Consider the following 115343-nt stretch of genomic DNA (forward strand, 5'->3'; position numbering starts at 1 on the left):
TCGCGCGGTAGCCGGGCACGGCGCGGCCGGTGGCGCCGGGCCGGATGTCGTCGCCGGACGAGGCGATGAAGATGTGCAGCATCTCCGTCGAGCCGATGCCGTCGATCACCCGGATCCCGGTCTGGCGGTACACCTCGTCCCACACCGACTTGGGCAGATGCTCGCCGGCGGACACGCACTTGCGCAGCCGGGACAGGGCCGGCGCCTTGCCCGCGGCGAGCATCGCCCGGTACGCCGCAGGCGCGGTGAACAGCACCGTGGCACCGTGCGCGGCTGCGGCGTCGGCCAGCTCGGGCGGGGTGGCCTTCTCCAGCAGCAGCGTCGACGCGCCGACCCGCATGGGAAAGACGACAAGGCCGCCGAGCCCGAACGTGAAGCCCAGCGGCGGCGTACCGGTGAACACGTCGTCCGGCTCCGGTTGCAGCACGTGGCGGGAGAAGGTGTCGGCGTTGGCGAGCACATCACGGTGGAAATGCATCGTGATCTTCGGGCGCCCGGTGGTGCCCGAGGTGGGCGCCAGCAGTGCCACGTCGTCGGCCGCGGTGTCCACCGCCGTGAAGTCGCCGTCGCGGTCGGCGCAGCGCGCGAGCAGGTCGTCGCCCGTGGAGGCGCCGTACCCGAGCACGCGCATCCCGGGCGCGTCGCAGGCGAGCAGGTCGTCCATGAACCGGTGGTCGCAGAGGGCGAGCGACGGCTGGGTCAGGCCGGCCAGCATGGTCAGCTCGCGGTCGCGCAGCAGCGGCATCGTGGTGACCGCGACGCAGCCCGCCTTCAGCACGCCGAACCACGCGGCCACCAGCCACGGCGTGTTGGGGCCGCGCAGCAGCACGCGGTTGCCGGGTACCAGGTCGAAGTCCTCGACGAGCACCCGCGCCACCTGGTTGGCCCGGCGGAGCAGGTCGCCGTAGGTCCAGGTCTCGGTGGGGGTGCGCAGGCACACCCGGTCCGGGCCGAACGCGGCCACGGTGTCGTCCAGCAGCGACCGCGCGCAGTTGAGCCGCTCGGGATAGGCCAGGTCGGACGGGAGCTCGGGCCACAGCGCGGCATCCGGCAGCCGGTCCCGGCAGAACGTGTCGACGTGCGCGGACACCGAGGGTCGCGTCATTGAAACCCACCTCCCTGTCGATCCCTGAGTACGCGGGCGCTACGTTCCTGGGGCAGCCCGGGGCCGTGCCTCTCGCGCTCGCTTCGCTCGCTGGGTGCCCCGGGAAGCCTGCGCCATCCGGCCTCGTCGCTGCGCTCCTCGGACCGGATCCCGCCGGCCCCGGGGCCGTGCCTCTCGCGCTCGCTTCGCTCGCTGGGTGCCCCGGGAAGCCTGCGCCATCCGGCCTCGTCGCTGCGCTCCTCGGACCGGATCCCGCCGGCCCCGGGGCGGGTCGGCGCCAGCCACGCCACGTCGACCACGTCGGGGTTGGCGTGCGCCCAGTGCGCCACCGGCCGCCAGCCGCGGGCGCGCATGAAGTCGGCGATGCTCTTCAGCGTGGAGCCGCCGCTGTACCGGGCACCCGTGCTCCCCTCGACCACGGCGAGTTGGAGGCGGCGCAGGTCGGCACCGGCCAGCACGTCGAGCTCGGTGCCCTGGGCGTCCACGACCAGCACGTTGCAGCCGTGCTGGACATCGCGCACCGGAACCACGGCGATGGTCTCCTGCCGCACCACGGCCATCGGTGGCAGCGGCGGGAGCGGGCTCGCCTGCTGGTCGTACTCGGTGATGTAGAGCGTGGCGCGGCCGTGCTCGCGCCCGGCGGCGGCCAGCACGATCTCGCGCGGTGGCCGCCCGTCCGGTGGCGGCGGCAGGCCCGCGGCGGCATGGTGCCGGGACAGCTCGCGGTCGAGCGCGCCGATGTGCTCCGGGTTCGGCTCGATCAACACCATCCGCCGGAACCCGCACCGGGTGAGCGCCGCCACCTCCTGCCCGGTGTGCGCGCCGACCTGCACGATCCCCTCGGCCGGCACCCGCAGCTCGCTGAGCAGCCAGGGAAGCCGCTGCTCCCAGCGGACGTAGGAGCTGACGAGCGCGCTCATCGCGCGGCCCGCGTGGCCAGCCACCGCTCGTGTGCCACGCGCACCCGGTGCCACAGCGCGGCCCGCCGCGCGGGCTCCACGTCGTCGAGGTCCAGCCCGAAGATGTCGACGAGGGCGCCGTACCAGTCGGACATCGTGGACAGCTCCCGCTCGGTGCGCCCGCCCGCCTCCACCCGGCGCAGCAGGCAGCCCATCAGCCCGTCGGCACCGGTGCCGTCCCGCCGCATCACCGCGACGGCGCGCACGAGCCGCGACTCCGGGGAGGTGGCGAGGTACGGGTGCCACTCGGCGAAGTCGGCGGTACCCGCGGTCGCCGTCGAGATGTCGAGGCCGGCGATGGAGCCGCGGGTCGCCCGGTCGAACCGCCACCCGCCCGGCTCGACGGTGGAGGGCGAGAGCGTGAAGGTGAACGGCCCCTGCTGGTACGTGCCGGCGCGCAGCGGCAGCGGCTCGTGCAGGCCGTCGCCCAGCCCCACGTCGACGAACCACTCCTGCCCCTCCAGCAGTACCGTCAGCGCCAGGTGCGGCGCCGGCGCGGCCGGGCTGACCGGTGGCGTGGCCGGGTTGGCGTGCACGCCGGCGCGGTGGTAGCGCACGTCGTAGCCGAGGCCCGCCAGCAGCGTGGAGAAGGCGCCGTTGAGCTGGACGCAGTACCCGCCGCGGCGGCGCAGCACCCGGCCCGCGCAGTCCCGCGGATCCACTGTGGTCGGTCGGTCGAGCTGGATGTCGAGGACCTCGTACGGCACCCGCTCGACGTGCGCGCGGTGCAACGCCCGCAGCGCCGCGAGGCTCGGCTCGCCGGGATGGTCGACGCCCAGCCGCCGCAGGTAGCCCGCCACCAGCCGGACGCCGCCGGCCGGGACCGGCCCGGGCGGGTCAGTGGTCTGGCCGGCCGCTCGCTCTCCTGGCATAAGCCCTCCCGCCGTACTGCCTGCCGAGGCCGGCGCGGGTGCCTGGCCCAAACTCCATCGTTGACGGCGGGGCACCGGTGCGGCATCTCCCAGATTGCGGCGCTACGGCCGGAACAGCAGCGGGTCCATGATGGACACTTGCGGTGCGGTGCGGATCGGGAAGCCGATCCGCTCGACCACGTCGCGCCGCACGTCGACGCCGGGCGCCACCTCCGTGAGCACGAGGCCGGACGGGGTCACCTCGAAGACGGCCCGCTCGGTCACCACCTGGGCCCGCTGGCCGCGCCGCACGCCGTCGGCCACCCGGTACGTCACGTGGTCGACCTCGGGCACGAACTTGGCGATCGTGCCCTCCTGGAGCACCCGCAGCTCGCCCCGGTCGCAGATCACCTTCAGGCCGCCGGTGGTGAGCGTGCCCGCGAACACCAGGCGGCGGGCGTTCTGCGCGATGTCCACGAAGCCACCGGCGCCGGGGTTGGCCGAGGCGAAGCGGCTGACGTTGACGTTTCCGGCGGCGTCGAACTGCGCGAAGGAGAGCGCCGCGAACGGGCAGCCGCCGCCGTCGATGAAGTCGAACTGGTACACCCCGTCGAGCAGCGCCTCGGGACCGTAGTTGGCCGAGAACTGCCACTCGGACATCACCACGCCGCCGAAGGGGCCGTGCTCGGTCGTGAACAGGTGGCCGTCGTCGAGCACGCCGTCCTCGGCCATCGCCAGGGCGACGTCGGCGGAGGCGCCGAAGCCGAAGATCGCGGTGTCGCCGGCCCGTACCTCGCGGGCGACCCGCCGGGCGACGACCTTCTCAGGGCCGGTGGCGAGCCGCGGCAGCCGGGCGCGCAGGTCCGGCAGGGGCCGCAGGTATCCCGGGTCGGCGCGCACGCCGTTGCCGACGGGCTCGTCCGGCGCCACCACCACGCGGTCGACGAGCACGCCGGGCACGCGCACGTCGTGGGCCGGCCGCGAGCGGCGGGGCACCATGCGGGCCACCTGCGCGATCACGGTACCGCCGCACGCCTTGACCGCGAGCGCGACGGCCAGCGCGCTGGTGGTCAGCGGAAGGTCCTCGAACGAGAGGTTGCCGTGCTCGTCGGCGCTGCTGGCCCGGATGATCCCGACGTCGAGCGGCCAGGTCGGGTAGAACAGGTACTCCTCGCCCCGGAACTCGACGACCTCGACAAGATCCTCGGTGGTCCGCGGGCTGAGCCGGCCGCCGCCGTACCGCGGGTCGGTGAACGTGCCGAGCCCCACGCGGGTCAGGTAGCCGGGGCCGCGGCGGGCCACCTCGCGCAGCCAGTGCATCGTCGCGCCGATCGGCCAGTTGTACGCCTCGACGCGGTCGCCCTGGATCAGCCGCATCAGCGCCGGCCGCTGGCCGGTCTCCGGGTGCCGGGGGTTGATGTAGGAGCCGGCCACGACCCGCCGCAGGAGCCCTTCGCGCGCCAGGTGGTCCATGCCCGGTATCCCCATCGCGTCGCCGGTGGCGACCGGGAAGTAGCCGGTCAGCCCGCGCGGCGCACCGGTGGCGTCGAACCGCTCGCCGATCGCGCGCAGCACCACGTCCGGCGTGACCCAGCCGATGACGCCGCTGACCGCGACGGACTGCCCGTCGCGCACCAGCGAGGCGGCCTGCGCCGGGGTGCAGAGCTTCATGCGCGGTACCGCTCGAACGTGGCCCGCGCGGCGGGCGTACCGATGTCGTCGCCGAACTGCCGGGCGGCCCGCGCGTCCAGCGCCTCGGCGGGACCGGCGGCGGCGTCCGCCAGCGCCCGCTTCGTCGCCGCCACGGCGTGCGGCGGGAGCGCGGACAGCCGCGCCGCCAGGTCGAGCGCGTGCGCCTCGGCCGTGCCGGGCGGTGCCAGCTCGTCCACCGCGCCGAGCCGGTGCAGCTCGCGCACCGGCAGCGGGTCGGCGCCCCAGACGAGGCGCCGGGCGGCGACCGGTCCGACCCGCGCGACGAGGGCCTGCAGCCCCCACGGCGGCACCCAGCCCAGGGGTACCTCGGGCAGGTGCCAGCGGGCGTCGCCGGCGCTGACGACGAGGTCGCAGCTCGCGGCGAGGAAGAAGCCGCCGCCGATCGCGAACCCCTCGACGGCGGCGACGACCGGCTTCGAGAGCCACTGGAGGCGGCGGGCGACAAGCCCGGTGCGCTCCTCGTGCCGCACAATGCCGGCCCGCGGCAGGCCGGCCAGCTCGCGCAGGTCGGAGCCGGCGCAGAAGCCCGGCGGGGCGCCGGTCAGGACCGCCGCGTGCACCTCCGGGTCGCCGTCCGCCGCGGCGAGGGCGGCGTCGAGCTCCTCGACGAGGGCCGCGTCGAGGGCGTTGCGCCGGTCGGGCCGGTGCAGGCGCAGCACCGCCACGGGCCCACGCCGCTCCACACCGAGAACGCCCACGAGCGTCAGCTCGCTTCGAACCGCACCGTGAGCGGTACGCCGCGGCGCAGGCTCTCCCCCACCGGCGAGTCGACCTCGCAGGCGCGGTGCAGCGAGTCGAGCTGCTCGGCCGTGGCGCCGTCGGTCTTGAGCCGCACCGTGTACGTGATCTTCTCGTAGCCGGCACCGAGATCGCCGCCGAGCCCGAGGTACCGGTGGATGTCGAAGTCGCCGGTCGCCTCGACGGTGAGGCTCTCGATCCGCACGCCGAGCAGCGCCGCCCGGACCGCGATCAACTCGACCTCGCAGGCGGCGAGCGAGGCGAGCAGCATCTTCATCCCGCCGACGTTGCCGTCCACCGCCGAGAGGATCGGCCGCTCGCCCGAGGCGAAGGTGACCTCTGACGAGAGCCCGCCGCGCCAGTGGGCCACGACCGACGCGTCGCGTGCCGCGGTGGCGGGCTCCTGCTCGATCTGGCCGATGAAGCCCCGCAGGGCGGTCATGTCGACACCGTTGGACATTCGTGCCTCCCTCCACACGTATGGTGCCGGGCCGTACCCCGATACGGCGCACCACAGGTGGAAGTCAGCAATGTGCGAGAAACCCGTCCTCATCCACAGTGGACCGGGTCAGTCGCGGCGGCGGCGCTCCCGCTTGCCGCGGGCCAGCTCGGTGGCGAGGGCGTCCAGCCGCTGGCTCCAGAAGCCGCGGAACTGGTCGAGCCAGGCGTCGACCTCGCGCAGGGGGCCCGGGTCGACCGCGTAGAGCCGGCGGGTGCCCTCGGGCCGGACGGACGCGAACCCGCTGTCGCGCAACACGCGGAGGTGCTGCGAGACAGCGGGCTGCGAGATCCCGAACTCGGCCTGGATCACCTCGGTGACCGCGCCGGAGCTCTGCTCGCCCGAGGCGAGCAGCTCCAGGATGCGGCGGCGCACCGGGTCACCGAGAACGTCGAACGCGTGCACCCCACCACTATACGCGCAGGTTATATAAGCCCCGATCGGTAAGATCCCGTCGAGGCCGGCCAAACCGGACCGGTCCGGCCCGGTTTGGCGACCTCACTGCTCACCGGCGCACGCCGGACCTACGAGCCGGACTGCGGCGACTCCGGCACCGGCGGCTCCCAGACCGCCGTGGGCTTGCGGAAGAACTCGTTGGACGGCGGGAGCGCCAGCAGGATCAACGCGACCACCAGGGCGAGGAGCCCGATGAGCGCGGTGGCCAGCGACAGCGGGAAGTACCAGCCGGGCAGCGCGTCCTCCAGGCGCCGCTGGATCTCCGCCGCGTCCGGGACGCCCTCCTGGCTGCCGAAGTTCATGGAGCCGCTGAACAGGGTGCCGACCACCCCGAAGCCCCCGCAGCACAGCGAGATGCCACCCAGGACCCAGGTGACGATGCGGGACGCGTTCTTGCCGCGGTTGTTGAAGATCGCCAGCACGACGAAGGCGGCGGCGAGCAGCAGGCCGATGACGCCCGTGATGACCGAGGTGACCGCGATCGTCCCTTCGGTCCCCTCGGCCGACGTGCCCTCGTACGCGTCGCGGTACACGTCGGTCATCTTGCCGATGATCGAGAGGTTGGCGATCCCCCCGATCACGCTGAGCGCCGCGTAGACGTAGAGCAGGTAACTCGATGTAGTGACACTGCCCGGGCGCGCGGCCGCGGCCGGGGCTGTGTGATCAGCCACGAGGCTCCTTCCGTAGATAACGATCGGTACGTATGCATACCCTGTCAGTCTGTTTGTCGCAATCGGTGCCCGATAACGGGTCCACAAAGGAGTGACACGTGCTGACGATCTACACGACCAGCCACTGCCGCTTTTGCCGCCGCCTCCGGACCAACCTCGACCGCGCCGGCATCCCCTACACGGACGTCGACGTCGAGCAGGACGCCGCGGCGGCCGACTTCGTCACCAGCGTCAACGGCGGCAACCGGATCACGCCCACGGTGCGCTTCGCGGACGGGACGACGCTGACAAACCCGACGCTGGCCGAGGTCAAGAAGCAGCTGGCCGCGTGACACCGGTCAGCCCTCGTCACCGGGCTCGGGCTGGGCGCGCCGCCGCTGGGAGCGCCCCCGGTCCAGCTCGACCGCGAGGGCTTCCATGGACTGCGACCACAGCCACCGGAAGCGGTCGAGCCACAGGTCGACGTCGCGGAGTGGGCCCTCGCGCACGGCGTAGAGCCGCCGCGTCCCTTCCCGCCGCACGCTCGCGAACCCGGCGTCGCGCAGGACCCGCAGGTGCTGCGAGACGGCCGACTGCGTGATCCCGAACTCGGCCTGGATGACCGCGCACACCTCGCCCGAGGACGACTCCCGCACCGCGAGCAGCTCCAGAATCCGCCGACGCACCGGGTCGGACAGAACCTCGAACTCGTGCACGGACACACACTATCAGATCTTGCTTATATAAGTACTAGCTGATCACGTGGTGGTCGCGGTGAGCCGGCGCGCCTACCGTACGTCCCACACACCCCAGCCGAGGCGGTAGCGCACCTGGGCGGCCGTCCCCGGTGGCGGCGCCCCCTCCACCCCGGCCAGCGCGGGCAGCAGCTTCGCGAGCTCGACCTCGAAGTGGACGCCGGCGGCGCCGGCCGGCATGCCGAGGTAGCCGAAGACCTCGGCCGCGACAAGACCGTATACGGCCGCCCACGCGCCGAGGCAGCCGGCGTCGCCGGAGGCGCCGAAAAGGGTTCCGATGTGGACGGTACCGGCGCCGCCGCGCGGGTCGCCGAGGACCAGCCCGAACTCGTGCGGGTTGCGGCGGGCCCAGCCGCGGAACGCGCGCGCCACCGCCCGGACGCGGGCGGCCGGCTCGACCGGGGCGGCATCCCGGGCGGCGGCGATCTCGCCGCTCAGCTCGCCGGCGATGTCGGCCGCGATCGCGTCGACGAGGGCGTCGTGGCTGGGAAAGTACCGGTAGATGGCGGCCGCGCTGAGCCCCACCTTCCGGGCGATCTCCCGGGTGGAGAGCGCCGGCCGGCCGCCCGCGAGCAGCAGCCTGCGGGCGGCCTCCTTGATCTCGCCGGCCGTGGCCGAGCGGCGCCGCTCCCGCCGGCCGGCGGAAGTGTGGCCCGGCGCGAGCTCAACCACGGTATGTCCAGGATCTCCCCCGCCGTTGCGCGCCGTCGCGACCCCCGCGCCGGCGGGACCGGTACGCGATGACGACGAGCGTCACCACGTTGGCGAGCAGCACCACCCCGGTCACCGGGTCGGGTCCGGCCGAGCCGTGCGCGTGGCCACCGGCGGTGGCGCCGTCGGGCAACGGTCGCAACATCACCGCGACGCCGACGGCGGTCACCACCACGGCCACGGCCACGACCCGGCGGGCTACCGGGCTCATCAGGCCGTGCCGACCGCCAGCCGCGGACCGGCGCAGTTGCACCGCATCTGCTCGCGATCAGCGGGACTGGGCCGGAGGTGCAGGTACATCGCTATGACCATCGGCAGGAACACGATCGCGTTGTAGAACAGGTGCAGCTCGACCCGGGGGGCGACGAGCTGCACGATGCTCGTGGGCGCGGCCCGGCCGGCCAGGTACGTGCCGGACATCGCCTGGATCAGGAGCAGCAGGTGCTCGCCGTGGTGCCACACCTGGATCCACATCGACGCGCTCCACCACGCACGGGCCGACCCGGTGAAGCCCGGTCGGAGCGCGATGAGGCCCGCCAGCATGACCAGCGCGTACGTGTAGTGCAGCCACTCCTCGCGGACGAGCCAGGGAAACCACAGGCCGAGGACGCCACGCGCCTCCGGCGGCTTCCACCCCAGGCCCCAGATCTGCACGGCTTGGACCACGTGCTCCGCCCAGTGCGCCAGGACGATGAGGAGGAAGACCATGAGGGCGGGACGGTGATATTTGGTGTTGAGCTGAGTGAGGAAGCCACTGTCGACGCGGCCGGCGGACTGCGGGTTGGCGGTCACGAGACCTCCTTCTGAAAGGTCCTATGTGGATATCCGGGATCGGACCCGGTCTCACCCTAGGATCGGCACACCGGGGCATGTTCTTCGACATTGCTTTTTCGCTCGTCGGAGCCGCTTTACCGGCATGGTCCGGTGTTAGCTTGGCGCATGGCCATGACCGTCAGCGACGAGCAGTGGTGGGCCGCCCGCGGCGCGCTGAAGGCGGCCGGTGACCGGTTCGCCGACCTGGTGGCACGCGCGCCGTACCCGGACCGGGCGATGGCCACGGCGGACTGGTCGGTGGCCGTGACGGCCGCGCACGTCAGCTCCATCGCGTGGCTCTACACCTCCCTGCTGGACACCGGCGCGCCGCCGGCCTCCATACCCGGGTTCGACGGGCAGATCCGCTCGACCACTGTGGACACGGTGGACGCGCTGAACGAGATGACACTGGCTCACTACACCGAGCGCGACATCCGGCGCGTCGCGGAGCGGCTGCGTACCGACGTCGACTACCTGCTGCGGGTCAGTGAGCAGCGCGACCCGAGCGAGCCGTTCAGCTGGCTCGGTGGCGCGCAGGTGCCCCTCGCCGGCCTCTTCGCCCACCTCGTCAACGAGCTGCTCATCCACGGCTTCGACGTCGCGCGCACGGTCGGCCTGCCGTGGGAGGTGCCGTCCCGGGACGCCGGGCTCTTCTTCGACCTGCTGCTGGTGGGCGTGGCCCGCAACGGCTACGGCCGGCTCCTCGACGGCGGCGGGCCGCCGCGCGAGCGCCGCATCGCCATCGAGTTCCGCTCGCGGTACACCGTGCCGGTCACGCTGGTCCTCCACAGGGGACTGGTGACGGCGCAGGAGCCGGGCGGGCCGGTCGACGCGCGGGTCACCTTCGACCCGGCCGTGCTCAACCTGATGCTCTTCGGCCGGGTCAGCCGGGTGCGCGCCGCGCTCAGCGGCAAGATCTCCGTGCGCGGGCGGCGCCCGTGGGTCCTGCCCGTCTTCCTGCGCACGGTGCGGGTGCCGGACACCGCCCGGACTCAGTCGCTCGCGTCCCGCACGTAGTCGTTGCCGGCGTACCACGAGCCGCGACCGGCGGGCAGCAGGTCGAGCAGGTTCCACACCGGGGAGAGCAGGTCGATGCCGCGCTCGGTGTTGTCGATCAGGTTGGCCGGCAGCGTGTAGAAGTGGCGCACCGCGCCGCCGTCGCGGACGAAGACGCTGACCATCGGCCGCTGCGCGCCGTCGGCGTGCTCGGCCCGCAGGTCGGTGCCGAACGTGGTGCCGTGGCTGGACAGCACCCGCACCCGGTCCCACCCGCGCCGCGCGGCCCACGCCCGCAGCTTGGGCAGCGGCGCCTTGGCGACGACGGCGAAGCCGAAGTGCTGCGTGAGGTGCGCGGCGACGCCGTTGAACCCGTCGACCCACATCGAACACATCGGACACGCCTCGCTGTCTTCGGGCGCGAACATCAGGTGGTACACCACGAGCGTCGAGTGCCCGCCGAAGAGCTCCGACAGCCGGGTCGAGCGGACCGGACCGTCCACGCCCGGATCCGCCGGCCCTTCGGCGAGCACGTAGTCCTCCACAAGGGTGCCCTCCGGCAGCGCGCGGCGCGCGGCGGCCACCGCCTCGACCTGGTCGCGCAGGACCCGCTCGGCCCGCGCGAGCTCCAGGCGGGCCGCGATGTACTCCTCGCTGGCACCGACCGGCCACATGGGCACGACCTCGGCATCGTCCATGACGGCGCTGACCTCCTCCGGGCACACGGTCACGGGCGAGCTACACGATACTGAACTACCTACCGGGCGCGGGACCGAGGCTGGCGTTGGCGGCGCGGATCTCCGCCGCGAGGTGCTGCACCACGCCGAGAATGCGGTAGATCGGACCGCTGGGCCGGTTGATGAATGACAGCAGCGACTTGTCCACGAGCTTGTCGATGATGCCCTGCTCGTCGACCTCGGGCGACTCGGCGTCGCGGTCACCGCGGACCGCGTCCAGATCGAACTCGGAGGGCACGTCGGCCAGCCGCTCGAAGAACCGGCGCTCGTCGGTGCTCAGCCCGTCGACGCTGCGCTTGAGGGCGTCGTGCAGCGACCGGTGGTGCGACGGGAGGCCGCGGCGGGCCGGCCGGATCCCGCGCAGCGGGTCCTCGAGCCGGCGCACGATGCCGTCGAGCGTGTCGGTCGCCAGGTGGGCCGCCGCCAGCTCCAGGGCGAGCGGCAGCCCGTCGAGCTGGCGGCAGATGGTGGCCACGGCGGCGGCGTTGTTGCGGTGCAGCCGGAAGCCGGGCTGCACCTGCATCGCGCGCTGGGTGAACAGGGCCGCCGCGGGGTTGTTGACCAGGGCGTGCAGCTCAAGGCCGGCGGGCACGGCCAGCGGGTGCACCCGCCACACCGCCTCGGTGGGCAGGCCGAGCCGCTCGCGCGAGGTCACGATCACGCAGGCGTGCGGGCAGGCCCGGACGATCTGGTCGACGACGAGCGCGCACGCGTCGACGATGTGCTCGGCGTTGTCGAGCACCAGCAGCAGCTGCTGCTCGCCGAGCGTCTCAGCGACGTCACCGCTGCTCGGGTCGGCGTCCAGCAGGTCGAGCACGCGCCGGACCAGCTGGGGACCGTCGGTCACGTCGGAGACCTCCGCCACGACGACGCCGCCGGTGAAGGCGTCCCGGATGCGCGCCGCCGTGTGCAGCGCCAGCGCCGACTTGCCACAGCCCGGCGGCCCGGCGACGGTGACCAGCCGGTGCTCGGCGAGGATCTCGACGAGCGCGTCGACGTCGACGTCACGGTGGATGAGCGCGCCGTTCATCGGCCCGCGCCCCCGCCACGGCGGCCGCACCGGGCCGACGTCGAGCGGCACCCGCTCCACCGCCGGCAGGTCGGCCTCGTCGAGGTCGTCGCCGGTGTGGTCGCCGTCGAGCAGCCGGCGGTGCGCGGCGGCCAGCGAGGGCCCCGGCGAGACGCCCAGCTGCTCGCGCAGGCGCGCCCGGATGTCGGCGAACCGCGCCAGCGCCAGTGCCCGCTGGCCGGAGCGCTCCAGCACCGACAGGTACAGCGCCTGGATGTCCTCGTGCAGCGGCTCGGCGGCGGCCATCCGCTCGGCTGTTCCCAGCACGGTGGACGCCGCGTCGGTGCGCAGGCCGGCGGTCACGTACTCGAGCGCGGCCCGCGCCCAGCGGTGGCGCAGCGCCTCGATCTCCTCGGAGTTGTGCAGCAGCCCTTCGAGGTCGGTGAGCGCCGGGTCGCGCCAGAGCCGGATCGCCTCGCCGAGCAGGTCGAACGCGCGACGGTGCCGGTCTGCGGCCGCCTGTAAGCGGGCCTGCGCCACGAGGTCTTGAAACCGGCAAACGTCGATATATCCACTGTCTACCGCGAGCCGGTAGCCCGACGGCGCCGGCGCGATCACGTTCAGCCGGCGCCGCCGCGGCACGGCCGGCTCGAACGCCTGCCGCAGCCGTGCGATGTACGTGTGCACGAGGTGCCGCCCGCTCAACGGCGGCCGTGGCCCCCAGACCGCCTCCTGCAGCTCCTCCGCCGTTACCGCCTGGCCGGCCCGCAGGGCGAGGCACGCCAGGACGGCCCGTTGCTTGCTCGGACCGACATCCACGACGGATGGCCCCCGCCGTGCTTGCACCTTTCCCAAAGCCTCGATGTACAGCGACGTCTGTGCACCTGACACATCCCCACCCCGTCAGGTCGGCCCCACGCCCTTGATCCGCGCCGATGATCGCGCCCATGGTCTGGCGCAGCCCGGACCATCGCGCACTCAACTTGACATTGGTCACGATCAGTGTCAAGGAATCTACAGAGAGTGTCTAGGGGTGTCCGACTCCCGCCGCTTGCATTGACAGGGGTGGGGTGGGATGCACTCTCCAGGCCGTGCCCTGCGGACGCACGGCACCCAGCCGGTCGCCGACCTGCGCCGCACTGGCAAGCAAATCATTTCCGCCGTCCCACACTCCGGACGGCAGGCCGGCGAGCCACCGCAGCGGCGCGCTGGAGAGCACCGGCGGGTCGGTGGCGCGCGGCGGGCGCAGCGCGATCTCCGCCGGACCGCCGAGCTGGCCGCTCGACGAGAGCCGGAGCGTGGCACCACCGGTCAGGTAGCTTCCCGCGACGTCGTCCACCAGGGCGTCGGTGGGCGTCGCCCGGGCGTCGATGAGCAGGACGCGTGCCTCGTACTCCCCCACGGCCGGGGTGCGGTCGAGCCACATCGCGCGCGACCGGGCGGCCACGCACCAGGACTTGGGCACGCCGGCGTCGTCCTCGCGGCGCAGCTCGACGACCGTCAGCCCGTACGGGTGGGTTGCGGACGCGGGTGCGGCGAAGCCGGCGGCGGCGAGCATCTCGCCGATCGGGCGGTCGCCGAGCCCGCGCACCAGCTCGCGGAAGCGCAGCGGTGACTCACCGACCAGCCTGGTGAACTGCGTGGTGAACGTGCCGATGCTCGTGTAGCCGACACGGCTGCCGATCGCCGCGACGGTCAGTCCGGAATGCAGCAGCAGGCGTCTGGCCTGGGCCATCCGCAGCGCGGCGAGGAAGCGGGCGGGCGTCATCGTGGTCGCGAGACGAAACATGCGGTGGAAGTGGAACGGGCTGAACAGACCTGTGGTCGCGAGGTCCGACAGCGACAGCGGGCTGGCGAGCTCACCTCTCATGCGCTCGATGGCGCGTACGACGGCAGCGGTGTGATTGTCGGTTTCCTGGGGACAGGAGAGGAGACATCGATCATGGTTCCCCCACGCGTAGATCGCTTGCGTGCCGGCCACCATTCTTAGAACCGCCTCTTGAACAACTCTTGATTTCCGTATAGATGCTGCCGGGCCCAGGTGGGCGCGACCGGTGCCCGGACCTGCGCCGCCACCACTGAAGATATTGACACGTGACCTAACTACACATGGAGCTACGCGAATCTTCTCTCGGCGCAAAGCTTTTACTTCAGATAGCGAAGCGCGGACACTAAAGGGCATATGTCCCGACTTGACGCAACCAACCGACCACGCTCCGTGGTCCGACACACCTCCCAGTGGCTATCGAGCAAGCTCGGAGTAGAACCGGCGCTCCCCACGGGCAACGATGGTCCGCAACCCGCTGTGACGGGGTGGTAACAAGTCCCGAACTGCCGACGGAGGGGTGGCCTGTGCCTGGCACATGGCGAACACTGCGACGACGGATCCTTACCCCGATGACTCGGAGACGAGTCTGGCCAGGCGCGGCTTCCACGAGAAGGACGCGACCAGCCGTGACCTGCTGGAAAAGGTCGGGCGCACGTTCCTGACCGGCTTCGGCCACGCCGTGCAGGCGCGCGACCCGCTCGACGCGGAGGAGCGTCTCGAGGCGATCGAGCGCGAGTTCCGGGGCTTCGCGTACGAGGGCGCCGCGATGGGCCTCGGCATCCTCGACGGGCTCGGCGTCACGAAGGGTCGCCGGGTCGAGCGTTTCTTGAGCGGCCGGGCCGCCGACCACGTTTACATGGTCTACGTCGGCGTCGGCTGGGCACTGGCCCGGCTGCCCCGGTTCCGCTGGCGGGCGGTGCTCCCCGGCGACCCTGTGCTGCGCTGGCTGGCCCTCGACGGGTACGGCTTCCACCAGGCCTACTTCCACACCGACCGGTACGTGCGGGGCCACTACCGCGACGCCGTGCCGGGCTGGCCGGTCGAGTCCGGCCGCTCCTACGCGGCACACGCCGTCGACCAGGGCATCGGCCGCGCGCTGTGGTTCGTCGAGGGGACCGCGGTGGACCGCATCGTGGCGACGATCGAGGGCTTTCCCGCCGAACGCCGCGACGACCTGTACAGCGGCGCGGGCCTGGCCGCGACGTACGCCGGCGGCGTGACCGACGCCGAGCTGGAGACATTCTGGCAGCGGGCCGGTGACCACCGCCCCGCGGTCGCGCAGGCTTCGGCCTTCGCGGCGAAGGCACGCCTGCGCGCCGGCCTCGCGACGCCGCACACCGCGCGCGCCACGGCCGCCTTCTGCGGCGGCTCGCCAGAAGACGCCGCGGCGGTGACCGACACGGCGATGCGCGACCTGCCGGCCGACGGGCCGGAGCCGGGCTACGCGGTGTGGCGGCGGCGCGTGGCCAGCGAGTTCGTATCCCTGGGGAGGTGCTGAGCTTGTCCAAGATCGCAGGTTGGGGACGCCGGCAGCTGGCCGGCGTGGTCGCGCTGGTCCTGCTCGTCGGCATGTTCGTCGCGTCGCGGCTGCCGGAGGCGTCGGCGGACGAACGCGCGGAGATGGCCAGCGGCTACCGCTTCACGCCGCTGTCCATCGACATACCTGGCGGTTTCCCGCAGCAGACGATCCGCCGGGTCAACAAGGACTACGAGCACATCCGGGCGTGGATATCGTCCGTCGGCGCCGGCATCGCGATGAACGACCTCGACGGTGACGGGCTGGCCAACGACCTGTGCGTCACCGACGTGCGGATCGACCGGGTCGTCGTGACACCGACGCCGGGCGCCGGCGCCAGCCGGTACGCGGCGTTCGCGCTCGACCCGAGCCCGCTGCCGATGAACCCCTACATCGCGCCGATGGGCTGCGTGCCGGGCGACTACAACGAGGACGGCCGCAACGACCTGCTCGTGTACTGGTGGGGCCGCACCCCCGTGATCTACCTCGCCAAACCCGGCGCCACCGGCCTGTCCATGGCCACGTACCAACCGGTGGAGCTGGTGCCGCGGGCCGGGACCGCCACCAGCGTGTACGACGGTCCACAGTGGAACACCAATGCGGTGGCGGTCGCCGACTTCGACGGCGACGGGCACGACGACATCTACGTCGGCAACTACTTCCCGGACGGGCCGGTCATCAACGACACCGTCGCCGGTGGCGTGGCGATGAACGACTCGATGTCCCTGGCCTACAACGGTGGTCTCGACCACGTCTTCCGCTGGACCGGCGGTACGACCGGTGACCGCCCGGGCGCCACGTACGCCGAGGCGGAAGGGGTCTTCCCCGAAGACGTCTCGCGCGGCTGGGTACTCGCCGCCGGCGGCAACGACCTCGACGGTGACCTGCTCCCCGAGCTGTACATGGCCAACGACTTCGGCCCCGACCGGCTGATGCACAACCGTTCCACCCCGGGCAAGGTCCGCTTCACCCTCGTCGAGGGCACCGGCAGCCGCGCGGTGGTGCCCAAGTCGAAGCTGCTGGGACACGACTCGTTCAAGGGCATGGGCGTCGACTTCGGCGACATCGACGGCGACGGCCTCTACGACATGTACGTCGGCAACATCACCACCACCTTCGGGCTCCAGGAGAGCAACTTCGCCTTCGTCAACACCGCGGACGACCAGGCGCACGTGCGGGCCCAGCTGGGTGACGGCAAGGCGCCGTTCGCCGACCGGAGCGCTCCGCTCGGACTGGCCTGGAGCGGCTGGAGCTGGGACGTGAAGTTCGGCGACTTCGACAACAGCGGCGAGGCGGACATCGTGCAGACGGCCGGCTTCGTCAAGGGCGAGGTCAACCGGTGGGCCCAGCTGCAGGAGCTGGCCACGGCCAACGACGGCCTGCTCAAGCACCCGCTCTGGTGGCCGAAGGTCGAGCAGGGCGACGACATCGCCGGCGGCCAGGCGCTCGCCTTCCACGTCAAGGGCCCGAGCGGCCGGTTCGAGGACCTGAGCGCGGAGCTGGACCTGGACGAGCGCATCCCCACCCGTGGCATCGCGACCGGCGACGCCGACGGCGACGGCCGGCTGGACTTCGCGGTCGCCCGGCAGTGGGACGCGCCGGTCTTCTACCGCAACGAGAGCCCGCAGGTGGGCGCGTTCCTGGGGCTCCGGCTCGTCCACGAGGCCGGTGGGTCGGCGGCCACGGGCGCCCAGGTGACGGTCACCGGGCCGGACGGGCGCCGGCACGTCGGCCGGGTGGACGCCGGCAGCGGCCACTCCGGCAAGCGGAGCTTCGAGGTGCACGTCGGACTCGGCGAGACCAGCGGTCCCCTGACGGTCGACCTGGCCTGGCGGGACCGGACCGGTGCGCCACGCCAGCAGCGGCTCCAACTCACACCCGGCTGGCACACGGTCCGGGTCGGCACGCAGGCGCAGGAGGTAGCGTCATGAGCGAGACTCCCACGGCGAAGCCCCCGCGCGACCCGCGGGTGGTGGCGCTCCGGCGGTTCGCGATCTCGATCACGATCTTCAACATCGTCGGGTACACGCTGCTCGGCTTCGAGCAGCCGTGGACCTGGCCGATCATCGCGATCGCCACGGCGTACACGATGGAGCTCCTCCTGGAGGTGATCGGCGCCTACGCCGAACGGCGGCCTGTCCGCTTCCGCGGCGGTGGCGTGCGCGGCTTCGTCGAGTTCCTCTTCCCCGCGCACATCACCGGCATCGCGGTCAACATGCTGCTCTACCTCAACGACCAGGTGCTGGTCATGATGTTCGGCGTCATGGTCGGGATCAGCGGCAAGTGGCTGCTGCGCGCCCCGGTCCGCGGCCGGCTGCGGCACTACATGAACCCGTCGAACTTCGGCATCGTCGTCGTGCTGCTGCTCTTCCCGTGGGTGAGCGTCGTACCGCCGTACCACTTCACCGAGTACGTCGGCGGTCCCGTCGACTGGCTCATCCCGGCGGCGATCATCATGACCGGCACGATGCTGAACGCCAAGCTCACCAAGCGGATGTGGCTGATCGCCGGATGGCTGAGCATCTTCGTCCTGCAGTCGGTCGTCCGCGGCCTGCTGCTGGACACCTCGATCCTCGGCGCCCTCGGCACGATGACCGGCGTCGCGTTCGTCCTCTTCACCAACTACATGATCACGGACCCGGGTACCACGCCGACGAGCCCGCTGTCGCAGTTCGCGTTCGGCGGTGGGGTCGCGGTCGCGTACGGCATCCTCACCGGTGCGTCCATCGTGTACGGCCTGTTCTTCGCGACCTGCATCGTGTGCCTGGTGCGCGGCGGCTTCCTGTGGTCGATGCACCTCGTGCAGGTGGCCCAGCGCCGGCGCGAGCTGGCGGCGTCCGAAGCCGAGGCAGAAGCCGCGGTACCCGTCTCGCCGGCACCGGCCCGGGAAGCCGTACGCGCATGACCGAGGGAGTGGCAGTCGTCGGGATGGCGTGCCGGTACCCGGACGCGAACTCCCCCCGCGACCTGTGGGAGAACGCGATCGCCGGGCGGCGCGCGTTCCGGCGGCTGCCCGACGAGCGGATGCGCCTGGACGACTACTGGTCGCCCGATCCGGCCGCCGACGACCGCTTCTACTCCCGCATGGCGGCGGTCATCGAAGGCTACGAGTTCGACCGGGTGGCGTACAAGGTGCCGGGCAGCACGTACCGCTCGACCGACCTGACCCACTGGCTCGCGCTGGACGTGGCCGCCGCCGCGCTCGCCGACGCGGGCTTCCCGGACGGCGACGGGCTGCCGCGCGAGCGGACCGGCGTGGTGATCGGCAACACCCTGACCGGCGAGTTCACCCGGGCGAACGTGATGCGGTTGCGCTGGCCGTACGTGCGCCGCGCGGTCGGCGCCACGCTGGCCGGCCGAGGCTGGCCGGAGGACGAGCTGGCCGACCTGCTGGACGAGCTGGAGCAGGTCTACAAGAGCCCGTTCCCGGCGTCCAATGAGGACAGCCTGGCGGGCGGGCTGGCGAACACGATCGCCGGCCGGATCTGCAACCACTTCGACCTCAACGGCGGCGGGTACACCGTCGACGGCGCCTGCTCCTCCTCGCTGCTGTCCCTGCTCACCGCCGCGAACAGCCTCGTCGACGGCGACCTCGACGTCGCGGTGGCCGGCGGCGTCGACCTGTCCATCGACCCGTTCGAGCTTGTCGGGTTCGCCAAGACCGGCGCGCTCGCGCGGCGCGAGATGCGGGTGTACGACCGCGACTCCAACGGCTTCTGGCCGGGCGAGGGCTGCGGCATGGTCGTGCTGATGCGGGAGCGGGACGCGCGGGCGGCCGGGCACCGGGCGTACGCGATCCTGCGGGGCTGGGGCATGTCCTCCGACGGCCGCGGCGGGATCACCCGGCCCGAGGAGGCCGGCTACCGGCTCGCGCTGCGCCGCGCGTACACCCGCGCGGGGATCGGGATCGAAACGGTGAGCCTCTTCGAGGGGCACGGCACGGGTACCGCGGTCGGCGACGCCACCGAGCTGCGGTCGCTGTCGCGGGCCCGGCGGGAGGCCGACCCGGACGCGCCGCCGGCCGCCATCGGCAGCGTCAAGGCGATGATCGGCCACACCAAGGCGGCGGCCGGGGTGGCCGGGCTGATCAAGGCGGCGATGGCGGTGCACCACGAGGTGCTGCCGCCGACCGTCGGCTCGCTCGACCCGCACCCGGAGCTCACCGGAGAGGCGCCCGCGCTGCGCGTGCTGCGTACGGCCGAGCCGTGGCCGGAGGGGCGGCCGGTGCGAGCCGGCGTCACCGCGATGGGCTTCGGCGGGATCAACACGCACATCGTGCTCGAACGGCCGGAAGGGCCGCGCCGCCCGCCGGACCACCGCGCCCGCGCGCTCGCCGCGACCGTGCAGGACGCCGAGCTGCTGCTCGTGGACGCGGCGAGCGCTTCGGACCTGCGCGCGCGCCTCGACGAACTGGCCCGGCTCGCGCCGCGGCTCTCGTACGCCGAGCTCGCCGACCTGGCCGCCACCCTCCAGCGCGAGCTGCGCGACCGGGCGTACCGCGCGGCGGCGGTGGTGCGCTCCCCCGAGGACGCCGAGCGCCAGCTCACCGCGCTGCGGGGCGCGCTGGACGCCGGCCGGACCGCGATGCTCGCCGAGGCCGGCGACGCGTTCCTGGGCCACGTCACCCGCCCGGCCAGGATCGGCTACCTCTTCCCCGGCCAGGGCTCCGGCCGGGGCACCAGCGGCGGCGCGCTGCGGCGGCGCTTTCCCTCCGCCGGCGACGTGTACGCGGGCGCGGCCCTGCCCACCGGCGGGGACACGGTCGCCACCGCCGTCGCCCAGCCACGCATCGTCGTCGGGTCCATGGCGGGCCTGCGCGTGCTCACGGCGCTCGGCGTCGAGGCGTCCGTCGCGCTCGGGCACAGCCTCGGCGAGCTGACCACGCTCTGCTGGGCCGGCGCGCTCGACGAGCCGACCCTGCTGCGGATGGCCACCGTGCGCGGCGCGACGATGGCGGCCAACAGCGAGCCCGGCACGATGGCCGGCGTGGCCGCGGGGCCGGAGCGGGTGGCCCGGCTGATCGACGGGGAGCCGGTGGTCGTCGCCGGGTACAACGGCCCGCGCCAGACCGTGGTCGCCGGCCCCGTGGACGCGGTGCGCCGGGTCTGCCGCGCGGCCGGCGACGCCGGGCTCGTCTGGGCCGAGCTGCCGGTCTCGCACGCCTTCCACTCCCCGCTGATGGTCTCGTCGGCGGCGGCGTTCGGCGAGTGGCTGTCGGAGGTCGGCTTCCGCCCTGTCTCCCGGCGCGTGGTGTCCACAGTGACCGGTGAGCTGCTCGACCCGCACGCCGACCTGCCTTCCCTGCTGCGGCAGCAGATCGTGCAGCCGGTGCGGTTCGACGCGGCGGTGGCGGCGGCCGCGCCGGAGGTGGACCTCTTCATCGAGGTCGGCCCCGGGCACGTGCTGACCCGCATGGTCCGCGACCTCACCCGGGTACCGGCCGTCGCGATCGACACCGACAGCGAGTCGATCGCCTCCCTGCTGGCGGTGCTCGGCGCGGCGTACGTGAGCGGCGCTCCCGTGGCGCACCGGGCCCTCTTCGACGGCCGCCTCACCCGCCCGCTGCCGGCCGGCGACCGGTTCTCGTTCTTCGCCAACCCGTGCGAGGCCGCGCCGGACCTCTCGCCCGCGCCGGCCCGTACCGCCGCGCCACCGCCGCCGAGCGAGGAGGTGGCCGCGCCGGACGGAGACGCGCTCAGCGTGCTGCGCCGCCTCGTCGCCGAACGCGCCGAGCTTCCGCCCAACCTCGTCGGTGACGGCAGCCGCCTCCTCGACGACCTGCACCTGAGCTCCATCACCGTCGGGCAGGTGGTCAGCCAGGCCACGCGCGAGCTGGGCCTGTCCGCGGTGCGGGCGCCGACCAACTTCGCCACGGCCACCGTCGGCCAGCTCGCCGACGCGCTCGACGAGCTGGCCCGCACCGGAGCCGGCAACGCGCCGGCGCCGTCGGTCGAGGGCATCGACACCTGGGTACGGCCGTTCGCCGTGCACCTGGTACCGGCGATCCGACCCGAGCCCGCGGTCGTCGAGCCGGACGGGGCCTGGCAGGTCCACGCCCCGGCGGGCCATCCGCTGGCCCAGCCGCTGCGCGCGGCGCTGGAAGAGAGCGGCGTCGGCGGTGGCGTGCTCATCTGCCTGCCCGAGGAGACCACCGAGGCGGCGCTGGCCACCGCCCTTGCGGGCGTGCAGGCGGCGATCCGCCAGCCGGACGGCGGCCGCCTGGTGCTGCTGCAGCACGGCCGCGGCGCCGCCGGGCTGGCCCGGACCGCGCGGCTGGAGGCGGCGGCCCTGCGCACCACCGTGGTACGGGCGCCGCTCGAGCGGTCCATTGTGGACCAGGTCGTCGCCGACGTCGCCGCCACCACCGGGTACAGCGAGGTCGAGTACGGCGCGGGTGGCGAGCGCCGCGTGCCGGTGCTGCGCCCCGTGCCCGCGCCCCAGCAGCCGGGGCAGCTCCCGCTCGGCAGCGGCGACGTGCTCCTGGTGACCGGCGGCGGCAAGGGCATCACCGCCGAGTGCGCGCGGGTCCTCGCCGCCGAGACGGGCGCCGCGCTGGCCATCCTCGGCCGCTCCGACCCCGCCTCGGACGAGGAGCTCGCCGGCAACCTCGCGCGGCTGCGCGCCGCCGTGCCGAAGGTGCGCTACCTGCGGGCCGACGTGACCGACGAGGCCGCGGTGCGTACCGCCGTCGCCCGGGTCCGCACCGAGCTGGGTCCGGTCACGGCCGTGCTGCACGGCGCCGGGCGCAACGAGCCGGCCAGCCTCGCCGACCTCGACCCCGACGACCTGCGCCGCACGCTCGCCCCGAAGGTCGGCGGGCTGCGCGCGGTGCTCGACGCCGTCGAGCCGGGTGACCTGCGGCTGCTTGTCACGTTCGGCAGCATCATCGGGCGGGCCGGGCTGGCCGGGGAGGGCCACTACGCGCTCGCAAACGAGTGGCTCGCCGAGCTGACCGCCGAGGCCCGGGACACCCATCCCGGCTGCCGCGCCGTCTGCCTGGAGTGGTCGGTCTGGTCCGGGGTCGGGATGGGCGAGCGGCTCTCGGTCGTGGAGTCGCTGCTCCGCTCCGGCGTCACGCCGATCACCACCGACCAGGGCGTACGCGTGCTCCGCGAGGTCCTCGCCACGCCCGACCTCCCGCCGGCCCTCGTGGTCACCGGCCGCACCGGCGCGCTGGACACCCTCACGTACGACCGGCCGGAGCTGCCGCTGCTGCGCTTCATCGACCGGGTGCTCGTGCACTACCCCGGCGTGGAGCTGGTCACCGAGCTGGACCTGTCCCCGGGCGGCGACCCGTACCTGGACGACCACCTGCTCGACGGCGACCTGCTCTTCCCGGCGGTGCTGGGCATGGAGGCGATGGCGCAGGTCGCGGCCGCGCTGACCGGTGACACCGATCCCCCGCTGATCGAGGAGGCGGTCTTCGCCCGGCCGATCGTGGTGCCCCGCGACGGCGCGACGACGGTCCGGATCGCCGCGCTCGCCACGGCGCCGGGCATGGTGCGGCTGGCGATCCGCAGCGCGGAGACCGGCTTCGGCGTCGACCACTTCCGGGCCACGCTGCGGTGCTGGACCGGCGAGGTGCCCGAGGGCGGGCCGGAGCCGGCCGCCGACCTGCCGTGGGTGCCGCTCGACCCGCCCCGCGACCTGTACGGCGACGTGCTCTTCCAGGGCCGGCGCTTCCAGCGGCTGCGCCGGTACCGCCGGGTCGCCGCCCGCCACGCCGAGGCGGACGTGGCGACCGACCAGGGCACGGCGTGGTTCAGCGCGTTCCTGCCCGGGCAGCTGCTGCTCGGCGACCCGGGCGCGCGGGACGCGTTCATGCACGGCATCCAGGTGTGCGTACCGGACGCGACGCTGCTGCCGATGGGCGTCGAGCGGCTGTACCCGGCCGGCCCGAAGCTTGCCTCGGCGGGCGAGGTCACGTTCGCCGCGGTGGAGCGGGAGCACAGCGGCGACACCTACGTGTACGACGTGGCGGTGCGGGACCGGGCCGGCACGGTGGTGGAGCGGTGGGAGGGCTTGCGGCTGCGCGCGGTACGCAAGCGGGACGGCTCCGGACCGTGGGCGCCCGCCCTGCTCGGGCCATTTCTGCAGCGGCGGCTGGAGGGCGTGCTCGCCGGCGAGGTGGCGGTGGCGGTCGACCCGCGCAACGGGGCCCGACCGGCGTCGACCGCGGTGCTGTCCCGCGCGCTCGGGCGGCCGGTGCGCCTGCGGCACCGCCCCGACGGCCGCCCCGAGCTGGCCGGCGAGTCCGATGTGGACAGCTCCTCGACGGTGTCCACGGCGCACGGTACCGCCGCCAGCCTCGCGGTCGCCGGCGACGGCGACGTGGCCTGCGACGTGGAGACCGTGACGCCGCGCGACCGCGCCACGTGGGACGACCTGCTGGGCACGCACGCCCGGCTGGCCGACGTGATCGTGGCCGAGACGGCGGAACCGTTCGACGTCGCGGCGACCCGCGTGTGGTGCGCCGTCGAGTGCCTGCAGAAGGCCGGCCGCCCCACCGCGGCGCCGATCGTCCTGCAGCCCGGAGCCGGCCCGGGCTGGAGCGTACTGGCCGCCGGCGAGGTCCGGATCGCCACGCTCGCGACGTCGCTTCGCGGTGCTGACGAGCCGGTGGTCATAGCCGTCCTGGGCGAGCGGAAGGATTAAGGTGGAGCGCTACTACGAGTACCGCCACACGGTCGGGTTCGAGGAGACCAACCTCGTCGGAAACGTCTACTACACCAACTACCTGCGCTGGCAGGGACGGTGCCGGGAGATGTTCCTCAAGGAACGGGTCCCGGGGATGCTGGCCGAGCTGCGCGACGACCTGAAGCTGTTCACGCTCAAGGTGGACTGCGAGTTCTTCGCCGAGCTGACCGCCTTCGACGACCTGGCGATCCGGATGCGCCTCGCCGAGCTGGGCCAGACCCAGCTCGAGTTCGTCTTCGACTATCTGCGGCTGGCCGGCGACAGCGAGTTCCTGGTGGCCCGCGGCCGGCAGCGGGTGGCGTGCATGCGCGGTCCGAACGGGCGGACGGTGCCGGCGCGGGTGCCGGCGGCGCTGGCCCGCGCGCTCGTGCCGTACGCGCCGACACCGCTGGTGAGCGGCCGTGCCTGAACGGCCGGCCGGCACGGTCACGCCGCCGCTGGCCAGCGACCAGCGGCTGCTGCGCACCGCGTTCGCGGCGTTCGCGACCGGGGTGACGGTGGTGACCGTCGGCGGCCAGCAGCCGCACGGGATGACGGCGAACTCGTTCACGTCGGTCTCCCTCGACCCGCCGCTCGTGCTTGTCTGCGTCGACCGCGACGCGGTCATGCACGAGCGGCTGGGCCAGGCCGGCGGGTTCGCGGTGTCGGTGCTGTCCGCGCACCAGGACGGGATCGCCCGCCACTTCGCCGACCGGACGCGCCGCCGCGGCCTCGCGGGCTTCGAAGGCGTCGCCTGGTCGCCCGGCCCGCGCAGCGGCGCACCGCTGATCGACGGCGCGATCGTGTGGCTCGAATGTGGACTGTGGCGCATGTACGAGGCCGGCGACCACTCCATCTTCATCGGCCAGGTGCGCGCGGTGTGCCGCCACGACCAGGAGGCCGCCCTGCTCTTCTTCGACGGCCGCTTCGACCGCCTCCCCGCCGACCGGACCCGCTCACCCTTCTGGCGCGTCCTCTGAACGCCCGGTCGCATGCCGCGCCGAGCCGGCGTAGCCGGGCACCCGTGGCGGACCGGCGGGTGCGGCGATCCGCTGCCGCGCGCGGGGCGGGAGCAGCGCGCCGGCGACCGCGCCGGCCAGGGTGAGCGCCGACGCGCAGGCGAGCGCCACCGCGTACCCGTCGGTGAAGGCGCGCGGTGACGCGTAGCCGCCGGCGGCCGCGAAGGCCGCGCCCAGGATCGCGATGCCGAACGCCCCACCCAGCTGGCGGGTCGTGCTGAACGTCCCGGACGCGCGCCCGATGTCCGGTGGCGCGACCCGGCTGACCACCGCCATCGTGGCCGCCGGTACCGCGAGCGAGAAACCGAGGCCGCCGAGGGCCATCGGCACCACCATCGACAGGTACCCGGCTTCTGGGTCGGCAAGCAGCGCGAGCCAGCCCATGCCGGCGGTCATCAGCAGGTTGCCGGCGACGATCAGCGGCCGCTCGCCGATGCGGTCCGCGAGCGCGCCCGCCCGCGGCGCGATCAGAAACGGCACGATCCCCCACGGCAGCAGCCGCAGCCCCGCCTCCAGCGGGCCGGCGCCGAGCGCGACCTGGTGCAGCTGCGCGGTGAAGAAGATCGCGCCGGTGAGCGCGGCGTTGAGGAAGAAGATCACGGCGTTCCCGGCCGAGAACGCGCGCGACCGGAACAGCCGCAGCGGCAGCATCGGCGCCTTCGCGCGCAACGCCCACGCCACGAACGCCACCCCCAGCACCGCGCCGGCCGCGAGCGCCGTGAGGGTCTCCGCGCTCCCCCAGCCGGCCGTGCCGGCGCGGACCAGGCCCCAGGTCAGGCCGAAGGCCGCGCCCGCCGCCAGGGCGAGGCCGGGCAGGTCGAGCGCCGCCGCCGGGCCGCGGCTCTCCGCGACCCGGGTGAGCACCAGGGGTACCGCGAGCAGCCCGACCGGCACGTTAAGCCAGAAGATCCACTGCCAGGTGGCCGCCTCGGTGACCGCGCCGCCCAGCACCGGCCCGAGGATCGCGGCGAGCCCGGTGACGCTGCCGTAGATGCCGGTCGCCCAGCCCCGCCGCTCCGGCGGGAAGGCGCCGTTGAGCAGCGCCAGCGCGAGCGGCATGATCATGGCGGCGGCGGCGCCCTGCACCGTGCGGGCGGCGACAAGCGTGCCCACGCCGGTGGCCAGCGCGCAGGCGGCCGAGGCCACCGCGAAGAGCGCGAGGCCGGCGGCGAACATCCGGACCCGCCCGTACCGGTCGCCCAGCGCCGCGCCGGTCATCAGCAGCACCGCGAAGCTGAGCGTGTACGCGTTGACCGTCCACTCCAGGTCGGCCAGGGAGGCGCCCAGGTCACGCTGGATGGCGCTCAGCGCGGTCGCCACCACCAGCATGTCGAGCACCACGATGAACGACGCCAGCGCGCTCAGCGCGAGCGTCCAGCGCTGCGCGGGCGTGGCCCGCCACCGCTCCTGCGAGATCGTCATACCTGTGCCGACACGCGGCGGGTCGGAAAGTGGGCGCCCACTTCGCGCCGCCCGCCGTGTCTACATTTCTGGAGGGGGTGATCTCGGTGACGGACGTGCTGGTCCGCGCGCGGGCGGGTGACGGCGAGGCCTTCCGGGAGCTGGTCGAGCCGTACCGGCGCGAGCTGCAGGTGCACTGCTACCGGATGCTCGGCTCGGTGCAGGACGCCGAGGACCTGCTGCAGGAGACGCTGCTGGCCGCGTGGCGAGGGCTGGGCGGCTTCGCCGGGCGCTCGACGCTGCGCACCTGGCTGTACCGGATCGCCACCAACCGCTGCCTCAACGCGCTCCGCGCCGGCGACCGGCGCATCCGGGAGGCGCAGCCGCGCATCGAGGTCGACCTGCCCCAGCCGACGCTGTGGGCGGAGCCGTCCTGGCTCGAGCCGTACCCCGACGCGCTGCTCGACGGCGTACCGGACACCGCGCCCGGGCCGGACGCCCGCTACGAGCGCAAGGAGGCGATCTCGCTCGCGTTCGTGGCGGCGATGCAGTCGCTGCCGCCCCGGCAGCGGGCGGTGCTCGTGCTCCGGGACGTGCTCGGCTTCCGGGCCAGCGAGGTCGCCGAGACGCTCGGTACCACCGAGGACTCCGTGACGAGTGCGCTCAAGCGGGCCCGCGCCGCGCTCGCCACCGCGTTGCCGGCACCCTCCGGCCTCCCGGACGACCAGCGGGAACGGGAGGTGGCCGCCCGCTTCGCCGAGGCGTTCGAGGGCGGCGACGTGGACGCGATCGTCGGGATGCTCACCGACGACGCGTGGCTGCGGATGCCGCCGCTGCCGCTGGAGTACCAGGGCCACGCGGCCATCCACGAGCTGCTGCGCACCGTCGCGTTCCGCGGCATCCGCCGGTACCGGCTGGTACCCACCCGGGCGAACGGGCAGCCCGCGTTCGGCTCGTACCTCTACGACGCGCACTCGCCCACCGGCCGGGCGCACGGCCTGCTCGTGGTGACCGTGGCCGGCGACCGCGTGTCCGAGTTCACCCGATTTGTCAACAACAGCCTGCTGGGCCGCTTCGGGCTGCCGCGGACCCTGCCGTGAGCGCTTGTCCAGTTCTTGTCCAGTGGCGTGGTCCAGGATGGCCGCCATGAGTGACAGCTGAGCGTTCACTCACCGGAAGGCTCCGGCGGCCTGTGGGGCGCCGCCGGAGCCCGGGCGCCGGCGGTCCGCGGTCGCCCGCCGGACGGGACCCCGGCGGGCGGCCCGGGCGTCTATCCTCGGTCGGTCTTGGCGCTCCCCGGCGGCACGGTCGGGGGCGCCGCAACGGGGGCGACACGGGGGAGGCGACGGGGCTTGACCGGCGGCGAGGGCGGCTGGGCGCGGATGGGCTACCGGTCCTGGGGAGACCTCACGCAGGTGCGCGCCCGGCTCGCCGCCGGCGCCGACCCCGAGGCGGAGCTGGGGAGCCGCTGGCGGCCGCTGCACCTGGCGGCCGAGTGGGGCACCGCCGAGGTCGTGGCAGCGCTCATCGCGGCCGGCGCCGACGTGGAGGCCGACCACGAGGGGCGCAGTCCACTGTGGATCGCCGTGCAGGCGGGCCAGGCCGGCAGCGCCCGCGCCCTCGCCGCCGCCGGTGCCGACCCGTGGCGGCCGATGATGGCCGGCTGGTCGCCGGGGCGGCTGAGCCTGGCCGGCCGCACGCCCGACCTCTTCGACCGCCCACCCGGCGCGCCCGGCCTCACCGATGCCGAGCGCGCGGCGGCCGCGGAGGGGCACCGCCTCGTCGACGCGATCGGCACGCCGCACTACGACGGCCTGAGCCTGTGCTGCGCGGCCGGCATCGACGCGACCGAGGCGGTGCGCCGCCTGGACGCCGCCGAGGTGCCCGGCGACCCCGACGAGCTCGTCCGGCGGCTGAGCGACGACCCGATGGGCGAGGAGACGCTGCTCACGGTCGGCGTCACGGACGTCGAGGGCGGCTGCGTGGTGACCCAGCCCTGGGCGTACGGCGCGGCCACCCCCGTCGTGTGCCGCCGGCTGTCGGAGGGCACGTTCAGCTACGGCATGTACGCCAACCCGAAGAGCGGCAACCAGGGCCGGGCCACCCGCGACGGCGAGGTGGTGGCCTGGGACCTGCACCCGGGCGGCGGCTGGTCGAGCGCGGACGACACGGCCGGCGAGATCCTGCACACGTTCCTGTACCGGTTTCGCGCGCTGGCCTCCTGCTGCGCCCACGCGGGGCTGCGGCTCACCGACGCCCGCCCGATCGTCGGCCCGCCCGACCGCTGGGTCCGCCTCCCGCCGGGCGACTACTGGGCGCGCTGACCTTCAGGCCGCGAGCGAAAAGCGCGCCGCGAGGGCGTTCAGCTGCTTGCGCCGGCCGGCCGGGTCCTCGGCCGTGGCGCCGACGACGAGCTGGGTCACGCCCTCGGCAGCGAGCGCCTCGACCCGCTCCGGGGTGACGTCGACGGAGGCCCAGCGGGTGTACTCCAGCGCCGCCGGGTCGCGCCCCGCCTCGGCCGCCTCGGCGCGGGCGAGGTCGAGCTGGGCACGGCGCTCGTCCGGGGCGATCAGGCCGCCGGGAAACCAGCCGTCGCCACGGCTGCCCGCCCGCCGGGCGGCCGCGCGGCTCGACCCTCCGATGTGGATCGGCAGGTGCCGCACGCCGTACGGCTTGGGGTAGCAGGTCAGCTCCGCGAAGTCGAAGAACTCGCCGTGGTGGCTCACCCCCTCCTCGCCGCCGCCCCACAGCAGGCGGAGCACGTCGATCGCCTCGTCGGCGCGGCGGCCGCGGGTGGCGAAGTCGACGCCGGTCGCCCGCGCCTCGCCGGGCAGCGTGCCGATGCCCACGGTGAGCAGCCGCATCCGCCCCCGCGACAGCACGTCGATGGTGGCCAGGCGCTTGGCGAGCACGACCGGGTGGTGGTACGGCAGCAGCAGCACCCCGGTGCCGAGCAGGATCCGCGAGGTGGCGGCCGCCACGAAGGCGAGCGTGTCGAGCGGGTCGGGGCTTTCCAGCGCGGGCGGGATCGGCATCTCGCCGATGGCGGCGCCCGGGTAGAGCGCGATGTGCTCGGGCAGGTAGATGGCCTCGAAGCCGGCCTCCTCCGCGTCCCGCGCGTAGCCGACAAGCGTCTGCGGGTCCATGCCGTGGTACGCCGGGCTGTAGCTGACCGCGAACCTCAACGCGCCCCGCCCAGCTGCTCCCGGAGCTGGCCACGGACGGCTTCGAGCCGCTCGATGTACGCCTCCACCTCGGCGAGCTTGCGCCGCAGCACGCTCACCGAGTCGGGGCAGACGTCGCCGCTGGGGTTGCCGGCCCGCAGGCACGCCACGAACGGGCGGATCTCATCCAGCGCGAACCCGGTGGCGAGCAGCGCGCGGATCTCGCGCACGACCCGCAGCTCCGCCTCGTCGTAGTCGCGGTAGCCGTTGGCCGCGCGCCGCGGGCGCACCAGCCCGTGCGCCTCGTAGTAGCGCAGCGCCCGCGTCGTGGTGCCGGCCTGCCCCGCCAGCTCGCCAATCCGCATGCGCCAACGCTAAACCTTGCCGCCGGCGTCAAGGCAAGCACCGCACGACCCCCTCCCCGTTGATCAGGGAGTTGGTGGGCGTGGCGCGGCATCAACTCCCTGATCAACCGCACGGGGCGCGCGGGAGGCTAGATCCAGCCTTGCTCCCACGCGTGGTGGGCGGCGGCGTGGCGGCTCGTGACACCGAGCTTGGTGATCGCCGACGAAAGGTAGTTGCGGACGGTCCCGGGTGCGAGGTGCACCTCGGCGGCGATCTGCTGTACCGAGGCGCCGGTGCGGGAGGCGCGCAGCACCTCCAGCTCGCGCTCGCTCAACGGGCAGGCGCCCTCGGTGAGGGCCGAGGCGGCGATCTCCGGGTCCACGTACCGCCGGCCGGCCGCGACGTCCCGGATGATCTCGGCGAGCCGGGTGGCCTCGGTGGTCTTCGGCACGAAGCCGCTCACCCCCGCGGCCAGCGCCCGGCGCAGCACCGCCGGACGGGCGTGGCGGGTGACCAGCACCACGCGGGTGGGCAGCGCGGCCCGTATCTCGCCGGCCGCGCGCAGGCCGTCGGTGGGCGGCATCTCCAGGTCGAGTACCGCGATGTCCGGCCGGTGTTCCAGCGCCAACGCCACCGCGCCGGTCGACGTCGACGCCTCGGCCACGACCTCGATGTCGTCTTCCAGGCCGAGCAGCGCGCCGAGCGCCCCGCGCAGGAGGTCCTCGTCGTCGGCGAGCAGGACGCGGATCACGGCAGCGCCACCGGCAGGGTCGCGGCGACCTCGAAGCGGTCACCGTCGTGCCGCCAGGTCAGGTCGCCGCCGGCAGCCTCCAGCCGCTCGGCGAGCGTCGACAGCCCCGTGCCCGCGCGATCCGCGGGCGGTGCCGCGCCGTCGTTGCTCACGAGCAGGCGGGCCCGGCCGCCATCCACGCGGTACGCGACGTCGGCGCGGGCGGCGCGGCTGTGGCGCAGCACGTTCGTGGTGGCCTCGCGCACGACAAGCCCGAGAAGGTGGCGGCCGGCGGTGGACAGGCCGGCCGGCGCGGGCGCGACGTCCATGCGCGCGTCGATGTCCGCGGCGGCGAGCACCCGGGTCGCGTTGGCGATCTCGTCCTCCAGCGTCGTGCGCCGCAGCCCCTGCACCAGCTCCCGCGTCTCCCGCAGCGCGTCCGCCGCGAGCCGCCGCACCTCGCGCATCTCACCGGCCGCGCGTGCCGGGTTGGCCTCGGCGAGCCGTGCGGCGAGCTCGCTCTTCAGCGCGATGACCTGGAGGTGGTGGCCCTGGATGTCGTGCAGGTCGCCGGCGAAGCGCAGCCGCTCGTCCTTGACCGCCAGCTCGGCCGAAAGCCGCCGCGCGGCGTGCAGGCGGCTGGCGACGTCCCACGCCCAGAGCGGCCCGAGCACGGTCCACCCGGCGAAGAGGACGAGGCCCGCGGGGAAGAGTGCCGCGTAGAGCTCGCCGCCGTCTCCCGCGGCCCGCGCCACGACCGGTCCGGGTACGGCCGCCGCCGCGCTCGCCGCGCCCAGCAGCCACCACTGCCCGCGCACCGGCAGGAAGGTCGCGGCGATGGCGACGACGACCGAGGGTGCGAGGGCCCAGCGCCCGTACTCGCCGGACCCGAGCTCGACCGCGCCCAGCACCGCCGCGCCCGCCGCCCCGGCGACCAGCCAACCGGTCGGCGGGCGACCTGGCCCCTCGGCCGGCCAACCGGTCGGCGGGCGACCTGGCCCTCGGCCGGCCAACCGGTCGGCGGGTGGCCGGGCGCCGTGCCGAGCCGGCGGTGGAGCAGCGCGACGCTCGCCGCGACGGTGACGGCCAGCGCCGCCCCGCCGAGGGCCCGCGCCCACGCCGGCGCGTCACCGGCCACGAGCCAGCCGGCGGCGAAGAGGACGAGCACGGTCACGACCGCGCCGGTCAGCGTCCACCACGTGTACCGGCGCAGGCTCGCCAAGCCCGTCGCGTCCGCCACGCCGCCATTGTCGCAGGCCGGCCGCATGACATGTGTCATGAGATCACGTGTGGATTAAGCACTGGTGTTCCCGGTCGATGTCCTCCAGTATGGACGACGGGTACCCCCACCGGGTATCCGTATCCCGAAGGAGACACTCCCGTGAAACGCTTCCTCTGGCACTACGTGGAAATGATCATTGCGATGGTCGTGGGCATGCTCGTGCTGGGCCTCGCCCGCGCCGGGCTGCTCGGCCTGCTCGACGTCGAGCTTTCCAGCCAGACGCAGCCCGAGACCGCAGCCCTGCTCATGGCCTTCGACATGTCCGTGGGCATGGTGGTCTGGATGCGGTACCGCGGCCACGGCTGGGCCGGCACGATGGAGATGGTGGCGGTGATGTTCGCGCCGGTGGTGCTGCTCGCGCCGTTTACGCTCACCGGCCTCATGTCCGGCCACGCGCTGATGATGGTCATGCACATCGCGATGCTGCCGCTCATGCTCGCCGTCATGCTCCGCCGCCGGGACGAGTACACGCACGGCCACAAGGACCACGGCCAGCAGGAGCGCGCGCACGAGGAGGTGGCCCGGTGACCGGCGCGACGGTACCGGCCGAGCGCGGCACCCCGTACCGGATGGTCCGCGCTCTGGCCCGGCGGTGGCCGACCGCCCTCGGCATCCTCACGGCCGTCGTGACCCTGGGCGGCGGCACCGTGGCCGCCCAGGTCAGCGGCCTCGGCGAGACGCTGCTCTTCCTCCCCTGATCTACCTGGTCGCGGCGCGCAGCGGCCGGCGCGGCCTCGCGTGGCCGGCGCTGGGCGTGACGTTCGCGCTGCTCATCGCCCTGCGCGCGGTGGATGTCCCGGTGGTCGCGGTCGTGGTGCCGCTCGCGGCGGCGGCCCTCGCCTGGAGCGTCATCGGGCACGTGCCGCACCCCACCACCGTGCGCGTACAGGCGCTCGGCATGGTCGCCTTCGGCGGGCTCGGGCTGGCGGCACTGGCCGTCGACCCCGACCTCGGGCTCTACCTCGTCGCGGCCGGGTGGTTCTTCCACGGCGTGTGGGACTTCGTGCACCTCAGGCTCGACCGCGCGGTGTCCCGCTCGTACGCGGAGTGGTGCGGCGTCCTCGACGTGCTGACCGCGGGCCAGCTCCTGCTGCTGGCGTGGTGACGTGGCCGGGCCGCTACCGCTCCTGGAGCAGCGCGAGCATCGCGTCGGCCGCGTCGTCGAACATCTTCTGGCCCACATCGGGCTTGAGCGGCTTGATGCTCGCGATCGTGGTGCCGGTCTGGTCGCCGCCGAGCAGGTCCATGCTCATGATGATGTTGCTCTTGAGCAGGCCGACCACGCTCTGGCTGTAGTGGATGCGCGCGACCTCCACGTCCGCGTAGAACGCGTAGTACGCCTCGTCGTACTGCTCGCCCTTCTTGGCGCCGCCGACCTGGAGCACCTCCGAGCGCTGGGTCGGCGGCCCGGTGAAGGCGGAGTGCCCCTTGCGCCAGTCGGCGTCCTTCTGCGTGTCGTAGAAGGTACGCGTGCGCTCCGGCGTGCCCCAGTCCTCGAAGCGGACGCGCAGCGTGTACGGGCTGTCGGGCCGCTTGGACTTCACCGAGATCTCGCAGCCGGCGTCGAGGCCCTCCTTTTCCGGCTTGGTCTTGACGACCGCGAGCTTGCTGCGCTTGGCCGCGGCGCACACGTCCGCCGACGCGGGCCGCTGGTACACCGGAAGCGCCTGCGCGGTCGGCGTCGTCGACGGGGACGGGGTGGCACCCGCCCCGGTGTCCGCCGTCCCGCTGTCGTCGTCACCGCCCCCGACGATGCCGCATCCCGTCACCGAGAGCGACAGACCAAGCACCAATGCCAGCAATCCACCGCGAGCCGGCGGCAACCCCCGTATGCCATCCACGCCGGACATAGTGCCACGGCTCCGCACACACCGCAGGGCTCGTGGGCTCGCGAATCCCGCACTCGGACGATGCCGGCGATCGATGTACGTCTCTACGATCCATTGACATGAGACTCTCCGCCGCTCCCCTCCCCCGCACCGTGCGCCTCGCCGCCGCGGTCGTCGTGGGTCTGGGAGCGATCACCGTCCTACCCGCGCCGGCGCACGCGGCGACCGCGGCCTTCGCCAAGGAAAGCCAGTGGTCCACCGGCTACATCGGCAAGATGACCGTCCACAACAACACCACCACCGCGATCACGTCGTGGCGGGTCGAGTTCGACCTGCCGGCGGGCACGACGCTCGGCTCCTACTGGAACGCCGCGATGACGCGGTCGGGCAGCCGGTTCGTCTTCACCAACCACCCGTGGAACGGCACGATCGCCGCCGGCGCTTCGACGAGCTTCGGGTGGGTGGCCAGCGGCAGCGGTGAGCCCCAGGGCTGCACGGTCAACGGTTCGCCCTGCTCCGGCGCCCCCACGACGCCGGACGTGACCCCGCCGACCGCGCCCACCAACGCCCGCTACACCGCCGGCAGCACCACGACCCTCAGCTGGGACGCGGCCACCGACGACACGGGCGTGGTCGAGTACCAGGTCTTCCACCGCACGACCCAGATCGCCACCACCACGGCCACGAGCATCTCCATCCCGACCCCGCCGCCGATGGTCACCACCTTCGGGGTACGCGCGGTGGACGCGGCCGGCAACCTCTCCCCGTTCGCCCCGATCTTCTTCGGCCAGCTGCCGGACACGACCCCGCCGACCGCGCCGGCCAACCTGCGCATCAGCGGGATCACGCAGACCACCATGACGGTGCGCTGGGACCACGCGACCGACGAGACCTTCCTCGTGGGCTACGAGGTCTACCTGAACGGCGTACTGATCAGCAAGACCAGCGGCACCGTCGGGTACGTGCCGTTCCGCGGGTTCGGCACCTACTGGGTGCGGGTGCGCGCGTGGGACAGCTCGGGCAACTTCGGCCCGTACTCCCAGGTCGGCATCGCTGTCGACCCGCCACCGCCGACCCCGCCGGTCACGCCGCCGGCGCGCTGAGCCTCATCGGAAGCGGGCATGGCGTTCGCCCCCGCGCGTGAACGCCATGCCCGTCCACCGTCGCCCTCTCCGGCTGCCGGAGCCGTCAGGGCGCGTAGATCTCGGGGATGCCGGCCCTGATCCGCGCCACGGTGGCGGCCACGTCGAGGTCTGTGGTGTCGATGCCGAGGTACCGGTAGTCGGCGCCGGCCGCCTCCCGGATGCTCGTGTCCTCCGGGATGAGGTCGACCCGCTCCCGCCACTCCCGCGTGGTCCGCTTCGCGCGGGTCAGGCGCCGCTGGTCCCGCACGTCCCTGGCCACGCGCAGGTCGACCAGGTACACCGCCGCCGCCGGCTCGGCGAGCACCTCGCGGAAAGCCAGGTAGTCCGGGTAGGTGCGCAGGAAACTGCCCGCGACGACGTTTGTGTAGCCGGCGCGCCAGAAGCTCTCGACGAGCAGGGCCACGTTGCGGCGCAGCAGGGCGAAGAAGTCGTCGTCCATCGGGCAGGGGTTGGTCTGCCCGATGTCCTCGGCGTCGATGCGCGCGCCGCCCGGCGTGTGCGGCAGCAGGGCGCGGACGATCGTGGACTTGCCCGCGCCTTCCTCGCCGTTGACGATGACCAGCCGCCGTAAAGACATCCAGCAAGTATCGCCGCGCGTGCCTACGCGGGAAGTGGGGCGCGGGGGTCGAGCAGTCCCTCGGCGCGCAGGTCGGACCACACGCCCGGCGGGATGGTGGCGGCCAGCGACGCGAGGTTGTGCCGTACCTCGCCGGCCGAGCGCATCCCCACCACGATGCCCGCGACCACCGGATGGGCCTGCGGAAACGCCATGGCCGCCTGCGGGACGGTCACGCCGTGCGCCTCGCACACGTCGGCGATGCGCTCCACCCGCCGCCGGACGTCGGCCGGGGCGGGCGCGTAGTCGAAGGTGGCACCCGAGGTCGGGCGCGGCGTGGCCAGCACACCGGAGTTGAAGACGGCCGCGGCCCACAGCGACACCCCGCGCTCCGCGCAGGCGGGCAGCAGCGTGTCCAGAGCGGACTGGTCGAGAAGCGTGTACCGGCCGGCCAGCATCACCACGTCGATGTCCGCCTCGCGGACCAGCCGGGTCAGCAGCGCCGCGTCGTGCATGCCGGCGCCGATGCCGCGCACCAGCCCTTCGGACCGCAGCTGCGCCAGGGCCGGGTAGCCGTCACGCAGCGCCTCCTCGAAGTGGGACTCGGCGTCGTGCAGGTACAGCACGTCGACGCGGTCGAGGCCCATCCGGGCGAGCGAGTCCTCCAGGCTGCGACGCACGCCGCCGCTGCTGAAGTCCCACACCCGGCGGTGCGTGGCCGGCACGGCGAAGGACTCGTCCTCGCGCCCGCGCGGGTCCTGCGGCACGAGCAGCCGCCCCACCTTGGTGGACACGGTGAACTCGCCGGCCGGCCTGGTGCGCAGGAACGCGCCGATGCGGCGTTCGGACAGGCCGATGCCGTAGTGGGGGGCGGTGTCGAAGTAGCGGACACCGCCCTCCCACGCCGCGTCGAGCGCACCGGCGGCGGTCTCGTCGGACAGCGGCGCGAAGAGGCCGCCGAGCGGTCCACCGCCGAAGGCGAGGCGTGAGGCTGGCACGGAGCGGCTCAGGCCTGCGTGATGTTGACCATCCACTGGATGCCGAACCTGTCGACGCACTGCCCGAACTCGTCGCCCCACATCTGCTTCTCCAGCGGGACCGTGACGGTGCCGCCTTCGGCGAGCTTGTCCCAGTAGCCGCGCAGCTCGTCGGCGTCGTCACCGCTGAGGCTGATCGTGATGTGGTTGCCGGGCTTGACCTCCAAGTCCGGCGGGGTGTCGGAGGCCATCAGCGTGTACCCAACGGGCGTCTCCAGCTGGCCGTGCATGACCTTCTCCGCGATGGCCGGGTCGGCGCCCGGAAACTCGCCGAACGTGTTCAGCTTCAGCTCGCCGCCGAACACGCTCTTGTAGAACTCGAGCGCCTCGCGCGCGCTGCCGTCGAAGTTGATGTACGGGTTGAGCCGAGAGCTCATGATGCGCTCCTGCCGCGAAGTGGACGGTCGAAAGCAGGCTAGCCCCGTTCACCCGATGAGGGTGGGAAACCGCCGTATCGTGGCCGTGTGGCGACCCGCTGGTGGCTGTTGCACGTCGACCTCGACCAGTTTGTGGCCGCGGTCGAGCTGTTGCGCCGCCCGGAGCTGCGCGGCCGCCCGGTCGTGGTCGGCGGCAGCGGCGATCCGACACGCGCGCGCCAGGTGGTGGCCACCGCGTCGTACGAGGCGCGCGCCCACGGCGTCCACTCCGGCATGCCGCTGCGCGCGGCCGCCCGCCGCTGCCCGGACGCCGTGTTCCTCCCGTCCGACCCGCCCGCGTACGAGGCCGCCTCCGCGCGGGTGATGGCGGCGCTGCGGGGCTTCCCGGTGCGCGTGGAGGTGTTCGGGTGGGACGAGGCGTTCGTGGGTGCCGAGGTCGAGGACCCGATGGCCCTCGCCGCCGACCTGCAGAAGGCGGTGTTCGCGCAGACCGGGCTGACCTGCGCGGTCGGCGTGGGCGACAACAAGAGCACGGCGAAGATCGCGGCCCGCTTCGGCAAGCCCGGCGGCGTCTTCCAGCTCACGGCCGGCAACTGGATGGACGTGATGGGCGCGCGGCCGGCCGCCGAGCTGTGGGGCGTCGGCCCCAAGACCGCGAAGAAGCTTGCCGACCTCGGCCTGCACACGGTCGCCGACCTCGCCGCCGCCGACCCCGAGCCGCTGCTGGCCCGCTTCGGCGCCCGGATGGCGGGGTGGCTGCGGGCGACCGCGCGCGGCGGCGGCGACACGGAGGTGGTGACCGAGCCGTGGGTCGCCCGCTCACGCAGCCGGGAGACGACGTACCCGCGCGACCTCACCGACCCGGAGCAGATCGCCGGCCAGGTGGCGGTGCTGGCCCGCGAGCTCGGCGCCGACGTGGTGGGCGAGGGCCGCCGCGTCACCCACGTCGCGGTCAAGGTGCGCTTCGCGTCCTTCTACACGCCGACCAGGGAGATGAAGCTCCGCGACGGCCCCACCACCGACCTCGACGTGATCGAGCGGGCCGCGCTCACGGTGCTGGAGAAGTTTCGCCTCGACCGCCCGGTCCGCCTGCTCGGCGTCCGCACCGACCTGGAGCTGGACCGCTAGGCCCGGATCGTCATGCGGGAGATCTTGTCGCCGGCGACCTCGAACGTGAAGTGGCTCGGCCCGTTGAACCCCTCGCCGCCCACCTGCGCGGTCACCACGGTCTCGGCGCCGTGGTGCTCGACGTCCTCGATCGCGAGGCTCACCCGCTTGCCGATGAACTCCGCGTCGCTCCACGCCTTGATCTGCTCGCTGCCGCGGAACTCGCGGCCCCAGTCGTCGACCACGCCGTCTTCGGTGAAACCCGCGAGGAAGCGCGGCAGGTCGCCGCCGTTCGCCGCGTCGAGCATCCCCTGCACCGGCGGTGCGAGATCGTCTCCACCCATGCGGCCACCCTACGGCGCGGGGACGGCCAGTTCGGCCAGGATCCCCCAAGTGGCCTCGTCGTCCTCGTCGCCGGCGTGCGGCGCGCGGAAGCGGCTCGCCGCGGACGCGAGGTCGGCCACTTCCCACCGCACCCGGAAGAGCTCCAGCATGTCCGTGCGCGGGGTCACGCCGGTCGCCGCGGCGTACGCGGCCAGGACGGAGCCGTCGCCCGGGTCCAGGCTCCACAGGTCGCGCTCGGGCGCCGCCCGCAGCACCGTGTCCCAGTCGATCAGCCGCCACCCGCCGGCCTCGCGCATCGTGTTGCCCGGGTGCGGCTCGCCGTGGGTGAGCACCGCCCGCGCGGGGTCGACCCCGGCCGCCAGCGCGTCGTACCGCGCGATCAGCTCCCGCACCCGCTGCGGGCGCGCCGCGAGCAGGTCGCGCATCCGCAACGCGAACGGACCGGCGTCCGGCACGTCACCCGCGAGCGCCGCCTCCAGGTCGGAACGGCCGGGCACGACCAGGTCGTCCGCCGCGGCGTCCACACCCGCCGCCGGGGCGCGCCATGAAGAGCCACCACCATTTCGAGTACGCGCCATCGGTGCTCGCCCGCCCCGAAGTCACCCCACGGGAAGCTCTCCCCATCGACGAACCGGTGGAGCGCGACGGTGAACCAGCTGTCCACACGAGACAATGGCGCACCGTCTACTGTGGGCTCGGGTGCGACGACGAAGTCCAGCCCGTGGGCGCGCAGCGCGACCGCCGTGCCGAGCGCGGCGCGCAGCCTCTCGTACGCCCGGTCGAGCGGCTCCTCCGCCGTGTACCGCTTGGCGCGCAGGTCGTCCACCGTCGCGAACCACCGCGTGCCACCGCCGTCGACGAGCTCCCAGTGGTGGCTGCCGAACCCCACCGGTCGGTAGGTCAGCGACGTCACGGCCAGTCCCCAGCCGGCGGTGAGCGCGGACGCGAGCCGCTCTTCGGTCAGCTCCGGCGGCGGCGTGTTCACTCCGGCCTCCCTGCGGGCGATCTGCGGGCGATCTGCGGACGGTGTGCGGGCGATCTGCGGGCGGGCCGCGACCGTACAACGCCGCCCGCCCGTCGCGCATCCGAGTTACCCGAACGGCCGAGTGGCAGGACATCACGCGTCTCAGTACGTTGTGCCGGTGACCGGCCCGCCGCCCCGCCCGGCGACGACATATCGCACCGATCTGGTGACCGCGCTGCTGAGCGGGTGGTTCACGGTCGGGCTCCTGCTCGATGCCTGGGCGCACAACAACGTGCCCGAGCTGGAGACCTTCTTCACGCCGTGGCACGCGGTCTTCTACTGGGGCTTCGTCGCCACCGCCGCCTGGATCGGGTGGACCTGCCGTGGCGCGCTCCGCTCCGGCCGCCCCGACCTCTCCGCGGTGCCGGCCGGCTACCGCCCGGCGGTCTTCGCCGTGGCCGGCTTCGCGGTGGCCGGGATCGCGGACTTCAGCTGGCACTCCGCGTTCGGCATCGAGCAGGACATCGACATCCTCTTCAGCCCCAGCCACCTCGGCCTCGCCGCCGCCATGCTGGTCATCATCACCACGCCGCTGCGCGCCGCGTGGGCGGCACCGGGCCTGCCCGCAGCCGGCCTGCGCCCGCTGCTGCCCGCCGTGCTCTCCGTCGCGTTCGCGAGCACGCTCGTGCTGCTCTTCCTCCAGTACGCCAACGCGTTCTCGTACGTCGCCGGCGACATCGTGTTCGGACTGTCCAATGTAAACGAGGACTGGACCGCCGAGCTGGTCTCCGCGATCCTCGTCACCAACCTCGTGCTCGTGGTGCCGCTGCTCGCGCTGGCCCGCCGCTGGGTGCTGCCGCCGGGCGCCGCCACGGTCCTGTACGCGTTCGCCGCCGTCCTCTCCGCGGCCGTGAGCGGCTTCGCGAACACCGCCCTCGTCGTCGGCCTGGCCGGCGCGGGCGTGGTCGTCGACCTGCTCGCCGCGTGGCTCCGCCCGGGCCCCGAGCGGCCGGCGCGGGTCCGCGTGTTCGCCGCCCTCACGCCGCTCGTCGTCTGGACCGTCTACCTCGTCGTGGCGTACGTGGCGAGCGGCGACACCGGGACGACCGGCGTGATCGAGCTGTACACCGGGCTTCCGGTCGTCCAGTCGCTGCTCAGCCTGCTGATCGCCATGCTGCTCACGGCGGCGCGCCCCGCGGTGGTGGTGCCGACTCGCTAGCTTCGGGAGCCGATGTCCCGGCCCGTCCCGAAGGAGTAGCGATGTCCCAGCCGCCCGCACCCGTCGCCGCACCGTTCGCGCCACCTCCACCCGGGCCGCCGCCGGGCCGCTCCCGCGGGATCCTCGTGCACGTGGGCTGGGAGGCGGTCCTCCTGGTCCTGGTCCTGCTCACGGCCGCGATCGTGGCCGCCACCGGCACGCTGTTCCGGGGCGGCTCGCCCTGGTTCAACCTGGCCGCGGCCGGCCTGCTCGCCAGCGCGTTCGCCCTGTCGCTGCGCACCGCCACGCCCAACCTCGCGGTCGGCGCGATCGCCGTGCTGGCCGGCGCGACCTACGCGAAGCTCGTGCAGAACGACGTCACGGGCATCCTCGCCGGCGTCGTGGCCGTCCTCGTCGCGCTGCTGCTCGGCGCCGCGCTCGGCCTGGTCGCCGGCCTCACCTCGGTGCCCGGCTGGGCCGTATCGCTGGGCGGCCTCGGCCTGGCGCAGGGCATCGCGTTCGGGCTGCTCGACGGGCTGACCGTGCCCACCGGCGCCAACCCGGGCGGCACCGGCCGGGCCATCCTCTGGACGCTCGTCTTCGTCGCCGTCTCGGTGGGCGGCGGCGTGCTGTGGCAGCTCCCCGGCGTACGCGCGGCGCTCGGCGCCAACCGCGTGCCGGACGACCCGGTGCGCTTCCGCTCCGCCAAGCTGACCGGCGCGCTCGCCGGGCTCGGCGGGTCAAGCGCGCTCGCCGGTCTGAGCGGGGTGACCCTTGTGACGTGGGTCGGCGCGGCCAGCCCGGCCACCGGCGACAACCTGCTGCTCGCGGCGGGTGCGGCGCTGCTGGGCGGGGTGAGCGCCTTCGGCGGGCGGGGCGGCATCGCGGGCACCGCCCTCGCGACCGCGCTGCTTGTCTTCGCCAACCACGGCCTGATCCAGACGGAGGCGCCGCGCTGGGTGACGTTCTACGTGCCGGCGACGATCGCCATCCTGCTCGGCGTCGCGGTGAGCCGGCTGACCGAGGCGCTCGCCGGGCCGTACGCGCCGGTGCAGGCACCGCCGCCCACGACGGGCTGGGCGCCGCCGCGGCACTGACGCCCGAGCCTCCTCCGCACGGCGACCCCCTGCCGCCACGGCGGTCCTCGGCGCACGCCGCGTCCTCCGCCCCGGGTGGACGCGGTAGAACGGGCGTATGCCGCTGCGAAACCGGGTGACGCCCGAAGGAGAGATCGTCGTGCACCCCGCGCGCGGGCTGATGATGGGCAACCGGGGCTGCCTGCACGGGCTCGGCCGCGACCTGGGCGTCTCGCGGTGGCGGTCGAAGCTGTGGATCTGTTGCGTGCTGTCGTGGAAAGGCGTGCGCCGCGACCCCATGCCGCCGGGCCGCTGGACCGCGCTTTTCTTCCTCGACGAGGCGACCGCGCTCGCCGCCGGGCACCGGCCGTGCGCGTACTGCCGGCGCGCCGACTACCGCGACTTCACCGGGCGGTGGCAGGTGGCGCACGGCCTTGCCGGGCGGCCGAGGGCCGGCGAGATGGACGCCCGCCTGCACGCCGAGCGGGTCGACTCGCGCACCCGCCGCCAGCGCACCCGTCCGGCCCGCCTCGGCGACCTGCCCGACGCCGCGATGGTGCGCCACGGGGACGCGGTGTGCCTGGTCCGCGCCGGATCGCTGCTGCCGTGGACCTTCGCCGGCTACGGCACGCCGCGCCACCTGCCGGCCGGCACGGCGGTCGAGCTGCTCACGCCACCCGCGATAACCGCGGTGCTCGGCGCCGGGTACCGGCCGCGCCTGCACCCCAGCGCCCTGGCCTGAGGACGGCGTGGTCCAGCCCGATCCGCGTTGGCCAGGTCACATGATCTTGGGTCGCCCCGGGCCGGCTGGCAGACTCGGAAACGTGCTGCCAGCCGACAACCACGTGCATTCGGAGTGGTCGTTCGACACCGGCGCACAGGCGTCGATGGTCCGGGCGTGCGCGCGGGCGGTCGAGGTGGGCGTGCCGGCGGTCGCCTTCACCGAGCACGTCGAGTTCACCGACTGGGTCGACGGCGACGCGATCTCGGCCGACGGGCTCCGGCTGGGCTGGTGGTCGCTGATCCGCCCGCTCGACGTCACCGGCTACCTGGCGAGCGTCGCCGAGTGCCGCGAGCGCTTTCCCGACCTGCGCATCCGCACCGGCGTGGAGGCCGGCGAGCCGCACCTGTTCGGAGCGAGCGTGGCGCGCGTGCTGGCGAGCGGGCCGTTCGAGCGGGTGCTGGGCTCGCTGCACGCGATCCCCTACGAGGGCCGCCTGATCGCGCCGGACAAGCTCTTCCGCACGCTGGGCACGCGCGAGGTGATGCGGCGGTACTTCACCGAGATGGTCCGCATGATCAAGGAGAGCGACGCCTTCGAGGTGCTGGCCCACCTCGACTACCCGAGGCGGTACTGGCCGCCGGACGCCCCGCCCTACCGCGAGGCGGACTACGAGGAGGGGTACCGGGCGGTGCTGAGCGCCCTCGCCGGCTCCGATCGGGCCCTCGAGGTGAACACCCGCAGCCCGATGGCCTCCGTCGAGCTGCTGCGCTGGTGGCGCGAGGAGGGCGGCCGCGCCATCTCGTTCGGCAGCGACGCGCACCTGCCGTGGATCGTGGGCGACAAGTTCGACGTGGCGGTCGACGTGGCCGCGGCGGCCGGCTTCACCCGCGGCCGCGACGCGCACGACTTCTGGCGCCGCTAGTGCGGTGACCACTGACGTTTCCGGGTCCGCCCGCTGCGCGGCAGACCCGGAAACTCTGCGCCCGGCGGGGCCTGGTTCGCCGGGGAACCCCGGCGAACCAGAGTGGTCACCGCACCAGAGCCTGCCTCGACCGCCGAAAAACGGGCGGTGGGAGCGCGCCCATCGATCGGTAGGATCGTGCGCGTGGATCTGGACGACATCGCCGCCCGCCTCGGCGCGCCGGTCGAGGAGATCGAGCGCGTGCAGCGGCTCGCCGCCGACCGGCCCTCGGCTCCGCTGCCCGCCAAGGCCGACGCGCCCGCGATCCTCGACCGCCTCGCCGTGCGGCCGGACGACGTCGCCGAGATCATGGAGGGCTGGCCCGACCCAGACTCTCCACTGTGGACCCCCGAGCTGCACTGGCTGCTCGACCGCTCGATCGCCCTCGTCCGCGCCGACCTCGGCGGCCACGAGTGGCTGCCGCCCGGCCCCGAGCTGCCCCGCGACCGCGGCCCCGCCTGGCGCCACCTCTACGTGTACGCCTACCTGGCCCTGGTCGAGGTCACCATGGCGTACCACCGCGACCACGGCGTCCCCGACACGGTGTCGTGGACGACCCTCGCCGACCTCGGCCGCAACCTGGCGATCGACCGCCGCATGCGCCGCGAGGGCTGGCCGGTCATGCAGGCCTGGCTGACGCTGCACGCCCGCGGCGCCATCTACGAGCTGGGCCGCCTGCAGTTCCACCGCGGCGGCACCGCCATCGACCTGCACATCCCCGAGTCGGGCCCGATGACCCCGGAAGCGGTCACGGCATCACTCGACGAGGCACGCGCGTTCTTCCCGCGCCACTTCCCCGACGAGCACTACTCCGCGTTCACCTGCGGCTCGTGGCTGCTCGACCCGCAGCTGCTGGAGTACCTGCCCGAAGACTCCAACATCGTCCGTTTCCAGCGCCGGTTCGTGCTCGAGCCGTACGAAAAGCTCGAATACCTGGACGGCGACGTCGAGGTGCGGCGCTTCGTGTTCCGCACCCTGACCACGCCGCTGGACCAGCTGCCGCGCCGCACCGTGCTCGAGCGCGCCATCATCGACCACCTCAAGGCCGGCCGCAACTGGCACATCCGCCGCGGCAGCTTCCCCATCTAGACCTTCGCCGTCAGGGTGCGGCGCGACCGCGGTAGCCGTCCAGAAGATCCAGTTCGAAACAGATCCGGGCTACCGCGACGCCCGTCGTGGTCCGGACCGTCGCTCCCGCGGCCTCACCCTGCGCGGTTGCCAGGCTCAACCCAGGAGCCCGCTGCGGCAGATCTTGGCAAGTTAGCGTCGAAATGGCGGGGTTACTCACCAAGATTTCGAAGCTCACACCGCCTGCACCTGATCGACAGTCACAGACCGCGACGACGTGCCGAAGCACGGGTAGGGACGATCAGAGCTACTGCGGCGCGGACCCCGGGAGCTGGGAAGAGACCGGGAGCTGTCGCACGGGAAGTAGCCCCAACTCCGAAGTCGAGAACGTTGAGTCTCCAAGATTTGCGGAGCGGGGTGAGCTGGGCGACCGCGGAGGGTGAGGCCGCGGGAGCAACGGTCCGGACCACGACGGGCGTCGCGGTAGCTCACATCTGGCCGAAACGCTGCCCACTAGCCGGCGGGGATCTCCACCGAGATCTCCGTGCCGAGGGTGAAGCCGCCGGACAGCGCGAGGTCGTCGCCGCTCCAGAAGCGGCCCGGGTCGTACCAGTTCGGGTCGCGGCCGGCCGGGAGCAGGCCCATCGCCTCGTACGTGACCGCGACGACCTCCGCGCAGTACGCGCTCTCCAGCCCCTCCTGCCGCAGCCGCCGCGACCGCAGCGGCACCCTTCCGCGCGCCCACCGCATGGCGAGCTGCGCGCTCGACGGGAACGGCGTGCCGTCCAGGCGCGCGACCGTGCGCAGCACCGCGTCTTCCTGCGCCCGCGTCGGCGGTGGTTCGAGCTGGCGCAGCCAGGCCCGCTGCCCGTACCGCCGGGCCCAGACCAGCACCGCCGCGCGCAGGTCGTGCAGCTGGACGCCGCGGTGGTGGCCGCCGGACCACAGGTCGCGCAGCGACTTGCCCAGCTCGGCGTGCCACATCATCGGCGGCATGTCCTCGATCACCACGGCCATGCCCACGTGGTTGACCGGGCTGTTGGTGGTCACCTGGATCGCCCGGTCGGCGCCCGACCGCCCGCGGAAGAGCCACAGGTCACCGGTGCGCGTGAGGTCGACGGCTTGGTCCAACCCGAGAATTGGCACGGCATTACCCTAGGCGGATGCGTTGGTGGAAGGTACTCGGGCTCGCCGCGTTCGTCGGCGTCGCCGCGACAGGCGTAGTGGTGGCACGGGCCGAGCGGCGTCGCCGCGCCTACACCCCGGAGGAGATCCGCGGCCGGCTGCGCGAGCGCGTGGCGACCTCGGCCGAGGAGCAGCCCGGCTGAGCGGCGCGCTGCTCGCAAACGCTTTCCGCGATCCGACGACCATGACCGCACCAGTGCGATCACGATACCTCCGATGTTTGTAGCGTGCTTACGCATTCGAGAATGCGGAACCGGGTCTTGACGCGCGAAGACATCCAATGTTAACTGCACATCACGAACGTGGATCGATGACGGTCCACGTTCGTAAAAGCCTCGTCACGGCAGCCCGTTTTCGGCGGATGGGCGCCGGTCCACCCTGATCCAGAGGGGATCGTGCCCATGAGACCCATCCGCCGAAGTATGCCCTTTGCCGCCGCGGGCCTCCTCGCCCTCTCCCTCGCGGCAGTCGTGGGCCCCTCGGGCCCGGCATCGGCCGCACCGACGGACGCCGCGTTCAACAACGGCACCGGTGCGCTCAACGTCAACTACGCCGGCTACATGTCCAAACACGACATCGTCTACAACCGGCCGAACACCAACCCGCTGCACGGGCTGACCGTCGGCAACGGCCGCACCGGCGCCATGGTGTGGCAGCAGAACGGCCTCTCGATGCAGGTGTCCGGTGTGGACCTGGCACAGCAGTCCACGTACGCGGCCGGCATCGTCAACCTCTTCAGCAACCCGCAGCTGGACTCCGGCTACACCACGTACCAGCAGCGCCTGTCACTCTACGACGGCACGCTGACGACCAGGTACGACGGCAACCGCACGGTGACCATCATGGGCTCGCCCAACTCCGAGGTGATGGGCATCCACGTGGAGGACACCCGTCCCGGTGTGAGCAGCGTCGGGCTGGACCTGAGCCTGTGGGACCCCAACACCGTGCAGAACATCGCGGACGTGCCCAACCTGCAGACGTGGCGCACGGTCAGCACGTTCGCCGACGCGGCGGGCGTGGGGCTGAGCCGCGGCCAGGCCGACCCCAACAACTTCGGGTACACGCTCGCGGCCACTGTGGAAGGTGCGAGCTACACCTCGCAGGTGGTCAACGGCACCCGCGTGCGGCTGAACATCACGCCCACGTCGAGCTACACGATCTGGTTCACCGCGGCCAGCCGCATCAACTCCCCCGGCCTCAACTCGGTGACGCAGGCCCGCAACCAGCTCGCCGCCGTCAAGAGCACCGGGTACAACACGACGCTCAACAACTACCGCAACTGGTGGCACAACTTCTGGGCCAGGTCGTTCGTGCAGTACTCCAACGCGGGCGGCGACGCCGACTACCTGGAGAACGCCTACTACCTGGCCACGTACATGATCGCGGCGGGTGGCCACGGCAACTACCCGCTGCACTTCATCAACGGCGTCTTCCGCGCCACCCAGGACAACTCCAAGTGGAGCAACGGGTACTGGTACTGGAACCAGCGGGACGTCTACAACTCGTTCCTGGCGTCCAACCACGTCGACCTGATATCCACGTTCAACCGCCTCTACAGCCGCAACTACAACGCGCTCAAGGCGTACACGCAGACGCGGTACGGCATCGACGGGCTGTGGGTACCGGAGACGATGGGCTGGGACGGCAACGCCCGCGGCACCATCAACAGCGACTACGTCAACGACACGATGTCGACCGGCACCGAGGCCGCGTACAACATGTACCTGCAGTACCGGTACACCAACGACACCGCCTACCTGCGTGACGTGGCGTACCCGTACATGCGTGAAGCGGTCAAGTTCTACCAGCGCAAGCTCTCCGTCGACGGCAGCGGCCGCTACTACATGGCCAGCTCGAACGCGCACGAGACGTACTGGGACGTGCGCAACGCCATCACCGACCTCGCCGCCGTGCGGCTGCTCTTCCCGCTGACCATCCAGGTGAGCACGCAGCTCGGGCTCGACAGTGGACTGCGCGCCGGCTGGCAGAACGTGGTGAACAACCTCGCGCCGTACCAGATCCAGAACGGCGCGTACCTGCCGCACGACCCGCCCTCGTCGCCGACCCGCAACGGCGAGAACGTGGCGCTCGAGCTCGTCTGGCCGTACGACCAGACCGGCATCGGCTACCCCGACTACCAGACCGCGGTGAACACCTGGAACGTGCGGCCCTTCCCGTACGGCAACGTGTGGGCCAACGACCACGTGCACGCCGCCCGGCTCGGTCTCGGGCAGCAGGCGTTCCAGGGCATGCGGACGATGCTCCAGAAGTACCAGAACTACCCCAACGGCATGACCAACAACACCAACGGGGTCTTCGAGTACCTGGGCATCCACCTCGCCGCGATGAACGAGTCGCTGATGCAGTCGTACAACGACAAGATCCGGGTCTTCCCCGCGATCCCGAGCGACTCCTCGTTCAACGGCAAGTTCACGCTCCTGGCCAAGGACGGCTTCCTCGTCAGCTCGGAGCGGGAGGCGAGCGAGACCAAGTACGTCGGGCTGCGCAGCCTGCACGGCAAGCAGGCGCGGGTGGTCAACCCGTGGGGCACCCAGGAGATCCGGGTGCGCCGCACGTCGGACAACGCGATCCTCGCCACCACCACGGCCAACGAGGTGACCTTCGCGACAGCGGCCAACACCGTGTACGTGGTCGAGCGCACCGCCAAGCCGCTGACCAGCTACTCAGCCACGACGCTGAGCGGCTCGGCCAACCAGGGCGTCAAGTCCCTCAGCGGTACCGCCTCCACGCTCGGCATCGGCACGCCGGGCGGCGGCGGCCCCGGACCGTCCACTCAGGTCAGTCTCCGCTCACGGGCGAACAACATGTACGTGCAGGCGGGAAGTGGCGGCGCCGGCCCGCTGCAGGCCAGCGTGACCGCGATCGGGCTCTGGGAGCAGTTCGACATGATGGACCTCGGTGGCGGCAACATCGCGCTCCGGGCCCGGGTCAACAACCAGCTCGTCAGCGCGGACAACGCCGGCGCCAACCCGCTGATCGCCAACAAGGCGGCGGTCGGGTCGTGGGAAACGTTCGCCCTGATCCGCAACTCGGACGGCACGGTCAGCCTGCGCGCGCAGGTCAACAACATGTACGTCTGCGCCGAGAACGCAGGTGCCGCCCCGCTCATCGCGAACCGGACGGCCATCGGGCCGTGGGAGAAGTTCGACCTCATCACGAGCTGACCACCGCACCCCACCAGCCCGGCCGGCCGCTGTGCCCAGCGGCCGGCCGGGCCCCCAAGCCTGGAGTACGCCATGCCCTTCACGCGTCGATGGCGCGCGCTCGCGATGGCCGCACTGACCGCGCTGGTCGTCGTCCCGGCACAGCCCGCGGCCGCCGCACCACCCCCGACGAGCGGCTTCGAGAAGGTACGCCTGGACGGCGGCCTGTCGATGGGCGAGCCGATCGAGCTCGCCGTCCTCCCCGACCACAAGGTCCTCTACATCAACCGCGGCACGAGCGCCGGCGGCGGCCAGGTGCGCCTGTACAACCCGGCCACCCGCACCACATCCGTCGCGCTGACCCTGCAGCTGGACGCCCGCTTCGAGGACGGGCTGATCGGCATCACGATCCACCCGCAGTTCGCCACCAACCGGTGGGTCTACATCTTCTACTCCCCCGCCGTGACGCCGCTGGTGAACCGGATCTCGCGGTTCACCTTCAACCCGAGCACCAACACGCTCGGCGCCGAAGACATGATCATCGAGTGGCCGACCGAGCGGCGGCTGTGCTGCCACTCAGCCGGTTCGATGAGCTGGGACAGCAGCAACAACCTGTACGTCGCGGTCGGCGACAACACGAACTCCGGCGGCGACTCGGCCGGCATGGCGCCGATCGACGAGCGCACCAGCCGGGACGCGCAGTACGACGCGCAGCGCACCTCGGGCAACACCAACGACCTGCGTGGGAAGATCAACCGGATCCACCCGGAGGCGAACGGCACGTACACGGTCCCCGCCGGCAACCTCTTCCCGCAGGGCACGGCGAACACCCGCCCCGAGATCTACGTGATGGGCGTGCGCAACCCGTACCGCATCTTCGTCGACCGCAAGGCCGGCAACACCCTCTACTGGGGCGAGGTCGGCCCGGACGCCGGCGCGACGATCGCCAACCGCGGCCCGGCCGCCTACGACGAGTTCAACCGCGCCACCGCGCCGGGCAACTACGGCTGGCCGTACTGCGGCGGGCCGAACGTGGCGTACAACGACTGGGACTTCGCGACCAACGCGCCGCGGGGCTGGTTCCCCTGTGGAGGGTCGACCGGTCCGGTCAACAACTCGCCGCGCAACACCGGCCTGCAGCAGCTGCCGCCGACCAGGCCGGCGCTGGTGTGGGAGCAGCACGGCGGCAGCCGCGAGTGGCCCCAGCTGGACAACCCGGGTGGCTGCGGCTCGCCCAACCACGTCGAGGTGTACCACTACGACCCCAACCTCGTCTCGGACGTGAAGTGGCCGCAGTACTACGACAACAAGTGGCTGATCTCCGAGTACTGCCGCAACTGGGTCAAAGAGGTGCAGTTCAACAACGGCAACCCGGCCACGGGTACGCCGACGGTGATCGAGCCGGTGCTCGCCGGCATGAGCTTCGTGCACCCGATCGACTGGGAGTTCGGGCCCGACGGCTCGCTCTACATGCTGGAGTACGGCAGCGGCTACTTCTCCGGCGCGCCGGACGCGGGGCTGTACAAAATCAACTACATCTCCGGCGGCCGCTCGCCGATCGCGAAGCTGACCGCCAACCCGGACAGCGGCACCACCCCGCTCCAGGTGAGCTTCTCCAGCGCCGGAAGCAGTGACCCGGACGGCAACCCGCTCGCCTACGCGTGGGACTTCACCGACAACGGCAGCGTCGACTCGACGGCGGCCAACCCCACGTTCACGTACCCGTCGGCCGGCTCCTACCTGGCCCGGCTGACCGTGAACGACGGCACCGGGCGCTCCGGCACGGCGACCCTGCCGATCGTCGTCGGCAACACGAGGCCGACCGTCACGATCGGCGGGCTGCCCAACGGCGGCCTCTTCTCGTGGCAGGACAACCTCGCCGTGACCGCGTCCGCGACCGACCCGCAGGACGGCGCGATCGCCTGCGGCAGCGTCGTGGTGCGGGCCGCGCTCGGCCACCAGGAGCACGCGCACGAGGAGGGCGAGGGCACCGGCTGCGGTGCCACGTTCAACACCGGCCCGGTGCACGCCGGACCGGACTCGGTGCTGTTCTTCGTGATCCGGGGCAGCTACACCGACCGGGGCGCGTCCGGCACCGTGCCGCTGACCGGCGAGCGGGAGATCACCCTGTGGCCCAAGCAGTGGCAGGCGGAGCACTACGTCTCACTCAACGGCCCGCAGGTGATCGCGGCCGCCGGCGCCGAGGGCGGCTTCCGGCTCGGCGACATCCAAAATGGAGAGTACGTGCGGCACCACGGCGTGAGCCTCAAGGGCATCACCCAGGTGCGGGCGCGGGTGTCGTCGGGTGACGCGGGCGGCACGATCTCCTTCCGCCTCGACTCGCCGACCGGCACCGAGGTGGCCCGCGTGACCGTCCCGAGCACCGGCGGCTGGGACACGTACCGGGACATCACCGCGAACATCACCAAGCCGGACGACAACACGCACGACCTGTACATCGTCTTCAACGGCCCGGCCGGCGCGGCGTTCCTCGACCTGGACAGCTACACGTTCGTCGGTCCCGGCGTCGGCACGCCCGGCACGCCGACCGGCCCGCGCACCGGCCCGATCCGGGCGCTCGGCAAGTGCGCGGACGTCAACGGCGGGGCGACCGCCGACGGTACCCGGATCCAGATCTGGGACTGCAACGGCGCCGCGCAGCAGAGCTGGACCGTCGGCACCGACGGCACGATCCGCGCGCTCGGCAAGTGCATGGACGTGCAGGCGAGCGGGACGGCCAACGGCACGAAGATCCACCTGTACACCTGCAACGGCACCGGCGCCCAGCAGTGGGCGGCCCAGCCGAACGGCGCGCTCCGCAACCCCCAGTCCGGGCGCTGCCTGGACATCCCCGCGTCGAACGTCACAAACGGAACCCAACTCCAGATCTACGACTGCAACGGCACCGGGGCGCAGACCTGGACGGTGCCCTGACCGGTATTGGACCTGATCCGGTATTGGACCTGACCCGGTATTGGACCCGATCCGGTATTGGACCTGACCCGGTGCGGATGAGCCGTGGGGGTCCGCTCAATGGCACGGCGGACCCCCACGCCCCCGCTTCCCGCAAGGAGCTCTCATGCGCAGACTCGCTCTAGCCGTCGCGGCCGCGGTGGCCGTGGTGTCGGGTGCCGTCGTGATAAGCCCGGCACAGGCCGCGCCCCTCACCCGCGTGCTCGTCTTCTCCAAGACCGCCGGCTTCCGCCACTCCTCCATCCCGCACGGCATCGCCGCGATCCAGCAGTTGGGCGCCGCCAACGGATTCTCCGTGACGGCCACCGAGGACGCGGCTCAGTTCACGACCGCCAGCCTCGCCCAGTACCAGGCCGTCGTCTGGCTCTCCACGACCGGTGACGTGCTCAATGCCAGCCAGCAGACCGCGTTCCAGTCGTACATCGCGGGCGGTGGCGGCTACGCCGGCGTGCACGCGGCCGCGGACACCGAGTACGACTGGGCGTGGTACGGCGACCTCGTCGGCGCGTACTTCGCCTCGCACCCCGCCAACCAGACGGCCACGATCCGGGTCGAGGACCGGGGCAACGCCTCGACCGCCCACCTGCCGCCCACCTGGAGCCGCCTCGACGAGTGGTACAACTACCGCACCAACCCGCGCTCCACGGCGAAGGTGCTCGCCAGCCTGGACGAGTCGACGTACAGCGGCGGCTCGATGGGCGGCGACCACCCGATCACCTGGTGCAAGTCGGTCGGCAGTGGACGGTCCTGGTACACCGGGCTCGGCCACACCGACGAGTCCTACTCGGACCCCAACTTCACCCGCATGCTGCTGGGCGGCATCCAGATCGCCGCCGGCAACCGGCCCGCCGACTGCCGTCCGGAGACCGGGTATACGCCGCTGTTCGACGGCACGCAGGCGAGCCTCAACCAGTGGCGGCAGGCCGGGCCGGGCGGCTTCACGCTGGCTAATGGCACGCTCACCTCGTTCGGCGGGATGGGCCTGCTCTGGTACCCGGTCCGCACGTTCTCGAACTACTCGCTGAAGCTCGACTGGATGATGCCGGGTGACGACAACGGCGGCGTCTTCATCGGCTTCCCCGACCCGCAGGGCGACCCGTGGCGGCCGGTGGACACCGGGCACGAGATCCAGATCGACGCCACCGACGCCGACCCGACGCGGACCACCGGCAGCGTCTACAGCTTCAAGGGTCCGGACGCCGCCGTGCGCGACGCGGCGCTGAACCCGCCCGGCTCGTGGAACGCCTACGAGATCCGGGTGACCGGCCAGCGGGTCGAGATCTGGCTCAACGGTGTGAAGATAAACGACTACACGAGCGGCCGGGCGATCGCCAACGGCCACATCGGCGTGCAGAACGACGGCGACGGCCTCGACATCAACTACCGCAACATCCGGATCAAGGCTGACGGCGGACCGCCGCCCGCCACCGACCTCGCCCGCGGCCGGCCGGTGACGGCGTCCAGTGTGGAGTCCGGCAGCCCGCACGCGGCCGCGAACGCGGTCGACGGCAACACCGCGACCCGCTGGGGCAGCGCGTACACCGATCCACAGTGGATCAGCGTCGACCTCGGGGCGACGTACGCGCTCACCCGGGTGCGGCTGTCGTGGGAGGCCGCCTACGCGCGGGCGTACCAGATACAGACCTCGCCGGACGGCAGCGCCTGGACCACCGTCCACTCGACCACCACCGGCGACGGCGGCGTCGACGACGTCGCGGTCACCGGCAGCGGCCGGTACCTGCGCGTGCTGGGCACGCAGCGCGCCCTCACCTCCTACGGCTACTCCCTCTGGGAGTTGGACATATACGGCACCTGACCCCTCGACCGGGCCCCGGCGCGCGTTGCGTGCCGGGGCCTTTCCACCTCCGGAAGGACCCCCCATGAGGACGGAAAGAAGAGTGCGAAGAAGAGCGGGGCTGCTCGCCGCGGCCCTCGTCGGCGCCACCCTCCCGGTGCTCGCCGAGACACCCGCGCAGGCGATCGTCATCCCCGCCACGGACTACCAGACGGTGGTGCTCGCCACCGGCGGCGCCGAGCTGGGCGAGGCGATGTCGCTCGCCGTCATGCCCAACCGTTCGGTCATCCACACCGCCCGCGACGGCACGGTCCGGGTCACCGACGTGGCCGGCAACACCACGGTCGCCGGCAAGCTCTCCGTGTACACGCACGACGAGGAAGGGCTGCAGGGCGTCGCCGTCGACCCGGCGTTCGCCACCAACCGGTTCGTCTACCTCTACTACTCCCCGACGCTGACCACCCCGTCCGGCGACGCACCGGCGACCGGCACCGAGTCGACGTGGGCGGCGTGGAAGGGCCACCTGCGGCTGTCCCGGTTTACGCTCAACACCAACAACACGCTGAACCTGTCGAGCGAGCGGATCGTCCTTTCGGTGCCCAACGACCGCGGGCTCTGCTGCCACGTCGGCGGCGACATCGACTTCGACGCGGCCGGCAACCTGTACCTGTCCACAGGGGACGACACCAACCCGTTCGAGTCGGCCGGGTACTCGCCGCTGGACGAGCGCACCAATCGCAACCCGCAGTACGACGCGCAGCGCTCCTCCGGCAACACCAACGACCTGCGCGGCAAGATCCTGCGCATCAAGGTGAACGCGGACGGCTCGTACGCGATCCCCTCGGGCAACCTCTTCCCGCAGGGCACCGCGAACACGCGGCCGGAGATCTACGCGATGGGCTTCCGCAACCCGTTCCGGATGAGCGTCGACAAGGCGACCGGCGCCGTCTACGTCGGCGACTACGGCCCGGATGCGGGCGTCACCGACGCGAACCGGGGGCCGGGCGGGCAGGTCGAGTTCGACCGGATCACGTCTGCGGGCAACTACGGCTGGCCGTACTGCACGGGCTCGAACAGCACGAGCGAGACGTACAACGAGTGGAACTTCGCGACCGGCTCGACCGGGCCGAAGTACAACTGCGCGGGCGGGGCGACCAACAACTCCTTCCGCAACACCGGACAGGGCACGCTGCCGCCGGCGCGGGGCGCCTGGATCAAGTACGGCGACGCCGGCTCGCCACCCGAGTTCGGCGGCGGCTCGGAGTCCCCGATGGGCGGCCCGGTCTACCGGTTCGACGCGGGACTCAGCTCGTCCGTCAAGTTCCCGTCGGCGCTCAACGGGCAGTTCTTCGCCGGCGAGTACGGCCGCCGCTGGATCAAGGCGATCGCGGTGAACGCGGACGGCTCCCGCGGCGAGATCTCGAACTTCCCGTGGACCGGCACGCAGGTCATGGACATGGCCTTCGGCCCGGACGGCGCGCTCTACGTGCTCGACTACGGCACCGGCTCGAACAACCAGGCCCTGGTCCGCGTGGAGTACATCGGCGGCGGCAACCGCAACCCGATCGCCGTGGCGAACGCCAACCGCCTCTCCGGCCCGGCGCCGCTGACCATCAACTTCTCCTCGGCCGGCTCGTCCGACCCGGAGGGTGGCGCGCTGAGCTACCTGTGGACATTCGGCGACGGCACCACGTCGACGGCGGCGAACCCGACGAAGACGTACACGGCCAACGGCCGGTACACGCCGACGCTGCGGGTCACCGACCCGGCCGGGCTCACCGGCACCGCGAGCCTGGTGGTCAACGTGGGCAACACGGCGCCGGCGGTCACCCTCACCTCGCCCGGCGACGGGCGGCTGTTCAACTTCGGCGACAGCGTGCCCTTCCAGGTGACGGTCAGCGACCCGGAGGACGGCACGATCGACTGCTCGCGGGTGAGCGTCACGTACCTGCTCGGCCACGACAGCCACTCGCACCAGATCACCTCCTCGACCGGCTGCACGGGGCAGATCACGATCCCGGTCGACGGTGAGCACGACGCGGCGGCGAACATCTACGGTGTCTTCGACGCGGCGTACACCGACAACGGCGGGCTGACCACGCACAGCCTGCGCACGCTGCAGCCGCGGCACCGGCAGGGCGAGCACTTCAGCGCGCAGTCCGGCGTCCAGCTCGCCGACCACGCGGCCGCCGAGGGCGGGCGCACGGCCGGCCACATCGAAAACAACGACTGGATCTCGTACACGCCGTACAACCTGTCGAACGTCAACGGCATCACCGCCCGGGTCTCGTCGGCCGGCGCCGGCGGCACGATCGAGGTGCGTACCGGCTCGGCCACCGGCACGCTTCTGGGCAGCGTCACCGTACCCGTGACCGGCAGCTGGGAGACGTTCACAAACGTCTCCGCCAGCCTCAACGCGGGCCCGGCGGCGGCGACCTCGCTCTACCTTGTCTTCAAGGGCGGCGCGGGCAACCTCTTCGACGTCGACGCGTTCACGCTCAACACCGGCACCGGGGGCACGCTCGTGAGCCTCCGCGCGCAGGCCAACAACCAGTACGTCAGCGCCGCGGACGCGGGCGCCCAGCCGCTCATCGCCAACCGGGCGACGATCGGGCAGTGGGAGCAGTTCGACCTGGTCAGCCTCGGCGGCGCGAACGTGGCGCTGCGGTCCCGGGCCAACGGCCTCTACGTCTGCGCGGACAACGCCGGCGCCAACCCGCTCATCGCCAACCGCACCGCGGCCGGACCGTGGGAGACGTTCACGCTGATCCGCAACTCGGACGGTACGGAGAGCCTGCGGGCCAACGTGAACAGCATGTACGTGGTCGCCGAGAACGCCGGCGCCGCGCCGCTCATCGCCAACCGCACGGCGATCGGGCCGTGGGAGAAGTTCGAGCTGATCGGAGCATGATGCGACTCTTACGCTCCGCCGTCGCCGCCATGCTCGTGGTGGCGGCGGCGTGGGCGGCCAACCCGCCGCCCGCGCAGGCCGCACAGGCCGCGCTCCCGCCGGGGGCGCTCGCCTCCAACGTGCACATCTTCTACTACCCCTGGTACGGCAGTCCCGCCGTCAACGGCAGCTACCGGCACTGGCAGCAGGGCGGGCACACCCCGCCACAGGCGGTGGGGGCCGACCTCTACCCCACCCTCGGCGCGTACGACTCCGGCGACACCCGGGTCGTCGACCAGCACATGGCCTGGATCGCCCGGGCCGGGGTCGGCGTCCTCGTGTACAGCTGGTGGGGCCAGGGCTCGTACGAGGACACGCTGGTCACGCGGGTCATGGACGCCGCCAACCGCCAGGGCGTCAAGGTGGCCTGGCACCTGGAGCCGTACGGCACCCGCACCGCCGCCTCCACGGTCGCCGACATCAACTACATCAACAGCCGGTACGGCGGTCACCCCGCCTTCTACCGGGACGCGGCGCACGGCAACCGGGCCGCGTTCTATGTGTTCGAGAGCCTGCGGGTCACCGACTGGAGTCCCCTGGCGCAGGTGCGGGCCGGCAACATCGTGCTCGCGCAGACCACCGACACGACCAAGGTGGCCCATTTCGGCGGGATGTACACGTACGACGGCATCGCCGGGGCCACCGCGCCGGGGTGGGCCAACGCGAGCGCGTTCTGCAAGGCGAACGGGCTCGTGTGGGCGCCGTCGATCGCGCCCGGCTACATCGACGACCGGGCGGTGCCGGGCAACACCACGCCGACTCTCGCGCGGGACAACGGGGCCGCGTACGACCGGCAGTGGAACAACGCCCTCGGCACGGCCACCGGCGGCCCGCCGACCTGGGTGTCGATCACGTCGTTCAACGAGTGGCACGAGGGCTCGGTGATCGAGCCGGCGAGCTACACACCGCCGGCCGGGCACGGGTACCAGACCTTCAACGGCGCGTACGGCCTGACCGGCGCGGCGGCGGAGACGGCGTACCTGGACCGCACCCGCTACTGGGCGGACCGCTTCAACCCGACGCCGGGCGAGTCCGGCACCGGGCTGCGGGCGGTGGCCAACGGCCGGTTCGTGACCGCCGGCGCCAGCCCGTTGGTCGCGAGCGCGACGGCATTCGGTACCGCCGAGCGGTTCGACGTCGTGGACGCGGGCGGCGGTCAGGTGGCGCTCCGGGCGCGGGTGAACGGCCGGTACGTGGCGGCCGAGGACGCCGGCGCCGCGCCACTCATCGCCAACCGCACGGCGATCGGGTCATGGGAGCGCTTCACCATGATCCGCAACTCGGACGGCACGGTGAGCTTCCGCGCGGCGGTCAACAGCCGGTACGTCGCCGCGGAGAACGCCGGTGCCGCCCCGCTCGTGGCAAACCGCACCACAATCGGCCCATGGGAGAAGTTCAACCTGGTCACAAGCTAGCCGCGACCCGTTGATCAAGGGGCTCCTCATAACGATTTGGGGGGTCCCTTGATCATGTCTGAGCCGCTAAGATACCTCCGATCTTTGCCGCACTTGTTCCCATTCGAGCGAAAGGCTCGCCCCCGGACTTCACAAGAAACCGAAACATCCGATGTTCTTGGGGTTGACCGCCCGAGATGGTCTTGTTTCCGGGCGACGTCGGCCGTAATCTCACGACAAACATCGGATGCATGCCGGTCGAGGCCGGCGGCGCCGCCTTCCACCCGTCAACGCCCGCGACACCCCACCTGAATCGAGGGCATCGATGAGACATATCAGCAGACCAGTCACGGCCATCTTCATGGCCGCCGCGCTCGCGGCCGGCTTGACCGCGTGCGGCGACGATGCCGGCACCGGGACCGGCAGCACGGGCAGCGGATCCGGCAGCGGCCAGATCGGCATCGACCTGCCGCGCGCCGACTCGGACTTCTGGAACTCGTACGCCAAGTACGTGCCCCAGTTCGCCACCGAGCTCGGCATCAACCTGATGACACCGACCAACTCGCAGAACGACGTGGCCAAGCTCGTCGCCAACGCGCAGGCCTTGCAGAGCCAGGGCGCCAAGGCGATCGTGATGGCACCGCAGGACACCGGCGCGATCGCCACCACGCTCAGCACGCTGGAGTCGAAGAAGATCCCGGTGGTCACTGTGGACACCCGCCCGGACAAGGGCAAGGTCTTCATGGTCGTGCGCGCGGACAACCGGGCGTACGGGCAGAAGGCGTGCGAGTTCCTCGGCGAGAAGCTGGGCGGCAAGGGCAAGGTGATCGAGTTCCAGGGCTCGCTCTCCTCCATCAACGGCCGGGACCGGTCCGAGGCCTTCATCGAGTGCATGAAGAGCAAGTACCCCGGGATCACGGTCTTCGAGGAGCCCACCGAGTGGGAGGGCACCAAGGCCGCGGCGGCGCTGCAGACCCGGCTCGCCCAGCACCCCGACATCAAGGGCGTCTACATGCAGGCCGGCGGCGTCTTCCTCGCGCCGACCCTGCAGGTGCTCAAGTCGAAGAACCTGCTCGTGCCGCCGGAGGACCCGAAGCACATCTTCATCGTCTCCAACGACGGCATCCCGCAGGAGTTCGAGGCCATCCGCAAGGGTGAGATCGACGCGACCGTCTCCCAGCCCGCCGACCTGTACGCCAAGTACGCCCTCTTCTACGCGAAGGCGGCCGTGGAGGGCAAGACGTTCCAGCCCGGCCCGACGGACCACGGCAGCAACATCATCGACGTGGGCAACGGCACGCTGGAGGACCAGCTGCCCGCGCCGCTCGTCACCAAGGAAAACGTGGACGATCAGGCCCTCTGGGGCAACCAGATCGGCAAGTGATGACCGCACCGGCACCACACACCGCCGCCACGGCCGGAACCCCCCTCCCGGCCGTGGCGGCGCGTGACATCACCAAGCGGTACGGCGCGACGACCGCGCTGCTGGACGCCGGCATCACGGTCGCGCCCGGCGAGACGCACGCGCTCGTCGGGCGCAACGGCGCCGGCAAGTCCACGCTCGTCTCGATCCTGACCGGCCTGCAGCGGGCCGACGCCGGCGAGGTGCGCTTCGCCGGCGAGCCCGCTCCCCCGCTGTCCGACCGGGACGCGTGGCGGCGGCTCGTCGCCTGCGTGTACCAGAAGTCCACGATCATCCCGACCCTCACCGTCGCCGAAAACCTCTTCTTGAACAGGCAGGGCGGCGGCCTGATCAGCTGGCGGTCGCTGCGGCGCCGCGCGGCGGACCTCCTCGACGGGTACGGCGTGGACGTCGACCCGGCGCGGGTGGCCGGCGACCTGACGGTGGAGCAGCGGCAGCTTCTTGAGATCGCGCGGGCGCTCTCGTTCGGCGCGCGGTTCATCATCCTCGACGAGCCCACCGCGCAGCTCGACGCGGCCGCGATCGAGCGGCTCTTCGACCGGATGCGGCAGCTGCGCGAGGGCGGCGTGACGTTCCTGTTCATCTCGCACCACCTCCAGGAGGTGTACGAGGTCTGCCAGACCGTCACGGTCTTCCGCGACGCGCGGCACGTGCTCACCGCGCCGGTCGCCACCCTGCCGCACGACGAGCTCGTCGGCGCGATGACCGGCGACGCGGGTCCGCTGCTCTCGTCCGGTGCCGTACGCCCGCCCGTCGGCGACGCGGCGGCCGTGCTGTCGGTGGAGGGCCTGCGCCTGTCCGGCTTCTACGAGGACATCGACCTCACCGTGCGCGCCGGCGAGCTGGTCGGGCTGATCGGCTCGGGCAGCAGCGGCAAGGTGGCGCTCGCCGAGACGATCGCGGGGCTGCGCAAGGCGGACGGCGGCACGGTCACCGTCGCCGGCGGCCGCCCCAAGCCCGGCAGCGTGCCGTCCGCACTCGCCGCCGGCCTCGGCTACCTGCCGCAGGACCGGCACCGTGAGGGCCTGGTACCCCTGCTGTCGGTGGCGGAAAACGCGACCTTGCCGATCGCCGGAAAGCTCGGCCCCGCGGGCGTCATCGCGCCCGCCCGCCGGCGGGCGGCGGCGCAGCGGATGATCGACGCGTACGACATCAAGACGTCCGGCCCCGACCAGCCGGTCAGTGCGCTGTCCGGCGGCAACGCGCAGAAGGTCGTGCTCGCCCGGGCGCTCAGCAACGAACCCAAGGCGCTCGTGATGGTCAGCCCGACCGCGGGCGTCGACGTGCGTTCCAAGGAATCCCTGCTCGGCGCGGTGGCGTCCGCCGCGACCGGTGGCACCGGCGTGCTGGTGGTCTCCGACGAGCTCGACGACCTGCGCTCGTGCGACCGGGTGCTGGTCATGTTTCACGGACGGGTGGTCCGCGAGGTGCCGCGCGGCTGGGCCGACGCGGACCTGATCGCGGCGGTGGAGGGAGTAGAACGGTGACCAACTCGCGGACCGTGGCGAAACCGCCCTCGGTCATCCCACCGCTGCCGGGCGGGCGCCGCGTGCAGCTGGCCAGGTTCCGGGACCTCGCCCTGGTACCGGCCATCCTGCTGCTCGTGATCGTCGGTGCCATCATCGACCCGGTCTTCCTCACCAAGGCCAACATCACCAACGTCCTCCAGCAGCAGACAGAGCTCTCCCTGCTGGTGCTCGCCGAGGCGATCATCCTGATCGCGGGCAAGTTCGACCTGTCGCTGGAGTCGACGATCGGCCTGGCGCCCGCGCTCGCGGTCGGCCTGGTCATCCCGGTCGCCAGCAACGGCCTCGGCACCGAGCTGCCGGTCGCGCTCGCCATCCCGCTCTGCCTGCTGGTCGGCCTGGCGATCGGCGCGTTCAACGGCCTGCTCATCCTGCGCTTCAAGCTGTCCGCGTTCATCGTGACGCTGGGCATGCTGATCGTCCTACGTGGACTGCAGATCGGCCTGACCGGCGGCCAGAACCTCTTCGACATCCCGCAGTCCGTGCTCTACCTCGGCAACGCCGTGTGGCTGGGCCTGCCCGCGTCGATCTGGATCTGCGGCGTCCTCTTCGCCGCGGGCATCCTGGCGCTGGGCTTCCTGCGCCACGGCCGCGCCGTGTACGCGATCGGCGGCAACGTCGACGCCGCCCGCGCCGCCGGCATCCGCACCGACCGCGTGGTGTGGATCGTCCTGATGATCGGCGGCCTGCTCGCCGCGCTGGCCGGCCTGCTGATGACCGGCCGCCTGGGCTCCGTGGCCTCGGCACAGGGCGACGGCATGATCTTCACGGTCTTCGCGGCCGCGGTGATCGGCGGCGTGAGCCTGGACGGCGGCAAGGGCACGCTCTTCGGCGCCCTGTGCGGCGTGATCGTGCTCGGCCTGATCAACAACATCCTCACGCTGGGCGGCGTGTCCGCACAGTGGATCCAGGCCATCTACGGCGCCATCATCCTGGTCGCCCTGATCCTGGCCCGCGTCACCTCCGGCAAAGCCCAGGACTAGCTAGTGGTACGGATCGGCCCGGCCAAGGGCTGATCCGTACCACGATCTCCCGCAGCCGGTCACGGTCTAGACCAACCCGAATCTGATGCGGGCTACCGCGACGTCCGCCGTGGGGTGCGTTCCCGCTCCCGCAGATCTTGGTGAGTTGGCGCCGCTCGACTTTCGGAGTTGGGATTGCTTGCCGTGCGACAGCCTCCCGTGCCCTCCATCTCAAGGTGTCCGCGCCGCAGTGGCCGGTTTACGGCGTAAGGCATAGACCAGGCAAGATGCAAGATCCACCTATCTGGTCTTCCCCTACCCGTGCTTCTGCAGATCTTCGAGGCGGGAGTGCGCGGGTCCGCCTTCGTTGCGGTCTGTGACTGTCGATCAGGTGCCGGCGGTGTGAGCTTCGAAATCTTGGTGAGTTAGCGCGTTATTCGACGCAAACTTGCCAAGATCTGCCGGAGCAGGCTCCTGGGCTGAGCTGGGCGACCGCAGAGAGTGAGGCGCTGACGCGCATGGACTCCAGACGACGAAAACTCCGAAAGCGGATCCGAGATCGGCGCAGGTTGTCCGGGAGTGCCATCGCGGCCATCGAGCCGGGTCCGCGGGCTGAGCCTGCGCGCCGCGGAGCGCCATCGCCGCGACCGGCCCGCGGGCCGGGGTCTGAGCCTGCGCGGACATCAGGCCGCAGCAGCCTCGCGCATCCCCGACCGGTGCGGGTCGTCCGGAAGCGTCACCGCGGCGGCCGGGCCGGGTTCGCGGGGAGCTTGCGGGTCGCGGAGGGTGAGGCCGCGGGAGCAACGGTCCGGACCACCGCGGACATCGCGGTAGCCCAATGAATCATGTCGGTCGGAACGAGCAGGGGTTGAAATCTGCAGCAGCGGGTATAGAATTTCTGCGTCTGCCAGGCCAGGTCGGACTGGCACCGATCTTGGAGGTGTGTTGGTCATGCTGCTGCGTTTCGATCCGTTCCGTGACTTCGACCGGCTCGCCGGCGAGATGCTCGGCGCCGCGCGCACGCCGGCGCCCATGCCGATGGACTGCCTGCGGGTGGGCGACAGGTTCGTCCTGCGCTTCGACCTTCCCGGCATCGACGCCGACTCGCTCGATGTGTCGGCGGAAAACAACACGCTGACCGTGCGGGCCGAGCGGCGTCGCGACGACCCGGAGGGGGCGACCTACCTTGTGTCGGAGCGGCCCTCGGGGGTCTACAGCCGCCAGCTCGTGCTCGGTGACGGCCTCGCGGTCGACAGCGTCCAGGCCCACTACAGCGACGGCGTGCTGACGCTGACCATCCCGCTCGCCGAGCAGGCCAAGCCGCGGAAGATTTCGATCAGCCGCGCCGGCGAGTCCTCGCTCGGTTCGCACGAGGGCCACAAGATGATCGCCGGCGAGACCGGACGGGACCGTGCCACCGCTTCCGCCGCGTCCTGACGGCACTGACCCGGGTGGCCCGGCCGGTGCGGCCGGGCCACCGCCGCGGGCACACGCCGCCGCGCTCGGGGATGCCGGCTTCCCCGGGTTCGCGATGGGTGCGGCCGCGGAGGCGATCGGGGTGACGCCCGCCTTCCTGCGCGCGGCCGAGGCCGCCGGGCTCTTCGCCGCGCACCGTTCCGGCGGTGGGCACCGGAGGTACAGCCGCGACGACCTGGAGCGGGCCGACCGGGCGCGCCAGCTCGTCGACGACGGCACCCGCATGAACGACGCGGTCCGGATCGTCAGCTTGGAGTACCAGCTCGCGGCCGCCCAAGCGATGATCGAGATCCTGCGCCGAGACTCCGGCGGGTGAGCGCGACCGCGAGCAGCACCACGGCCATGCCGGCCAGGACGCGCGGGCCGAGGCGTTCGTCCAGCACGGCGGCGCCGAGGGCCACCGACACCACCGGCAGCAGGTAGCCCACCGTCGCGGCGCTGGTCGGCCCCTCGTCGGCGATGAGGCGGTAGCTGAGGTAGAAGGTGACGCCGGTGGCGAGGACGCCGAGCACGAGCACGGCCGCCACGCCGGTCGCGTCGGTGTCCAGCGGGCCCGCCGCGGGCAGGGCCAGCGCGCTCCAGCCCGTCGCGGCGAGGAGCTGGGCCGCGGACAGCGCGGCCGGCGCGGTGCCCCGCCCGGTCAGCGACCGTCCCATGTAGACGAAGCCGGCACCGTAGCTGGCCGCCGCCGCCAGCAGCGCCGCGGCGCCCCACGAGGCGTGCGCGTGCCACGGCGCGAAGATGAGCAGCACGCCGCCGAAGCCGAGCAGCAGGCCGGCCACGGGGGCGGCGCCGGCGCGTTCGACGCCGGTGGCCAGCCCGATCAAGAGCGTCCACAAGGGAGTCGTGGCGTTCAGCACGCCGGCGAGGCCCGAGTCGACGGTGCGCTCGCCGACCGCGAACAAGGCGAACGGCAGCGCGTTGCAGAGCAGGGCGGCCACGGCCAGGCGGCGCCACACGGCGGGCTCGCGCGGGAGGCGCTGCCGGGCGGCCACGGCCAGCGCGAGGAGCACGGCGGTGCCGAGCACGCAGCGGGCGACGGTGATCTGCACGGGCGAGAGGCCGTGGTTGAGCGCCACCTTGATCCAGAGGAAGCCCGAGCCCCAGAGGAGGGCGAGCGTGCCGATGCGTACCACTCCCCCACCGTGCCGTTCGCGACCTGGCAGGACAAGTGAAAGATGTGGTACCTATCGTTAAGCTGAGCTACATGCTCGACGTGCGCCGCATGCTTGTCCTCCGTGCCGTGGTCACCAGCGGCTCGGTGACCGCGGCCGCGTCAAACCTCGGCTACACCCCGTCCGCGGTGAGCCAGCAGGTCGCGGCCCTGGAGCGGCAGGCCGGCACGCCGCTGCTGGAAAGGGTCGGCCGTGGCGTGCGCCCGACCGCGGCGGGGCGGCTGCTGACCGAGGCCGCGGGCGCGATCGGCGAGCGGGTGGCCGAGGCCGAGACCGCGCTGGCGGATCTGCGGACCGGGCGCACCGGGCGGCTGGTCGTGCGCTACTTCGCCACCGCCGGCGCCGCGCTCGTGCCGCCCGCGCTGGCCCGCTTCCGCCGCGCGCACCCGGGCGTCGCCGTCGACCTGCGCCTCGCCGACCCGGACGACCCGCTGCCCGAGGTGGAGCGGGCCGAGGCCGACCTCGCGATCGTCGTGGTGAGGCCCGGGCGGGCGAGCGCCCTGCCCGGCATCCGGCTGGTGCACCTGCTCGACGACCCGTACCGCGCGGTGCTCCCCAAGGGCCACCCGCTCGCGGCCCAGCGCGTCCTCGACCTGGCCGACCTCGCGGCCGAGCCGTGGGTCGACTGCGAAGGGCCGGCCGGCCCGTGCCGCGAGATCGTGCGGGACGCGTGCGCGGCGGCGGGGTTCACGCCGAGCGTCGCCGTGGAGAGCGACGACTACGCCACCGCTCAGGGGTTCGTCGCGGCCGGGCTCGGTGTCGCGCTCATGCCGGAGACGGGGCTGGGCAACCGCCACCCGTCGGTGGTCGCCCGCCGCCTGCGCCGGCCGGAGCCGTCGCGGTCCATCCATGCCGCGGTACGGGAGTCCACACTGGACCAGCCCGCGCTGCGCGCCCTGCTGGCCGCGCTCAGTCCGCCGCCGGCATGACGCCGCGCAGCCGCACCTGCGCCCGCACCATGTGATCGCCCTCGATGGCGAGGGCCGGGTCGACCAGCGACTGGAAGCGCAGCCCGTCGAACAGTGCCAGCGCCAGCCCGGCGCGTCGGCGCCGAGCCCGCGCACGCTCCCATGCTCATCGCCACCGCCGCCGTCACGCTGCCGCTCACCGCCCTGCTCCCCGTCACCGCGCTCGGTAAGCTGGGCCACCGCCCGGATGTCGTCGCGACGTACACGCGCGTCGGCGTGCCCGAAGACCGGCTCAACCTGCTCGCGGGCGCGGCCGGCCTCGTGGTCGGCCTGTTCCTCACGCCGGTGGGCATCGCGGCCGCGGCGGCCCTGGTCGTGTACTTCGCCCTCGCGATCGCCGCCCACCTGCGCGCCCGCGATGCCGCCAACACGCCGATGCCCGCCCTCTACCTGCTGCTCGCCGCCGCGGTGCCGACCCTCCACGCGCTCTGAGAAACCATCACGCGGCGAGGGGCGGGTTGAGGCGGGCGAATCCCTCCTGGCGGTGGTACGGGAAGTAGGGGTACGGCGCGGTCCGCGCGCTCGCGGCGTCGAGGCGGGCCACCTGGTCCGGCGTGAGGCTCCAGCCGACGGCGCCGAGGTTCTGCCGGAGCTGGGCCTCGTCGCGGGCGCCGACGATGACCGAGGCGACCGTGGGGCGCTGGAGCAGCCAGTTGATCGCGACCTGTGGCACCGCGCGCCCGGTCTCCTCGGCCACCGCGTCGAGGGCGTCGACCACGCGGAAGAGGTGCTCGTCGTCGACGGGCGGTCCGAAGTCGGCGGTGCGGTGCAGGCGGCTGCCCGCCGGCAGCGGGCGCCCGCGGCGCAGCTTGCCGGTGAGCCGGCCCCAGCCGAGCGGGCTCCACACGAGCGCGCCGACGCCCTGGTCGTGGCCGAGCGGCATGAGCTCCCACTCGTAGTCGCGGCCGACGAGCGAGTAGTAGACCTGGTGCGCGACGTACCGCGGCAGGTGGTGCCGCTCGGCCGCCGCGAGCGACTTCATCAGCTGCCAGCCGGCGAAGTTGGAGACACCGACGTAGCGCACCTTGCCCGCGCGCACCAGGCCGTCCAGTGTGGACAACACCTCCTCGACCGGCGTACCGGCGTCGAAGGCGTGCAGCTGAAACAGGTCGATGTGGTCCGTGCCGAGCCGCCGCAGCGCCGCCTCGCACGCCTCGATCAGGCGGGTGCGGGACGAGCCGGCCTCGTTGGGGCCGTCGCCCACGGGCAGGCCGGTCTTGGTGGAGATCAGCACCTTGTCCCGCCTCCCCTTGATCGCCCGGCCGAGCACCTCCTCGGAGGCTCCCGCCGAGTACACGTCGGCGGTGTCGAACAGCGTCACCCCCGCTTCCAGGCAGATGTCCACGAGCCGGCGGGCCTCCGCCGCGTCCGTGCTGCCCCACGCCCCGAAGAGCGGCCCGCTCCCGCCGAACGTCCCCGCCCCGAACGCCAGCGCCGGCACCTTCAACCCCGACGCGCCCAGCCGCCGATACTCCATTACGACCTCCTTAACGGTACTATTGTTCCGTTAATGTAACACGGCTAATGGAACTGGAGTACCGTTTATGACGCACGACATGGTGCGGCCGGGCGGGCGCACGGCGCGGGTGCGCGAGTCGGTGCTCCGCGCGGCCGGTGACCTGCTCGCCGAGGGCGGCCTCGAGCTGCTCGACCTGGGCGAGGTCGCGCGCCGCGCCGGCGTGGGCCGCACCACCGTGTACCGGCGATGGGGCACCCCCGCCTCGCTCGTCGCCGACCTGCTGGCCGAGATGGCCGAGTCCTCGCTGCCGCGCACCGACACCGGCACGCTGCTCGGCGACCTCACCGCCAACGCGCGGCTGGTCCGCCGCACGCTCGCCGACGCCCGCCAGGGTGCGCTCTTCAAGGCGCTGATCGCCGCCGCCACCTACGACCCGCGCACCGCCGAGGCACTGCACCGCTTCTACGAGATCCGGGTCGACGAGTGGACGCCCTGCGTGGCGGCGGCCGTGGAGCGGGGCGAGCTACCCGCCGGCACCGACGCCCGCGAGGTGGTGCGCGCCGTCTCCGCACCGCTGTACTACCGGCTGCTCACCAGCGGCGATCCCCTCGACGAGGCCGCCGCGGACCGGGCCGCGCGCGCCGCCTCGGCCGCCGCGGCCGCCGGGGTGTACGTGGCCTGAAAATGATCCTGGCCGGTTGTCCAGAACCCGGCGGACCCGTTCGTCCCTAGAGTGGAAGCCGGCGAGCGGCGCCGGCACCGACCATAGGAGCGAGCGATGCCCAAGTACGCGGCACTCATCTACACGGCCGACGTCGACTGGAGCCGGCCCGAGTTCGCCGAGACGAGCAAGGAGTACAACGAGTTCGGCGAGGCGGCCGCCGCCGTGCTGCGCGGCGGCTCGGCGCTGTACCCGACATCCAGCGCCACCACCGTCCGGGTGACCGGCGGCAAGGGTGGCGACGTGGTCACCACCGACGGGCCGTACGCGGAGACGAAGGAGGCGCTGACCGGCTTCTACCTGCTGGAGTGCGCCGACCTCGACGAGGCGGTGTCGGTCGCCGCGAAGATCCCGGCGGCCTGGGACGGCGCCGTCGAGGTGCGGCCGGTGCTCGAGTTCGACGAATAGGGGCGCGATGCTCACCGGTGACGCGGTCGCACGGCTGATCCGCGAGGAGGGCACCCGCGTGCTCGCCACGCTCGCCCGCGTCACCGGCAGCATCGACCTCGCGGAGGACGCGGCGCAGGACGCCGTCGTGCGGGCGCTGGAGACCTGGCCGCGCGACGGCGTGCCGGAAAACCCGCGCGCCTGGCTGCTGGTCACGGCGCGGCGGCGGGCCGTCGACATCATCCGGCGGGAGGCGCGGCGGGCCGGAAAGGAGGCCGAGGCCACGATGTTCGCCGGCCCGGTGCCCGAGCCGCCCGAGACGGTACGCGACGACCTGCTGCGCCTCGTGTTCACCTGCTGCCACCCGGCGCTGTCGATGGAGGCGCAGGTGGCCCTCGCGCTGCGCACCCTCGGCGGCCTGTCCACCGCGGAGGTGGCGCGCGGCCTGCTCGTGCCCGAGGCGACCATGGCCAAGCGCCTCACCCGCGCCAAACAGAAGATCACCCAGGCCGGCATCCCGTACCGGGTGCCGCCCGCCGAGCAGCTTCCGGCCCGCCTGACCGGGGTCGCGGCGACGATCTACCTGATCTTCAACGAGGGGTACGCGGCCGGCGCCGGCGCCGACCTCGTGCGGGTCGCGCTCACCGCCGAAGCGGTCCGCCTGGGTCGCCTCCTGGCCGAGCTGATGCCCGACGAGCCGACCGCGCTGGGCCTGCTCGCGCTGCTGTTGCTGCACGACGCGCGGCGCGGCGCCCGCCTCGACGGTGCGGGCGGGCAGGTGCTGCTCGCCGACCAGGACCGGGCGCGGTGGGACCAGGCGGCCATCAAGGAGGGGGTCGAGCTGGTCGGCCGGGCGCTGCGCCGCACGCCGGACCGGCCCGACGGGTACGCGGTGCAGGCCGCGATAGCCGCCTGCCACGCGCTCGCGCCCAGCTACACCGAGACCAACTGGGACGCGGTCATCTCCTGGTACGACGTGCTGCTCGCCGTCCGTGACAGCCCGGTCGTGCGGCTCAACCGGGCGGTGGCGGTGGCCGAACGCGACGGCGCGGCGGCGGGGCTCGCGCTGGTCGACGGCATCGACGGGCTCGGCGGGTACCCGTGGTGGCACGCCACCCGCGCCGAACTGCTGCGCCGCGACGGCCGGGCGGGCGAGGCGAAGGGCGCGTACGAGAGGGCGATCGCGCTCGGCCTGAGCGCACCGCAGATGGAGCACCTGCGCCGCCGGCTCGCCGAACTGCCCGGGTGAGTCGGGCCAGCTTTTCGAACATGTGTGCGATAGGGTTGGCGTGTGCCCGACACCCGTACGCAGAATCGGCAGGCCACCGTCGACCGGCTGCACCGCATCGCCGACGATCACGCCGGTGGCTACCGGCCGGGCCTCACCCGCGCCGACGCGCTGACCGAGCTCAGCGCCACCTCGTCCGACCCCGACCTGCTGGCGGAGGCCGCGGCCGCGCACGCGATGGCCGACAACTGGTACGCGATAGTGGCCGTCGACCTGCTCATCGAGGCCGGCGCCGACGAGGAGCTGATCCAGCACCACATCGCCGAGCTGGGCTGACCCACCACCCCACTTGTCGCTCAGGGAGTTGGTGCGGCGACACGCCCACCAGCTCCCTGATCAACCGCAGGCGTGGGATCAGGTGTCCACGAAGGACGGTCCGGCCAGCACGCGCAGCGCGTTGGGCAGCAGGCGGATCCGCACCGGGGTGCGGCCGTGCACCTCGCCGTCCACGTCCAGCGGCAGGGGCGGGTCGGTCTCGACCAGCAGGTCGTCGGTCGCCAGGAAGGGCGGTGCCGTCGCCCGGCGGTGGCCCGCGACCGCCTGCCGCAGGCTCGCCGACAGCAGCTGCCGCCGCCGCCCGCCGCCGAGCGGATAGACGTGCAGCAGCCGATCGTCCACTGTGGCGTCGCGGGTGATGGGCTGCCCGGCCTGAAAGCGGCCGTTGACGACGTTGAGCTGGTGGGTCACCACCTCGTACTCCGTGCCGGCCGCCGTGATGCGGGCCCGGAAGGGCCGGTGCCAGGCCAGCCGCGCGACCGCCGTGAGCGGGTAGGCGGACTTGCCGATGTGCCGCTTCAGCCGCGCCGGCACGCGGAGGCCGACCTGCGCGGAGAGCCCGACGTTCGCGTGGTTGGCGAAGATGGTGTCGCCGGCCTGCCCCAGGTCGACATCGGCCACGGTGGCGGCGGCCAGCACGCCGAGCGCGCCCGAGGGGCGGGGCGGGATGGCGAGCGCGCGGGCGAAGTTGTTGGTGGTGCCGAGCGGCAGCACGCCGAGCGCGATGTCGCGGTGCGCCAGGTGCCGCGCGGCCTCGCTGACCGTGCCGTCGCCGCCGCCGGCCACCAGCAGGTCGGGGCCGAGCGCGATCGCCTCCGCCAGCGCGCCGGGCAGCTGGCCGGGACGCTCGACCGGAAACGCGCCGAGGAGGTTGAAGCCGTCGAGCCGCTCGCGGACCAGCTCGTAGAGCCGCCGCCCGCGGCGGGAACGCGCGTTGACGACGAGGACGGCGCGCCGCTCGCTGCGGATCGCCTCCTGGAGCTCGGTCTTGCTGCGCATGCACTCCGCCGGTTCGGGTCTCAAGGTCGCGTTGCGCAACGGTACAGGGCCGCGCGACCTGGGTACTGAGCGGACATGACTACGGAGGAACACCGCCCCGGAATCGACGAGGAGCTGCGCGAGCAGGTCGCCGTCGAACACGTGAAGCAGGCCCTCACCAGCGACTTCGACGACCGCCCCGCCGGCGAGGTCGAGCAGGTCGTGGAAGAGGCCCGCGAACAGTACTCGGACGCGACGGTCCGGGACTTCGTACCCAACCTTGTCGAGCGCGACGCCCGCGACCGGCTCAAGGAGTCGGAGTAGCGGCCACGTCGGAGTCGGCGGGCGCGCGCTGGGCGCGGGAGCGGGCCACGAAGGGCAGCGCCAGCACCTGCACGGCCGACGAGAACAGGAACGAGGCCGGGTAGCCCCACACGTCCGCCGCCCGGCCGAGCAGCGGCTGCGTCACGATCCCGCCGGAGCTTCCCATCAGCGAGTCGAAGGACAGGATCGTGGCGCGCTGCTGCGACGGGATCAGCCCGTTGAGGTACGCCTGCCGGATCGGCATCGCGGCCGCGAACAGCAGCCCCCACACCGCGACCAGCACGAGTGCCGCCCAGAAGCTGGTGAGCAGGCCGAGCAGCAGGATCACCACCACCGACGCGCCCTCGATCGCGAGCAGCGCGGACGTGCGGCGCCGGAAGAGGCGGCGGATGCGGGGCGTGACCAGGCCGCCGACGATCTGCGCGCCGGCCACGAGGGCGGCGGCGAGGCCGGCGACACCGTACGCCTCCGGGTTGCCGTAGAGGTCGAGCAGGTGCGGCTGCAGCGCGTAGAAGACGTAGACGCCCACCCCGCCGGTGAACGGCGCCGCGAGCATCAGGTACTTCACCGCGGGGACGCGCCAGCCGTACTCGACCGAGCTGGCCACGATCTCGCGGATCTCCGCCAGCGGGCGCAGGTCGCGCCGCGGGGTGAAGCCGAGGTCGCGCATGAGCAGCGACGCCGCCACGAACATCAGCGCGAGGATCGCCGCCCGCAGCACGAACGGCGCGCCGAGGTTGATCAGCTGGGCGATGTACCCACCGGCGACCGAGCCGACGAGCATGCCGGCGCCGCTGATCGCCTGCCCGCGCGCGAAGACCGCCTCCAGCTGCCCCTGGTATCCGGTGGCGGTGAGCGCGTCGACAAGCCACGCTTCGACGGCGCCGGAGAAGAACGTGAAGCCGAGGCCGAGCAGCAGCGAGACCACCGCCCACTGCCAGAACGGCGCCTCGATCTGCCACAGCAGCACGTAGAGCGCGGTGGTCACGGCCAGCGTGACGGTGCCGAGCAGGAACGAGGCGCGCCGCCCCCACATGTCGGCCACCACCCCGGTCGGCACCTCGAAGAGCACCATGCCGGCGGTGAAGAACGCATTGGCGGCGAAGGCCTCCAAGTTGGACAGGCCCGCGTCGAGCAGGAAGATCGTGTTGATCCCCCAGATCAGCGAGGCGGCGAGCGTGTTGCCCAACTCGAGGACGTAGTACGTGCGGCGGACACCGGCGGAGGTACTGATCACGCCTCCCACCTCACCACGCGGGTACGTCAAACTTGCTTCATGGACCTGGTCGACCTGTCGCGCCGGGTCGCGCGACTCGACGCCGCCCTCCGCCCGATCGCCACGCAGGAGGTGCCGCTCGACGATCTGGCGGGCTGGATGGAGCGGATGCGGGCGGCGCCGCCGGCGGTCGAGCAGGCCGGCGTCGCCGAGGAGTCGGCGGTTGTCCTCCGCGCTTTGATACAGGTGTACGCGGAGGGTGGCGAGGCCGAGCGTGCGGCGGTCCGCGCGCTTTTCGACCGGTACACCTCGTTCCGCTGGGCGGCGCACCTGCCCGAGCGGCCGGACTCGGCGGCCGGCCTGCGCACCCAGCTGCTGCACCTCTCGGCCCGCGACCACGACGGCGACACGCGCGACGAACTGCTCAGACTGCGCGACCTGCTGGCGGAGGCAAGAGCGGCGGGCGTCGATGCCGACACCGTGCTCGCCGAGGTCGCGGCCCTTTCCAGCGACGTCGATAGGTATGGCATGGGATCGATCCGGAGCATCCTTATCGGCTGCCTGCGCACACCCCACCACCCAGGCCAGCGAGGCAGACCAGATATTTGATACAACTACCCGGCGAGCCTGGCGCCCGAGGGAGGGAGGGACGTGACCGACCTCGTACCCGTTGAGGCGCTCTCCGCCCTTGTGGCACGGCTATTCGCGGCGGCCGGCCTGCCGGCGGACGCCGCCGGCACCGTCGCCGAGGCCCTTGTCGACGCCGACCTGCGGGGCCTGCCGTCGCACGGCAGCCACCTCGTCCCGATGTACGTCGAGCGCCTCCGCCAGGGCTCGGTCAGCACCCGCACCGACCCGAAGGTGCTGATCGACGCCGGCGGCATCGCGGTCCTCGACGCCGGGCACGCGCTCGGGGTGCTCACCGCCGACCAGGCGATGTCGCTGGCCACGGCCAAGGCGAGGCAGTTCGGCATCGGCGCCGTGGCTGTGCGGCACGCGTTCCACTTCGGCGCCGCCGGGCGGTACGCGCGGGCCGCCGCACGCGAGGGCTTCATCGGCATCGCGACCGCCAACACCCGCCCGCTGATGCCGGCGCCCGGCGGCGGGCACCCGGTGGTGGGCAACAACCCGATCGCGATCGGCGTGCCCGCCCCTCGGTCCGGCGCCCGTCCGGACGGGCCGAGCGCGGACCTGGACGAGCCGCTGGTGCTGGACATCGCGCTCTCCGCCGCGAACATCGGCCGCATCCGCCTGGCCGCCGGCAACGGCAAGGGCATCCCGGACGGCTGGGCCACCGACGCGGAGGGCCGCCCCACCACGGACCCGGCCGCCGCGCTCGCCGGCATGCTGCTGCCGGCCGCGGGCCACAAGGGGTTCGGGCTGGCGCTCATGGTCGACGTGCTCGCCGGGGTCCTGGCCGGCGGCGGCTACGGCGAGCGGGTCAACGGGCTGTACGCGGACACCGCCCTACCCAACGAATGCGGGCATTTCTTCCTCGCCCTGGACGTGGCGGCCTTCGGCGACCTCGACGGGTTTGCCAGCCGCCTGGCCGATCTGGAAGCCTCGGTGACCGCGCCGCCGTACGCGCCGGGCGTCGACCGGGTGCTCCTGCCCGGCCAGCGTTCGGCCGAGCGGCTGCGCGACGCCGCCCGGCGGGGCGTCCAGGTGGACCAGGGTGTGCTGGCCCGGCTGCGCGACCTCGCCGCGGACCTTGACGTTCCGCTACCGGAAGGACTGCCGAGGTGAACCTCTCCGAACCCGCCGCCTACTCCGGTGAGCTGCCCGACCGGGCCGCGGTCGGCGACCAGGGCGAGGCGCTGCGCCGGTTCCGCGAGATCATGGTGCAGACCGACGACCTGACCTGGGTGGACAAGACGCTCGCCGGCCTCTCCCACAAGATGCTGTGGCGCGACGACGAGAGCGGCGCGTCGATCGCGCTGGTCCGCTTCGAAAAGGGCTCGGGCATCCCGTCCGAGCACGCGCACGCCTCCAACCAGTTCATGTTCTGCCTGAGCGGCCGGTACACGTACGAGCCCACCGGCATCACGCTCACGCCGGGCTCGTTCTACTGGAACCCCAAGGGGAGCATGCACGGCCCGACGCGGGCCGAGGAGGAGTCGGTGCTGCTCGAGGTCTACGACGGGCCGCACTACCCGACCCAGCCCGACTGGTACACGAGCGCGGAAGACGCCCGCTGACATGCCCAAGGAGCCGCTGGTCGCACCCGGCCTGGCCCCGCCCAACGGTCACTTCTCGCAGGCCACCGTCGCCGGGCCGGGCCGGTTCGTGTTCATCTCCGGGATGACCGCGCGCCGGGCGGACGGCACGATCGCGGGCATCGGCGACATCACCGAGCAGACCCACCAGGTGTGCCGCAACCTGGCCGCCGCGGTCGAGGCGGCCGGCGGCACGCTGGACGACATCGCGCGGGTGGACGTGTACGTGCGGGACATCGGCGACTTCGCGGCGATCCACGCGGTGCGCCGGCGGTACTTCACGGGCGAGCCGCCAGCATCCACAATGGTCGAGGTGTCGAGGTTCGTGCACGACGAGTACCTGATCGAGATCAACGCGATTGCCGTGCTGGGGGTCGAGGCGTGAGCGGGGTGGACGTCCACACGCACCTCGCGCCCGCGCTCGACCGGGTGTACACGGTGGACGGTCCGCCCGACCTCGCCGAACCGGAGCGGCTCGAGTCCTACCTGGACACCGCCGGCCTGTCCGGCGCGATCGTGTCCGTCCCCCCGCCGTACTACCGCCAGGACCTCACCGGCGGCGACGCCGTCGAGTGGGCCGCCGCAGTCAACGCCGGCCTCACCCGGCGCCTGTCCGGCCACTCCCGCCTGCGCGGCCTCGCGTACCTCCCGCTGCACGACCCGGCCGCGGCGCTCGACGCGTACCAGGCGGCCGGCGACTCCGCGTGGGTGGGCGTGGTGGCCGGCGCGGGTGGCCGCTGCCCGTCGCTCGCCGACCCGGCGTACGAGCCGCTGTGGCGGGCCCTGGAGGCCGACGGCCGCGCGCTGATGCTGCACCCGGCCCAGTCCGCCGACCACCGCCTGGCCGACTTCTACCTGCACAACCTGCTGGGCAACCCGGTCGAGACCGCGGTCGCCGCCGCCCAGCTCGTCTTCGGCAACGTCCTGGCCCACCACCCGGGCCTGCGCGTCGTCCTCGTGCACGGCGGTGGCGTGGTGCCCGCGCTGGCCGGCCGTTGGGCGCGCGGCGTCGAGACCTCCCGGCCCGGCGTGCCCGAGCAGGACCTGGGGGTACGCGACGCGCTGCGCCGCTTCTGGGTGGACGGCCTGACGCACGACGCCACGATGGCGCGGGCCCTCGTCGAGGTCTTCGGCGCCGACAAGGTCCTGCTCGGCAGCGACTGGCCCTTTCCGATGGGCACCCCCGACCCGGCCGCCGCGCTCAACGCCTGCCCCGCGCTGGCCGGCGCCGGCATCGCCACGAAGGCCGCCACCGTCAACGCGGCCGCGGCCTTCGGCTGGTCAGCCGAGTAGCTCGGCCGCGCGGGCGAGCGTCTCGCGAAGGTTGTCCGGCCCGGCGAGCTCCTGGGCGTCCGGGATGGTGAGCCAGCGCAGATCGGCGCCGGGCTTCTCCGGCCGGGCCGCGTCGGGCGTGCCGGTGGCCAGCACGAAGCGCAGGTCTGCGTGCTCGTGCGCGGGCTCGGTCGCCGACGGGGTCACCGACACCACCGCCACGTGCACGAGCCGCTCGTCGGGCCACGGCGTGAGGTCGGTGAGCCCGGTCTCCTCCTCACCCTCGCGGAGCGCGACCGCCAGCGGCGCGGTCTCGCCCGGGTCGCCGTGCCCGCCCACCTGCAGCCAGGCGCGCTGCCGGGCATGCCATCGCAGCAGCACGCGGCGGGTGGGCGGATGGACGATGACGGCGGACGCGGTGACGTGCAGCGGCGTGTCCCGTGACCACGGATCTCCGCCGTGCGGCAGGTCGCGGACGCGGGCCACGTCGGCGGCCTCGGCGTCGGTGCGGGGCTTGTAACTGTCGAGCAGATCGGCGAGCGACTCCACCCGACCACCCTAGAAGACGCGTTGATCAGGGACCTGGTGGGCGTGGCGGCCGGCGCGCCGCCACACGAACTCCCTGATCAACCCCGGTGGGCCGGGCGCCGGGAACCGACCGCCTCGCGCGCGACTCGGAACCGGCATGAGACGCATCGCGGCGCTCGCCGCTGTCCTGGTCCTGGCGGCGTGCGACTCCGGAAAGCCGGCGGCCGAGCCCGCACCCGCGGCTCCGGCCACCTCGGCCGCGTCCGGCGCGGCCGCGGCCGCCACCCCGCCCACCTGCGCCGCGGACGTGCCGAGCCGGGTGCTGCCGGAGTGGGCGCGGACCGGGTTCAGCGAGGCCGAGCCGAAGATGCCGTTCGTGCTCGGCGACCGCGGCGACATCGTGGCGATCGTCTTCGGCTACCCGCTCTACGCGCCGACCCTGCCCGACCGCAGCAACAAGATCCTGTGGGTGTCCCGGGTCGAGCAGCAGGCGGGCGAGCCGCTGGAGATCGAGGCGCGGCTCGGCGGCACGGGCGACCCGGTCACCGAGAAGGTCTCTGGCGGCGCCGGCCCGTCGATCATCGACCTCCCGAAGGCCGGCTGCTGGCACCTGCGGCTGAGCTGGTCCGGCCACACCGACACGATGCGCCTCACATACGAGGCGAATTAGCTCACATACGAGGCGAAGTAGGAAGAAACCCGGGGAGGGCGGGGTTGCACGATCTTGTGATCGACGTACCCCTGTCCGTCCTCGACGTCGCGCCCGTCGCCGCCAGCGCCTCCTCCGGTGACGCCCTGCGCGCCACCACCGACCTGGCCCGTGCCGTCGAGCGGATGGGCTACCACCGCTTCTGGGTCGCCGAGCACCACAACATGCCGGCGATCGCGAGCTCCGCGCCCGCCGTGCTGATCGCCCACCTCGCCGCCGCCACCTCGACGATGCGGATCGGCTCGGGCGGCGTGATGCTCCCCAACCACGCGCCGCTGGTGGTGGCCGAGCAGTTCGGCACGCTGGCCGCGCTCCACCCGGGCCGCATCGACCTGGGCATCGGGCGGGCGCCCGGCACCGACCAGGCGACCGCGCTCGCGCTGCGCCGGACTGTTGAAGGGCTGTCGGCGGAGCAGTTCCCGCAGGAGCTGGCCGAGCTGATCAACATGTTCACCGGCGAGCAGCCGCGGCGGATCGTGGCCACGCCCGGCCTCGGCGAGAGCCCGGCGGTGTGGCTGCTCGGTTCGAGCGGGTTCAGCGCCCAGCTGGCCGGGATCCTGGGGCTGCCGTTCGCGTTCGCGCACCACTTCAGCGCCACGAACACCATCCCCGCGATGGCCCTGTACCGGGAGAGCTTCCGCCCCTCGCGCTGGCTGGACGAGCCGTACGCGATGGTCGCCGTCGCCACCGTCTGCGCCGACACCGACGAGCGGGCCCAGTGGCTGGCCCGGCCGAGCGCGCTGTCGTTCCTGCGCCTGCGCCAGGGGCGGCCGGAGGCGCTCGCCTCGCCCGAGGAGGCGGCCGCGTACCCGTACACGGACATCGAGCGGGACTTCATGGCCGAGCGCTGGGAGGGGCAGGCGATCGGCTCGCCCGAGACGGTCCGCGGCGCGCTGGAGGACCTGATGGCGAAGACCCGCGCTGACGAGCTGATGCTCACCGCGCTGGTCTACGACGTCGAGGACCGGATCCGCTCGTTCGAGCTGGCGAAGAAGGCGATCACCGAGAGCTGAGGGCCGCCGGCCGCCCTGACAACGATGGTCATCACCGAAACAACAACGTCATCGATACGTCACCGGCCCGCACCAGGGAAGGCTCTACTCTTCTACATGTGGGCGCGGGGCCGCCGGAATCGTGGGGCCGGCGATACGCGAACACGGTGCGTAAAGCACCGCAGTGCCGGCGGGGATAGGTGCCCATCCCCGCCGGCACATTCGCGTCCGGCACCTACCTCAGGTAGACGTTCGGCTGGGGCGGCGTCGCCATCCCGTTCCCGATGAAGAAGCTCGGGTGCGGCGGCTGGTTGTACGCGGTGTTCTGCCACGCGATGGCGACCCGGTACTGCGCGTCGTGCATCAGCGTGTGGATTCGCCGGTCGGTGACGGTCGGCGTCGAGTAGATCCGCAGCGCGGTGTTGCCGGAGGTGCGCCAGATGACCTCCTCGCGCCAGTCGCCGAGGATGTCGCCGGAGAGCGCCGGCGTGGCCTTCGTGCCGTTGTTCGACGCCACGCCCGAGCCGTCGAGCAGCCGCGTGTCCGACGACGTGCCGTACTTGTCGATCCGGGTCTGGTCGAGCAGCTCGCGCACCGGGTCGCCGTCCCACCAGATCAGGAAGTTGGCCGACGACGGCTTGCGCCCGACGTTCGCGCCGCTGGTGCTGCGCAGGCCGTCGACGCCCGAGGACCACAGCTCGGCGCCCGCGTTGCCGGCGTACACGTCACCGGCCACGCCACGGCCGTTGTCGCAGCCGCAGACCGGCGCGGTCCAGATGTTCTGCCCGGTACCGGCGTGGATGTCCATCGCCGGCGAAGTGGTGGGCTCGTGCACGGTGAAGATCTCGACGCCGGCGCGCGAGGGGACGAGGTCGCCGACGTGCAGCGCGTCGCCGTGCCCGAACCCGGTGCGGTACATGAACGCGCCGTTGTCGTCGATGGTCGCCGAGCCGTACACGACCTCCTGGCGGTTGTCGCCGTCGACGTCCGCGATCGACAGGTTGTGGTTGCCCTGGCCGTACGCGCCGACGTTGCTGTTGCCGGAGTCGTACGTCCAGCGCCGCACAAGGCTGCCGTTGCGGAAGTCCCACGCCACCACGACCGCGCGGGTGTAGTAGCCGCGCGCCATGATCAGCGAAGGCCGGGTCCCGTCGAGGTAGGCGGTACCGGCCAGGAAGCGGTCCACGCGGTTGCCGTACGAGTCGCCCCACGAGGAGACGGTGCCGCGGGCCGGCTCGTAGTTGACCGTGGAGAGCGCGGCGCCGGTGCGCCCGTCGAACATCGTGAGGAACTCCGGACCGCTCAGGATGTACCCGTCGCCGTTGCGGTGGTTCGCCGACGCGCTGCCGATCACCTGGCCGGTGCCGGAGCGGGTGCCGTCGGCGGTCTTCATGGCCACCTCGGCGTCGCCGTCACCGTCGTAGTCGTACACCTGGAACTGGGTGTAGTGCGCGCCCGCGCGGATGTTGACGCCCAGGTCGATCCGCCACATCCGCGAGCCGTTCAGCCGGTACGCGTCGATGTAGACGTTGCCGGTCACGCCGGCCTGCGAGTTGTCCTTGGCGTTGTCCGGGTCCCACTTGAGCACGATCTCGTACTGCCCGTCGCCGTCCAGGTCGCCGACCGACGCGTCGTTCGCCGAGTAGCCGCTGGCCGGGGACTGGATCGGCACGTCGAGGTACCCGTTGGCGAACGAGAGGGAGGCCTCGGAGGCGTCCTGCTCGGTGCCGTTCACGACCGCCCGGACGGTGTACGACGCGTTCGCCGCCGCCCCGCTGTCCAGGTAGTTGGTCGAGTTGGTGATCGGGGTCGAGTTCACCTTCGTGCCGGCCCGGTACACGTTGAACCCGGTGCTCGCCGACTCGGTGCCCAGCAGGCGCCACGACACGAGGTTGGCCGACCCGGAACGCACGCTGATCAGGCCCCGGTTGAGGTCCTCCATCTGCTTGGCGTTGCCGGACGGCGGCGGCGGGCTGGTCGGGGGCGGTGTCGTGGGAGGCGGAGCCGTGGTCGGCGGCGCGGTGGTCGGCGGCGCCGTGGTCGGGTTGCCCGTGGTCGGCGGGGCGCCGGTGGTCGGGCCGACCGCGCCGGTGCAGGTCGTGCCGTTGAGCGCGAACGACGCCGGCACCGGGTTGGAGCTGTTGTTCCACGAGCCGTTGAAGCCGAACGACGCGGTCGCGTTCGTCGCGATCGCACCGTTGTAGCCCACGTTTGTCGCGGTGACCTGCGACCCGCTCTGCGTCACGGTGGCGTTCCACGCCTGGGTGACGGTCTGGCCGGCGGTGTACGACCAGACCAGCGACCAGCCGTTGACCGGGTCGCCGAGGTTGGTGATTGTCACGTTGGCACCGAAGCCGCCCTGCCACTGGCTGGCGACGGCGTAGTCGACCCGGCAGCCCGCGGCGGCGGACGCGGAGGTCGCGACCACGGCGGCGAGCACGCCGGCGCCGGCCACCGATCCGGCGAGGGTGGCGGAAAGCAGCGCGACGCGCCGCCTGGAAGTAAGCATGCAGAGACTCCATTGAGGACGGGCGGCGTGCCCAGCGCCGCCGCGAAAGGGGTGAACCGGTTCAACCCGGCCCCGTACCGCTCCCTGCGTACCGCCGATCGTAGGGCAAGCCCTTTCCTCAGACAATATCGAAAGGTTTCAGTTTGTCTCGCGGATCACCGCCCACCCGCCGGCCGGCACTTCCACGGCGCCGTCCACGGGCTTGCCGGTCACCAGGTCGGTCCCCTGCGCCGGCACCGCGCGCGCCTCGGCACCGTGGTTGAACGCGAAGAGCCAGCCCGCGTGCCGGGCCCGGCGGCGCACCAGCTCCAGCTCGGCCGCCCCCTCGCGCACCGGGATGCCGGCCGCCTCGGCGAGCAGCTCGCCGTACGCGCCGCCGTCGAGCGGGGTCGAGAGGTACCAGGCCGTGCCCGCGCCGAAGCGGTGCCGGGTGACGCCGGGGCGGACCTGCACCGCCCCGGCCAGGCGCACGTCCTCGGCCCAGCCGGACGGCGTCGGGCGGAACTCCTCCACCCGCACCCCCAGCACCTCGCGCAACGCGCCCGGATAGCCGCCGAGCCGCACCCGCCCGTACTCGTCGGCGACCCCGGACAGGTACGTCGCGACGAGCCGCCCGCCACCGTCCACATAGGTCCGCACCGCCGCGGCCGCCGCGTCGGACATCAGGTAGTGGGCGGGCAGGACCAGCAGCTGGTACGGCAGCGGCCCGCCCCGGTCGAGCGACACGAAGTCGGCCGTGACGCCCACCCGCCACAGTGCCCGGTGCGCGGTCCGCACCTCGGCCAGGTAGTCGATGCCGTCCCAGGGCAGGCCGGGACCCGAAAGCGCCCACCACGACGCGGCGTCCCAGGCGACCGCCACGGACGCCTCGACCGCGCCGGCGTCCACCTCGGAGAGCCGCCCGAGCGCCGCACCGAGCTCGACGGTCTCGCGGTACACCCTGCTGTCCGGTCCGGCGTGCGGCACCAGCGCGGAGTGGAAGCGCTCGGCGCCGCCGCGCGGCGCCCGCCACTGGAAGAACATCGCACCGCGCGAGCCGCGTGCCACGTGCGACAGGCTGTGCCGGGCCATCCGGCCGGGCTCCTTGGCGTGCATGCGGCCGCCCTCGTAGATCAGGTTGGGCGCGCTCTCCATCAGCAGCCACGGGCGCCCGCCGGACCAGCAACGGGCGAGGTCGGCGGCGAACGCGGTCTCCTCCTCGGCGCCCGGCCCGGAGTCGGACGGGTAGTGGTCGACCGCCACCACGTCCACCTCGCGAGACCAGCGCGCGTGGTCGACCGGCACCCAGCCGCCGAAGACGTAGTTCGTGGTGATCGGCACGTCCGGAGTGGCGGTGCGCAGGATGTCCCGCTGCTCGGTGTACGCGGCCAGCAGCTCGTCCGACCAGAACCGCTTGAAGTCGAGCACCTGACCGGGGTTGGGCAGGTACTGGGTGGCGCGCGGCGGGAAGACGTACGCCCAGTCGGCGTAGTGCTGGCTCCAGAACGCCGTGGTCCACGCGTCGTTGAGCGCGTCGAGCGTGCGGTAGCGCTCGCGCAGCCAGCCCCGGAACGCGGCCGCCGCGTGGTCGCAGTGGCAGGTCGTGCCGTACTCGTTGTGCACGTGCCAGAGCGCGAGGGCCGGGTGGTCCGCGTACCGGCGGGCCAGCTCCCGCGCGATCCGCCGGGCGGCCTCGCGGTAGGCCGGTGCGCTCGCGCAGTACGTGTCCCGGCTGCCGTGCAGCAGGCGGGTGCCGTCCGCGCGTACCGGCAGCGCTTCGGGGTGGGCCAGGCTGAACCACGGCGGTGGCGAGGCGGTCGGCGTGGCCAGCGCGACCTTGACCCCGCCGGCCTCGAGCAGGTCGAGCACCCGGTCCAGCCAGCCGAACGTGTACCGCCCCTCCTCCGGCTCCAGCCGCGACCAGGCGAAGACTCCGACGCTGACCAGGTTGACGCCGGCCCGCCGCATGAGCGCCACGTCCTCGCGCCAGACGTCCTCGGTCCACTGCTCGGGTTGTAGTCCCCGCCGTAGCACAGCCCCTCGACCCCGCGCGGCCATCTCATCGGCGCTCCTCGTTCGCTGCCGGGTCGCGCCCGAAGCGCGGCCCTCATTGACAGTTTGTTGGGTTAGACGAAAAACTAACCCACATGCCGTACCGACCGCCGCTGGTGCCGTACGAGACGTTCGTCGCCGACCCGCCAGACCTGCCCGTCCGCGCCCCCGGCGAGCAGGGGCTCTCGGCCGTGACCAGAGCCGAGCTCGTCACGACCGACGGCTCCGGCGTGTCCGTGAAGGCCACGACGTCCGACGGCGGGACGCTGGCTATCCAGATCGGCGCGGCCGGCGAGGGCATCCTGCGGGTACGGCTGAGCGAGGCACCCGACGCCCGCGGCCGGGCCGCCCGCGCGCTCACGCTGGTGCGGCCCGAGGCACACCCGGCGACCGTGACAGTGGTCGGCCCGGTCGTGCGGGTCAGCGCCGGCCCGGTCACCGCCGAGCTGACGCTCGACCCGTGGCACCTGCGCTTCGTCGACCCGGCCGGCCGCGTGCTGCTGGAGGAAAACCCGGGCGAGCGGGACATCAGCGGCCGCATGCGGACGCTCCCGTTCGGCCGCTCGCTGGCCGACGGCACCGTCGCGGCGTACCACGAGAGCTTCACCGCGCCGGCCGACGAGCGCTTCGTGGGCTTCGGGGAAAAGTTCACCCCGCTCGACAAGCGCGGGCAGCGCGCGCTGATGTGGAACTTCGACGCGTTCGGCACCGAGTCCGACCGCTCGCACAAGACCGTGCCCCTCTACCTGTCCAGCCGCGGCTACGGGGTGCTGGTCGACAGCGGCATGCCGGTCGAGTTCGACATGTGCCAGTCCACCCACAGCTGCGTGCAGATCCTTGTCCCGGACGACGTGCTCGACTACTACGTCATCGCCGGGCCGGCGCCGGCGGACGTGCTCGACCGGTACAACCGGCTCACCTGCCGGCCGCTGCTGCCGCCGAAGTGGGCGTTCGGCGCGTGGATGTCGTCCGGGTTCTTCGTCGACACCCAGGAGCAGGTGCTGGAGCGGGCGCGGAGGCTGCGCGAGCGCGGCATCCCCTCCGACGTGCTGCACCTGGACTGCTACTGGCAGGTGGCCGGGCACTGGTCCGACCTGCGGTGGGACGCGGAGCACTTCCCCGACCCCGCCGGCATGCTGCGGACGCTGGCCGAGCAGGACTTCAAGGTCTGCCTGTGGATCAACCCGTACATCAGCCGGCACGCCCCCGCCTTCGCCGAGGCCGCCGAGGCCGGCTACTTCCTGCGCCGGGCTAACGGCGCCACGTACGTGGCGGACGTGTGGCACGGCTCGCACCCCGCCTCCGGCATCGTCGACTTCACCAACCCGGCCGCGGTCGCCTGGTTCGTGGGGCTGCTGCGGCCGCTGCTGGAGCAGGGCGTGGCCGCGTTCAAGACGGACTTCGCCGAGGGTGTGCCGGCCGACGCGGTGGCGCACAACGGGATGAACGGCGCCGAGCTGCACAACGTGTACACGCTGCTGTTCAACGACACCGTCTCGGCGGTGACCCGCGAGGTGGCCGGGCACGGGCTGGTGTGGGCCCGCTCGTCGTACCTGGGTGGGCAGCGGCACTCGGCGCAGTGGGGCGGCGACGTCAACGCCACGTACCCGGCGATGGGCAGCACCCTGCGCGGCGGCCTCTCGCACGGCCTCTCCGGCGTGCCGTTCTGGAGCCACGACGCGGGCGGCTTCCACGGCACGCCAACACCCGACCTGTACGTGCGGTGGGCCCAGTTCGCCGCGCTCTCGCCGCTGGTCCGCTTCCACGGCACCACGAGCCGCCTGCCGTGGGACTTCCCGGCCGACGCCGAGCGCCTGGTGGTCGAGGCGCTGCGGCTGCGGTACCGGCTGATGCCGTACATCTACTCCGCCGCCGTCGAGTCCGCCCGCACCGGCATCCCGCTGATGCGCGCGCTGCTCGTCGACTCCCCCGCCGACCCGGCCGCGTGGGGCGCCGAGCTGGAGTACCTGCTCGGCCCCGACCTGCTGGTCGCGCCGATGCACGACCCGTCCGGCGAGCGCGACGCCTACCTGCCCGCCGGGCGGTGGGTCGACTACTGGACCGGCGAGACCCACGACGGCGGGCGGCACATCCGCGTGTCGGCGCCGCTGGAGCGCATCCCGCTGTTCGTGCGCCACGGCGCGCTGCTTCCGGTACTGTCCGATCAGGACAGTGTCGGCGACGGCCCGTTCGACGCGGTGACGATCGTCAGCTGGGGCGGCACGGACGCCCGCACCGTCGTGCGGGACGTGGATGGCGACACCGTCGTGGTCGCCGTCCGCGAGGGCGACACCCTCCGCGTGACCTATGAGGGTCCTTTGCGGGTACGGGAGGCGACCCTCGCGTTTGGACGTGGTCAGGGCGTTCCACATGTGGAGCTCTCGCCCTGATCGCTGTGCGCAGGCGTGGTGCCATGGTGGGGGTGCCACGCCTGCGCTCCCATAGCCACTTGGTAGTCGTAACCTCCATAGTCCCCTGGTAGTCGTAACCTCCATAGTCCCTTGGTAGTAGTAAATCGGTATTGGTGGATGTGATGGCGGTCGCCTAGCCTGCGGGGAACCCCCTTCGGTCGTCCCAAAAGGAGTCCGTAGTGCGCATCCGCCTGCTCCTGGCCACCACGGCCACCGCTCTCGTCGGCGCGCTCGTCGCGCCCGCCGCCGCCTCCGCCGAACCGGCGCAGCCCTACATCATCGGCGGCGGCACCGTCTCCTCCGCCCCGTGGGCCGCGGCCGTCTTCAGCGGTGGCTCGTTCACCTGCTCCGGCTCGATCGTCGCCGCACAGTGGGTGCTCACCGCGCGCCACTGCCTGGGTGGCAGCATGTCCGTGCGCGTCGGCAGCGTGTACTACGCCTCCGGCGGCCAGACCCGCACGGTGAGCTCGACCGCCGCGCAGAACGACCTCGCGCTGCTGCGGCTCAGCTCCGCCGTCTCGACGACGTACGTGACGCTGGCCAGCAGCAACCCGCCGATCGGCTCGACAAACAACATCTACGGCTGGGGCCGCACGTGCACCAACTGCCCCGCCTCCAGCCAGCTGAAGACCGCGACCGTGACGGTCTCCAGCAACAGCGCGACCGACGCGTACGGCGGTCCCGCGATCCGCAGCACACGCGGCAACGGCGTGGCCTGGCGCGGCGACTCCGGCGGCCCGCAGTTCTACAATGGACAGCAGGTCGGCGTCTGCTCGACCGGCAACGGCTCCACGTACCAGAACTACGGCAGCGTGGCCGCCAACCGCTCCTGGATCCGCTCGGTGGCCGGCGTCTGACCCGGTGCCCTTGACGCCCGCGGGATCCGGCCCGGTGCCGGGTCCCGCGGCTACGGCACCAGCCAGTGGCGGCTGCGGGCGTCCTCGTAGACGTCCACGAACGGGTTGGGCTTGCGCAGGTAGAACCGGCGCGAGCGGTTGAACAGCCGGGTCGCGGGCAGCCAGAACGCCACCCACACCAGCGCGGTCGTGCCGATCAGGAAGGCCACGAGCGAGTCGTCCATCAGCGGAAGTGCCGCCAGGACGTACGGCAGGCCGACGAGTACCCCGAAGAGCCAGGTCAGCATCGTGTCCCGGTCGAACCAGACCTCGCCGTCATAGTCGACGCCGTTGAAATTGACGTAGGTGAGCATGTTGTTCGGCGGCGGCGACTCGCGGTGCACCGAGCGGGGACTGACGTAGACAAGGCAGAGGGCCGCCACACCGGTCTTCTTGACTCGGAAGGCCGTCCTGGAGTAGCCGAACGCCGACAGGGCGAAAGCCACCGACACCGCGACCGCCGCGGGTACCAGCGCCAGCGCCGGGGTCCACCAGCCGTGTGCGCGCGTGAGCAGCCCCGGGTCGGTGACCACGTTGTAGGCGCCGGCGAGCAGCGCGGCGCCGAGCACGGTCAGGAAGAGGAACCGGACCGGCCGGAACGGCGCGATAGACAGGGTCCAGCGGCGGTCCTGCTCGATCCGGCCGAGCATCCCGGCCTCCTTCGCCTCGAAGAACCGGTTGGTGGGCTCCTCCGGCACGACCTCGAGCTCCTCCGCCCAGGCCAGCAGCGTCACGATGTTGGAGTCGCGGTCGAGCCCGGCGTCGAACGGGTAGGCGCGGCGGAGCAGGGCCGGCCCGGTGACGGGCGTGGTGACCAGCGCGGGCCGGTGCGGCGGCGCCTGCTCCAGCGCCGCGAAGGACAGCGGGTCCATCGCGAGGCTCAGCAGCTTCAGGACGATGATGCGCGCCGCCTCGGCCTGCCGGTCGACCATGTCCGGGGTCGACAGGGCGCTCCACAGCGGACCGACGAGCCGGTGCTCGTCCTCGGCGACGAGGTCGGCCAGCAGCACGACCTGCGCGGCGATCGACGGCACGTTCGTGGTGGCGAGCGCCTGGATGAGACGCATCGTCCCCTCGCGGTCGTCGGCGATCAACGTACCGCGATGCTCCCGCACGACCGGGCTGGTCAGCGCCTCGGAGACCTTGCGCGCCGCGTAGTCGCGCACCGACTCGCGCGGGGCGCGCACGGCGGCGACAAGCGCCGCGAGCCGGTCGGCGGTCACCTCGCGCAGCACGGACGCGAGCAGCTCGTCGAGGATCGGCCGGGCGACCTCGTCGGAGACGAGCCCGGCGGACAGGCAGTTGCCGGCCAGCTCGGGGTTGCGCTCGCCCACGCTGCGCACGAAGGACTCGGTGTGGTCGTGGTCGAACGCCGCGAAGAAGAGCACCACCTGCCGCCAGTCGGAGTCGCCGACCCGCTCCAACAGGAACGCGGCGCCGGCGGCGGGGTCGCGGGCGAGCTGATCGGCCGCGAGGTGCTCCTGGATGGACCGGTGGCTGAACGCGTACTCCTCCGCGTCAGAGACCCGGCTGAACAGCCCGGTGTTGTCGATGATCTCGTTGACGAAGTCCTTCGACTCGGCGTCCGGCACCCGCGCCAGGCGCCGGGTGAGCCGCTCGGCGAACTCAAGCATCTCGTCGAAGACGAAGTCGCCGAACCTGTCGTCGCGGCTCGCCATGGCCAGCGCGAACTCGCGGATGAACCGCTCCTTGTCCTCCGCGTCGTACCGGTTCTTGCGGTCGGTGCTGCCGGGGAAGTCGTGCCGTCGCACCAGGTGACTGATCATCGTGCGGTAGAACTCCCGCACCGAGCGGGGGATCTGGTACGCGGGGCGGCTCAGGTACAGGCCGACGGACATCGTGAGCACCAGCGGTACCCGGTGCAGGTCGGCGGTCTCCGAGGCCATCGCCGCGTCGAAGAAGTCCTTCGGCGTGCGCGGGGCCGCGGCCCGGTCCTCGGAGAGCGCGTTGACCCGGACGAACTCCGACTCCCGGTGCCGCAGGAACATGAAGATCTCCGCGTCCTGCAGCGGCGCGAGTGCATGCGCCTGTACCGCGAAGGCGGGGATCCAGTCCGGCTGGATCCGCTTGAAGTTCTGCCGCCGGCAGGTGAGCACGACGCGGGCACGCTGGGTGGGCAGGCCGGCCGAGCCGCCGTCGTCGCAGAACTCGAAGATGGCGTCGCGGACCGCGCCGTACCGGTGGTCGGGCACCTCGTCCAGCCCGTCCAGCAGCAGCAGGCAGCGGTCGTCGTCGAGCGCCTGGCGCAGGAACTCCCGCGCGCCCGCCACGCCCGCCTTGGCCAGCACCTCCGACTCCAGGTAGCGGACCAGCCCGTCCGGCCGGCCGTCGAGATGGCGGGCCAGAAACCGCAGCGGCACGAACAGCGGGATGTCGCGGCTGCGCCCGATCAGCTTGAGGTCGGCGCCGCCGCGCTCGCCGCGGGGCCGCAGGATCGCCGTACCGTACGCCTTGAGCAGCGTCGACTTGCCGGTACCCGGGTCGCCGGTCACCAGGATCCGCCGCGCGGCGCGGTCGGCGAGCACGGTGGTGGCAGCCTCGGTCCGCTCGCTCGACTCGCCCTGGCCGGCGCCCTGCTCGCCGCCGTCGGCACGCCGCTGGAACGACAGGGAGATGTAGGTGGCGCTGAGGTCGAGCACCTCGTCGCGGTCCAGGTAGATGTTGCGCACCTTGCCGTACCGCGCGCGGAACCACCTGCCGTACCGCCGCCGGTCGCTCCCCGACACCCGGCCGAACAGGTGCGCGCCGGACGTCAGCTTCCGGCGGTGCCGCCAGCAGAAGCCGAGGAACGCGATCGCGATTGTCGCCAACGCGAGAATGAGCCCGGCCTCGTCGGCCGAGAGGCCGAGCTCACGCTGCAGCCAACTGTCCACAAGCCACTCCTGGCATCGGCAATCGTCTGATTACTGTGCCAGCAGCTGTCCACCGCGCCTACCGTCGTACGGTCAGCCCTTGATGGCGCCGACAATGACCCCCTTCACGAAATGGCGCTGGATGAACGGGTAGATGAGCACGATCGGCGCGACTGTCACCATCACGACAGCCATCTTGATCGCCTGGGTGGGTGGGAGCGAGCCGACCGACTGGCCCGAGAAGTTCGGTGACTGGCCCTGCAGGATCATGCTCTGCAGGATGCGCTGGATCGGAAACTTGTCGTTGCTGTCGATGTAGAGCAGCGCGCTGAACCAGACGTTCCAGTACCCCACCGCGTAGAAGAGGCCCACGACCGCGATCACCGGCCGGCTCAACGGAAGCACGATGCGCCACAGGATGCGGAACTCGCCCGCGCCGTCGATGCGCGCGCTGTCCAGCAGCTCGTTCGGCAGGCCCTGGAAGAAGCCGCGGACGACGACGAGGTTGAAGACGCTGATCGCGGTCGGCAGGATCAGCGCCCACAGGCTGTCCTTGAGGCCGACGCCGGTGACCACGAGGTAGCTGGGCACCAGTCCGGGATAGAGCAGGAAGGTGAGCAGGAAGTAGAACAGCAGTGTGCGGTGGCCGACCGAGCCGGGGCGGGACAGGCCGTACGCGGCGAGCACGGTGAGCGTGAGGCTCAGGATCGTGCCCGCGACGGTGACCAGCGTCGTGACCCAGAGGGCCCGGGTGACGATGCCGCCGGAGAAGATGGTCACGTAGGCGGAGGCGTCGATGCCCCTCGGCACCATCACCATGCCGCCCGCGTCGTTGATGGTCTTGCGTGAGGAGAGGCTCGTCACCAGCACCGACCACAGTGGAACCAGCACGATCAGCACCATCACCGACAGTGCGACGCCCTTGCCGGCCAGCCCCACCGGGGTCGGCTTCTCCTCCCACGCGGCTCGCCTGGCGCTCATTCCCGTCCTCGCTTCGCTGCGGGCGGCCAGGACGCTCCACGCGCGACGATTCGCTCGTTCATTGCTTGGAGATCAACCCCCGCTCGCCGATCATGTGGGCGACCCGGTTGGCGACCAGGATCAGCACCAGCCCGACGGCGGCCTTGAAGAGGCCGGCGGCGGCACCGAAGCCGAAGTTGCCCGTGGTGATGGACTGGTGGTACACGAACGTGTCGAGCACCTCGGCCGCGTCCCGCCCCACGGCGTCGCGCTGGAGGAGGAACTGCTCGAAGCCGACCGAGAGCGCGTCGCCGAGGCGCAGGATGAGCAGCAGCACGATGACCGGCCGCAGCCCGGGGAGCGTCACGTGCCACAGGCGGCGCCAGCGTCCGGCACCGTCCACGGCGGACTGCTCGTACAGGTTGGGGTCGATCATCGCGAGCGCGGCCAGGAAGACGATCATGCCCCAGCCGGCGTCCTTCCACACGGACTCGGCGGTGACCAGCACGATGAACGTGTCCGGGTTGGTCATGATGTTCGGCGGCTCGATGCCCGCCTGGCGCAGCTCCTGGGCGAGCAGCCCGGCACCGCCCAGCATCTGCACGAAGAACGTGACCACCAGCACCCAGCTGAAGAAGTGCGGCAGGTACACGATCGTCTGGATGAACCCGCGCAGCTTGCCCGAGATCACGCTGTTGAGCAGGATCGCCATCGCGATCGGCAGCGGGAAGAAGAAGACGAGCTGGAACGCGGTGATGCTGAGCGTGTTCCAGAGCGCGTCCCAGAAGGCCGGGTCGCCGAAGAGCGTGTTGAAGTTGCCGAACCCGATCCACTCGCTGGCCAGGAAGGCGGACAGCGGCCCGTCGCCGGCGTACGGGTTGTAGTCCTGGAACGCGACCACGTTGCCGAGCGTCGGCAGGTAGTGGAAGACCAGCAGCAGCAGCGCGGCCGGCGCGGTCATCAGCAGCAGCGGCCAGTCCCGCCGCAGCCGCGCCCGCAGCGGTACCCGGGGGCGGCGCCGCTTCTCCGGCGGCCGCGCCGCGTCCGGCGGCCGGGTCAGCTCCTCGCTGCGCCCGGCCGCCACGGGTGTTTCCGTGCTACTCATTTGCCGGCGTCGCTCCGCGCCTTGGCGAGGAAGTCGCGGGCCTCGTTGCCGCCGCCGGCGGTGCGCCACTCGTTGACGAGCCCGTCGAACTCGGTCAGCGCCCGGCGGCCGCGCACGATGTCAGTGATCTTGTCCTCGTACGGCACCGTCTGCGACTTGTACGTCGCCGGGAACTCCAGCTTGATCCCGTCCCACGGGTTGGTCTCCATGAACTTGACCATCGCGTTGGAGTAGCCCAGCAGGTCGCTCACGTAGTTCGGCGTCTCCGGCCACGGCTGCACCACGGGGCTGCGGCCGCTGATGAAGAAGTACTGGTTGGCGATCTCCTTGAAGCCCAGGTCGGTCTTGACCGGGCCGTCCGGACCCATCGTGTGGTGCTTGCCCTCCACGCCGTACTCGCGCACGTGGTACTCCCTCGTGCCGAACGGTGCCGAGCACCAGTTGATCACGCGGAGAAGCTCCTCGATCCGCTCCTTGCCGACGCCCTTCTTGATGAAGGTGTACGAGATCGGCTTGTCGTCGCCCCACACGAGCGGGTCGCCGCCGGTCGCGGAGAAGATGGGCACCGGCTGGAGGTTGAACGTCGGCGTGACCTTCTGCTGCTGGGCCTGCATGCCCTGCCACGCGCCGATGCCGTCCTGCATGAAGATGATGCGCCCGCTCTCCATGAGCTTCTTCATGTCGCCGCCCTTGCTGGCCGCGAGGTCGGGGTGCACCAGGCCGTCCTTGTAGATCCGCGCCATGACCTCGAGCGCCGCCTTGAACTCGGCCGTCTCGTACTTGTGCTCCGGCGTACCGTCCGACTTCAGCCGCCACCCCGTCTCCGAGGCGGGCGCCTTGTGGAACATCTGCACCATCGCGAAGATGTCGCTGAACGCCCACACGCCGGCCTTGGTGTCGGTCACCTGCTTGCCGATGGCCAGCAGCTCGTCGATCGTCTTGGGGTAGGTCAGCCCCTTCGCGTCGAGCAGGTCCTTGCGGTAGAAGAGCGCCCAGGGGAACGGGCCGTCGGTCGGGTTGGGCACCGCCATGAGGCGCTGGTTCCACAGCGCGTTCTGCCACGCGCCGGTGGGGAAGGTCGCGAGCATCGGGTACGCGTTGACCTTGTCGCCGGACAGGTGGTCGGTGAGGTCCTCGAAGAGCACCTTGACCGCGTCGGCGAAGCGGGGCAGCTTCTCCACCTCCCACTGCGGGACGCAGAGCAGCTCGGGCACGTCGCGGGCGCCGAGCATCGCGTTGAGCTTGTCGGCGTAGGTGAGGCCGTCCTGCATCGAGAAGTTGACCGGTATGCCCAGCTCCTCGTTGAGGGCGGTCAGGTACGCGTTCTGCCCCAGCCCGGGCGGCGCCGGCCCCCACGCGGGCGCCATCGCGCTGATCTCCTTGCCGCTCTTGCCCGGCTTGTCGGTGATCGCGTCGACGAGGCTCGTCGGGTACTTCTTGTAGCCGTCGGCGATGGGCCGGGTGCTGGCGATGTCGGGCGCGGGGATGCCGTCCGGAAGCTTGCCTTGCGCCGGCAGCACTCCGGAGACCTTGTTGGTATCGGTCGCGGCGCCCTTGCTCCCGCCCCCTTCCCCACAGGCGCTGAGCAGGCCGCCACCTGCGACGGCAACGGCACCGAGGCCCGTGAGCCCGAGGAATTTTCTGCGGTTGGTCGCCGCGCCCGCGAGGGGTGGAGTCACGGCGCACTCCCTTCTACTGGCAAAAAGTGGTATGACTGTAGTTAGTTCGTCTACCGACTAAACAAAGTCTCGCGAATCACAAACTAGACCAACGGTGACCGCCGCCACAAGGGCGGACCCGGTACGGCATGATGGTCAAGCCAGCCCGGGGCACCATCTGACCAACGCCGGGAACGGGGCTGACTTGATCACGATGCAGAGCGGGCCGCAGCCGGCCGACTTCGCCGACGTGCGAGCCACCAACCTCGCCGTCGTCCTCCGCCATGTGCGCACCCACGCGCCGTGCTCGCGGGCCGACATCGCCGCCGCCACCGGGCTCAACAAGGCCACCGTCTCCAGCCTCGTCGCCGACCTGATCGAGCGGCGCCTGCTGCGCGAGACCGGGCTCACCGAGCACCGGATCGGGCGCCCGGCCACGATGCTGGTGCTGGACGGCCAGCCGTACGCGGCGATCGGCATGGAGGTCGCCGCTGACCACCTCACCGCCGTGGCGGTCGACCTCGCGGGCGAGCAGCTGCTGTCGTGGCGGCGCGCGTTCACCGGCACGGAGACGGCGGCCGGCAAGGCGGTCAGCACGATCGCCGCGCTCGCCTCGCGCGCCGCGTCCCGGGTGGCCGCGCAGGGCCGGCAGGTGCTGGGCGTGACGGTGGGCGTGCCCGGCCTCGTCGACGCCGACGGCGCGGTGCGGCTGGCGGCGGGGCTCGGCTGGCGCGACGTGGACCTGCGCGCCGACCTGGTGCGCGCGCTGCGCGACCCCAAGTACGACGTGGCCGTCGACAATGACGCCAACCTGTCCGCGCTGGCCGAGCACCGCTACGGCGCCTTCGCCGGCACGTCCAACCTCGTGTACCTCACCGGCGAGCTGGGCATCGGCGCCGGCGTGGTGGTCGACGGCCGGCTGCTGCGCGGCGGGCGGGGCTTCAGCGGCGAGATCGGACACCTGCAGCTCGACCCGAGCGGTCCACAGTGTCCCTGCGGCCGCGTGGGCTGCCTGGAGGCCCTGGCTGGGGTACGCGCCATCATCGCCCGCGTCCTGCCGGACGCCGAGGCCGACGGCCCGGTGACCGACTTCGCCCCGGAGATCGACGAGGTCGTCCGCCGCGCCCGCCGCGCCGACCAGCCCACCCTCGCCGCCCTGGCCGCGGTCGGGCGCCACCTGGGGCACGGCGTGAGCATCCTGGCCAACCTGGTCAACCCGGACGTGGTCGTCCTTGGCGGCAACTTCGTCCCCCTGTCACCCTGGCTCCTCCCCGCCGCCGAGGCCGAGCTGGCCGCCCGCGCCGTCGCCCCCGACGCCGGCGGCTGCCGCATCGTCGCCTCCGCCCTAGGCCCAGGCGCCGCAGCCACCGGCGGCGCCGCCCGCGCCCTGGCCGCCGTCGACGCCGGCCACCTCCCGCCCTTGCCCGCCTGACCCCACGCTCGCGTCTGGTCACGGCGCGCCCGAATCACCGCCCCGACGGCGGGTGGTCACGGTCCGCCCGAACCTGCCCTTGACGTGCGCGTTGGCCACGGTGCGCCCGGACCGCCGCCCCGACACACGTGTGGTCACGGCGCGCCCGAATCACCGCCAGGCCCGCGCCGTGCGTGTGGTCGCGGTGCGCCCGATTGCCCGCCGGGTCCGCGCCCTGCATGTGGTCACGGCGCGCCCGATTCGCCGCCGGGTCCGCGCCGGGTAGGGATCTCTGGGCTACCGCGATGTCCGCGGTGGTCCGGACCGTCGCTCCCGCGGCCTCACCCTGCGCGGTCCAGGACCTCACCCCACCGGCTGTCTGGGAATCCCCCTGTGCCCCGCGTCCGACGCAGCTCTTCTCGCCGCCGGCCACGCCCGCAAGCCCCTCCGGGCGTGCCGGACCTGGAGCAAGCCGGACCTGGGCGCGTCGCCGAGCGAGTCAGACCTGGAGCGATCCGGGCCAGGAGCAAGCCGGACTTGGAGCAAGCTGGGCAGGCCGGGCGAGCCAGACCTGGAGCGAGCCGGGCCCAGAGCGAGCCGGGCGGACCGAGCCCGACGGGCCGGGCAGCCGGGGACAACCGAGCGCGAGGGGCGGGCGGGCCCGGCGGGAGGGACCAGGCGGGCGGAGAGGGCAGGCCGGGCGAGGGCGGGTGAGCCGGAGGTCCGGCTGGCGTCCATCGTGACCCCAGGCGGAGCGCCACACACCGCGCCGGACGCTCGATCTTGGCGAGCTCGAAGCTTCTGGGTGGCGTGGGCAAGTCCGTCCACGGCGGCCGTGCCGTCGTGGAGAGCTTCACTACCGGCAGTGACCATCCGTCGGGCACAAGCGGCACCGCAATCGAGATCCAGGCGGGTTAGTGCGCCATATCGACGCCTCGACTTCGGAGTTTCGTCGCCTGGAGTCCTTTCGCGGTCACCGCCTCACCCTCCGTGGTCGCCAGCTCAACCCGGGAGCCCGCTCCGGCAGATCTTGGCAAGTTGGCGTCGAAATATCGCGCTAACTCACCAAGATCTCGAAGCGCACACCGCCTCCACCAGATCGGCAGTCACCGACCGCGACGACGGCGCCGAACTGCGGGCGGACTCGCGCACTCCCCGCCTCGAAAGATCTGCAGAAGCACGTGCGGGGAAGATCGGGCAGGTGAATCTCGCATCTTGCCTGGTCAATGCCTTGCCCCGTAAGCCGGCCGCTGCGGCGCGGACACCGTGAGCTGGGAAAACCCCGGAAGCTCTCGCACGGCAAGCGATCCCAAACTCCGAAAGTCGAGCGACGCCAACTCACCAAGATCTGCGGGAGCGGGGTGAGCTGGACCGACGCGGAGGGTGAGGCCGCGGGAGCAACGGTCCGGACCACGACGGGCGTCGCGGTAGCTCGCGTCTGCTTCGGGTTGCGGTCCAGCTCCCATGCCTCTCAGGTTGACTTGATCAAGGCGGTTGCCTATCCGCTGGCGCGGCTCATGTCCGCGATCGGGCAGTCTGACCGAGCCGCTCCCCGCGGTCAGCCGAGCTCGCGGGTGCAACGCTCTGACCTGCGGGTTAGCGCTTTCCTCGCAATTCGTGGGAGCGCTCCTATTGACCTGGGCCGCTATGTGGTGCGAGTCTCAGAGGGCTCCGGGCGTTAACACAGCCGAAACCCGTTAACGCGGCGGAGTTTTCTTCGACGGCTTGTCGAAGCGCTTCGAGCAGACAGACCTCCGCGGATCTCCCCCGCGACGTTGGCTCCTCGAAGCGCTTCGAAGTCCATAGAGGACGGGTGATGGCGATGACAGAGGCGTTTCGCGACCCCGACCGGCCACTCGCGACGCGGGTGGCCGACCTGCTGGGCCGCCTCAGCCTGGCCGAAAAGGTCGCACTGCTCCACCAGTACCAAGCGCCGATCCCCCGCCTGGGGATCGGCGCCTTCCGCACCGGCACGGAGGCGCTGCACGGCCTCGCGCGCGTCGGTCCTGCCACCGTGTTTCCGCAGGCCGTGGGGCTGGCCAGTACGTGGGACACCGACCTGGTCCGCGCGGTCGGCGCGGCCGTCGGTGACGAGGTGCGCGGGTTCCACCACAAGGATCCGGCCCGGGTCGGGCTCAACGTGTGGGCGCCCGTGGTCAACCCGCTGCGCGACCCGCGCTGGGGCCGCAACGAGGAGGGGTTCGCCGAAGACCCCTGGCTCACCGGCGTGATGGGCACGGCCTACGCGTCCGGACTGCGCGGAGACCACCCCGCCTACCTGCGCACCGCGCCGACGCTCAAGCACTTCCTGGGGTACAACAACGAGACCGACCGCCACCTCACCTCCAGCAACCTGCCGCCGCGAGTGCTGCACGAGTACGAGCTACCGGCGTTCCGCGCGCCGATCGAGGCGGGCGCGGCGGTGGCGGCGATGGCCTCGTACAACCTGGTGAACGGGCGACCGGCCCACCTCAGCCCGCTCATCAACAGCGAGCTGCGCCGGTGGACCGGCGGCGAGGTGCTGGTCGTCAGCGACGCCTCGGCCGCCTCGAACATCGCCGGCGACCAGGGTTACCACGCCGACCACGTGGCGGGGTACGCGGCGGCGGTGCGGGCCGGCATCGACAGCTTCACCGAGGACGACGACGACTCGGGGCCTACCGTCACGCGGCTCACCGAGGCGCTGGCGCGCGGACTGCTCGACGAGTCCGATGTGGACCTGGCCGTGCGGCGGGTGCTGACCACGCGGTTCCGACTCGGTGAGTTCGACCCGGCCGAGCGCAACCCGTACGCGGCGGTGACCGCCGACGTCATCAACTGTGCCGCGCATCAGGAGCTGGCGCGGGAGGCGGCGCGGCAGTCGATGGTCCTGCTGAAGAACGAGGACGGGCTCCTCCCCCTGCACGGCGGCACCGTCGCGGTCATCGGGCCGCTCGCCGACACGCTGCACGAAGACTGGTACAGCGGCACGCTTCCCTACGCGGTCACCGCCTACGGCGGGCTGGCCGCGCGCGTGCACGCCACCTTCCACGAGGGCGTGGACCGCGTCGCGCTGCGCGGGCCGGACGGCTACGCGTGGGCGGACGACGGGCAGGCCCTGCGGGCGGACGGCGACGCGCCCGGCCGCCACGCGTGGTTCGACCTCTTCGACTGGGGCGATGGCGTCGTCGCGCTGCGGGCCGTGGCCAACTCCATGCACGTGGGCGCCGACGACAACGGGGTACTCGTGAACGACCGCGCCCAGCCCGGCGGCTGGGTGGTGCGCGAGACGTTCCGCTTCGTCGAGCGGGGTGCGGGCCAGGTCGTGCTGCACCACCTCGCGACCGGGCGGTACGTGGCGACCGGCGCCGACGGCGTGCTGCGGGCCACCGCGGAGGAGGCGGAGGGCGGTACCCCGTTCACCGTCGAGCTCGTGGCGGACGGCGCGCGCGACGCCGCGGCGGCCGCCGCCGACGCGGACGTGGCGGTCGTGGTGGTCGGCAACCACCCGATGATCAATGGGCGGGAGACCGAAGACCGCGCGAGCCTCGCGCTGCCGCCCGCGCAGGAGGCGCTGATCCGCGCGGTGTACGCCGCCAACCCCCGCACGGTGCTCGTGGTGAGCAGCAGCTACCCGTACGGGATCGGCTGGGCGGACGAGCACGTGCCGGCGGTGCTGTGGTCCTCGCACGGCGGCCAGGAGTACGGCAACGCGCTCGCCGACGTGCTCCTCGGCGCGGCCGACCCGGGCGGGCGGCTGACCCAGACGTGGTACCGGGACGCGGCCGAGCTGCCCGACCTGCTCGACTACGACGTGATCGCCTGCGACGCCACGTACCTGTACTACCGCGGCGCGCCGCTGTACCCGTTCGGGCACGGGCTGAGCTACACGACGTTCGCGTACGACGACCTCCAGCTGTCCACTGTGGAGGTCGACGCGGACGGCACGGTCGAGGTGTCGGTCGGCGTCACCAACACCGGCGACCGGGCGGGTGCTGAGGTCGTGCAGCTGTACACGCGGCAGCGCCGCTCCTCCGTCAAGCAGCCGCTGCGCCAGCTCCGCGGGTTCCAGAAGATCGCGCTGGAGCCCGGCGAGCGTGCCACCGTCAGCTTCACGCTGCGGGCCGCGGACCTCTCGTTCTGGGATGTCACGCGCGGCGCGCGGGTGGTGGAGACCGCTCGCCACACCGTCCAGATCGGACGGTCCAGTGCGGACATCGCGCTTACCGCGACGCTCGCGGTGCGCGGCGAGGAGGTCGGCCCCCACCGCCCGCTCGACCGTCCCCTGTGGGCGGTTGACCACGACGACTACGCCGGCACCGTGCTGCTCGACGACGAGCCGCGCCGCGTGGACGCGGTGGGCGCGTCCGAGCCGGCCGGCTGGATCGGCTTCCAGCGGGTCGACTTCGGTGCGGGCGCGGAGACGGTCGCGGCGCGGGTCACGAGCCGCACGCGGGAGGCGGCCGGCGCCCGCGTCACGCTGCGCCTCGACGACCCCCTGTCTGGGCCGGTGGCCGGCAGCATCGTCGTGCCCACCGCAAACGGCCGCCACGACTGGGTCGAGGTGCGCGCGCCGGTGAGCGGCGCGCGTGGCGTGCGGGACCTCTACCTGTCGTTCGAGGCACCAGGCGCTACGGTGAGCTGTCTGACGTTCACCAGTGGCGGGATGGAGGCGTCGAGTGACTGAACACGGTGGCGCCAAGCGCGCCGACATGGTCACCATCACCGATGTGGCCAGGCACGCGGGCGTCGCGGTGAGCACCGTGTCGTACGTGTTGAGTGGCAAGCGGGCCATCTCCGCGACCACGCGGCAGCGCGTGCTGGCCAGCATCCGCGCGCTCGGCTACCACCCGAACGCGGGCGCGCGGGCCCTCGCCAGCAAGCGGGCCAACGTGATCGCGCTCGTGCTGCCGCTGCGCTCGGGCATGCACCTGCCGGTGCTGATGCAGTTCGCGACGGCGGTGGTGACGACGGCCCGCCAGTTCGACCACGACGTGCTGCTGGTGACCGCCGACGAGGGCCCGGCCGGGCTGCGGCGGATCGCGGCCAGCGCGATGGTCGACGGCATCGTGCTGATGGACGTGGAGATGCACGACCCGCGCGTGCCGCTGCTGCGCGACCTGGAGCGGCCGAGCGTGCTCATCGGCTTTCCCGCCGAGGCGGAAAACCTCACCTGCGTCGACCTCGACTTCTACCGTGCCGGCGCCTCCTGCGTCGACCACCTCGCCTCGCTGGGCCACCGCGAGATCGCGCTGCTGGGCGCGCCCGCGGTGGTGTACGAGCGGGACACCGGCTTCGCGCACCGCACGCGGGCCGGCTTCACCGAGACCGCCGAGCGGTACGGGATCACGGCGACCGCCCAGCCGTGCGAGGAGAGCTTCGACGCGGTGCGGCAGGAGCTCGCCGGCCTGCTCGACCGCCAACCCCGCCTCACCGGCATCGTGGTGCACAACGAGGCGGCCGTGGCGCACCTGCTCGCCGCGCTCCCGCTGCTCGGGCGGCAGGTGCCGCACGACATCTCGGTGATGGCGATCTGCCCGGACGAGGTGGCCGAGCGGGCCAGCCCCGCGCTCACGTCGGTGCTCATCCCCGCCGAAGACGTGGGGCACCAGGCGGTCACGCTGCTCATGCGCAAGCTGGAGGGTCAGCAGGTGCCGGCCGCTACGCTGCTCGACCCGCGGCTGACCGTGCGCGCATCCACCTCAGCCGTAGATCCCGATTCAACCCCAATCGGTGCAAACACTGCTGTAATGGGGTAATGGAAGACGCGCGTTCGCTGGTACCCCGAGCCCCTTGGTGGCTGTTTCTGGTCACCGGCATCCTGTGGATCGTCTTCGCCTGGATCGTGCTCCGCTTTGACAACGCCTCGGTGGCGGCGGTCTCGGTCCTGGCCGGCCTTGTCGTGCTCTTCGCGGCCGCGTCGGAGCTGATGATGGCCTTCCTCGCGCCCGGCTGGCGGTGGCTGCACGCGCTGCTCGCCGTGCTCTTCGCCATCACCGGCATCGTCATCCTCTTCCGCCCCGGCACCGGCTTCGCGTGGCTGGCCGCGTTCGTCGGCTGGTACCTGCTCATCAAGGGCTTCTTCGACGTCGTGACGGGCTTCGCCACCAAGTCGGAAAACGAGGCCTGGTGGCTGTCCGTCCTGGTCGGCGTCGTGGAGATCCTGCTCGGCTTCTGGGCGGCCGGCAGCTGGGTACGGTCGGCGTTTCTGCTTGTCGCGCTGGTAGCCGGGGTGGCACTCGCGCACGGCGTCGCGGACATCGTGCTCGCCTTCCGCCTGCGCGGCAACACCTCCCGATTCACCGGCCGAGGTGCGGCGGCGCCCGGCCCGGCGGCCCCCTAATCCCGCCAGGCGCGGCCGGTCACGCACCTGACCAACGCCGCGGCGGTCCGCGATTCGATCTCCGGACCGCCGCGGCCTCCATTCCGCGCCAGCGGCTGACCGCATGCTCCCGCGGGCACCGCTGCGGTCCGCGGCCCAAGCCCGAGCCATCCGGTGTTGATCAGGGACCGGGTGGGCGTGTCGCACGGCGCGCCGCCCCATCTACTCCCTGATCAACCGCCGGGGGTCAGCGCGCCAGCTGCCAGCAGGCGTCGCGCGTGATGGCCAGGTGGTCCGGGTCCAGGCCGGCGAAGAGCCAGGTGTAGCGGTCGGCGGGCGGGCGCACCGGCGCGTCGCGGATCTCGGTGAGCGGGCCGCCGACGGCCGGGCCGACCTTGACCAGCGCGAGGCCGGCTTCGAACGCGGGCAGGGAGTCGGCGTCGATCACCTCCCGCGCACGGGCCCGGAGGTCGGCGGCGTGCAGGAGCCCCTCGCCGTCCGGCACGAGCGTGAGGCCGTCGGGGCGGCCGCGGCGGCCGGAGGCCATGAGGTTGGCGAAAAGGGTCAGGCAGGTGTGCCGGACGATGTCCGCGTGGCCGGCCGGCAGCTGTGCGAACACCGGGACCAGCCGGCTCGCCACCTCGACGGGCCGGGGGCGGCCGCCCGCGTCGGGCGCCTTGTCGAGCAGGCCGCGCAGGCGTTCGGCGGCGATGGTCACGCCGATGAGCGCCTCACAACCCGTGACGAGCGGCGTGGGCACCAGGAACTCGACCGCCGCGCGCGCCGCCTCCCGGCCCTCGGGCACCGGGCGGGTGTCGGGCGCCCCGTCCGGCCGGACGGGTGCGGCGGGCGGCTCGGCGTGTGGGTGCCAGACCACGCTCGCGTACCACTCTCGCGGCTCGCCCTCACCCGGCCTGGACGTGAACAGCGTGACGCTGCCGCCGCCACCGTCGCGCCACAGCGTGTACCGCACGACGCCCGGCGGGCCGTCGAAGGTCAGCGAGCGGGGCACCGACCCGAACACGCAGCCGTAGTCGCCCAGCTGGCCCAGGTAGCCCGTGAGCGGGCCGCCCGAGCGCCGCCAGGCCGCGTGCTCGGCCACGCCGTCGCGCTGCCGCTGGGCCAGGACGAGCGTGGCGTCCTCGGGCACCGGAAAGCCTTCCGGGAAGCCGGGAGGCAGTCCACGATCGTCCAGCTTGGACAGTTGCTCCATTCCACTGTAGAGGTCGGCGGCCCCGTCGTAGGGGAACGGTGGCTCGGGCCGCCGCCGGGGGCTCAGCCGCCCGTCGACCCCGGCCTGCGCCAGCCGGTCCAGGATGATGCGGACGACCAGCGCCGAATACCGGACCTCGTCCCGCATGTCGAGGTGCAGCACCGCCACGCCGTCCTCGTCGAGCACCGCGCACCAGGCGGCCATCGACGCGTCCGGCTCGTACGGGCTGCGGATGTCACCGATCTCCGCCGCGGCGGCGCGCAGTGCTCCGGCGGCCGCGGCCGGGTCGCTCGCGTCGTACACGGCGAGGGCGGTCGCGGATGCGTTGGCGGCCACGTACTCGACAAGCGATGGCTCGTCCGCGTGCGGCATGGCGCCGATGCTCCCACAGATCGCCGGCGCCCGACGTCCCGCCCGGGCCGGGCGGCGGGATCACAGGATGTCGCGGCGCCGGCCCACGACCGCGGCCACCGTGGCGAGCGCCAGTGCGTACCCCGTCCACAGCAGCACCGCCAACCACGCCGGCGGCAGCCCGCCCGCGGCGGTGCCCGCGCTCTCGGCCGCTCCCCCGCTGATCGCCACGCGCAGGCCGGTCAGCGAATACCGCTGGTATCCGTCGACGAGGCTCGTCACGACCGGCTCGATGACGAAGAGCACGAACAGCGCGGCCGACACCGCGACCACCTGGCTGCGGATCAGCGCGCCGAACGCCGCGCCCAGCATCGCCGACAGCGCCGCGAAGCAGACGCCGCCCACGAGGATGCCGGCCACCCGCGCGGCGGACAGGGTCACCGGCACGTCGCGCGCGGCGAGCAGCGGGAAGCTCACCGCGGCGGTGGCGGCCACGCTCGCGACGCCCATCAGCGCGCCGGCCGCGGTGTTCGCGAGGATCTGGGCGACCGTCACGCGCAGCCGGTCGGGGTTGGTGAGCAGGGTGGGGAGGATCGTGCCGTGCCGGTACTCCCCGCGGTCGTCACGATGCCCAGCAGCAGTGCCAAAATGCCGGCCACGATGCCGCCCGAGGAGAGCACGAGCCGGCCACCGACGTCGCCGCCGATGTCCGATGTGGAGCTGAGCAGCACGATCAGCGCGGCCATCAGCACGCTGAGCCCGACCGAGACGGCCAGCAGCGCCGGAACGACCCGGGTGGTGCGCAGCTTGAGCAGCTCCGCGGCGACCTGCCTGCTCATCGGTCGGCCTCCCCCGTGACGTGCAGGAAGATGTCCTCCAGCGTGCGGGGATGCGCGGCCATCTCGTAGATGGCGATGCGGTGCTCCGCCGCCGTCGCGCCGACCGACTCGGCGGTCGTCCGGTGCGCGACGAGCCACCCGGGCCCGTCCCCCGTCGCCGTCACGCCGCGCGCCGCCAGTGCCTCGGACAACCGCCCGGGGTCGGCGCTGCGCACCCGCACCGGGGCGCCGGCCGCGGCGGTCAGCTCGGCCACCGGACCCTGCGCGACAAGCCGCCCCTTGTGCAGCACCAGGACCTCGTCGACCACCTGGGCGACCTCGGACAGCACGTGGCTGGAGACGAGGACGGTGCGCCCCTCGTCGCGGCGGTCGCGCAGAAAGTCGCGGAGCCAGCGGATGCCCTGCGGGTCCAGGCCGTTGGCGGGCTCGTCGAGGACGAGGACGCGCGGGTCGCCGAGCAGCGCCGTGGCGAGGCTGAGGCGCTGCCGCATGCCCAGCGAATAGCCACGAACCCGCCGGCCGGCCGCCTCGCCGAGCCCGACCAGGCGCAGCAGCGCGTCGACACGGCTCCGCGCCACGCCCGCGGCCCGGGCGAAGACCCGCAGGTGGTCGCGGCCGGTGCGGCCGGGGTGGAACTGCGCCGCGTCGAGCACCGCGCCGATCACGCGGGCCGGGTCGGGCAGAGCCGCGTACGGCCGGCCCTCCACCGTCGCGCGTCCCGCAGTCGGCGTGGTGAGGCCGAGCAGGGTGCGCAGCGTGGTGGTCTTTCCGGAGCCGTTGGGCCCGAGGAACCCGACGATGCTTCCCCGCGGCACCGCGAAGCTCAGCCCGTCGACGGCGACCGTCCGGCCGAACCGCTTGGTGAGCGAGTCGACCTCGATCACCGCGTCCACGGCTCTTCCACCTCCTTGAGGAGCCGCTCCAGCGCGCCCGTGCGCTCGCGCAGCTCCGCCAGGTCGGCCTGCATCGTCTCCAGCCGCTGCGCGGTCTCGCGCTGGGTGGCGGCGGCCTGCTCGGCGAGCGTCCGGTACGCCTGCTCGCGCGCCACCGACTGGCGCGCCCGCCACGTGGCACCGAGCTGGACGATCACCACGACGAGGATGACCAGCAGGAAAATGATCGCCAGGGCGCCCATCACCGTTTCTTGCCAGGTCATGACGGCTCCTTCGAATTGTCAGGTACGGTCAGCGTCCGCACGGCCGCGGCGATCGACTCCGGCGTCAGCACCAACGCGAACGGGGTCGCCTCGACGTAGCGGATCGCGTGCCCCTCCTCGGCCAGCTCCATGTGGCTGGTCACCAGCCCGGCGGCGGTGAGCTTGCCGAGGTGGGCGTGCACGAGAGGGCGGCTGAGGCCGACCTGCCGGGCCAGCTCCGTGACGTATCGCCGCCCGCCGGCCAGCTCGGCGAGGATGCGCAGCCGCTGTGGACTGGCCAGCGCGGCCATCAGCCGCACCAGCTCGTCACCGTTCGGTCTCAACTCCTCATTACCCATGTCAACAACAATTTACGCACCAAAGCGCACGCTGTCCAGCCCGCGCGGGCCCGCGCTCTGCGGGCCCGGGGCCGTTGATCAGGGAGTTGGTGGGCGTGTCGGCCGGCGTGTCCCCCCACGAAGTCCCTGATCAACAGGGAGGGGGCGGGGCGGAGGGGGCGGGTGGGAGGCTCAGGCCGCGTCGAGGGCTGGCACGCGCTCCTCGGCCGCGGGAGCGGCAGCGGAGGCGGCGCGGGTGCGGCGCAGGATGCGGACGGCCAGGTACAGCGCGCCGGCCCAGGCGGCCACGATCGCCAGGTACACGACGGGGCGCAGGGCGGACGGCGCGTCGACGGCACGCATGATGGTGCGGGAGTTGGTCAGCACGATCAGCCCGCCCACCGCCGCGCCGAGCAGCTGGGCCGGCACGATGCGGATCAGCCAGGCGGCCAGCGGCGCGGCGATCAGGCCGCCCACCAGCAGCGCGGCCACGGTCGGCAGCACGAAGCCCTCCGAGCCGAGCCCGATCAGGAAGCCGACGCTGGCCGCGCCCGCCACCACGAACTCCGAGGTGTCGACGGAGCCGATCACCTTGCGCGGCTCCATCCGCCCGGAGACCAGCAGCGACGGGGTGGCGACCGGGCCCCAGCCACCGCCGCCGGTGGCGTCGACGAAGCCCGCCACCAGGCCCAGCGGGGTCAGGAAGCGGGAGCGCAGCGGACGCCGGGAGCGGCGCTCGGCCAGCGGGCGGGTGAAGCGGATCAGCAGGTAGACACCGAGGGCGAGCAGGATGCCGGCCATCCACGGTGCGGCCGCCTCGGTGGAGATCGAGCTCAGGAACGTCGCGCCGACGAAGGCGCCGACGCCGCCGGGCAGCGCGATGCGGCGCACCACGCGCCAGTCGACGTTGCCGAAGCGCCAGTGGGCCGCGCCCGAGGCGAGGGTGGTGCCCAGCTCGGCCAGGTGCACCGAGGCGGAGGCGGACGCGGGGGCGAGGCCGGCGACCAGGAGGAGCGAGGAGGAGGTGACGCCGTACGCCATACCGAGGGCGCCGTCGACGAGCTGCGCGGCCAGCCCCACCAGGGCGAGGACGATCAGCTTCCGCACTTGTCCACCTCCTCGGTAATTCCGGTCAACTTAGTCGAGAATCAAGGAAATGGAGGGCGGCGTCAAGCCGGTACCGGAAAATGGGAGCTGGTCAGGCCCAGGCGCTCGGGTCCGCGACAAGCTCGCGCACCCGCTCGGGGAGCTTGGCGGTCGCCACGTCGGCGACCGTGACGAGCTCGAGGATCTGCCGCTCGCTGGCCCGCAGCGCGATCCACACCTCCTGCAGCGCGGCGGCCGCGCCGTGGTAGCCGAGATCCTCGGGGCGCTGCCCGCGCACGTGCGCGAGCGGGCCGTCGATGATGCGGATCACGTCGGCGAGGGTGATCTCGCCGGCCGGGCGGGCCAGCCAGTAGCCACCCTCCGGGCCGCGCTGGGCGTGCACCACCCCGCCGCGGCGCAGCTGCAGCAGGATGCTCTCGAGAAACTTGGGCGGGATCTCCTGCGCCTTCGCGATGCGCTCGGCGGTCAGCGGGCCCTCGACGGCGGTGGCGAGCTCGACGACGGCGCGCAGCGCGTAGTCGACCCGGGCAGACAGTCGCATGTTTCCCATTATCCCGGTCGAGATTAAGGAACGGGTACGCCGGGGGTCACTCTCCCACGCGGCGCAGCAGTCCCTCCTGCACGGCGGTCGCGACGTGCCGCCCCTCCTCGGTGAACATCCGCCCGGTGGCAAGCCCTCGGGCGCCGGAGGCGGAAGGGCTCCAGCAGTCGTAGAGGAACCACTCGTCGGCGCGGAATGTCCGGTGGAACCAGAGCGCGTGGTCGAGGCTCGCCCCCACCACTCCCCCCGGGCCCCACACCTCGCCGTGCACCGAGAGCACGGAGTCCAGGAGCGTCAGGTCGGACGCGTACGTGAGCGCGCACGCGTGCAGCAGCGGGTCGTCCGGGAGCTGGCCGTCGATGCGCATCCACACCCGCTGGTGCGGGTCGGGTGGCCGGTCGCCGGGTGCCACCCAGCCGGGCTCGCCGACGTACCGCACGTCGATCGGGCGCGGGATGGCCGCCCAGATGCCGGCGCGGTCGGGGTAGCGGGCGAGGCGGTCGGCCATCGTCGGCACGTCGTCCGGCGCGGGCACGCCGGGCGGGACGGGCGCGTGGTGGTCGAGCCCCTCCTCCTGGCGGTGGAAGGACGCCGACATGAAGAAGATCGTGCGCCCGCCCTGCAGCGCCACCGAGCGGCGGACGGAGAAGGAGCGGCCGTCGCGGATGCTCTCCACCTGGTACTCGATCGGCTCGGTCGGGTCGCCCGGCCGCACGAAGTAGCCGTGCAGCGAGTGGACCAGCCGCGCCGGGTCGACGGTGCGGCCGGCCGCGACGAGGGCCTGGCCGGCGACCTGGCCGCCGAAGACCCGCTGGGGGCCGACCCGCGGGCTGACCCCCCGGAAGCGGAACGGACCCAGCTCCTTCAGGTCGAGCACCTCAAGGAGCTGGTCGACCGCTACCTGCCCGACGACCGCGTCACTCACGGCCGCCGCCGGGAGAGGTCACCGACCGCTGCTTCGGGCCGCCGTCGCCGCGTCGACCAAGGAACCGAGCTGGTGCACGCGCAGCGTGTTGGTGGAGCCGGGCGCGTTGGGCGGGCTGCCGGCGACGATCACCACGTAGTCACCCGGGTTGGCCCGGCCGATGCCCAGCAGCGCCAGGTCGACCTGCCGGAACATGTCGTCGGTGTGCTGCACGAACGGCACCAGGAACGTCTCCACACCCCACGAGAGGGCCAGCTGGCTGCGCACCTCGGGCACCGGCGTGAAGGCGAGCAGCGGCAGCTCGCAGTGCAGCCGGGAGAGGCGGCGGACGGTGTCGCCGGTCTGCGAGAACGCGACGAGCGCCTTGGCGCCGATGTTGCGGGCGATCTGCGAGGCCGCCACGGTGAGCGCGCCGCCGTGGGTGCGGGGGTCGTGCTGGAGGCGGGGGACGCCGATCGAGCCGGACTCGGTGGTCGTCACGATCTTGGCCATCGTGCTGACGGTGAGCACCGGGTACTTACCCACGCTTGTCTCGCCCGAGAGCATGACCGCGTCGGCGCCGTCGAGCACCGCGTTGGCCACGTCCGACGCCTCGGCGCGGGTGGGGCGCGAATTTTCGATCATCGAGTCGAGCATCTGGGTGGCGACGATGACCGGCTTGGCGTTTTCCCGGCAGAGCTGCACGGCCCGCTTCTGCACCAGCGGCACCTGGTCGAGCGGCAGCTCCACGCCGAGGTCTCCGCGGGCCACCATCACGCCGTCGAACGCGTCGACGATCGCCTCCAGGTGGGTCACCGCCTCCGGCTTTTCCACCTTGGCGAGGACCGGGCGGCGCAGGCCCTCCTCGTCCATGATCGCGTGGACAAGCTTGATGTCGTCGGGCGAACGCACGAACGACAGCGCCACCAGGTCGACACCGAGGCCGAGCGCGAAGCGCAGGTCTGCGCTGTCCTTTTCGGACAGTGCCGGCACGCTCACCGCCACGTTGGGCAGGGAGACGCCCTTGTGGTTGGAGACCTGGCCGCCCTCGACCACGAGGCAGCGGATGTCGTTGCCGTGGACGGCGGTGACCTCGACCGCGACCTTGCCGTCGTCGATCAGCAGGCGGTCGCCGACCTTCACCTCGTGGGGCAGCTTGCGGTACGTGCAGGAGACGCGGTCGGCCGTGCCCATGACGTCGTCACCGGTGATCACCACGGTGTCGCCGGTGCGCCAGTCGACCGGGCTCTCGGCGAACTTGCCGAGGCGGATCTTGGGGCCCTGCAGGTCGGCGAGGATGGCGACGGCGCGCCCCGCGGCCTCGGCCGCCTCGCGCACCCGCAGGTACACCGACTCGTGGTCCTCGTGGCTGCCGTGGCTGAAGTTGAGGCGGGCCACGTCCATTCCTGCGTCTACGAGGCCCCGGATGCGCTCCGGAGAAGCAGTGGCGGGGCCGAGAGTGCAGACAATCTTTGCGCGGCGTGTCACGGTCATCAGGCTAGTCCCTCCGCCGGATCGGCTGTCCGGCCGACCCCTGTCGGACGTTTGGTGGCGGCGGGCGTCAGCGACCGTCACCGCGCAGCTTAGTACCGCCGCTCCCACGATGACGCCCGGCACCAAAGGGGCGCACGAGTCCTCCTAAAGATGCCCTGAAGCCCCTGCTCAACGCGCCTCCGTGAGCACCGCGGCCACAGCGTCCACGGCCTCGGCCGCGTCCGGCCCGGTGGCGCGCAGGGTGACGGTGGTGCCGGCCGTGGCACCCAGCGCCATCACGGCGAGCACGCCGCGGGCGTTGGCGACCTTCCCCGCGTACTCGATCTCGACCTGCGCCTGGAACCGCGCCGCCGCCTGGACCACCTGGCCGGCCGGGCGCGCGTGCAGGTGGGCCGGGAGCACGACGGCGGCCTCAGAGCTTGCGGACATCCCGCGCCTCCTCCGCCGCCGCGACGGCGGTCGCCAGGTCGGCGCCGGTGGCCGCGATGACCGCGGCGGCCATCGCGCCCTCCACGAACGGCGCGTCGACGATCACGGCGCCGGGCACGGGGTGGTCGTCGAGCACCGCGCGCGTGGTCAGGACAGAGCTGCCCAGGTCGGGGAGCACGAGCACGCCCGCTCCGCCGTCCGCCTTTTCGATCGCGGCGCGCACCAGGTCGTAGCTGGTGCCGATGCCGCCCTCGTCGGTGCCGCCCGCCGTCTCGATCGTGAGCGAACCCCCACCCACCTGCAGCAGCAGCTCCCGCAGTCCAGCGGCGAGCTGGGCGCTGTGCGAGACGAGTACGATGCCCACGGTTCCCGTCATGACCGAAAATGGTATGTTCAGAAACACCGTTCGGCAATAGCGAACCGCCCCGATGCGTCGGGGGTGAAGGGCGGCACGATGGTCCAGTCGGTAGCGCGCGCGATCGAGATCCTGCGCGTGCTCGGCACGGCCGCGCGGGGCGCCGGCGTGACCGAGGTGGCCGAGCGGATCGGCGTCGCCAAGCCGACCGCCCACGCGCTGCTGCGCACCCTCGAGGCCGGCCAGCTCGTCGCGCAGGACAGCGAGACCGGCAAGTACCGGCTCGGTCCCGCCCTCCTCGAGCTCGGCAACGCCTACCTGGAGACGCACGAGCTGCGGGTGCGCTCGGTGGCCTGGGCCGACGGCCTGGCCACCCGGGCCAACGAGGCCGTGTGGGTGGGCGTGCTCTCCGCGGACCACGTGCTGGTCGTGCACCACGCGTTCCGCCCCGAGGGCGCCGTGCAGATCCTCGAGGTGGGCGCGGTCATCCCCTGGCACACCTGCGCGCTGGGCAAGGCCATCGTCGCCCACCTGCCCGAGGCCGACCGCGCCGCCTTGCTGCGGGGACCCTTGGCCGCGCTCACCGGCGCCACGCGGACGGAGCCGTCCGCGCTGGTCCAGGACCTTGAGGGGGTACGGGCGACGGGTTACGCCGTCGAGGACGGCGAGGCGGCCATCGGCGACGCCGGCATCGCCGCACCGGTCTTCGACCACACCGGAGAGGTCGTGGGCGCGATCGGGGCGATCGGTCCGGTCGAGCGGCTGCTGGACGAGCAGACCCGGGACGGGCTGGCCGTGGCGGTGCGCGAGACCGCTCGCCACCTCTCCCGCGACCTCGGCGCCGGCCGCCCCGCGACCCGCCGCTGGGTCGCCGCGGCGTCCTGAGCCGAGTGCTTGACACGCGGTTGTGAGCCGGACTACGTTCCGAACACACTTCAGCAATGCTGAACAGCGTCTCAGCCCTCCGGAAGGAGTGCGGCGGTGAAGAAGTTCATCAATGATCCCGCGGCGGTCGTCCGCGAAGCGCTGGCCGGCGTCGCGGCCGCCCACCCCGACCTCCGCGTCGACATCGAGCAGCAGATCGTCGTCCGGGCGGACGCGCCCGTCGCCGGCAAGGTCGGCGTGCTCTCCGGCGGCGGCTCGGGACACGAGCCACTCCACGGTGGATTCGTCGGGCTGGGCATGCTCGACGCCGCCGTGCCCGGCGAGGTGTTCACGTCGCCTGTGCCCGACCAGATCCTCGCCGCGACCCAGGCCGTCAACGCCGGCGCGGGCGTGGTCCACATCGTGAAGAACTACACCGGCGACGTCATGAACTTCCAGATGGCCGCCGAGCTCGCCGGTGACGAGGGCATCGAGGTGCAGACGGTGCTCGTCGACGACGACGTCGCGGTCGAGGACTCCACGTGGACCGCCGGCCGCCGCGGCACCGGCGCCACCGTGATCGTCGAGAAGGTGGCCGGCGCGCTGGCCGAGACCGGCGCCTCCGCCGCCGCGGTGGCGGCCGCCGGCTCGCGGGTCAACGAGCAGTCCGCCTCGTTCGCGGTCGCGCTCACGGCCTGCACCACGCCGGCCGCCGGCAAGCCCGGCTTCGAACTGCCGGACGACGAGATCGAGGTCGGCGTCGGCATCCACGGCGAGCCGGGGCGGCGGCGGGAGAAGCTGCGCCCGGCCCGCGAGATCGCGGCGATGACCGTCGAGGCGATCCTGGGCGCCAAGCCGCTGTCCGCCGGTAGCGAGGCGATCGTGCTGGTCAACGGCCTCGGCGGCACCCCGCTCATCGAGCTGTACCTGCTGTACGGCGAGGTCGCCGCGCTGCTCGACAAGGCCGGCGTCCGCGTCGCGCGCAACCTCGTGGGCAACTACGTGACCAGCCTGGACATGGCCGGCATGTCCGTTACCGTGTGTCGGGCGGACCCGGAGATCCTGCGGCTGTGGGACGCGCCGGTCCGCACCCCGGCGCTGCGCTGGGGCGTGTAGGTCTGGCCCGCTCCGCAGGGAGGTAACCGTGGACGTCGCGCTCGCCCGCTCGTGGATCATCGAGGTCTCCGCCGCGGTGACCGAGCAGGCCGACTACCTGACCCAGCTGGACTCCGCGATCGGCGACGCCGACCACGGTGTCAACCTCAAGCGCGGCTTCACCGCGGCGGTGGCGGCGCTGGAGGGCGCCGACCCCAAGACCGTCGGCGACGTCCTGGTAAAGACCGGCACGACGCTGGTGTCCAAGGTGGGAGGTGCGGCCGGACCGCTGTACGGCACGGCGTTCCGCGCCATCGGCAAGGCGCTCCCCGCCGACAGCTCCACAGTGGACGCCGCCGAGCTCGGCGCGGCGCTGCGGGCGGGCCTCGCCGCCGTGCAGAAGCTCGGCGCGGCGGTGCCCGGCGACAAGACGATCGTCGACGCGTACGGGCCGGCCGTCGCCGCGTTCGAGAAGGCGGCCGACGACGGCCTGACGGCGGCCGCGCGGGCCGCGGCGGACGCTGCCGCCGAGGGCATGCGCGCCACGACCGAGCTGCACGCCCGCAAGGGCCGCGCCTCCTACCTGGGGCCCCGCAGCGTCGGGCACCAGGACCCCGGCGCGACCTCCACCTGGCTGATCTTCCAGGCGCTGGCGGACGTCACGTCGTGAACGCACCCCGCGGCTACACCGGCGTGCTGGGGGCGCCCGGGGTCGGACTGGGACGGATCCGGTGGGCAGCCACCGCACCGTCCGAAGTAGACGGGGGGAATGGGTACGCCGGTGCCGGCTTGTCTTCCGGGGTGGGGGGCGGCACCGGCCTCCCCGCTGACCTGGGTGCGGCCTTCGACGCGGTGGCGGCGCGGCTGCGCGAGCGGGCCGAGGCGCTGCGTGCCGGCGGGCACACCGAGCCGGCCGACATCGTGGAGACGATGGCGCTGATCGCCGACGACCCGGACCTGCGTGGCGCGGCGGCGACCGGGCTGGCCGCCGGGCAGGCGCCCGTGGACGCGGTGACGGCGGCGGCCTCGACGTACGCCGACCTGCTGGCCGCCCTCCCCGACCCGACGCTGGCCGGCCGCGCGGCCGACGTACGCCAGGTGGGTCGCCGCGTCGCGGCCGTCCTGCGCGGCGATCCGGCGGCCACATTGGACGGTCCGGTCATCCTCGCCGGTCACGAGCTCGGCGCCGACGACCTGCTGGAGGTCGCGGACGACCTGGCCGGCGCCGCCTCGCTGCTCGGCGGGCCCAACGCGCACGTCGCGATCGTCGCCCGCGCGCTGGGCGTACCGCTGGTCTTCGGCGTTACCCCGGACGCACCCGACGGCACGCCGGCGGTACTGGACGGCGCGACGCTCATCGTGGACCCCACGCCCGAGCAGGAGCACGCCGCCCGCGAGGCCGTGCGCGCGGCCGAGCGGCACCGCGCCGACCTGGCCGCCGGCCGCGCCCTGCCCGCCGTCACGCGCGACGGCCGGACCGTCACCCTGCTGGCCAACGTCGCGACCGCCGAGGAGTCCCGCGCGGCCGTCGCCGCCGGTGCGGAGGGCGCCGGGCTGGTCCGGACCGAGCTGCCGTTCCTCACCGCGGCGGACTGGCCGGACGAGGCCGCGCACGCCGCCGCGCTCCGCCCGGTGCTGGACCCCCTCGCCGGTCTGGTGGCGACCGTGCGGACGCTGGACTTCGCGCCTGACAAGCTGCCGCCGTTTCTCACCGCGGCGGGCGCCCGCCAGCTCCCGCCGGAGGCGCTCGCCACCCAGCTTCGCGCGGTCGTCGCCGCCGGCGCCGCCACCCGCCTGCGGGTGATGCTCCCGATGGTCGAGTCCGCGGATCAGGTCGAGGCGGCCCGCGCGCTGCTGCCCGGCGCCGTGCCGTGCGGCGCGATGGTCGAGACGGCGGCGGCGGTGGAGGGCATCGACGGCATCGCGGCCGCCGCCGACTTCCTCTCCATCGGCACCAACGACCTCACCGCGTCCCTGCTCGGCCTGGACCGCCTGGACCCCGCGCTGACCCCGGCCCGCGCCGCCGACCGCCCGGTACTGCGCGCCATCGCCGCGACGGTGGCCGCCGCCGGGCGCCACGACCGTCCGCTCTCCGTCTGCGGTGACGCGGCCGCCGACCCGCACGCCGTCCCGCTGCTGATCGGGGTCGGCTGCCGCATCCTGTCCGTGACGCCGTCCGCGTTGGACGCCGTCCGCGCGCGGATCCGCACCCTCGACACGGCCGAGTGCGCCAAAGCCGCGGCGGCCGTGCTGGGCTGAGGGTCCACGCCGGGGTCACTGCATCTGCGCCACCACGTCGTCGGCGGTCAGGCGGCCGCGGTCCTCCGCCGGCGCGGCCGAGCGCAGTGCCGTCGCCGCCGGTGGGTTCGGCGGGCGGCGCCAGTGCCAGTCGGTCACCGCCTGGTAGGCGGCCACGACCGAGAGCAGGCGGTCCTCGGCGTACGGCGCGCCGCCCAGGATCGTGCCGATCGGCACGCCGGCCGCGGTGAAGCCGATCGGGAAGCCGATCTCCGGCAGGCCGAGGATGTCGAAGGGTACCGGGCCGGTCTGCACCACCACGTCGCAGCGCTCGAAGACCTGGTCCAGCACCCGCTCCAGCAGCAGGAGCTTGGCCCGCTGCCCGGTGACGAACTCGTTGGCGCCCAGCAGCGCGCCCTGCAGCCAGCCGGTCACGGACACGCCGAAGCCGCGCAGGTCGGCGCGGAGGTACGGCATGAACGGCTCGCTGCGCTCGGGCAGGCGGACGTTGTTGAACGCGTTGCCGGTCAGCAGGTCCCACTCGTCGGGGAGCGGCACGTCGACGAGCCGTACCCCGTCGATCTTGTCCACAGTGGAGAGGAACGCCTGCCGGGCCAGCGCGGTCGCCGACGTGCCGTCCGCGTAGCCGGGCAGCACGCCGACGCGCGTGCTCCACCGCGCGCGGAGCCGGCGCCCCGAGTACACCGGCGTCGCGGCCTCGACGAGGTCCGGCACCCTCGGCAGCCCCTGCGTGCGCGGGTCGGCCGGGTCCTCCCCCGCCATCGCGGTCAGCATGATGGCCGCGTCCCTCGCGTCGCGGGCGAGCGGGCCCGGGTGGTCGCGCGTATAGCTGAGCGGGATGATCCCGGCCAGCGACACGCGACCCATCGTGGGCTTGAGACCGGTCAGGTTCTGCGCGTTCGACGGCGCCGTGATCGACCCGCCGGTCTGCGTGCCGGTACCCGACGTCGCCAGCCGCCCGGCCACCGACGTGGCCGTGCCGGTCGACGAACCGCCCGGGTCCGTGCCGGGGATCGTGGGCGTCCAGGCGTTGACCGTCGTGATGCGACCGTCCGGTGTGGTCGCCCGCGTGGTGGCCAGCGGACCCATCTGCGTCTTGCCGAGCACGATCGCGCCGTTCGCCTTGAGGCGGGCCACGGCGGTCGCGTCGTACGGCGGCACGAAGTCCTGGAAGAGGTGCGAGTTGGCGGTGGTCCGCACGCCGGCTGTCCAGTAGTTGTCCTTGATGGCGAGCGGGATGCCGTGCAGCGGCCCGGTGTGCCGCCGCCGGCCGGCCGCCTTCGCCGCCGCCCGCGCCTGGTCGGCGAGCACGGTGTTGAAGGCCTGGTACACCGGCTCGTACGTGTCGATGCGTGCCAGGTACGCCTCGACGAGGTCGAGCGGGGTGAGCCTGCCGTTTTTGATCATCCAGGCAGCTTCGGCGAGCGTCAGCTCGGTGGGGTCGGCCAGCGCCTCCGGCCTCGGCCGGACGTACGCGCCGGAGCCGAAGCGGGCGGGTCCACCGGCCCAGGCGACCCGGGGATGGCGGAAGCTCCCGCGGCGGCGACCGCGGCGACGGCGGCGGTGCGGGCGAGGAAGGCACGTCTGTCCACTGTGGTCATCTGCGCCACTCCGAACTGATCGAGGGGTAGAGCATCGGGGCGGGCTGCTGCGACAGCGCGGCGGCGTGTGCCGGGTCGCTGCCCGCGGGTGCCGGCAGCTGGTACGCCGCCAGCGCGGTGACGCTGCCCCGGACGAACGAGCGCAGCGAGGCGAACACCGAGTCGCGGCCGGGCGCGCCGGTCGCCGGGTCGGACACGGTGCCGGGCGGCAGCTGGTCCAGGTCGATTCCGAGAGAGGCGAGGCGAGCCCGGATCATCACGTCGAGCTCGGCATCCGTGGGTGGTGTGGGAGCCATGGTTGATCACTTTCGGAGGGCGCTGTGTCGCGCCGGTATCCCCAAGATCACGCGGACGTGTCTTATCAAATCCGGCCGTTCGGCTGTCGGGTACCCGCCATATCAATGCATCGATACTCCCCTCTGTTTGTCGTCCCCATTCCCACCCACGAAGGAGCGCGATGGGAACATTTCGAAAGCTCGCCGCGGCCTGCGCCGCGGCAGCCCTGGCCACCGCCGGACTCGCCGCACCGGCGCGGGCGGCAGTCCCTGACGGGCACGGCTTCGTGCTGTGGAACGGCGCGGCGACCGTGCCGGGCGGCACCTGGCCCCCCGCGACCATCGTCACGCCGGGCGGCTCCGGCCTCTACCGGATCATCTTCCCGGGACAGGCCGCGCGGGGCGGCGTCGTACACGTCACCGCCGTCAACGGCGGCCCGGCGTGGTGCCAGGCGCTGCGCTGGGGCCCGACCGGCGCGGACGAGGTCGTCTACGTCCGCTGCTACAAGCCGGGCGGCACCCCGGCCGACACGCCCTTCAGCGCCGTCTTCGCCAGCAGCACGCCGCCGGACGGCCTGCCCGGGCAATACGGGTACGTCCACGCGGACCTCGCCGGCACCGTCATCAGCCAGTACAACTCGGCGTCGGCGCTGAACTCCGTCGTGCCGCTCGGCCCGCCCGGCCAGTACCG

108 protein-coding genes and 1 pseudogene (2 of these 109 cut by a window edge) are annotated in these 115343 nt (G+C 72.7%); 56 read left to right on the plus strand and 53 right to left on the minus strand.

The features are described 5' to 3' along the window. The 8 genes from Phou_RS05000 to Phou_RS05035 all read right to left on the minus strand — a co-directional run. Positions 1–1105: the 5' portion of an AMP-binding protein gene (locus tag Phou_RS05000; RefSeq protein ID WP_173053954.1), read on the minus strand. 518 nt of this gene lie to the left of the window's left edge; the window shows 1105 of its 1623 coding nt (coding positions 1–1105); the start codon lies at positions 1103–1105; its stop codon lies beyond the left edge, outside the window. Beyond that, entirely contained in the window at positions 1102–2025 is a 924-nt protein-coding gene (locus Phou_RS05005) for an FkbM family methyltransferase (protein ID WP_173053956.1), read from the minus strand. The genes Phou_RS05000 and Phou_RS05005 overlap by 4 nt, the downstream gene beginning before the upstream one ends. Beyond that, a complete protein-coding gene (locus Phou_RS05010; RefSeq protein WP_173053958.1) occupies positions 2022–2936 on the minus strand; it encodes an arylamine N-acetyltransferase family protein in 915 nt (304 codons plus the stop codon). The genes Phou_RS05005 and Phou_RS05010 overlap by 4 nt, the downstream gene beginning before the upstream one ends. 102 nt (positions 2937–3038) lie before the next feature. Continuing rightward, entirely contained in the window at positions 3039–4586 is a 1548-nt protein-coding gene (locus Phou_RS05015) for a CoA-transferase (protein ID WP_173053960.1), read from the minus strand. Then, positions 4583–5326 (minus strand): enoyl-CoA hydratase/isomerase family protein, encoded by a 744-nt coding sequence (locus tag Phou_RS05020; RefSeq protein WP_173053962.1) that lies wholly within the window; start codon positions 5324–5326, stop codon positions 4583–4585. The genes Phou_RS05015 and Phou_RS05020 overlap by 4 nt, the downstream gene beginning before the upstream one ends. 5 nt (positions 5327–5331) lie before the next feature. Next, entirely contained in the window at positions 5332–5826 is a 495-nt protein-coding gene (locus Phou_RS05025) for an OsmC family protein (RefSeq protein ID WP_173053964.1), read from the minus strand. A gap of 108 nt (positions 5827–5934) precedes the next feature. Continuing rightward, on the minus strand, positions 5935–6270 hold the full coding sequence (locus Phou_RS05030; RefSeq protein WP_173053966.1) for an ArsR/SmtB family transcription factor: 336 nt from the start codon (positions 6268–6270) through the stop codon (positions 5935–5937). A 119-nt stretch (positions 6271–6389) separates the two neighbouring features. After that, positions 6390–6992 (minus strand): hypothetical protein, encoded by a 603-nt coding sequence (locus Phou_RS05035; protein WP_173053968.1) that lies wholly within the window; start codon positions 6990–6992, stop codon positions 6390–6392. Between the two features lie 98 nt (positions 6993–7090). Between Phou_RS05035 and Phou_RS05040 the strand changes: the two genes are divergently transcribed. After that, positions 7091–7324 carry a mycoredoxin gene (locus tag Phou_RS05040; RefSeq protein ID WP_173053970.1) on the plus strand — a complete coding sequence of 78 codons (234 nt, stop codon included), beginning with the start codon at positions 7091–7093 and terminating at the stop codon, positions 7322–7324. 6 nt (positions 7325–7330) lie between these two features. Here the strand turns inward: Phou_RS05040 and Phou_RS05045 are convergent, their stop codons facing one another. The 4 genes from Phou_RS05045 to Phou_RS05060 form a co-directional block, all read right to left on the minus strand. Then, a complete protein-coding gene (locus Phou_RS05045; RefSeq protein WP_173053972.1) occupies positions 7331–7687 on the minus strand; it encodes an ArsR/SmtB family transcription factor in 357 nt (118 codons plus the stop codon). A gap of 72 nt (positions 7688–7759) precedes the next feature. Continuing rightward, the gene (locus Phou_RS05050) at positions 7760–8398 is read right to left on the minus strand and encodes a TetR/AcrR family transcriptional regulator (RefSeq protein WP_173053974.1); all 639 of its coding nucleotides are present in this window, start codon (positions 8396–8398) and stop codon (positions 7760–7762) included. Next, positions 8391–8648, minus strand: a complete 258-nt coding sequence (locus Phou_RS05055; protein WP_173053976.1) for a hypothetical protein — start codon at positions 8646–8648, stop codon at positions 8391–8393. Before Phou_RS05055 ends, Phou_RS05050 begins: the two co-directional genes overlap by 8 nt. Continuing rightward, positions 8648–9229, minus strand: coding sequence for a hypothetical protein (locus Phou_RS05060; protein WP_173053978.1), 582 nt, complete (start codon positions 9227–9229; stop codon positions 8648–8650). The genes Phou_RS05055 and Phou_RS05060 overlap by 1 nt, the downstream gene beginning before the upstream one ends. A 147-nt stretch (positions 9230–9376) precedes the next feature. Between Phou_RS05060 and Phou_RS05065 the strand changes: the two genes are divergently transcribed. Then, positions 9377–10267: a hypothetical protein gene (locus Phou_RS05065; RefSeq protein ID WP_218578753.1), complete on the plus strand. Its 891-nt coding sequence runs from the start codon at positions 9377–9379 to the stop codon at positions 10265–10267. Here the strand turns inward: Phou_RS05065 and Phou_RS05070 are convergent. The 3 genes from Phou_RS05070 to Phou_RS05080 form a co-directional block, all read right to left on the minus strand. Continuing rightward, positions 10243–10944 (minus strand): DUF899 family protein, encoded by a 702-nt coding sequence (locus tag Phou_RS05070; protein WP_218578754.1) that lies wholly within the window; start codon positions 10942–10944, stop codon positions 10243–10245. The genes Phou_RS05065 and Phou_RS05070 overlap by 25 nt on opposite strands. 55 nt (positions 10945–10999) lie before the next feature. Beyond that, positions 11000–12811, minus strand: coding sequence for an AfsR/SARP family transcriptional regulator (locus Phou_RS05075; RefSeq protein ID WP_173053980.1), 1812 nt, complete (start codon positions 12809–12811; stop codon positions 11000–11002). Between the two features lie 208 nt (positions 12812–13019). Then, positions 13020–13862: a helix-turn-helix transcriptional regulator gene (locus Phou_RS05080; protein ID WP_173053982.1), complete on the minus strand. Its 843-nt coding sequence runs from the start codon at positions 13860–13862 to the stop codon at positions 13020–13022. 482 nt (positions 13863–14344) lie between these two features. On the opposite strand from Phou_RS05080, the pseudogene Phou_RS05085 reads away from it, so the two are divergent. From Phou_RS05085 to Phou_RS05110, 6 genes and pseudogenes are all read left to right on the plus strand, one after another. After that, positions 14345–15318, plus strand: a pseudogene (locus tag Phou_RS05085) (DUF1702 family protein). 2 nt (positions 15319–15320) lie between these two features. Continuing rightward, complete coding sequence (locus Phou_RS05090) at positions 15321–17267, plus strand: FG-GAP-like repeat-containing protein (RefSeq protein ID WP_371872079.1); 1947 nt, start codon at positions 15321–15323, stop codon at positions 17265–17267. Continuing rightward, positions 17264–18241, plus strand: coding sequence for an enediyne biosynthesis protein (locus Phou_RS05095; RefSeq protein WP_173053986.1), 978 nt, complete (start codon positions 17264–17266; stop codon positions 18239–18241). Before Phou_RS05090 ends, Phou_RS05095 begins: the two co-directional genes overlap by 4 nt. Beyond that, positions 18238–23991, plus strand: a complete 5754-nt coding sequence (locus Phou_RS05100; RefSeq protein ID WP_173053988.1) for a type I polyketide synthase — start codon at positions 18238–18240, stop codon at positions 23989–23991. The genes Phou_RS05095 and Phou_RS05100 overlap by 4 nt, the downstream gene beginning before the upstream one ends. A gap of 1 nt (position 23992) precedes the next feature. Continuing rightward, positions 23993–24442 (plus strand): acyl-CoA thioesterase, encoded by a 450-nt coding sequence (locus Phou_RS05105; RefSeq protein ID WP_173053990.1) that lies wholly within the window; start codon positions 23993–23995, stop codon positions 24440–24442. After that, positions 24435–24992, plus strand: coding sequence for a flavin reductase family protein (locus Phou_RS05110; protein WP_371872080.1), 558 nt, complete (start codon positions 24435–24437; stop codon positions 24990–24992). Before Phou_RS05105 ends, Phou_RS05110 begins: the two co-directional genes overlap by 8 nt. On the opposite strand, the gene Phou_RS05115 is transcribed toward Phou_RS05110, so the two are convergent. Next, entirely contained in the window at positions 24969–26453 is a 1485-nt protein-coding gene (locus Phou_RS05115) for an MFS transporter (protein ID WP_173053992.1), read from the minus strand. The two genes, Phou_RS05110 and Phou_RS05115, sit on opposite strands and share 24 nt — an antisense overlap. Before the next feature lie 86 nt (positions 26454–26539). Between Phou_RS05115 and Phou_RS05120 the strand changes: the two genes are divergently transcribed. Beyond that, positions 26540–27532, plus strand: a complete 993-nt coding sequence (locus tag Phou_RS05120; RefSeq protein ID WP_308784401.1) for a sigma-70 family RNA polymerase sigma factor — start codon at positions 26540–26542, stop codon at positions 27530–27532. Positions 27533–27784: 252 nt separating this feature from the next. Next, entirely contained in the window at positions 27785–28756 is a 972-nt protein-coding gene (locus Phou_RS05125; protein ID WP_218578762.1) for an ankyrin repeat domain-containing protein, read from the plus strand. Positions 28757–28759: 3 nt separating this feature from the next. On the opposite strand, the gene Phou_RS05130 is transcribed toward Phou_RS05125, so the two are convergent. The 4 genes from Phou_RS05130 to Phou_RS05145 form a co-directional block, all read right to left on the minus strand. Further along, positions 28760–29617 carry a TIGR03619 family F420-dependent LLM class oxidoreductase gene (locus Phou_RS05130; protein ID WP_173053994.1) on the minus strand — a complete coding sequence of 286 codons (858 nt, stop codon included), beginning with the start codon at positions 29615–29617 and terminating at the stop codon, positions 28760–28762. Beyond that, complete coding sequence (locus tag Phou_RS05135; RefSeq protein ID WP_173053996.1) at positions 29614–29961, minus strand: MerR family transcriptional regulator; 348 nt, start codon at positions 29959–29961, stop codon at positions 29614–29616. The genes Phou_RS05130 and Phou_RS05135 overlap by 4 nt, the downstream gene beginning before the upstream one ends. Positions 29962–30089: 128 nt before the next feature. Continuing rightward, on the minus strand, positions 30090–30692 hold the full coding sequence (locus tag Phou_RS05140) for a response regulator transcription factor (RefSeq protein WP_173053998.1): 603 nt from the start codon (positions 30690–30692) through the stop codon (positions 30090–30092). Further along, on the minus strand, positions 30689–31582 hold the full coding sequence (locus Phou_RS05145; RefSeq protein WP_218578764.1) for a sensor histidine kinase: 894 nt from the start codon (positions 31580–31582) through the stop codon (positions 30689–30691). Before Phou_RS05145 ends, Phou_RS05140 begins: the two co-directional genes overlap by 4 nt. Positions 31583–32052: 470 nt before the next feature. On the opposite strand from Phou_RS05145, the gene Phou_RS05150 reads away from it, so the two are divergent. Genes Phou_RS05150 through Phou_RS05160 form a run of 3 tightly spaced genes read left to right on the plus strand, consistent with a single transcriptional unit; the run spans position 32053 to position 33058 of the window. After that, on the plus strand, positions 32053–32481 hold the full coding sequence (locus Phou_RS05150) for a hypothetical protein (protein WP_173054000.1): 429 nt from the start codon (positions 32053–32055) through the stop codon (positions 32479–32481). Further along, complete coding sequence (locus Phou_RS05155) at positions 32478–32651, plus strand: hypothetical protein (RefSeq protein ID WP_173054003.1); 174 nt, start codon at positions 32478–32480, stop codon at positions 32649–32651. The genes Phou_RS05150 and Phou_RS05155 overlap by 4 nt, the downstream gene beginning before the upstream one ends. Before the next feature lie 56 nt (positions 32652–32707). Beyond that, positions 32708–33058 carry a hypothetical protein gene (locus Phou_RS05160; protein ID WP_173054005.1) on the plus strand — a complete coding sequence of 117 codons (351 nt, stop codon included), beginning with the start codon at positions 32708–32710 and terminating at the stop codon, positions 33056–33058. A 13-nt stretch (positions 33059–33071) separates the two neighbouring features. Here Phou_RS05160 and Phou_RS05165 read toward each other — a convergent pair whose 3' ends face one another. Beyond that, complete coding sequence (locus Phou_RS05165; protein WP_173054007.1) at positions 33072–33743, minus strand: hypothetical protein; 672 nt, start codon at positions 33741–33743, stop codon at positions 33072–33074. 158 nt (positions 33744–33901) lie between these two features. On the opposite strand from Phou_RS05165, the gene Phou_RS05170 reads away from it, so the two are divergent. Then, complete coding sequence (locus Phou_RS05170) at positions 33902–34885, plus strand: cellulose binding domain-containing protein (RefSeq protein WP_173054009.1); 984 nt, start codon at positions 33902–33904, stop codon at positions 34883–34885. An 85-nt stretch (positions 34886–34970) separates the two neighbouring features. On the opposite strand, the gene Phou_RS05175 is transcribed toward Phou_RS05170, so the two are convergent. From Phou_RS05175 to Phou_RS05185, 3 genes are read right to left on the minus strand one after another with little or no spacing between them, the layout of a single operon-like run. Beyond that, complete coding sequence (locus Phou_RS05175; RefSeq protein WP_173054011.1) at positions 34971–35504, minus strand: hypothetical protein; 534 nt, start codon at positions 35502–35504, stop codon at positions 34971–34973. Positions 35505–35527: 23 nt separating this feature from the next. After that, positions 35528–36481 (minus strand): aldo/keto reductase, encoded by a 954-nt coding sequence (locus tag Phou_RS05180; RefSeq protein WP_246273252.1) that lies wholly within the window; start codon positions 36479–36481, stop codon positions 35528–35530. An 8-nt stretch (positions 36482–36489) separates the two neighbouring features. Continuing rightward, on the minus strand, positions 36490–36897 hold the full coding sequence (locus Phou_RS05185) for a VOC family protein (RefSeq protein WP_173054013.1): 408 nt from the start codon (positions 36895–36897) through the stop codon (positions 36490–36492). 87 nt (positions 36898–36984) lie between these two features. Between Phou_RS05185 and Phou_RS05190 the strand changes: the two genes are divergently transcribed. Beyond that, a complete protein-coding gene (locus Phou_RS05190) occupies positions 36985–38025 on the plus strand; it encodes a DNA polymerase IV (protein WP_173054015.1) in 1041 nt (346 codons plus the stop codon). Here Phou_RS05190 and Phou_RS05195 read toward each other — a convergent pair. Genes Phou_RS05195 through Phou_RS05205 form a run of 3 tightly spaced genes read right to left on the minus strand, consistent with a single transcriptional unit; the run spans position 38022 to position 39334 of the window. Then, positions 38022–38348, minus strand: coding sequence for a nuclear transport factor 2 family protein (locus tag Phou_RS05195; RefSeq protein ID WP_173054017.1), 327 nt, complete (start codon positions 38346–38348; stop codon positions 38022–38024). The two genes, Phou_RS05190 and Phou_RS05195, sit on opposite strands and share 4 nt — an antisense overlap. 9 nt (positions 38349–38357) lie before the next feature. Beyond that, complete coding sequence (locus Phou_RS05200) at positions 38358–38774, minus strand: phosphotransferase (protein ID WP_246273254.1); 417 nt, start codon at positions 38772–38774, stop codon at positions 38358–38360. Continuing rightward, the gene (locus tag Phou_RS05205; RefSeq protein ID WP_173054021.1) at positions 38729–39334 is read right to left on the minus strand and encodes a hypothetical protein; all 606 of its coding nucleotides are present in this window, start codon (positions 39332–39334) and stop codon (positions 38729–38731) included. The genes Phou_RS05200 and Phou_RS05205 overlap by 46 nt, the downstream gene beginning before the upstream one ends. A 157-nt stretch (positions 39335–39491) precedes the next feature. Between Phou_RS05205 and Phou_RS05210 the strand changes: the two genes are divergently transcribed. The 5 genes from Phou_RS05210 to Phou_RS05230 all read left to right on the plus strand — a co-directional run bounded on the left by Phou_RS05210 (position 39492) and on the right by Phou_RS05230 (position 44361). Next, on the plus strand, positions 39492–40532 hold the full coding sequence (locus tag Phou_RS05210) for a hypothetical protein (protein ID WP_173054023.1): 1041 nt from the start codon (positions 39492–39494) through the stop codon (positions 40530–40532). A gap of 41 nt (positions 40533–40573) precedes the next feature. Further along, positions 40574–41608 (plus strand): hypothetical protein, encoded by a 1035-nt coding sequence (locus Phou_RS05215; protein ID WP_173054025.1) that lies wholly within the window; start codon positions 40574–40576, stop codon positions 41606–41608. 97 nt (positions 41609–41705) lie between these two features. Beyond that, on the plus strand, positions 41706–42329 hold the full coding sequence (locus Phou_RS05220) for a hypothetical protein (RefSeq protein WP_173054027.1): 624 nt from the start codon (positions 41706–41708) through the stop codon (positions 42327–42329). A gap of 82 nt (positions 42330–42411) precedes the next feature. Continuing rightward, entirely contained in the window at positions 42412–43233 is an 822-nt protein-coding gene (locus tag Phou_RS05225; protein ID WP_246273256.1) for a PHP domain-containing protein, read from the plus strand. Positions 43234–43416: 183 nt separating this feature from the next. Next, the gene (locus Phou_RS05230; protein WP_173054031.1) at positions 43417–44361 is read left to right on the plus strand and encodes an acyltransferase domain-containing protein; all 945 of its coding nucleotides are present in this window, start codon (positions 43417–43419) and stop codon (positions 44359–44361) included. Positions 44362–44853: 492 nt separating this feature from the next. Here Phou_RS05230 and Phou_RS05235 read toward each other — a convergent pair whose 3' ends face one another. Beyond that, positions 44854–45486 carry a P-loop NTPase family protein gene (locus tag Phou_RS05235; protein ID WP_173054033.1) on the minus strand — a complete coding sequence of 211 codons (633 nt, stop codon included), beginning with the start codon at positions 45484–45486 and terminating at the stop codon, positions 44854–44856. 17 nt (positions 45487–45503) lie between these two features. Here Phou_RS05235 and Phou_RS05240 point away from each other — a divergent pair, with 17 nt between their 5' ends. From Phou_RS05240 to Phou_RS05290, 11 genes are all read left to right on the plus strand, one after another. After that, the gene (locus tag Phou_RS05240) at positions 45504–45668 is read left to right on the plus strand and encodes a hypothetical protein (RefSeq protein ID WP_173054035.1); all 165 of its coding nucleotides are present in this window, start codon (positions 45504–45506) and stop codon (positions 45666–45668) included. Positions 45669–45926: 258 nt separating this feature from the next. Next, the gene (locus tag Phou_RS05245; RefSeq protein WP_246273259.1) at positions 45927–48710 is read left to right on the plus strand and encodes a glycosyl hydrolase family 95 catalytic domain-containing protein; all 2784 of its coding nucleotides are present in this window, start codon (positions 45927–45929) and stop codon (positions 48708–48710) included. A 72-nt stretch (positions 48711–48782) separates the two neighbouring features. Then, on the plus strand, positions 48783–51623 hold the full coding sequence (locus Phou_RS05250) for a ricin-type beta-trefoil lectin domain protein (protein WP_173054037.1): 2841 nt from the start codon (positions 48783–48785) through the stop codon (positions 51621–51623). A 145-nt stretch (positions 51624–51768) separates the two neighbouring features. Further along, positions 51769–53478, plus strand: coding sequence for a ThuA domain-containing protein (locus tag Phou_RS52205; protein WP_173054039.1), 1710 nt, complete (start codon positions 51769–51771; stop codon positions 53476–53478). 64 nt (positions 53479–53542) lie between these two features. Next, on the plus strand, positions 53543–56368 hold the full coding sequence (locus Phou_RS05260; protein WP_173054041.1) for a PQQ-dependent sugar dehydrogenase: 2826 nt from the start codon (positions 53543–53545) through the stop codon (positions 56366–56368). Next, positions 56365–57822, plus strand: a complete 1458-nt coding sequence (locus Phou_RS05265; RefSeq protein WP_173054043.1) for a glycoside hydrolase family 99 protein — start codon at positions 56365–56367, stop codon at positions 57820–57822. The genes Phou_RS05260 and Phou_RS05265 overlap by 4 nt, the downstream gene beginning before the upstream one ends. A 304-nt stretch (positions 57823–58126) precedes the next feature. Next, the gene (locus tag Phou_RS05270; protein WP_173054045.1) at positions 58127–59185 is read left to right on the plus strand and encodes a sugar ABC transporter substrate-binding protein; all 1059 of its coding nucleotides are present in this window, start codon (positions 58127–58129) and stop codon (positions 59183–59185) included. A 53-nt stretch (positions 59186–59238) separates the two neighbouring features. Further along, positions 59239–60711 carry a sugar ABC transporter ATP-binding protein gene (locus tag Phou_RS05275; RefSeq protein WP_246273261.1) on the plus strand — a complete coding sequence of 491 codons (1473 nt, stop codon included), beginning with the start codon at positions 59239–59241 and terminating at the stop codon, positions 60709–60711. Continuing rightward, positions 60708–61733, plus strand: a complete 1026-nt coding sequence (locus Phou_RS05280) for an ABC transporter permease (RefSeq protein ID WP_246273263.1) — start codon at positions 60708–60710, stop codon at positions 61731–61733. The genes Phou_RS05275 and Phou_RS05280 overlap by 4 nt, the downstream gene beginning before the upstream one ends. 930 nt (positions 61734–62663) lie before the next feature. After that, on the plus strand, positions 62664–63149 hold the full coding sequence (locus Phou_RS05285; RefSeq protein ID WP_173054049.1) for an Hsp20/alpha crystallin family protein: 486 nt from the start codon (positions 62664–62666) through the stop codon (positions 63147–63149). Beyond that, positions 63124–63504 carry a MerR family transcriptional regulator gene (locus Phou_RS05290; RefSeq protein ID WP_246273265.1) on the plus strand — a complete coding sequence of 127 codons (381 nt, stop codon included), beginning with the start codon at positions 63124–63126 and terminating at the stop codon, positions 63502–63504. The genes Phou_RS05285 and Phou_RS05290 overlap by 26 nt, the downstream gene beginning before the upstream one ends. Here Phou_RS05290 and Phou_RS05295 read toward each other — a convergent pair. Then, entirely contained in the window at positions 63434–64324 is an 891-nt protein-coding gene (locus tag Phou_RS05295; protein WP_218578768.1) for a DMT family transporter, read from the minus strand. The genes Phou_RS05290 and Phou_RS05295 overlap by 71 nt on opposite strands. Before the next feature lie 71 nt (positions 64325–64395). Here Phou_RS05295 and Phou_RS05300 point away from each other — a divergent pair, with 71 nt between their 5' ends. After that, positions 64396–65292 carry a LysR family transcriptional regulator gene (locus tag Phou_RS05300; RefSeq protein ID WP_173054051.1) on the plus strand — a complete coding sequence of 299 codons (897 nt, stop codon included), beginning with the start codon at positions 64396–64398 and terminating at the stop codon, positions 65290–65292. Between the two features lie 93 nt (positions 65293–65385). Further along, positions 65386–65763, plus strand: a complete 378-nt coding sequence (locus Phou_RS05305) for a DoxX family protein (protein WP_246273267.1) — start codon at positions 65386–65388, stop codon at positions 65761–65763. Between the two features lie 7 nt (positions 65764–65770). On the opposite strand, the gene Phou_RS05310 is transcribed toward Phou_RS05305, so the two are convergent. Further along, a complete protein-coding gene (locus Phou_RS05310; protein ID WP_173054053.1) occupies positions 65771–66808 on the minus strand; it encodes an aldo/keto reductase in 1038 nt (345 codons plus the stop codon). Between the two features lie 67 nt (positions 66809–66875). Between Phou_RS05310 and Phou_RS05315 the strand changes: the two genes are divergently transcribed. The 4 genes from Phou_RS05315 to Phou_RS05330 all read left to right on the plus strand — a co-directional run bounded on the left by Phou_RS05315 (position 66876) and on the right by Phou_RS05330 (position 69462). Next, positions 66876–67472, plus strand: a complete 597-nt coding sequence (locus Phou_RS05315) for a TetR-like C-terminal domain-containing protein (protein WP_173054055.1) — start codon at positions 66876–66878, stop codon at positions 67470–67472. 96 nt (positions 67473–67568) lie between these two features. Beyond that, positions 67569–67919 (plus strand): YciI family protein, encoded by a 351-nt coding sequence (locus tag Phou_RS05320; RefSeq protein WP_173054057.1) that lies wholly within the window; start codon positions 67569–67571, stop codon positions 67917–67919. Between the two features lie 7 nt (positions 67920–67926). After that, the gene (locus tag Phou_RS05325) at positions 67927–69147 is read left to right on the plus strand and encodes an RNA polymerase sigma factor (RefSeq protein ID WP_173054059.1); all 1221 of its coding nucleotides are present in this window, start codon (positions 67927–67929) and stop codon (positions 69145–69147) included. Positions 69148–69189: 42 nt separating this feature from the next. Continuing rightward, positions 69190–69462: a hypothetical protein gene (locus Phou_RS05330; protein WP_173054061.1), complete on the plus strand. Its 273-nt coding sequence runs from the start codon at positions 69190–69192 to the stop codon at positions 69460–69462. A gap of 78 nt (positions 69463–69540) precedes the next feature. Here the strand turns inward: Phou_RS05330 and Phou_RS05335 are convergent, their stop codons facing one another. Continuing rightward, positions 69541–70461, minus strand: a complete 921-nt coding sequence (locus tag Phou_RS05335) for a diacylglycerol/lipid kinase family protein (RefSeq protein WP_173054063.1) — start codon at positions 70459–70461, stop codon at positions 69541–69543. 75 nt (positions 70462–70536) lie between these two features. Here Phou_RS05335 and Phou_RS05340 point away from each other — a divergent pair, with 75 nt between their 5' ends. Continuing rightward, positions 70537–70764 (plus strand): three-helix bundle dimerization domain-containing protein, encoded by a 228-nt coding sequence (locus tag Phou_RS05340; RefSeq protein ID WP_173054065.1) that lies wholly within the window; start codon positions 70537–70539, stop codon positions 70762–70764. Here Phou_RS05340 and Phou_RS05345 read toward each other — a convergent pair. Further along, on the minus strand, positions 70748–72001 hold the full coding sequence (locus tag Phou_RS05345; protein ID WP_218578769.1) for an MFS transporter: 1254 nt from the start codon (positions 71999–72001) through the stop codon (positions 70748–70750). The two genes, Phou_RS05340 and Phou_RS05345, sit on opposite strands and share 17 nt — an antisense overlap. A gap of 39 nt (positions 72002–72040) precedes the next feature. Here Phou_RS05345 and Phou_RS05350 point away from each other — a divergent pair, with 39 nt between their 5' ends. The 5 genes from Phou_RS05350 to Phou_RS05370 are packed head-to-tail and all read left to right on the plus strand — an operon-like array spanning position 72041 to position 75489. Continuing rightward, positions 72041–72589, plus strand: a complete 549-nt coding sequence (locus tag Phou_RS05350) for a hypothetical protein (protein ID WP_173054069.1) — start codon at positions 72041–72043, stop codon at positions 72587–72589. A 42-nt stretch (positions 72590–72631) separates the two neighbouring features. Then, positions 72632–73726: an Ldh family oxidoreductase gene (locus Phou_RS05355; protein ID WP_173054071.1), complete on the plus strand. Its 1095-nt coding sequence runs from the start codon at positions 72632–72634 to the stop codon at positions 73724–73726. After that, complete coding sequence (locus Phou_RS05360; RefSeq protein ID WP_218578771.1) at positions 73723–74178, plus strand: cupin domain-containing protein; 456 nt, start codon at positions 73723–73725, stop codon at positions 74176–74178. Before Phou_RS05355 ends, Phou_RS05360 begins: the two co-directional genes overlap by 4 nt. A gap of 1 nt (position 74179) precedes the next feature. Then, complete coding sequence (locus Phou_RS05365) at positions 74180–74581, plus strand: RidA family protein (protein ID WP_173054073.1); 402 nt, start codon at positions 74180–74182, stop codon at positions 74579–74581. Further along, positions 74578–75489, plus strand: coding sequence for an amidohydrolase family protein (locus Phou_RS05370; protein ID WP_173054075.1), 912 nt, complete (start codon positions 74578–74580; stop codon positions 75487–75489). Before Phou_RS05365 ends, Phou_RS05370 begins: the two co-directional genes overlap by 4 nt. Here the strand turns inward: Phou_RS05370 and Phou_RS05375 are convergent. Continuing rightward, complete coding sequence (locus Phou_RS05375) at positions 75478–76017, minus strand: NUDIX hydrolase (protein ID WP_218578773.1); 540 nt, start codon at positions 76015–76017, stop codon at positions 75478–75480. The genes Phou_RS05370 and Phou_RS05375 overlap by 12 nt on opposite strands. Positions 76018–76153: 136 nt before the next feature. On the opposite strand from Phou_RS05375, the gene Phou_RS05380 reads away from it, so the two are divergent. Next, complete coding sequence (locus tag Phou_RS05380; RefSeq protein ID WP_173054077.1) at positions 76154–76666, plus strand: hypothetical protein; 513 nt, start codon at positions 76154–76156, stop codon at positions 76664–76666. A gap of 44 nt (positions 76667–76710) precedes the next feature. Further along, complete coding sequence (locus Phou_RS05385) at positions 76711–77718, plus strand: LLM class flavin-dependent oxidoreductase (protein WP_246273269.1); 1008 nt, start codon at positions 76711–76713, stop codon at positions 77716–77718. Between the two features lie 214 nt (positions 77719–77932). On the opposite strand, the gene Phou_RS05390 is transcribed toward Phou_RS05385, so the two are convergent. Both Phou_RS05390 and Phou_RS05395 read right to left on the minus strand, forming a co-directional pair. Then, positions 77933–80206 carry a rhamnogalacturonan lyase family protein gene (locus Phou_RS05390; protein WP_173054079.1) on the minus strand — a complete coding sequence of 758 codons (2274 nt, stop codon included), beginning with the start codon at positions 80204–80206 and terminating at the stop codon, positions 77933–77935. 138 nt (positions 80207–80344) lie between these two features. Beyond that, positions 80345–82219: a beta-galactosidase gene (locus Phou_RS05395; RefSeq protein WP_246273271.1), complete on the minus strand. Its 1875-nt coding sequence runs from the start codon at positions 82217–82219 to the stop codon at positions 80345–80347. A gap of 113 nt (positions 82220–82332) precedes the next feature. On the opposite strand from Phou_RS05395, the gene Phou_RS05400 reads away from it, so the two are divergent. After that, on the plus strand, positions 82333–84627 hold the full coding sequence (locus tag Phou_RS05400) for a TIM-barrel domain-containing protein (protein ID WP_173054083.1): 2295 nt from the start codon (positions 82333–82335) through the stop codon (positions 84625–84627). Between the two features lie 200 nt (positions 84628–84827). Continuing rightward, positions 84828–85505, plus strand: coding sequence for a S1 family peptidase (locus Phou_RS05405; RefSeq protein WP_173054085.1), 678 nt, complete (start codon positions 84828–84830; stop codon positions 85503–85505). Positions 85506–85555: 50 nt separating this feature from the next. On the opposite strand, the gene Phou_RS05410 is transcribed toward Phou_RS05405, so the two are convergent. From Phou_RS05410 to Phou_RS05425, 4 genes are all read right to left on the minus strand, one after another. Beyond that, on the minus strand, positions 85556–88438 hold the full coding sequence (locus tag Phou_RS05410; RefSeq protein WP_173054087.1) for an NACHT domain-containing protein: 2883 nt from the start codon (positions 88436–88438) through the stop codon (positions 85556–85558). A 72-nt stretch (positions 88439–88510) separates the two neighbouring features. Continuing rightward, positions 88511–89398, minus strand: a complete 888-nt coding sequence (locus Phou_RS05415) for a carbohydrate ABC transporter permease (protein ID WP_173054089.1) — start codon at positions 89396–89398, stop codon at positions 88511–88513. Positions 89399–89456: 58 nt separating this feature from the next. After that, positions 89457–90482, minus strand: coding sequence for an ABC transporter permease (locus Phou_RS05420; RefSeq protein WP_173054091.1), 1026 nt, complete (start codon positions 90480–90482; stop codon positions 89457–89459). Then, positions 90479–92161: an extracellular solute-binding protein gene (locus Phou_RS05425; RefSeq protein ID WP_173054093.1), complete on the minus strand. Its 1683-nt coding sequence runs from the start codon at positions 92159–92161 to the stop codon at positions 90479–90481. Before Phou_RS05425 ends, Phou_RS05420 begins: the two co-directional genes overlap by 4 nt. Positions 92162–92354: 193 nt before the next feature. Here Phou_RS05425 and Phou_RS05430 point away from each other — a divergent pair, with 193 nt between their 5' ends. The 4 genes from Phou_RS05430 to Phou_RS05445 all read left to right on the plus strand — a co-directional run bounded on the left by Phou_RS05430 (position 92355) and on the right by Phou_RS05445 (position 99873). Then, positions 92355–93572, plus strand: a complete 1218-nt coding sequence (locus Phou_RS05430) for an ROK family transcriptional regulator (RefSeq protein WP_173058136.1) — start codon at positions 92355–92357, stop codon at positions 93570–93572. A 1801-nt stretch (positions 93573–95373) separates the two neighbouring features. Next, positions 95374–98217, plus strand: a complete 2844-nt coding sequence (locus tag Phou_RS05435; RefSeq protein WP_173054095.1) for a glycoside hydrolase family 3 protein — start codon at positions 95374–95376, stop codon at positions 98215–98217. Then, complete coding sequence (locus Phou_RS05440) at positions 98210–99289, plus strand: LacI family DNA-binding transcriptional regulator (protein ID WP_425571184.1); 1080 nt, start codon at positions 98210–98212, stop codon at positions 99287–99289. The genes Phou_RS05435 and Phou_RS05440 overlap by 8 nt, the downstream gene beginning before the upstream one ends. After that, positions 99289–99873: an HdeD family acid-resistance protein gene (locus Phou_RS05445; protein WP_173054097.1), complete on the plus strand. Its 585-nt coding sequence runs from the start codon at positions 99289–99291 to the stop codon at positions 99871–99873. Before Phou_RS05440 ends, Phou_RS05445 begins: the two co-directional genes overlap by 1 nt. A gap of 226 nt (positions 99874–100099) precedes the next feature. Here the strand turns inward: Phou_RS05445 and Phou_RS05450 are convergent, their stop codons facing one another. The 12 genes from Phou_RS05450 to dhaM all read right to left on the minus strand — a co-directional run bounded on the left by Phou_RS05450 (position 100100) and on the right by dhaM (position 108579). Continuing rightward, a complete protein-coding gene (locus tag Phou_RS05450) occupies positions 100100–101437 on the minus strand; it encodes a hypothetical protein (RefSeq protein ID WP_173054099.1) in 1338 nt (445 codons plus the stop codon). A gap of 60 nt (positions 101438–101497) precedes the next feature. Further along, a complete protein-coding gene (locus Phou_RS05455) occupies positions 101498–101971 on the minus strand; it encodes a hypothetical protein (RefSeq protein ID WP_173054101.1) in 474 nt (157 codons plus the stop codon). Further along, positions 101968–102255, minus strand: a complete 288-nt coding sequence (locus Phou_RS05460; RefSeq protein WP_173054103.1) for a hypothetical protein — start codon at positions 102253–102255, stop codon at positions 101968–101970. The genes Phou_RS05455 and Phou_RS05460 overlap by 4 nt, the downstream gene beginning before the upstream one ends. Then, positions 102252–103148 carry an ABC transporter ATP-binding protein gene (locus Phou_RS05465; protein WP_218578775.1) on the minus strand — a complete coding sequence of 299 codons (897 nt, stop codon included), beginning with the start codon at positions 103146–103148 and terminating at the stop codon, positions 102252–102254. Before Phou_RS05465 ends, Phou_RS05460 begins: the two co-directional genes overlap by 4 nt. Next, on the minus strand, positions 103136–103411 hold the full coding sequence (locus Phou_RS05470) for a hypothetical protein (RefSeq protein WP_173054105.1): 276 nt from the start codon (positions 103409–103411) through the stop codon (positions 103136–103138). Before Phou_RS05470 ends, Phou_RS05465 begins: the two co-directional genes overlap by 13 nt. Next, a complete protein-coding gene (locus tag Phou_RS05475; RefSeq protein ID WP_173054107.1) occupies positions 103408–103749 on the minus strand; it encodes an ArsR/SmtB family transcription factor in 342 nt (113 codons plus the stop codon). Before Phou_RS05475 ends, Phou_RS05470 begins: the two co-directional genes overlap by 4 nt. Positions 103750–103920: 171 nt before the next feature. Further along, a complete protein-coding gene (locus Phou_RS05480) occupies positions 103921–104835 on the minus strand; it encodes a sulfite exporter TauE/SafE family protein (protein WP_173054109.1) in 915 nt (304 codons plus the stop codon). A gap of 91 nt (positions 104836–104926) precedes the next feature. Further along, positions 104927–105376 (minus strand): RrF2 family transcriptional regulator, encoded by a 450-nt coding sequence (locus Phou_RS05485; RefSeq protein ID WP_173054111.1) that lies wholly within the window; start codon positions 105374–105376, stop codon positions 104927–104929. Positions 105377–105422: 46 nt separating this feature from the next. Beyond that, positions 105423–106301 (minus strand): acyl-CoA thioesterase, encoded by an 879-nt coding sequence (locus Phou_RS05490; RefSeq protein ID WP_173054113.1) that lies wholly within the window; start codon positions 106299–106301, stop codon positions 105423–105425. Positions 106302–106319: 18 nt separating this feature from the next. Beyond that, entirely contained in the window at positions 106320–107774 is a 1455-nt protein-coding gene (gene pyk / locus Phou_RS05495) for a pyruvate kinase (RefSeq protein ID WP_173054115.1), read from the minus strand. Between the two features lie 168 nt (positions 107775–107942). Then, complete coding sequence (locus Phou_RS05500; protein WP_173054117.1) at positions 107943–108203, minus strand: HPr family phosphocarrier protein; 261 nt, start codon at positions 108201–108203, stop codon at positions 107943–107945. Beyond that, positions 108187–108579, minus strand: a complete 393-nt coding sequence (gene dhaM, locus Phou_RS05505; RefSeq protein WP_173054119.1) for a dihydroxyacetone kinase phosphoryl donor subunit DhaM — start codon at positions 108577–108579, stop codon at positions 108187–108189. The genes Phou_RS05500 and dhaM overlap by 17 nt, the downstream gene beginning before the upstream one ends. Positions 108580–108657: 78 nt before the next feature. Here dhaM and Phou_RS05510 point away from each other — a divergent pair, with 78 nt between their 5' ends. From Phou_RS05510 to Phou_RS05525, 4 genes are all read left to right on the plus strand, one after another. After that, positions 108658–109443: an IclR family transcriptional regulator gene (locus Phou_RS05510; RefSeq protein ID WP_173054121.1), complete on the plus strand. Its 786-nt coding sequence runs from the start codon at positions 108658–108660 to the stop codon at positions 109441–109443. Between the two features lie 96 nt (positions 109444–109539). After that, positions 109540–110538 carry a dihydroxyacetone kinase subunit DhaK gene (gene dhaK / locus Phou_RS05515; protein ID WP_173054123.1) on the plus strand — a complete coding sequence of 333 codons (999 nt, stop codon included), beginning with the start codon at positions 109540–109542 and terminating at the stop codon, positions 110536–110538. Positions 110539–110566: 28 nt separating this feature from the next. After that, positions 110567–111187: a dihydroxyacetone kinase subunit DhaL gene (dhaL, locus tag Phou_RS05520; RefSeq protein ID WP_173054125.1), complete on the plus strand. Its 621-nt coding sequence runs from the start codon at positions 110567–110569 to the stop codon at positions 111185–111187. Between the two features lie 119 nt (positions 111188–111306). Further along, positions 111307–112776 carry a putative PEP-binding protein gene (locus Phou_RS05525; RefSeq protein ID WP_345511020.1) on the plus strand — a complete coding sequence of 490 codons (1470 nt, stop codon included), beginning with the start codon at positions 111307–111309 and terminating at the stop codon, positions 112774–112776. Between the two features lie 15 nt (positions 112777–112791). On the opposite strand, the gene Phou_RS05530 is transcribed toward Phou_RS05525, so the two are convergent. After that, positions 112792–114183, minus strand: coding sequence for an amidase (locus tag Phou_RS05530; protein ID WP_246273277.1), 1392 nt, complete (start codon positions 114181–114183; stop codon positions 112792–112794). 190 nt (positions 114184–114373) lie between these two features. Then, positions 114374–114673 (minus strand): hypothetical protein, encoded by a 300-nt coding sequence (locus Phou_RS05535; RefSeq protein ID WP_173054129.1) that lies wholly within the window; start codon positions 114671–114673, stop codon positions 114374–114376. Positions 114674–114834: 161 nt separating this feature from the next. On the opposite strand from Phou_RS05535, the gene Phou_RS05540 reads away from it, so the two are divergent. Then, a protein-coding gene (locus tag Phou_RS05540) for a hypothetical protein (protein ID WP_173054131.1) crosses the window boundary here: on the plus strand, positions 114835–115343 show its 5' portion. It continues 559 nt past the right edge of the window; 509 of the gene's 1068 nt are visible here — the first part of the coding sequence; the start codon lies at positions 114835–114837; its stop codon lies off the right edge, out of view.

This window comes from Phytohabitans houttuyneae, from assembly GCF_011764425.1.
Taxonomy (GTDB): Bacteria; Actinomycetota; Actinomycetes; order Mycobacteriales; family Micromonosporaceae; genus Phytohabitans; species Phytohabitans houttuyneae.

Coding starts and splice junctions, on each gene's coding strand:
- Phou_RS05005 (WP_173053956.1), bottom strand. CDS start 2,025: ATGAGCGCGCTCGTCAGCTCCTACGTCCGCTGGGAGCAGCGGCTTCCC.
- Phou_RS05010 (WP_173053958.1), bottom strand. CDS start 2,936: ATGCCAGGAGAGCGAGCGGCCGGCCAGACCACTGACCCGCCCGGGCCG.
- Phou_RS05015 (WP_173053960.1), bottom strand. CDS start 4,586: ATGAAGCTCTGCACCCCGGCGCAGGCCGCCTCGCTGGTGCGCGACGGG.
- Phou_RS05025 (WP_173053964.1), bottom strand. CDS start 5,826: ATGTCCAACGGTGTCGACATGACCGCCCTGCGGGGCTTCATCGGCCAG.
- Phou_RS05055 (WP_173053976.1), bottom strand. CDS start 8,648: ATGAGCCCGGTAGCCCGCCGGGTCGTGGCCGTGGCCGTGGTGGTGACC.
- Phou_RS05065 (WP_218578753.1), top strand. CDS start 9,377: ATGGCCATGACCGTCAGCGACGAGCAGTGGTGGGCCGCCCGCGGCGCG.
- Phou_RS05070 (WP_218578754.1), bottom strand. CDS start 10,944: ATGGACGATGCCGAGGTCGTGCCCATGTGGCCGGTCGGTGCCAGCGAG.
- Phou_RS05080 (WP_173053982.1), bottom strand. CDS start 13,862: ATGAGAGGTGAGCTCGCCAGCCCGCTGTCGCTGTCGGACCTCGCGACC.
- Phou_RS05095 (WP_173053986.1), top strand. CDS start 17,264: ATGAGCGAGACTCCCACGGCGAAGCCCCCGCGCGACCCGCGGGTGGTG.
- Phou_RS05100 (WP_173053988.1), top strand. CDS start 18,238: ATGACCGAGGGAGTGGCAGTCGTCGGGATGGCGTGCCGGTACCCGGAC.
- Phou_RS05115 (WP_173053992.1), bottom strand. CDS start 26,453: ATGACGATCTCGCAGGAGCGGTGGCGGGCCACGCCCGCGCAGCGCTGG.
- Phou_RS05135 (WP_173053996.1), bottom strand. CDS start 29,961: ATGCGGATTGGCGAGCTGGCGGGGCAGGCCGGCACCACGACGCGGGCG.
- Phou_RS05170 (WP_173054009.1), top strand. CDS start 33,902: ATGAGACTCTCCGCCGCTCCCCTCCCCCGCACCGTGCGCCTCGCCGCC.
- Phou_RS05175 (WP_173054011.1), bottom strand. CDS start 35,504: ATGTCTTTACGGCGGCTGGTCATCGTCAACGGCGAGGAAGGCGCGGGC.
- Phou_RS05185 (WP_173054013.1), bottom strand. CDS start 36,897: ATGAGCTCTCGGCTCAACCCGTACATCAACTTCGACGGCAGCGCGCGC.
- Phou_RS05195 (WP_173054017.1), bottom strand. CDS start 38,348: ATGGGTGGAGACGATCTCGCACCGCCGGTGCAGGGGATGCTCGACGCG.
- Phou_RS05200 (WP_246273254.1), bottom strand. CDS start 38,774: ATGCGCGACCTGCTCGCGGCGCGCCCGCAGCGGGTGCGGGAGCTGATC.
- Phou_RS05215 (WP_173054025.1), top strand. CDS start 40,574: ATGTCCCAGCCGCCCGCACCCGTCGCCGCACCGTTCGCGCCACCTCCA.
- Phou_RS05220 (WP_173054027.1), top strand. CDS start 41,706: ATGCCGCTGCGAAACCGGGTGACGCCCGAAGGAGAGATCGTCGTGCAC.
- Phou_RS05240 (WP_173054035.1), top strand. CDS start 45,504: ATGCGTTGGTGGAAGGTACTCGGGCTCGCCGCGTTCGTCGGCGTCGCC.
- Phou_RS05245 (WP_246273259.1), top strand. CDS start 45,927: ATGAGACCCATCCGCCGAAGTATGCCCTTTGCCGCCGCGGGCCTCCTC.
- Phou_RS05250 (WP_173054037.1), top strand. CDS start 48,783: ATGCCCTTCACGCGTCGATGGCGCGCGCTCGCGATGGCCGCACTGACC.
- Phou_RS52205 (WP_173054039.1), top strand. CDS start 51,769: ATGCGCAGACTCGCTCTAGCCGTCGCGGCCGCGGTGGCCGTGGTGTCG.
- Phou_RS05260 (WP_173054041.1), top strand. CDS start 53,543: ATGAGGACGGAAAGAAGAGTGCGAAGAAGAGCGGGGCTGCTCGCCGCG.
- Phou_RS05265 (WP_173054043.1), top strand. CDS start 56,365: ATGATGCGACTCTTACGCTCCGCCGTCGCCGCCATGCTCGTGGTGGCG.
- Phou_RS05270 (WP_173054045.1), top strand. CDS start 58,127: ATGAGACATATCAGCAGACCAGTCACGGCCATCTTCATGGCCGCCGCG.
- Phou_RS05285 (WP_173054049.1), top strand. CDS start 62,664: ATGCTGCTGCGTTTCGATCCGTTCCGTGACTTCGACCGGCTCGCCGGC.
- Phou_RS05300 (WP_173054051.1), top strand. CDS start 64,396: ATGCTCGACGTGCGCCGCATGCTTGTCCTCCGTGCCGTGGTCACCAGC.
- Phou_RS05310 (WP_173054053.1), bottom strand. CDS start 66,808: ATGGAGTATCGGCGGCTGGGCGCGTCGGGGTTGAAGGTGCCGGCGCTG.
- Phou_RS05315 (WP_173054055.1), top strand. CDS start 66,876: ATGACGCACGACATGGTGCGGCCGGGCGGGCGCACGGCGCGGGTGCGC.
- Phou_RS05320 (WP_173054057.1), top strand. CDS start 67,569: ATGCCCAAGTACGCGGCACTCATCTACACGGCCGACGTCGACTGGAGC.
- Phou_RS05325 (WP_173054059.1), top strand. CDS start 67,927: ATGCTCACCGGTGACGCGGTCGCACGGCTGATCCGCGAGGAGGGCACC.
- Phou_RS05335 (WP_173054063.1), bottom strand. CDS start 70,461: ATGCGCAGCAAGACCGAGCTCCAGGAGGCGATCCGCAGCGAGCGGCGC.
- Phou_RS05340 (WP_173054065.1), top strand. CDS start 70,537: ATGACTACGGAGGAACACCGCCCCGGAATCGACGAGGAGCTGCGCGAG.
- Phou_RS05350 (WP_173054069.1), top strand. CDS start 72,041: ATGGACCTGGTCGACCTGTCGCGCCGGGTCGCGCGACTCGACGCCGCC.
- Phou_RS05365 (WP_173054073.1), top strand. CDS start 74,180: ATGCCCAAGGAGCCGCTGGTCGCACCCGGCCTGGCCCCGCCCAACGGT.
- Phou_RS05380 (WP_173054077.1), top strand. CDS start 76,154: ATGAGACGCATCGCGGCGCTCGCCGCTGTCCTGGTCCTGGCGGCGTGC.
- Phou_RS05390 (WP_173054079.1), bottom strand. CDS start 80,206: ATGCTTACTTCCAGGCGGCGCGTCGCGCTGCTTTCCGCCACCCTCGCC.
- Phou_RS05400 (WP_173054083.1), top strand. CDS start 82,333: ATGCCGTACCGACCGCCGCTGGTGCCGTACGAGACGTTCGTCGCCGAC.
- Phou_RS05415 (WP_173054089.1), bottom strand. CDS start 89,398: ATGAGCGCCAGGCGAGCCGCGTGGGAGGAGAAGCCGACCCCGGTGGGG.
- Phou_RS05420 (WP_173054091.1), bottom strand. CDS start 90,482: ATGAGTAGCACGGAAACACCCGTGGCGGCCGGGCGCAGCGAGGAGCTG.
- Phou_RS05430 (WP_173058136.1), top strand. CDS start 92,355: ATGCAGAGCGGGCCGCAGCCGGCCGACTTCGCCGACGTGCGAGCCACC.
- Phou_RS05435 (WP_173054095.1), top strand. CDS start 95,374: ATGACAGAGGCGTTTCGCGACCCCGACCGGCCACTCGCGACGCGGGTG.
- Phou_RS05445 (WP_173054097.1), top strand. CDS start 99,289: ATGGAAGACGCGCGTTCGCTGGTACCCCGAGCCCCTTGGTGGCTGTTT.
- Phou_RS05450 (WP_173054099.1), bottom strand. CDS start 101,437: ATGCCGCACGCGGACGAGCCATCGCTTGTCGAGTACGTGGCCGCCAAC.
- Phou_RS05460 (WP_173054103.1), bottom strand. CDS start 102,255: ATGAGCAGGCAGGTCGCCGCGGAGCTGCTCAAGCTGCGCACCACCCGG.
- Phou_RS05470 (WP_173054105.1), bottom strand. CDS start 103,411: ATGACCTGGCAAGAAACGGTGATGGGCGCCCTGGCGATCATTTTCCTG.
- Phou_RS05475 (WP_173054107.1), bottom strand. CDS start 103,749: ATGGGTAATGAGGAGTTGAGACCGAACGGTGACGAGCTGGTGCGGCTG.
- Phou_RS05485 (WP_173054111.1), bottom strand. CDS start 105,376: ATGCGACTGTCTGCCCGGGTCGACTACGCGCTGCGCGCCGTCGTCGAG.
- pyk (WP_173054115.1), bottom strand. CDS start 107,774: ATGACCGTGACACGCCGCGCAAAGATTGTCTGCACTCTCGGCCCCGCC.
- Phou_RS05500 (WP_173054117.1), bottom strand. CDS start 108,203: ATGTCCGCAAGCTCTGAGGCCGCCGTCGTGCTCCCGGCCCACCTGCAC.
- dhaM (WP_173054119.1), bottom strand. CDS start 108,579: ATGACGGGAACCGTGGGCATCGTACTCGTCTCGCACAGCGCCCAGCTC.
- Phou_RS05510 (WP_173054121.1), top strand. CDS start 108,658: ATGGTCCAGTCGGTAGCGCGCGCGATCGAGATCCTGCGCGTGCTCGGC.
- Phou_RS05530 (WP_246273277.1), bottom strand. CDS start 114,183: ATGATCAAAAACGGCAGGCTCACCCCGCTCGACCTCGTCGAGGCGTAC.
- Phou_RS05535 (WP_173054129.1), bottom strand. CDS start 114,673: ATGGCTCCCACACCACCCACGGATGCCGAGCTCGACGTGATGATCCGG.